Source organism: Stenotrophomonas sp. 28608_Sma, assembly GCF_056486185.1.
This window is the reverse complement of sequence record NZ_CM151308.1, coordinates 1,040,875-1,152,397: the sequence shown is the minus strand read 5'-3', so window position 1 is coordinate 1,152,397 and position 111,523 is coordinate 1,040,875. Positions and strand designations below refer to the sequence as shown.

Here is a 111,523-nt window from a genome sequence, read left to right as displayed (position 1 = left end):
CTGAAGCAGCCGGGCACCTACCGCATCGCGTCGGTCAATGACGGCCTGTTCGCCACCTACGAGCAGAACGGCGAGCGCAAGCGCTGGCGCGGCAGCGTCGCCACCTTCGGCGAACTGCCCAAGGATGCGAAGAAGCTGGAAGTGAGCCAGTCGGTCGGCCGCGTGGAGACCTTCGTCACCAACGGCGCACCGAACGACACTGCGCTGAAGCCGACCAACCGTGGCATCGAGCTGGTCGCCGTCGGCCACCCGAACGATCTGTTCGCCGGTGAGGAAGCCACCTTCCGCGTGCTGGTCGACGGCAAGCCGACCGCCGGCCTGGAGTTCGAGATCGTGCGTGGCGCTACCCGCTACCGCAACGCGCAGGACGAGCTGAAGGTCACCAGCGATGCCAAGGGTGAGATCAAGGTGACCTGGCCGGAAGCCGGCATGTACTGGCTGGAGACCGGCACCGAAGACAACAAGACCTCGGTGAAGCAGGCCGCCAAGCGCCGCCTGAGCTACGTCGCCACGCTGGAAGTACTGCCGCAGTAATGACGTGGACCGCGATGCCGGGCACGCCCCGGCATCGCGCCTGCAGCACACCACCATGACCGATCCCCTGCTCGACATCGCCCGCCTCGGTGGCACCACCATGGGCACCACCTGGAGCGTGTCGCTGGTCGCGTCGCGCCAGCGCGACCTGCACCCGCTGCATGCTGGCATCCAGGCGCGGCTGGACGAGGTGGTCGCGCAGATGAGCACCTGGGAGCGTGGTTCGGATCTGAGTCGCTACAACCGCGCCGACGCCGGCCAATGGTGCGTGCTGCCGGCCGAAACCCGTCACGTTCTGGTCTGCGCACAGGCCATCGCTTCCGCCAGTGGCGGCGCCTTCGATCCCACCATCGGTCCGCTGGTTGCACTGTGGGGCTTCGGGGCACATGCCGGTGAACGCCGCCAGCCCGACGACGCTACCCTGCAGGCCACGCGTGATCGCTGCGGTTGGCAGCGCCTGCAGTGGCAGGACGATGCGCTGCTGCAACCGGGTGGACTGGAACTGGATCTCTCTGCGATCGCCAAGGGCTTTGGCGTCGACCATGTCGCTGCGTGGCTGCGCACACAGGGCATCACTGCCGCGCTGATCGAAGTCGGTGGCGAGCTGGCCGGCTACGGTCGCAAACCGGACGGCCAGCCGTGGCGCGTGCTGGTGGAATCCGCACCGGAAGAAGACGTGCACACCGATACCCCGCCACGGGTGCTCGCGCTGGACGGCAAGGCGGTGGCGACTTCCGGCGATCGCTGGCACCAGTACCAGGCCGGTGGCGAGGCCTACAGCCACAGTCTCGACCCGCGTACGGGCAGGCCGGTGCGGCAGGTTGCCGCGGCAGTAACCGTGGTGGCCGACGACGCCATGCACGCTGATGCTTGGGCCACCGCACTGACCGTGCTGGGTCGCGAACAGGGCATGGCACTGGCCGAGCGCGAAGGACTGGCTGCGCGCTACCTGCAGCGTGCGGCAGACGGCCCGCAGGAATTTCTCAGCAGCGCCTTCCAGCGCCTGCTCGACGAGCAGGACGCATGAGCGCACGTCCATCGCGCGCCTGGCTCGGCAACGCACTGGTTCTGCTCCTGCTGGCAGCGATCGGCTGGGCACTGCTTCGCCTGCATCTCGGCGAAGCGTGGTGGCGGGGCGCACCACCGGCGCGGCAGTCGCAGATCGCGGTGCTCGCCACGGTGCTGTATGCGCTGGCCTGCGCGGCACTGTGGTGGCGTGGGCGCCCGCGCGACGACGCCGCAACCGGAGACACCGCGCCCATCCTGCTGGTCTGGTCCAGCCAGACCGGCTTCGCCCGCGAACTGGCCGAACGAAGCGCCGAGGCCCTGCGCGGTGCCGGCGTGCCAGTGCGCGTGCGCGGGCTGCATGAGGTGGATGCAGCACTGCTGGCTTCCAGCCAGCGCGCGTTGTTTATTGCCAGCACCACCGGCGAAGGCGATCCACCCGACCACGCCCTGCCGTTCCTGCGCGGGGTGATGGCCACCCCGCCCCCGCTGCAGCACCTGCACTACGGCGTGCTCGCGCTGGGCGACCGCAGCTATGGCCACTTCTGCGGATTCGGCCACCAGCTGGACACTTGGCTGCGCCAGCACGGCGCGCATCCGCTGTTCGACGCCATCGAGGTCGACAACGCCGATCCGGCAGCACTGCGTCATTGGCAACAGTTGCTGGGACAACTCGGCGGTAACGCCAGCGAACTGCCCGACTGGAGCCCGGCCGAGTACCAGCCGTGGACGCTGCTGCGACGCGAGCATCTGAACCCGGGCAGCCCCGGTGGTCCGGTGTACTGGTTGCGCCTGCAGCCCCCGGCCGATGCAAATGCGCAGTGGCAGGCCGGTGACATCGCCGAGATCGGCCCGCAGCACGCATCGCACACCGTGCGTGCCTGGCTGGATGCACAACGCTTCGACGCGGACACCGTGCTGGATGATGGGCAGACGTTGCTGGCACGCGTCGCGCGCTCGCACCTGCCCTCATTGGTTCCCCCGGGTGATCTGCCCGCGCTGCTGGCGACCCTGCAACCACTGCCCCATCGCGAGTATTCCATCGCCTCGGTGATGGCCGACGGCGCGGTGGAGTTGCTGCTGCGCCGCCAGCTGCGCGCTGACGGTACGCCAGGGATCGGCAGCGGCTGGCTGTGCGACCACGCCGCCATCGGCGAACCGGTACAGCTGCGTCTGCGCTGCAACGACAATTTCCATGGCGCGCCCGCCGATGTGCCGCTGCTGCTGATCGGCAACGGCACCGGCATCGCCGGCCTGCGCGCACATCTGCACGAACGCGTACGCAGTGGCGCACGGCGCACCTGGCTGCTGTTCGGTGAGCGCACCGCCGCGCATGACTTCCACTTCGGTGAAGAACTGCAGGCGATGCTGGCCGACGGCACGCTGGCGCGGTTGGATGCAGTGTTCAGCCGCGATGGCGGTGCGCACCGCTATGTGCAGGACCGGCTGCTGACCGAAGCGGCAACGCTGCGCCAGTGGGTGGATGAAGGCGCCACGATCCTGGTCTGCGGCAGCCTGCAGGGCATGGCCCCGGCGGTGGATGCAGTGATCGAGCAGGTGCTGGGTACCGCGGGCAAGGAAGCGCTGTTGCTGGCCGGTCGTTACCGGCGCGATGTGTATTGAGGCCACCGCATCCTGGTGGGTGCGAACCGCTTTCTGGTGGGTGCGAACCGCTTTCTGGTGGGTGCGAACCTTGGTTCGCACCATGACGCGGTGTCGGTGGCCGCATCCACGCATGGCGTGGATCTACTGAACAGATTCGGCTGGCGCGAACCGCATTCTGGTGGGTGCGAACCTTGGTTCGCACCGTGACGCGGTATCGGTGGCCCCATCCACGCATGGCGTGGATCTACTGAACGGTGTGTCCAGACATGGTGGCAACCGCATTTGCAGTAGATCCACGCCATGCGTGGATAGTGCCAACCGGCGCCCAGGAATCATCCCGCCGCCGCACTGATCCGGATCGCCAGCAACTCGCCACCGCCCTGCAATGCATGACGCTGCCGTTCACCGGCCGCCAACCACGCAGTGTCTCCCGCCTGCAACGCCGGCAAGCCGCTGTCGGCACCGAACTCCGCCTGACCGGCCAGCAGATGCAGCGCCCAGGCCACGCCCGGTTCGCAGAAGAAGAACATCGCCCCCACCAGTGGCCGGTGCAGCAGTTCGGCCTGCAGCAGCTCGCGCTTCCACATCAGGTTGAAGTCGTGGGTGGTGCCATCGACCAGTTCGCCGTGCAGCGCTTCCTCACCAGCAAAACGCACGCGCCCGTGCGGTGGCAGCACCTCGGCCACACGGCCATCCTCGAAACGCAGGCGCACGCCATTGCCCTGCAGCAGCACCAGTTCGCGCTCCACGCCGGGGAAGGCGGAGAACGCGGCATCCTGCTCGATCTCGGCCACCGACAGGCGTAGCGCCCAGTCATCACCCTGCGCCGGCAGGCGCAGGATCTCGCGGGTCCAGCCCAGGCCGTTGCGCCAGCGTTCGCGGCGATAGTCCAGGCGGGAAATCACCTGGCTCGGAGTGTGCAGCAGGGAGTCGATGTTCATCGGCGCATTGCATCACGCCGCGCGCCGTCGTGCATCACCGCGTGGCGAGCGTGCCCTGGCCACCGCACTCGCCACCCAGCAGCTGCGAGTGCTTCAGCCAGTCCTGGTCGGGGTAGTAGGCAAACACCATCGTGCCACCGCGCAAGGCGTCGATCAGCGGCTTGGCCACCGACAGCCGCACCGCCGGGCAGCCCAGGCTGCGGCCGAGCCGCCCCTGCAGCTGTGCGGTGGCCGGATTCACGTAGGGTGCGCCGTGGATGACGATCGCGCGTTCGCGCGCGCGGTCGTTGAAGCCCGGTTCCAGGCCGGCCAGGCGCAGCGAATACCCGTTGCCACCCATGTAGGTCTCCTGCGCGGTAAACGCGCCGAGACTGGACATGAAACTGCCATCGCGGTTGGAGAAGTGCTCGGTGCGGTTCTCGCCGCTGTTGCGGCCATGCGCCACCCATTCCTCGAACAGCAGGCGCTGGTGGGCCAGGTCGAACACCCACAGGCGCGGCTCGGTGGACGGCCGCGAATAATCGATCACGCTGAGGCGATCACCATTGATGCCCAGCTCCGGCCGCTGCAGCGCGCAGCGCATGGCGTGCGCCGCCAGCTGCAATACGTGGCGGTCGGCCTTGGGCGCACTGCGCGACAGCAAGGCGGCCAGATCATCGGCACTGGTGGCAAGGGCGGGCGTCTGTGCCAGCGCCGGAGCACTGGCCGAGGTCGCCAGCAGGCCGAACGCGGCCAGCCGGCACAGGCGGGATGCAGTCATGGGCACAACGAGGGGACTCAGTTGCCCTTGAGGGTGGACCCTGGCGGCTCGGATTCCAAGACCGGCTGCATTCCGGATTCAGCCGGGCTTGGGCGGACCGCCGGCAGCGAGGTCACCAGCAGGGTCGTGCCCGGCACCAGCACCTGGTACAGCTGGCGGGCGAAATCGGCCGGCAGCGCCATCGGCAGCGAGGGCGTGGCCAGCAGGTCCGGGGTGGCCTGGGCACGGTCCTGGCCCAGCAGCGGATAGGCCGTCCACTGGTGCAGGCGCTGGTTCACGTCCAACGGGCTGGGCGTATCGCTGTAGCCCTGCCCCATCACGAACAGCGTGGTGCCCTGGAATGCCGGCAGGGCGTCGGCCTTCAGCGGCGACTCGCCGATCATCACGCCATCGCGCAGCACGTACAGGCGCTGGTCGTGCAGGCTGACCAGGATGCCGACCTGCCCGGCCGGCGCTGCGGCGTCATCCCACCAGGCCTGCGCCGGGGCCCCATCCCCGGTCTCCGGAAGGGCCTGGCCGCGCGCGTTGACCGGTGCCAGCACCGACGGATAGGCCAGCGTCATCGGCGAGCTCTTGGCATCGGCCACGACCACGGTGTCGCCACGCTGGGTTTCACTGAACAGCTTCTGCGCGAAGGCCTGCGGCAGCCGCACGCAGCCATGCGAGGCCGGATGACCAGGCAGGCTGCCGCCATGCAGGGCGATGCCGTCCCAGGTCAGCCGCTGCATGTAGGGCATCGGCGCGCTGTTGTAGAGGTTGGACTTGTGGTCCTTGTCCTTCTGCAGGATGGTGAACACGCCGGTCGGCGTCTCATGCCCAGCCTTGCCCGAGCTGATCGTGGTCAGGCCGATGGCAATGCCGTTGCGGTACACGTACGCGCGCTGCTCATCGAGGCTGACCACCAGCACGATCGGGCCGGTCGGTGAAATTTCCGGATGCCACAGGTATTCGCCCGGCTTGAGGTCGGTCGGTCCGCGCACTTCGGCGGTGCTGGCTGCGGCAGCGGCAGGCTTGGCGGCCGGCGTCGGCGCAGCGGCATGGCCCAGCAGCGGCAGGGCCAGTGCAAGGGCGAGCATCAGGGTAGTGGGGCGGTGCAGAAGCATCCAGCGGGGGTCCTTTCCATGCGGTGCGGCCACCGTACACCATCGACCCGTGGTGGCCGCGGCAAAACCAGGTGCCGGAAATGAAACTGCCCGGCGACACAGCCATGTGTCGTACCGGGCAATCGTTACGTCCTTGTCGGCCTGCTGCCGCCCCCTCGCATCCTGCGCTGTGGGGGTAGCGTTGCATCCTGCACGCGGCCGCGTCTGTCCTGTTTGTATCTCAGCCCCTTCCACAGGTCTGTGATGCCACCATCCTGGTGATTGGTGCCGCGTCCTGCGGCGGTCGGTGGTCACGGCCTTCCTGTCCGTGTCCGGTGAACCAGCCTCCTGCCGGTTCCGACGATTCCTGCTGTCAGCGCCTGGGTACGGTTCGCACCGGTACCGATCCGGGTACCGGATCCGCCGGCAACAACCTGTTGCCTACGGTGATCCGCTGTCGATTCCGTTCGACGATTGCTTTCCCTATCCCCTTCACCTGCGTCAGGTCCTCGACGCGATGAAACGGGCCGTGTCTGCGCCGGTGCTCGACGATCGCCTCGGCCTTGGCGGCTCCGACCATCGTCAATCCCTGCTGCAGCGCCTGGGCATCGGCGCGGTTGATGTCGATCGGTTCGGCGGCATGCGCCCCAGCGATCCACACGACCAGCACCAGTGCCCTCAACACGACACTCCAAGGCACGACGTGTATCTCCTTGTGATTCTGGCCGTCCCGACCGGCAATCCCGTCGGTAGGAACAGTGTCCGTCACCACATGCACACAGCCTATCGGTTTCCTGGATTTCTAAAAGCCAGCCAAATACCCGACGTGATGTAGGAAAAACCCTACCCGCGGCACAGGCGTAGAATGGCCGGATCAGCCCATGCAACCGGAGTTTCAGATGGACAGCGCCAAGCTCGGCCAATTCGTCAATGACAAGTGGGACAGCGAGATCGTCCCGCAGTTGGTCGACTACATCCGCATTCCCAACAAGTCGCCGATGTTCGACGCCAATTGGGTGCAGAACGGCTACATGGAACAGGCGGTCACCCTGATGGAGAACTGGGCCAAGGCCCAGCAGCTGCCCGGCCTGAAGGTTGAAGTGGTGCGCCTGGAAGGCCGTACCCCGCTGATCTTCCTGGAAATTCCGGCTACCGGCGCCGAAACCGGCGACGACACCATCCTGCTCTACGGCCACCTCGACAAGCAGCCGGAAATGACCGGCTGGGACGACGACCTCGGCCCGTGGACCCCGGTCCTGCGCGGCGACAAGCTGTATGGCCGCGGCGGTGCGGACGACGGCTACGCCATCTTCGGCTCGCTGGCCGCGGTGCTGGCACTACAGGCCCAGGGCCTGCCGCACGCCCGCTGCGTGGTGCTGATCGAAGCCTGTGAAGAGTCGGGCAGCTATGACCTGCCGGCCTACGTCGACCACCTCGCCGACCGCATCGGCAAGCCGTCGCTGGTGGTCTGCCTGGATTCGGGCTGCGCCAACTACGACCAGCTGTGGTGCACCACCTCGCTGCGCGGCCTGACCGGCGGCAACTTCACCGTGAAGGTGCTCAACGAAGGCGTGCACTCCGGCGATGCCTCCGGCGTGGTGCCGTCCAGCTTCCGCCTGCTGCGCCAGCTGCTGTCGCGCATCGAGGACCAGGACACCGGCCGCATCCTGATCGACGGCATGAACGTTGAGATCCCGGCCGAGCGCCAGGAACAGGCCAAGCGCGCCGCCGAAGTGGTCGATACCGAGATCTTCGAGAAGTTCCCGATGGTCGACGGTCTGCGTCCGATGAACGAGGACCTGACCGAGCTGGTGCTCAACCGCACCTGGCGCCCGGCACTGTCGGTCACCGGCGTCGGTGGCATGCCGGCGCTGGAATCGGCCGGCAACGTGCTGCGCCCGCAGACCTCGGTGAAGCTGTCGCTGCGCCTGCCGCCGACCGCCGATGGCAAGACCTGCGGTGAGCTGCTGAAGGAAGCGCTGCTGCGCGACCCGCCGAACGGTGCGCAGGTCACTCTGGATCTGGAAAAGGCATCCACCGGCTGGAACGCCCCGGCCATGGCGCCGTGGCTGACCCAGGCCATCGACGACGCCAGCCAGGCCTTCTTCGGCAAGCCGGCGATGTACATGGGCGAAGGTGGCTCGATTCCGTTCATGGGCATGCTGGGTGAGAAGTTCCCGGGCGCCCAGTTCATGATCACCGGCGTGCTCGGTCCGCACTCCAATGCACACGGCCCGAACGAGTTCCTGCACATTCCGATGGGCAAGAAGGTCACCGCCTGCGTGTCCAAGGTGATCAGCGAGCACTACGCCGCCAGCCTGCGCGGCGAGACCAGCGGTTCGCCGGTGGCTGCCGACAGTGGCACCCGCCACGGCGACCACGGCTGCTGCTGAATCCGGCACACCGTGACGGACGCAGCCTGGCCTTGCTAGGCTGCGTCCACCCTTGGTGGAAATCGCGCGCATGAATGGTCTGTTCGGCAGCAGCAGCTGGCTCTACATCATCCTGGTCGGCTTCTTCGTCGGCCTGCTCGGGCGATTCTTCATGCCCGGCAACAACCGCATGGGCTGCCTGCTGACCATCGTGCTGGGCATCATCGGCGCACTGCTGGCCGGGTGGTTCGGCCAGTACATGGGCTGGTACGCCCCCGGTGAGCCGGCCGGCTTCCTCGGTGCGGTGCTGGGCGCGGTGGCCGTGCTGGCCGTCCTGCGTCTGTTCAGCGGTCGCCGCTGATCCCGCACCCTCTTCCCTTCCTGTTCCCGACGTAGGCGCGCCCGGCGCGCCCGGATATGCCTGCATGACCGAACCCGCCTCCGATCCCCAGCGCAGCGCGCAGCGCCTGCAGTGGGCCCGTACCCAGCTCGATGATTCCAGTGCGGTGGTCGAACGCGCCTCGGTCGATGCCGGCATGCGCAGCTACTGGCGCACCACCAGCACGCGCGGCAGCCACATCGTGATGGATGCCCCGCCGGGGCTGGAAGATCCGCGCCCATGGCTGCGCATGCGCGGCCTGCTGGATGACAACGGCCTGCGTGTGCCCGCGCTGCTGGCGCAGGATCTGGATGCCGGCTTCCTGCTGCTGGAAGATCTCGGCGGCCCGACCCTGGCGAAGATCCTCGACGAGCGCAACGCCGATGAATGGTTCGGCCGCTCGATCGAACAGCTGCTGCGCCTGCAGGCGATCCCGGTGCCGGCCGACTTCGGCCAGTTCGGCGAAGCACTGCTGCAGCGCGATGCCGGCCTGTTCGACGAATGGTTCCTGCAGCGCCACCTGAACCTGGAACTGGACTGCGGCGAGATTGAAGGGCTGCAGCTGGTGCACCGCCGCTTGATGGACAACGCGCTGGGCCAGGCCCAGCTGATGACCCATCGCGACTACATGCCGCGCAATCTGATGCCGGTCGAGAATGGTCCGGCAGTGCTGGATTTCCAGGACCTGGTGCGCGGCCCGATCGCCTACGATGCGATGAGCTTGTTCAAGGACGCCTTCCTGAGCTGGCCGCTGCAGCGTGTGGACGAGTGGCTGGCGCAGTATCACGAGCGCGCCCGCAACGCCGGCCTGCCGGTGCCCGACCGCGCCACCTTCCTGCGCGATGCCGACTGGATGGGCATCCAGCGCCACGTGAAGATCCTTGGCCTGTTCTGCCGCCTGCGCTACCGCGACAACAAGGGTCACTACCTCGACGACGCGCCGCGCTTCATCGCCTATCTGGACGAAGTGCTGCCGCGCTACCGCGAGCTGGCACCGCTGCAGCAGCTGCTGGAACACCGCATCAAGCCGGCGCTGACCGACCTGGCCGCACCGATGCGCGTGGCCCGATGAAGGCGCTGGTCTTTGCTGCCGGCCTCGGCGAGCGCATGCGCCCGCTGACACTGCACACGCCCAAGCCGCTGCTGGACGTGGCCGGCAAACCGCTGATCGTCTGGCACCTGGAACGCCTGGCCGCACTCGGCGTGCGCGAGGTGGTGGTCAACACCGCATGGCTGGCCGAGCAGTTTCCGGCGACACTGGGCGATGGCAGCCAATGGGGCCTGCGCCTGCATTTCATGTACGAAGGGCAGACCCCGCTGGAAACCGGCGGCGGCATCCTCAATGCACTACCGGTGCTGGGCGACGCCCCGTTCCTGGTGGTGAACGGCGACATCTGGACCGATTTCGATTTCGCCACGCTGCCGCGCGAGCCGCAGGGCCAGGCGCATCTGGTGCTGGTCGACAATCCGCTTCAGCACCCGAACGGTGACTACCGCATCGATGCGCAGGGGTTGCTGCACCACGACCGCGAAGGACCGTGCCTGACCTATGCCGGCATCGGCGTGTATCGCCCTTCCATCGTGGCCGACTGGCGCACGGTGATCGGTGATGCACCGGGCAGCGAGCGGCTCCCACCGAAGTTCTCGGTGGTGCCGCTGCAGAAGCACTTCATGGCACAGGGATTGATGACGGGGCAGCACCATCGCGGGCGCTGGACCGATGTCGGGACCGTGGATCGCCTGCGCGCGCTGGATGTTGAGTTGGCCGCGAACGGCTGAGCCCCTCGTGGCTGGATGCCTAATAAGTAGAGTCGAGCTTGCTCGACTGCAAAGCCGTGCTTGGCCGGGCGGGATGGGTACGCGGGGGACACCGTGAATCCATCCATGGAGGCTTGTCCGCGGCATCCATGCCGCAGACACCCCCGCGTACCCATCCCGCCCGGCCTCTGACAGTTTCCGTGGGCGACCAGCCACGGAAAAGAAAAAAGAAAAGCAAAAGCGGGTCGCGTCGCTACGCTTGCTCCGATGACGACCAACGGTCGTCACCCACCACAAGCAAGAGTCGCCCACCACAAGCAAGACACGTGTCGACCAAGGTCGACACCCACCAACAGCAGTGCAGTACGCAGTCCCGGCAGATCGCGGGAACCTGTCGAAGGCGGGGTGGCTCAGGTTGCGGGGGCGTGAGCGCCATGGATGGCGCGACCGAGGCTACATGGACGTACTTGCGCCGTCCCCCGCAACCTGAGCCACCCCGCCTCCCCTCAGGAAGCCAGCTTCTGCTGTTGCTTCGGCTCTTGCTGTTGCCGGCCAGCGGCCGGCACTACGGCGGGTGCAGGGCGCAGCCCTGCAAAGCAAACCCCAACCTCAGTAACGCGGCCGGCCTTCTTCCAGCACCTGGCGCAGGAACGGCACGGTGATCCGCCGCTTCGCCGCCAGCGACTCGCGGTCCAGCCAGTCCAGCAGCGTGATCAACCCACCCAGCTCGCGCCCGGTATGCGACAGCAGCCACTCGATCGAGGCCTCGTCGATCGCCAGCCCACGCCGCAGCGCGCGCTCACGCAGCACCGCTGCCCGCCCTTCCTCATCCAGCGGCTGCAGCAGCACACGCACGCACTGGCCCAGCCGCGAACGCAGATCGGGCAGTACCAGGCCCAGTTCTTCCGGCGCCTTCTGCGCCGTGTACAGCACGGTCACGCCCGCAGCGCGCGCGCGGTTGTGGAAATCGAACAGCGCGATCTCGTCCTCGCGGTTGCCGGCCACCTCGTCCAGGCCGTCCAGCGCCACCAGCTCGCGCGCCTCCAGCCCATCCAACGCCGCGCGTACGCGGCCGGCGGCGCTGGCCAGCGGTACGTAGGTCGGCAGTCGCCCGGCCTGCTCGGCGCTGGAGCACATCGCCAGTGCCTGGTGGGTCTTGCCCGTGCCCGCCGCACCTTCCAGGTAGACCCAATCGTGGCTGGCACCCACCGCGATCGCGCGCAGCTGCGCCAGCGCGCCGTCCGGCGCGCCGATGAAGGTCTCCAGGCGCTGGTCCCGCGGGTAATGCAGGGCCAGCGGCAGTTGCGGCACACCCATCACTTCAGGTCGGGGCCCTTGTCGTTCGGAATGATGATATGGGGGGCATCGACCACGCCATCAAGCACGATCGCCGGCTTCTCACCCACGTACAGCTCGCTCTGGCGATAACGCTGGTGCGCGTAGCGCAGCAGCACGTTGGTCACCGCTGCCACCGGCAGCGCCAGCAGCATGCCGAGGAAGCCGAACAGCTGGCCGCCGGCCATCACCGCGAAGATCACTGCCACCGGGTGCAGGCCGATCTTGTCGCCGACAATCCGCGGGGTCAGCACGTAGCTTTCCAGCAGCTGGCCCACGGTGAACACCACGCCGACCAGGATCAGCAGCTTCAGGTCGAAGCCCTGTGCCTGCACCAGTGCGGCGACCACCGCCATCAGGATGCCGGTGGTCGCGCCCAGATAGGGAATGAAGCTGATCAGGCCGGCAATCAGGCCGATCAGCAGACCCAGCTTGAGGCCGACCAGCGACAGGCCGCCGGCATAGATCACGCCCAGCGCCAGCATCACCAGGAACTGACCGCGGATGAAGGCGCCGAGCACCTCGTTGGACTCACGCGCCAATGCGCTGATGGTGCCGATCTGGTTGCGCGGAATCACCGACGCCACGCGCTCGACCAGCTTGTCCCAGTCACGCAGGAAGTAGAACGCCAGGATCGGCAGCAGCAGGATGTTGACCACCCAGGTCACCATCGCAAAGCCCGAACGCGAGACGTAGCCCATGAACGTGGTGGCGAAGCCGCCGGCCTGCTGCCAGTGGCTGCGCACCCATTCGATCAGGCGGTCCGGGTCCAGCCACTGCATCACTTCCAGGCCGGTCTTCTGCTCGAACCAGGGAATGCCCTTTTCCATCAGCCACGCCTGTGCCTGCGGCGCGACCGCAATCAGGGTGGTGATCTGGCGCTCGATCATCGGCACCAGCACCAGCAGCAGCGCCACGATCACCAGCACCATCGCCGCGAACACCAGCACCACGCCGGTCATGCGCGAACGGCCGGTGGCCTCGATGCGGTCCACCAGCGGATCGCCCAGCCAGGCCAGCGCCAGCGCCAGCACGAACGGGGTCAGGATCGGCGCCAGCAACCACACCACCCAGCCGATCAGGCCTGCGAACAGGATGTACTTCAGGCGGCGCAGGAACTGCGCGATTTCCGCTTCCGGGGTCAGGTTCATCGCAGGCGGTACTCGTTGCTGACCGGCGCAGCGACCGGGGCACCGGTGGTGTCGTCGATCGGCGTCGGCAGGGCCGGCAGCGGTGCGCTCGGCACCAGCACGCCGTTGTCGCCCAGCATGCGGTTGAAGCCGGCCAGGCCGGTGGTCATCTCCAGGCTCAGCTCCAGCTGGCCGGCCGAAGCGTGCAGCGGGGTGACGTTGCGCACCACCGGCACCTCACGCAGGCCGGCAGCCAGGCGCAGGTAGTCGTCGGCACTGTTGATGCCGGTGACCACCACCCGATAGGTGCCGGCCTGGCCGACGGCCGCGCCGGCCTTGGCATAGCGCTTGACCAGCGCATCGGCGGCACCATCGGCACCGGCGGCCATCGCGCGCATGGCGTTGGCGTCCTTGCTGGTCCACTTGTTCAGCTCACGGCCGTTGTCGACGAACACCCAGTCCGCCTGCCAGCCGCCATTGGCGCGGTACAGCTTGCCGATCAGCTGCATCGGCGGAGAGTAGCGCGAAGAGGCACGGGCCACGGCGGCACTGTCCTGGCGCCAGATGGCACCGGCCAGCGCCTGTTCGGCGGCACCACCGCTGGGCAGGCCCAGCTTGTAGCCGCGCTCGATGGCGCGGTTCAGCAACGGGCGGGCGGCGTTGGCCTGCTGCACGCTGACCAGGCGCGGACCGCTGCCGTCATCGACGGCCAGCCACAGCACCGGCTTCGGTCGGGGCTGCGGCCACAGCGGCAGGCCCAGCGCCGACACCAGCGAATCGACATCGTCCTCGCGGAAGCGGGCCACCAGCAGGGTGCGGAAGCTGGGGGCGCCACTGGCGCTCACGCTCTGGTCCTGCTTGTAGTCGTAGCTGGCCACGTAATCCTTGGCATTGCGCAGCGCCTGCGCCACGCCAGGGCGCGACATCACGCTGCGATCGCCGGACAACTTGCCCAGTACAACGCTCAAGGCGCGGGCCAGCGCACCGTTGCGGTCGGCTTCGGCCTGGCTGTTGACGGGCACTTCGGCCTCGTACGCGCCAATGGCGGTGGCAACATCACCCTCGGTGCGCAGGCCGCTCTGGGCCATCGTGGCCACCGGCAGGCTCAGCGCAAGGAGCAGGGTCAGAATCAGGCTGCGGCGCATCAGGACATCCATTGGCTCGACGTATCCGGGGGAATTGTTGCCCGAATACGGCCTTTGCGCCAATGCGGCCTGTTAAAATCGCCCGTTCAACCCCTGCCAGCGCCGACGCCCGTGACCAACACCCCGTCTTCCGCCCCCTCCCCCCTCACCTACCGTGACGCGGGTGTCGACATCGACGCCGGCAACGAACTGGTCGAGCGGATCAAGCCCCTGGTCAAGCGCAGCTTCCGCCCGGAAGTGATGGGCGGCCTGGGCGGCTTCGGCGCCCTGTTCGACCTGTCCAACAAGTACCGCGAGCCGGTGCTGGTGTCGGGCACCGACGGCGTGGGCACCAAGCTGAAGCTGGCCCACCAGCTGAACCGCCACGATACGATCGGCATCGATCTGGTCGCCATGTGCGTGAACGACGTGCTGGTGCAGGGTGCCGAGCCGCTGTTCTTCCTGGACTACTTCGCCACCGGCAAGCTGGACATCGACACCGCCGCGGCGGTCGTGGGCGGCATCGCCAACGGCTGCACCGAGGCCGGCTGCGCGCTGATCGGCGGCGAAACCGCTGAAATGCCCGACATGTATGCCCCGGGCGAATACGACCTGGCCGGCTTCACCGTCGCCGCGGTCGAGAAGAGCGAGCTGAAGGATGGCGCCAGCGTGGCTGCCGGCGACGTACTGATCGGCATCGCTTCGTCCGGCCCGCATTCCAACGGCTACTCGCTGGTGCGCCGCATCTACGACCGCGCCGGCCGCCCGGCCGAGCTGGAGCTGGAAGGCGGCGTGAAGCTGGTCGATGCGCTGATGGCGCCGACCCGCCTGTACGTGAAGCCGATCCTGTCGCTGCTGAAGTCGCACGGCGCGGCCATCCACGGCATGGCCCACATCACCGGTGGCGGCCTGACCGAGAACATCATCCGCGTGGTGCCCGACGGCCTCGGCCTGGACATCCAGGCCTCGTCCTGGACCCTGCCGCCGGTGTTCCAGTGGCTGCAGAAGGAAGGCGCGGTCGCCGACAGCGAGATGTGGCGCACCTTCAACTGCGGTATCGGCTTCGTGCTGATCGTGGCGCCGGACCAGATGGCCGCGGTATCCGATGCGGTCAAGGCGCAGGGCCTGGAGCACTGGACCATCGGCCAGGTGGTCACCGCCGAAGGCGCCGAGCGCGTCCACATCGCCTGATCCCGACAACCCAGGAGCCCGCATGGACGCAACGCCCCCCTTGTCGCCCGCCCCCGTGCCGCCGCCGCTGGCGACGGTACCGGTGTTCAACGCGCAGGATGCCGACCACCTGCGCATGCTGGCCATCGCGCACTACGTGGTCGGCGGCCTGATCGTGCTGTTCTCGCTGATCTTCATCATCCACATCGTGCTGGGCATCACCGCGCTCACCGGCAACCTGCCGATGAATTCCGGCGGCCAGCCGTCGTCGCCGGCCGAACAGCGCCTGTTCGGCTGGATGTTCACCCTCATCGGTTGCGTCGCCGTATTCGGGGGCGTCACCCTGGGCGCGTTCGTCGCCTATGCCGGCCGCTGCCTGGCCCAGAGACGCCGCTACCTGCTGTGCCTGATCGCGGCCGGCCTGGCCTGCCTGTTCACCCCCATCGGCACGGTGCTGGGGGTGTTCGGCCTGATCACCCTGCTGCGCCCGCAGGTGAAGGCCGCCTTCGACCTTCCCGCCACGCCCGCATGACCGCCTCCGGCAATCCGCCGCCGCTGCCGCATCAGACCCTGGCGCAGCTGCAGCTGACCAGCCACCTGCAGACGCTGAAAGTGCTGTTCTACGCGTTGGCCGGCTTCCATTGGTTCGCCACAGTGGCGTTTCTTGGCCTCAGCGGATGGGTGGCCCACTCGCGCGGGCTGGACGATGCCTGGATGCTGACCACGGTCTATGCGTCCATCGCCGTGCTGGCGGCCGTGCTGGGGTTCGTGCAGTTGTATACCGCGCGCCAGCTGTCACATCGCACCGGGCTGGCCTGGTGTCGGCGCGCGGCGTGGCTGGGCGTACTGGCCGGCCCGCTGGGCATGGCCTTGGCCGCCTATGCCTGGGTGTTCCTGTCCAAACCTGACATGGCCGCGCTGTTCGACCGCGGCGACCACCTCAGTGTCTGAACCTGCCGGCAGACGCCCCGTCCTTTCCTGATCGATTTCCCATGTCCGCGCCTGCCCTCCCCACGTCCGCTTCGCCCACCACCCACCGTTTCTCGGGCCCCAAGAAGCTGGCCTTTGCCGCCGTGCTGGCGGTGTTCGCAATCAGCTGGGTCCACCCGCTGTGGCCTACCGAACAGGCCCTGCACAGCACCCTGACCGTGATCGGGCTGGCCGCGCTGCTGTGGGTCGACCGTCGCGGCGGCTGGCTGGGCAACGGTGCCTTCATCGCGATCTGCGGCTTCATCGCCCTGCACTGCGTGGCCGCGCGCTGGCTGTATTCCAACGTGCCCTACGACGCCTGGGTGCAGACGCTGAGCGGCTGGTCGCCGAATGCGGCCTTCGGCTGGCAGCGCAACCATTTCGATCGCCTCATCCACTTCCTGTTCGGGGTCTGCTTCACTCCTGCGCTGCTGCAGCTTGCCCGTCATGCGTGGCCGGCGCTGCGCCTGGGCCAGACCTTCACCCTGGCGGTGATGACGGTGATGTGTGCCAGCCTGGTCTACGAATGGTTCGAGTGGGCCATCGCGCTGGCGCTGTCACCGGATGCTGCCGAGGCCTACAACGGGCAGCAGGGCGACATGTGGGACGCGCACGCCGACATGCTGATGGCCACCCTCGGCAGCCTGCTGATCTGGCCGCTGATCCGCCGGAGCGCCCAGCAGTGACCGCGACCACCCGCATTGCCGTGCTCGCCTCCGGCCGCGGCAGCAACCTGCAGGCCATCCTCGATGCCATTGCCGACGGCCGACTGCCCGCCGAGGTGGTCGGCGTGTTTTCCGACCGCCCCGCCGCAGAGGCCCTGCAGCGCGTCGCACCAAACCTGCGCTGGGCGCATGCACCGAAGTCCTTCAGCGACCGCGCCAGCTACGAGCAGGCGCTCGGCGATGCGCTGGCCGCAGTACAACCGGACTGGATCGTCTGCGCCGGCTACATGCGCATCCTCGGCGCGGCCTTCGTACAGCGCTTCAATGGCCGGCTGGTCAACATCCATCCATCGCTGCTGCCGCTGCACAAGGGCCTGGACACCCACGCACGGGCGCTGCAGGCGGGCGACGCCGAGCACGGTGCCAGCGTGCATCTGGTCGTGCCCGAGCTGGATGCGGGCGCCGTGCTGGCGCAGGTGCGGGTGCCGGTGCTGCCCGGCGATGACGCCGACAGCCTAGCCGCGCGCGTGCTGGCGGTGGAGCATCCGCTGCTGATCGCCACCCTGCAGCTGTTGTGCGCCGGCCGCCTGGCTGAACGGGAGGGCCAGCCGCAACTGGACGGTCACCCCCTGTTTAGCCCGTTGGCCCTAGATTCCGCCGGGAACCTGAACCGGTAGTCTCCATGCACACGCCCCGCTGACTGCGGGGCTGGCATCCTGCCCCCTCCTGCGGTCCCTGTCCTCCATGAAGACCACGACCCTGCTGTCCACTCCATTGCTGTTGTCGCTTGCCGTGTTCCCCGGCGTGGGCTGGGGCCAGGCACAGGCGCCCGCCACCCCGCCGGCACCCGTGCCCGCAGCGCAGCCGCCAGCCGATGCGCCGGCCGTACCGATGCCACCGGCACTGGCCTGGGAGCCACCGCCGCTGCAACCGTTCAGCGCCACCTACCAGGCCTTCTACAAGGGCAAGGAAGCGGGCGATGCCAGCATGCAGGTCACCCACACCGGCGGCAGCCAGTGGCGGGTGGACATGCAGGTGGTCGGCCGCCGCGGCTTTGCCAGCGTGCTGGGCCTGAACATCGAACAGAGCACGGTGTTCGAGGAGCGCAGCGGCGTGTATGCGCCGCTCAGCCAGAGCACGGTGCGCAAGGGCCTGTTCCTGGGCAAGAAGGCGGTCGGCACCTACAACTGGCAGGCCGGCACCGCGCAATGGACCGGTGACGTCAAGAAGGAACGCGCGCAACCGATCCCGCTGCAGGCAGGCGACCAGAGCGCGCTGCTGATCAACCTGGCGATCATGCGCGATGCGCGTCCAGGCGCCTCCATGCATTACCGCTACGTGGACATGGGCAAGGTCCGCGAACACGACTACCAGGCCGCGCCGCAGACCGAGAACGTCGAGGTCGGCGACCTGTCCTACAACGCACTGCGGGTCTACCGGACCAACGGTGGCAGAAACGAAACCATTCTCTGGATCGCCAACGGTGTCCCCACCCCGGTGCGCATCCTGCAACGCGAAGACGGCGAAGACCGCGTCGATCTGCGCCTGATCGAATACCAAGGAGTCTGAGCATGAATACCCTGACCCGCCCCCTCACCTGGATCGCAGCCGCTGCCCTGACCGTGGCCAGCCTGCCGGCCATGGCGCTGGAACCGTTCAAGGCCGATTACCTGGCCAGCTACATGGGCATGCAGGCCAACGGCACCATGACCCTGGCCAGCGAAGGCAGCAACAAGTGGCGCTACAGCCTGCAGGTGAAGAACCAGCTGGCCGACCTCAGCCAGAGCACGGTGTTCGAGGAAGTGCGTGGCCAGCTGCGCCCGCTCAGCAGCCAGGACCGTTCGGCGCTGCTGGTGAAGAAGCGCAACGTGCAGGCCAACTACAACTGGACCAGCAACCAGGCCACCTGGACCGGTGACATCAAGCCGGATCGCGCTGGCCCGATTGCGCTGAAAGCCGGTGACATGGACGCGCTGCTGATCAACCTGGCGATCGCCCGTGACCTGGCGGCGGGCAAGCCGCTGACCTATCGCATGGTCGACGAAGGCCGCATCAAGAACATGACGTACCGTGTGATCGGCAAGGAATCGATCACCGTGGGCGGCAAGAGCTACGAGGCCACCAAGGTCTCGCGCGCCGACGGCAACAAGGAGCTGATCGCCTGGATCGTGCCGGAATTCCCGGTGCCGGCGCGCATGCTGCAGCGTGAGAGCGGCCGCGATGCGCTGGACCTGACCATCAAGGCGATGAACTGACCGGAGATCCACGTCATCCACGCATGGCGTGGATCTACTTCACGTTCCAGTAGATCCACGCCATGCGTGGATGGGTGTATCCCAAAGAAAACGCCCGCTTTCGCGGGCGTTTTTTTATTTCTTCGCTTCAGCCGGTTTCTGTTCCTCGGCCGGCTTGAACTCGGTCCGGCAGTCCACGCGGATCTGCTCACCGGTGCTGCGCCAGACGAAGGTGCGGCAATGACGGTTGCCGTCCTGGCTGTCGTTCACTGCGACCGCATAGAACGACTCGATGATTTCATCACGCGAGACCGTGCCATCGCCGTTCCAGTCCATGTCCTTCTGCTCGATGCCCTGGGTGATGGCGATGTTGGCGTACCAGGCATAGCCCAGCCACGCCAGCACGATCAGCACCAGGGCCAGCAGCGCCTTGCGACGCGGGCTGAACTTGCCGCGCAGGATCATGGCACGCGCCGGATGGTGGCACCGAGCGAAGACAGCTTCTCTTCGATGTTCTCGTAGCCACGATCAAGGTGGTAGATGCGGTCGATGGTGGTATCGCCGCTGGCCATCAGGCCGGCCAGGATCAGCGATGCCGAGGCGCGCAGGTCGGTGGCCATCACCGGCGCGCCGCTCAGGTGCTCGTTGCCACGCACGATGGCGGTATGCCCTTCGACCTGGATGTCCGCGCCCAGGCGCAGCAGTTCGTTGACGTGCATGAAACGGTTCTCGAAGATCGTTTCGTTGATCACGCCCACGCCGTCGGCCACGCAGTTGAGCGCCATGAACTGCGCCTGCATGTCGGTCGGGAATGCCGGGTACGGCGCGGTGGTCAGGTTGACCGCCTTCGGCCGCTTGCCCTGCATGTCCAGGGTGATGCTGTCGTCGGTGGTCTCGATCTTCGCACCGGCTTCGACCAGCTTGGACAGCACCGCGTCCATGGTGTTCGGGCGCGCACGGTTGACCGTGACCTTGCCACCGGTCATCGCTGCGGCCACCAGGAAGGTGCCGGTCTCGATGCGGTCGGGCAGCACTTCATGGCGGCCGCCGGACAGGCGCTCGACGCCTTCGATCACCAGGCGGGCAGTGCCCAGGCCTTCGATCTTCGCGCCCAGCGCGATCAGGCAGTGCGCCAGATCGGTCACTTCCGGTTCCATCGCGCAGTTGTCGAGGATGGTGGTGCCTTCGGCCAGCACCGCGCCCATCAGCACGTTCTCGGTGCCGGTGACGCTGACCATGTCGAAGGTGAAGTGCCCCCCCTTCAGCCGCTTGGCGGTGGCCTTGATGAAGCCGTTCTCGACCACGATCTCGGCACCCAGCGCCTGCAGGCCCTTGATGTGCTGGTCGACCGGACGCGAACCGATCGCGCAGCCGCCCGGCAGCGATACTTCGGCCGCGCCGAAGCGGGCCAGCAGCGGGCCCAGCACCAGGATCGAGGCGCGCATGGTCTTGACCAGCTCATACGGTGCCACGTGCTGGTTGACCGAACGCGGGTCGACCACGATCGCGCTGCCGCGCGACAGCGTGCCCTGGTCGATGGTCACTTTCGCGCCCAGTTCGCCCAGCAGCTTCACCGTGGTGACCACGTCGTGCAGGTGCGGCACGTTGGTGATCTCCACCGGCGCATCGGCCAGCAGGGTCGCGCAGAGAATGGGGAGGACGGCGTTCTTGGCGCCGGAGATGCTCACTTCACCGTGCAGCGCAGCGCCGCCGGTCACAACGATCTTGGCCATGTATTCGGGATCTTCTGCGGTTCAGCCGGCTTCGGCCGGGGTCACGGTTTTCAGCGCCAGCGCGTGGATCGCGCCGCCCATCAGGTCGCCCAGCGTGGCATACACCATGCGGTGGCGGGCCAGCGGCATCTTGCCGGCGAAGGCCTCGCAGACCACGGTCGCTTCGAAATGCACGCCATCGTCGCCCTGCACGTCGGCGCGGGCGCCAGGCAGGCCGGTTTCGATCAGATTGCGGATGGTGTCGGCGTCCAACGGGCTTTCCTAATAAAATGTGCCTCCATTCTACTTCCGCTGCGTGGCGTCCGCATGGCCGAATCCCTGTTGCCCCCCCGTTCCGTCGACCCTGCCGGCCTGGTCGCCAGCGGCCGCCGCGTCTTCGAGATCGAGCGGCAGGCGCTGGACGCCGTGGCCGACCGCCTTGGCGAGGCGTTCCAGCAGGCCTGCCAGGCGATCCTGGGCAGCCGCGGCCGGGTGGTCGCCACCGGCATGGGCAAGTCCGGGCACATCGCCCGCAAGATCGCCGCCACCCTGGCGTCCACCGGTACGCCGGCGTTCTACGTGCACCCCGGTGAAGCCGGCCACGGCGACCTGGGCATGATCACCGAGGACGACGTGGTGCTGGCCCTGTCCTATTCGGGCGAGTCAGACGAGGTGCTGATGCTGCTGCCGGTGCTCAAGCGCCAGGGCAACGTGCTGATTTCCATGACCGGGCGCCCACAGTCCAGCCTGGCCACCGCCGCCGACATCCACCTGGACGTGAGCGTGCCGGCCGAGGCCTGTCCGCTGGCGCTGGCGCCGACCTCCAGCACCACCGCCTCGCTGGCGATGGGCGACGCGCTGGCGGTGGCCCTGCTCGATGCGCGCGGCTTCACCGCCGACGATTTCGCCCGTTCACACCCGGCCGGCAGCCTCGGCCGCCGCCTGCTGCTGCACATCACCGACGTGATGCACACCGGCGACGACCTGCCCAGCGTGGGCGCCGACGCCAGTCTCAGTGAAGCGCTGATGGAGATGAGCCGCAAACGGCTGGGCATGACCGCCGTGGTCGATGCCGGCGGCGTGCTGATCGGCCTGTTCACCGACGGCGACCTGCGCCGCGCGCTGGACAGCGCGCTGGACGTACGCACGGCGAAGATCGCCGATGTGATGACCCGCAATCCACGCACCATCGGCGCCGACCAGCTGGCGGTGGAGGCGGCCCGGCTGATGGAGACCCACAAGATCACCGGCCTGATCGTGGTCGATGACCAGGGCCGTGCAGTCGGCGCCCTGAACATTCATGACCTGTTGCGGGCCCGGGTGGTTTAACCGACAGTCCGTAGACCCCATTCAGTCTGTACTGCCCCACCCGAACCCACCGAGCCTGCCGCCCTGATGCCCTGGTCCCCCTTGCCCGCCTTCCCTGCCCACCTGCATGCCGCCGCGGCCCGTATCCGCCTGGCCTGCTTCGACGTGGACGGCACCCTCACCGACGGTCGGCTGTACTACGACAAGGACGGCAACGAGAGCAAGGCGTACTTCGTGCAGGATGGCCTGGGCCTGAAACTGCTGCAGCAGCACGGCATCCACCCCGTGCTGATCACCGCGCGCAACAGCCAGTCCGCGCTCAAGCGCGGCGCCGACCTCGGCATCGACACCCAGATCGCCGTGGGCGACAAGCTGGCCAGCGTGCAGGCGCTGTGCGCGCAGCATGGCATCGGCCTGGAACAGGTGGCCTTCATGGGCGATGACCTGCCCGACCTGGCACCACTGGGTGCGGTCGGCCTGGCCGTGGCTCCGGCCAACGCCCATCCGTGGATCGCCGAGCGCGTGCACTGGCAGACCCGTGCCGATGGCGGGCGTGGCGCCGCGCGCGAGCTGTGCGACATCCTGCTGGCTGCGCAGGGGCATGTGGATGCGGTGCTGGCGAGGTTCGGCGCATGAACCTGCCGACCGTGAACTGGCGCACCCTGCTCGGCATCGGCCTGCTGCTGGCCGCCCTGCTGAGCAGCTGGGCGGCGCTGCGCAACCGCGACAAGGGGCCAGCCAGTGGCGGCCAGGAAGTGGGCGTGGATTACATCCTGCACGACTTCCAGATCGTCGCCCTGGATGAGCACGGCAAGGAATCGACCACGCTGCGCGCACCGTTGCTGGAACGCCAGCGCGGTGACCAGACCATCAACATCGCCACGCCGTTGTTCGAGATGCCGGACAAGGATGGCAGGCACTGGACCCTGCGTGCCGAAACCGGCTGGCTCAGCGCCAAGGGCGACGAGATGAAGCTGCGCGGCAATGTCGCCGGCGACAGCCCGGTCGGCCCGGGCACGGTGCCGACCACCTTCCGCACAGACCATCTGGACGTGTTCCCGAAGGAAAACCGCGCCCGCACCGACGCCCTGGTGACCATGACCCGCCCGGGCATGGAACAGTCCGGCGTCGGCTTCGAAGTGGATTCGAAGAACAACACGTATCATTTCCTCAGCCAGTCCAAGGGCCGCTACACGCCCAAACGCTGATTCCGCCGCCAGCCTGCGACGTCTCCGGACAGGCGCAAGGCCGGCAGCCCCACCCGCCCGCCCCCGGTCCACCCGGGAGGCCCCCACCGGTAGAACGGACCCCGATGAAGATTCCCTTTGCCGCCGTACTCGCGCTTGGTCTTCTTGTCCCCAGCGCCGCCTTCGCCAAGTCCACCGACCGCAACGAAGACATGCACATCGATTCCGGCGCCCAGTCGGGCATGCTCACCGGCGACGGCAAGACCGTGCTGTCGCAGGGCGTGATCATCACCCAGGGCACGCTGGACCTGCGCTCGTCCGAGGCCGAGATCTACCTCAAGGACGGCGAAGCGGTGCGTGTGGTGTTCACCGGCAAGCAGGCCAAGATGAAGCAGCAGCTCGATGATGGCACCTGGATGGACGCGCTGGCCGATCGCATCGACTACGACATCAAGACCGAGATCATCACCCTGACCGGCAACTACAAGGTCACCAGCGCGCGCGGCACCAATGCCGGCCAGCGCATGATCTACAACACCCGCACCGGCGAAATGAACTCCGGTGGTGACGGCAGCCGCGTGCGCACCGTCATCCCGCCGAAGAACAAGACCCCGGCCGCACCTGCGGCACAGCCCAAGGCCACCACGCCGGCACAGCCGGCCGGGAGCAGGAAGTAATGCTCGTCGCCAAGGGCCTGCGCAAGAAGTACAAGCAACGCGAAGTCGTCAAGGACTTCGGGCTGACCCTCGACGCCGGTGAAGTGGTCGGCCTGCTGGGCCCCAACGGCGCCGGCAAGACCACCTGCTTCTACATGATCGTCGGCCTGGTTGCCGCCGATGCTGGCAGCATCGTGCTCGACGGCAAGGACATCACCGGCGACCCGATGTATACCCGGGCCAAGCAGGGCGTGGGTTACCTGCCGCAGGAGCCGTCGGTGTTCCGCAAGCTGACCGTGGCCGACAACATCCGCCTGGTGCTGGAGTTGCGTGAGGGCCTGGATTCGGCTGGCCGCGAGCGTGAATTGAACAGCCTGCTCGACGAACTGCAGCTGGGCCACGTCGCCGACCAGCTCGGCGCCAGCCTGTCCGGTGGCGAACGTCGCCGCTGCGAGATCGCCCGTGCCTTGGCCGCGCAGCCGCGCCTGATCCTGCTCGACGAACCGTTCGCCGGCGTCGACCCGATTTCCGTCGGCGAGATCCAGCGCATCGTCACCCATCTCAAGCAGCGTGGCATCGGCGTGCTGATCACCGACCACAACGTGCGCGAGACCTTGGGTATCTGCGACCGCGCGTATATTCTCGCTGAGGGCACCGTGCTGGCCCAGGGCTCGCCGGAAGCGATCCTGGACAACGCCGATGTACGTCGCGTCTACCTCGGGGATTCCTTCAAGCTGTGAAGCAGTCGCCGGGTTCCTCTCCTTCCTTTCGGCACAGGCATGAAGACTCGGCTGCAGACATCGTTGGGACAGCAACTGGTGCTCACGCCCCAGTTGCAGCAGGCGATCAAGCTGCTGCAGATGTCCACCACCGAGCTGGAGCTGGAGATCGCCCAGGCGGTGGAAAGCAATCCGCTGCTGGACTGGGCCGACAGCAGTGACAGCAGCAGCGCCAGCAACGAAGGCAGCGATGGCAACGATGGCAACGACGGTGATGCGCCCGCAGAACGTACCGATGCCGGTGACGACTGGGCACCGGCCGAACTGGACTGGAGCGCGGCTGGCAGCGGCGGCAGCTTCGACGATGACGACGACACCGGCAGCGCCGCCGAGCGCGTAGCCGAAACCGAAACACTGGCCGACCATCTGCTGTGGCAGCTGCATCTGTCGCATCTGTCCTCGCGTGATCGCAGTATCGGTGCCGCACTGATCGATGCACTGGACGACGACGGTTACCTGCGCGAGCCGCTGGCCACCATCGCCGAAACCCTGTTGCCGGCGATCCACGCCGACGAGGACGAGATCCTCGCCGTGCTGCATCGCATCCAGCGTTTCGATCCGGTCGGTGTGGCTACACGCACGCTGGGCGAATGCCTGCTGCTGCAGCTGGATGTGCTGGCCGGTGACACGCCCGGCCTGGTGCTGGCGCGACAGATTGCCGCAGGCCCGCTGGAACGGCTGCCGCGCAGCGGCGTCGCCGGGCTGGCCCATGAACTGAAACAGCCCCTGGACGAGGTCGAGACGGCAGTCACCCTGCTGCGCTCGCTGGACCCGCGCCCGGGCACGCAGATCGCACCGCTGTCGCAGGACACCTACGTGGTGCCGGATGTGGTGGTGTGGCGGCAGAACGGCGTATGGCGCGCAGCGCTGGCCGCGCATGCCGGGCCGAAGGTGGTGATCCACCGCGGCTACGAACAGCTGATCCGACGTTGTGGCGACGCCGATGCCGGCTACCTGCGTGCCCAGCTGCAGGAAGCGCGCTGGCTGCTGAAAGGGCTGCAGCAGCGTGGCGAAACCCTGCTGCGGGTGGTACGCAGCCTGATCCTGCAGCAGGCCGGCTTCCTCGAATTCGGCGAGCAGGCGCTGCGTCCACTGACCCTGCGCGAGATCGCCACCGAGCTCGGCCTGCACGAATCCACGGTCTCGCGCGCGATCGCCCGCAAGCACGTGCGTACCCCGCGCGGCACCCTGCCGCTGCGCGCCTTCTTCGCCTCGGGCATCGATACCGAGGGCGGTGGCGAGGCGTCCAGCACGGCCATCCAGGCGATGATCCGGCGCCTGATCGACGACGAGAACCCGCGCAAGCCGCTTTCTGACGCCAAGCTGGCTGACCTGCTCAAATCGTCGGGAATTCCAGTAGCGCGACGCACCGTGGCGAAGTATCGTGAAGCCATGAACATTTCCGCCTCGCACGAAAGGGTCAGAATCGCTTGACGCGCCGCCGCGCCCGGCGGAGAGGTTCATTGGCACATCCGAACACAGGAGAAACCCGATGCGCATCGAAACGTTTGGCAAAGATGTCGAAGTCACCCCGGCCCTGCAGTCCTATGTAGAGGAGAAGCTGGCCCGGATCGGCAAACACTTCGACCAGCACTGCGAAGCGCGGGTGACCCTCAAGCTGCAGAAGACCGAACACCACGTCGACGCCAGCCTCAACATTCCCGGCCAGACCCTGCACGCCGAGGCCAATGCCCAGACCATGTATGCCGCGATCGACCTGCTTGCGGACAAGCTTGACCGTCTGGTGATCAAGCACAAGGAGAAAAAACAGCAGCACGCACCGCTGCCGGTGGGCGACAATGGTGGCTGATCGCCACCGTTCCCCGCAGACATGCCCCTGACTGACCTCCTGGCGGCCGTGCAGACCCAGCTCTGCACGGCCACCGACCGCGACAGCGTCCTGCAGGCCGCCGCCGGGTTGCTGGCCTGCCGCCAGGCCAACGCCGAACAGATCTATCTGAACCTGTGCCAGCGCGAAGCGCTGGGCAGCACCGCGATCGGTCACGGCATCGCCATTCCCCACGGCCGCGCGCCAACCCTGGACCGCCCCCGCGGCGCCCTGCTGCGGTTGCCCACCCCGGTCGACTTCGGTGGCGACGAGCCGGTGGACCTGGTGTTCGCCATGGCCGTCCCCGCCCACTACACCCACCAGCACCTGATGCTGCTGTCCGAGCTGGCCGAGCTGTTTTCGGCGCCCGACATCCGCCAGGCCCTGCGCGAAGCGGGCGATGCCCGGGCGCTGCGCGAGGCGCTGGACATGACCCCACCTGCGAGTGCCGCATGAATACCAGCATCACCGCCCGTGAACTGTTCGAACAGCAGCGCGAGCGGCTGGGGCTGCGCTGGGCTGCCGGCAAGTCCGGCGAGAAGCGCGAGCTGGAGGCCGGCAACACGGTCTCGCGGCGTCCGTCGCTGGCCGGCTACCTCAATGCGATCTACCCCAACAAGGTGCAGATCCTGGGTACCGAGGAACTGTCCTGGCTGGATGCGCTGGAACCGCGCCAGCGTTGGGAGACCATCGAAAAGATCATGCAGTCGCACCCGCTGGCGCTGGTGCTGACCCGCAACCAGGCTTGCCCGGAAGACCTGCGTGCCGCCGCTGATGAATCCGGCACGCCGCTGTGGCTGTCGCCCAAGCGCGGCCACGAACTGCTCAACCACCTGTCCTACCACCTGGCGCGCACGCTGGCGCCGCGGGTGATCCTGCATGGCGTGTTCATGGAGATCTACTCCATCGGCGTGCTGATCACCGGTGAGGCCGGATCGGGCAAAAGCGAGCTGGCGCTGGAACTGCTCAGCCGCGGGCACCGCCTGGTCGCCGATGATGCGCCCGAATTCACCCAGATCGCGCCCGACGTGCTCGATGGCACCTGCCCCGAACTGCTGCAGGACCTGCTGGAAGTGCGCGGCCTGGGCGTGCTGAACGTGCGCGAGATGTTCGGCGACACGGCTGTAAAGAAGAACAAGTACCTTCGGCTGATCGTCCACCTGACCAAGCCGATGACCGAACCCACCCCGCATGGCTACGAGCGCCTGACCGGCGACTCGGGCACCCGCCATGTGCTGGACCTGGATGTACCGCTGATCACCCTGCCGGTGATGCCCGGCCGCAACCTGGCCGTGCTGACCGAGGCCGCGACCCGCCTGCACATCCTGCGCACCAAGGGCATCGACCCGGCGGCCATGTTCATCGCCCGCCACAGCAACCTGCTGGAACGGCGAACACCCTGATTCCCCTGTCCTTCGAAGAGCCTGTCCATGAGCACCGTCACCCCCTCCGCCCCGACCCTGATCATCGTCAGCGGCCTGTCCGGCTCGGGTAAATCCGTCGCCCTGAAGACCTTCGAGGACCAGGACTACTACTGCTCGGACAACCTGCCGATCAATCTGCTGCCCGACTTCGTGCGCAGCCTGCTGGCCAACCACGACGGCAGCGCACCACGCCGCCTTGCCGTAGGCATCGACGTGCGCGGCCAGGCCGACCTGAGCCAGCTGGGCGACTGGCGGCAGCTGGCCACCGATGCCGGCGTGGAAGTGAAGGTGCTGTTCTTCGAGGCCAGCGACGAGGCTGTGCTCAAACGCTACGCCGACACCCGCCGCCGCCATCCACTGAGCCAGCTGGGCCTGTCGCTGCCCGAAGCGATCGCGCGTGAGCGTGAATTGACCGCACCGCTGCGCCGCGAGGCCGATGCGGTGATCGATACCAGCAATCTCAACGTGCATCAGCTGCGGCGGCGGATCATCACCGAGTTCACGATGGACCATGCCACCGGCCTGTCGCTGCTGTTCGAATCGTTCGCCTACAAGCGCGGCGTGCCGGCCGAGGCTGACTTCGTGTTCGATGCGCGGGTGCTGCCCAACCCACACTGGGACCCGGATCTGCGTGCGCTGAGTGGCCGCGAACCGGGCGTGCGCGACTACCTGGAAGCGCAGCCGGACGTGCAGCGCTACCTGACCCAGCTGATGGATTTCCTCGATACCTGGCTGCCGAAGCTGGGGGATGGCACCCGCAGCTATGTGACCGTGGCCTTCGGCTGCACCGGCGGCAAGCACCGTTCGGTGTTCCTGGCCGAGCGCCTGGCCCGGCATGCCCGCGAGATGGGCTGGGAAGACGTGGCGACCTACCACCGCGAACAGGATTGAGGGGGGCCGGCCAGCGGCCGGCACCCGCTGGTAGTGCCGGCCGCTGGCCGGCAACAGCAACAGCAAAAGCGGCATTCCGAGGGATGGCGAGGCGGTGAGAGTAGGCAGGACACGCCGTAAACCCCGCTCCGCGGTCCGGCCCAGCCGCTGGCGGCTGTGCGCTCGGGCGCTTGCGAAGCAGTGCTTCGCAAGCAAAGCGCCCTCACCCCTGGGGGCTCGATGGCGCCATCCATGGCGCCAACGGTCCTGCCTACCCTCACCGCCCCGCCTCTGACAGATTCCGTGTGCTGTTGGTAGGTGTCGACCTTGGTCGACACGGTAGATCCACGCCATGCGTGGATGAATCCCGGTCAGGCACCGAAAAACGGATGGGGTCGGATCCTTTTCCAACGGAAATGGGCTCCGGCCCGAGCAACACTGAATACGGGACACAGTGCCCCTCATCTGCTGCTATCGCCAATTCACCTTGACCTGTTAACGTGCAGTAATGACCTGTGGCATTCTCCTCGTAACACATCCCGGGGTCGGGACCGCCCTGCTAGACGTGGCGACCCGGCTCCTGCGGCAATTGCCGCTGAAAACCGAAGCTTTCGAAGTACCGTTCGACGCAGACCTGGACGCCCTGCTCCCGCTCGCCTCAGCCGCTCTGCGGCGGGTCGACAATGGTGAAGGCGTGCTGATCCTGACCGACCTGTACGGCGCCAGCCCCGCCAACCTTGCCGGGCAGCTGGCCCGGCTGGGGACCCCGGTTCGCCGGGTGTCGGCGCTGAGCCTGCCGATGTTGCTGCGGGTGATGAATTATCCGGAACAGGGACTGGATCAACTGCCCGCCACAGCCGCGGCGGGTACCCGTAATGGAGCGATAGTCGACGATGCTTGAACGAGAACTCACCGTGAGCAACCGCCTGGGCCTGCACGCCCGGGCCACCGCCAAGCTGGTGCAGACCCTGGCGCCGTTCCGCTGCAACGTGACCATGGCCGCCAAGGGCCGTGAGATCAACGCCAAGAGCATCATGGGCGTGATGCTGCTGGCCGCCGGCCAGGGCACCCCGGTCACGGTGCGCATCAACGGCGAGGACGAAGCCGCCGCGATGGAAGCGGTGGTCGGCCTGTTCGAACGCCGCTTCGACGAGGACAGCTGAGCGTGCCACGCGCGCGCGCCGGCCAGGTCCCTTCCGGCCAGCGGCCGGTACAGCTGCTGGCCGGGCACGGTGCTGCCCGTGGCGCGGCGATGGGCCGGGCGCGGGTGCGCCTGCCACATGCGCTGGAAGTGGCCGAGCAGCGCGTCGCCGCCCATCAGGTCGAGGCCGAGCTGGCCCGCCTGCACCGCGCGGTGGATGCCGCGCGCACCGAAATGCACGAACTGCGACAGCGCCTGCATGGCGCCCTGAACCAGGAAGTGGGCGAGTTCCTCGACCTGCATGCCCTGCTGCTGGACGACCCCGAGCTGTTGTTCGGGCTGGACGAACTGATCCGCAGCGGCCCCTACAGCGCCGGCTATGCGTTGCGCCTGCAGCGTGACCGCCTGGCCAAGGTCTTCGATGGCATGGACGATGCCTATCTGAAGAGCCGCATGGACGACCTCGACCATGTGATCGGCCGCATCCACGCCTTCCTGCAGCCCGAACGCCCGGAGGTGATGAAAGGCCTGGCCGGTGAAATCCTGGTCTGCGACAACATCGCGCCCTCCGAGCTTGCCCAGTTGCAGGCGCAGGGCGTGGTCGGCATCGTCACCGCCGCCGGCAGCGCGCTGTCGCACAGTGCGATCCTGGCGCGCAGCCTGCACCTGCCCTTGATCGTCAACGTGCCGCAGCTGCTCAGCCGCATCGCCGATGGCGACGTGCTGATCATCGATGGCGCAGACGGCAGCATCACCGCCAACCCGCAGGCCGACAACCTGCGCGACTACCGCGCGCGCCTGAAAGAACATGCGCGCGAGCAGCGCGAGCTCGGCCGCCTGCGCAGCAAACCCAGCCGTACCCGCGACCAGGTCGACATCGCCCTGCTGGCCAATGCCGAATCGCTGGAGGACGTCACCCAGGCGCATGCGCTGGGCGCGCAGGGGCTGGGCCTGTACCGCACCGAATTCCTGTTCCTGCAGCGCAACGAGCTGCCGGACGAAGAAGAACAGTTCCAGACCTACCGCGATGCCGCGTTGGGCATGAGCGGGCGACCGGTCACCATCCGCACGCTCGATCTGGGCGCGGACAAGGCCGACCGCACCGGCCTGACCCTGAGCAACGAAGAAAACCCGGCCCTGGGACTGCGCGGCGTACGCCTGTCGCTGGCACGGCCCAAGGTGGCCGACACCCAGCTGCGCGCGATCCTGCGCGCCTCGGCCTACGGCAAGCTGCGCGTACTGGTGCCGATGGTCAGCACCCGCGAGGAACTGCTGGCGGTGCGCCGACGCATGCTCAAGCTGACCGAGCAGCTGCGCAGCGAAGGCCACATGGTGTCCGACCATGTGCCGCTGGGGGCGATGATCGAGGTGCCCGCTGCGGCGTTGGCGCTGGAGAGCTTCATCGACCTGGTCGACTTCCTGTCGATCGGCACCAACGACCTGGTGCAGTACCTGCTGGCCGCAGACCGCAACAACGAGGCACTGGGCGAGCTGTATTCGCCGCTGCATCCGGCCGTGCTGCGGTTGCTGCAGATGGTGATCGAGACCGGCGCGCGGCATCGCATTCCGGTGGCGGTCTGCGGTGAGATGGCCGGTGATGCACGGATGACTCCGCTGCTGCTGGCGCTGGGCCTGAGCGAATTCAGCCTGCACCCCGGCACACTGCTGGAGGTGCGCCGCGCGATCCGCGAGGCCGACCTGGCCGCGCTGCGCGCGCGCGCGCCGAAGCTGCTGGCCGCACGCGACCGTCGCGCGATCGAGCGCTGGCTGGCGCTGGTGGCGGATACGCCCTGAGCGCCAAGGGTAGTGCCGGCGGCTATGCGTTGAAACATCCCCTTGCGATAATGACGCGCTGAACACCCCTGTTGCCGCATCCTTGCCGGGATCGCGGCTTTTCTTATCCCGCGGGAGCTGCGATGGCTGAAGCTGTACGCCACGACAAGACTGCGCGCCAACTGCGGATGCTGTCCGACGCACTGGACAGCGGTCGGCTGGGCCCGGTGCGCCGCCTGGTCAACACCCTGGCCCCGGCCGAGATCGGCAACCTGCTCGAATCGCTGCCGCCGGGCAAGCGCGAGGTGGTCTGGGGCCTGGTCGATCCGGAAGATGACGGTGAGGTGCTGGTCCACGTCGGCGACGACGTGCGCGAGAGCCTGCTCGCCGACATGGACCCGGACGAGATCATCGCCGCGGTCGAAGACCTGGACATCGACGATCTGGCCGACCTGGTCGAAGATCTGCCGGACACGGTCATCGACGAAGTCCTCAAGTCGATGGACCGCGAGAACCGCGAGCGCCTGGAGCAGGTGCTGTCCTACCCCGAGGACAGCGCCGGCCGCCTGATGAACCCGGACGTGGTGACCGTGCGCGCCGACGTCAACGTTGACGTGGTGCTGCGCTACCTGCGCCTGCGTGGCGAACTGCCCGACCACACCGACCACCTGTTCGTGGTCAGCCGGCGCCATCAGTACCTCGGCCGGGTGTCGCTGGCGGCACTGGTGACCCACGAGGACACCACCCCGATCAACCGCCTGATCGACGACGAGCAGCCTGCGATCGATGTCGGCGAAAGCGACCAGGAGGTCGCCCGCCAGTTCTCCGACCATGACTGGATCTCCGCGCCGGTGGTGGACGACAACAACATCCTGGTCGGCCGCATCACCATCGATGACGTGGTCGACATCATCCGTGGACAGGCCGAGCACCAGGCGCTGGGCGCCGCCGGCCTGGACGAGGACGAAGATCTTTTCAGCCCGGTCTGGCGCGCCATGCGCCGCCGCCTGATGTGGCTGTCGGTCAATCTGTGCACGGCATTCCTGGCGTCCAGCGTGGTCGGCCACTTCGAGGGCACCATCGACAAGCTGGTGGCGCTGGCGGTGCTGATGCCGATCGTTGCGGGCCTCGGAGGCAACGCCGGCACCCAGGTGCTGGCGCTGATGGTGCGCGGCCTGGCGCTGGGCCAGGTGGGCGCCTCCAACGCGCGCACGCTGCTGTGGAAGGAAGTGCGGGTCGCCTTGTTGAACGGCGTGATGCTGGGTTCGGTGCTGGGCCTGATCGTACTCGCTTGGTTCCACTCGCCCGGGTTGTCGGCGGTGATCGCCATCGCGCTGACCTGCAACCTGCTGTTCGCCGCGTTGGCCGGCGTGCTGGTGCCACTGACCCTGAAACGCTTCGGCTTCGACCCGGCGCTGGCCAGCGGCATCTTCCTGACCGCCGTGACCGACTCGATGGGCTTCTTCACCTTCCTCGGCCTGGCCACCCTGGTGCTGCTGCACTGACCGCATCAAGGATCGGGCCCCGCCAAGCGGGGCTCGGACCCCACTCAACGGGAACACCCATGGCAACAACGATAGAAAACTACTTCCAGCCCGGCTGGCGCGACCAGCAGCACACCTGCCCGGCCTGCGAATGGAAGGGCAGCTCGCGTGCCATGGAGATGGAGCTGGACGAGGACGCCACCGAGTACGACTGCCCGGTCTGCGAGAACCCACTGCTGGTGGTGCTGCATCCGGATATGGCGCAGGTGCAGGCTGCAGCCGCCGAAGGCAATGCCGAGGCACAGGAGCAGCTGGACATCATCGCCAGCTTCCCGCGCCCGCAGTGACGCGGCGCACGATGCCGGGCCGACGTTGGCGGACTACGATGCAGGCGTTCTCGCCGCTTCGGAAAACCCCATGGTCCGTCTGCTGTCGCGCTGGCTGCCACTGCTGGCCCTTCTGATGATGAGCGGTTGCACTTCGCTGCCGGACAGCGCGCGCGGTCGCTTCGAAGCACATGCGGTGAAGGTGGATGGGCACACGGCTTACTACCAGGTGTTCATTCCCGCGGGCCTGCAGGCCCGCAGCCCTGGTGGGCAGACGCCCGCAACCTCCCACGTCCCGGTCATCCTGTTCCTGCACGGTTCGGGCGAGCGCGGCGCCGATGGCATCAAGCAGACCCACGCCGGGCTGGGGCCTTATCTGCGCGAGCATCCCGACTTCCCTGCCCTGGTGGTGTTTCCACAGGTACCGGGCCATGAGGAATGGAGCGGCCGCAACAACCGTGCGGCCGTTGCCGCGCTGGACGCGACGATCGCCGAATTCGGCGCCGACCCGGCACGGCAGTACCTGACCGGCATGTCGATGGGCGGCTACGGCAGCTGGAACATCGCCCTGGATGACCCGCGCCGCTTCGCCGCGATCGTCCCCGTGTGCGGTGCCGTGCTGGCACCACGCGCAAAGCGCCCGACCCTGTTCGTCGAGCAGGTCGCCCAGGAAACCGATCCGTATGCCGTGATCGCGCAGCGCCTGCAGCACACGCCGATCTGGATCTTCCACGGCGCGCTGGATGACGTGGTGCCTCCGGATGACGACCGCAGGCTGCACAGCGCATTCCAGAGCGCCGCTGCACGCGACGTGCGCTACACCGAGTACCCGGAAGGCAATCACAATGCCTGGGACGCTACCTACGCCGACCCGGCAATGTGGGCGTGGCTGTTCGCGCAGAAGCGCTGAACCGCAGTTTCTCGTAGCTGCCAACCTTGGTTGGCACTGACTGCTCTGGTAGTTGCCAACCTTGGTTGGCATTGACTGCTCCGGTAGTTGCCAACCTTGGTTGGCATTGACTGCTCTGGTAGTTGCCAACCTTGGTTGGCACTGGCCTACCTGAAACCAAGCCATTCCCCGATGTTCACTGGAAGCAGGCCCATCCATGCTTGCTCCATGCAGAACACACGTCTCCTGCTCGGTCGTCGCTCCAGCGTCGGCCTCAGCTATATCCTCACCACAGTCGTCCATGACCGCGCACCGCTCTTCACCAACGCCGCAGTGGCCGCCTTGGCAGTGCGCGAATTCCAGCGACTTGATCAGGAAGGCTTCACCCGCTCGATTGCCTACGTGGTCATGCCCGACCACATTCACTGGCTGGTCGAACTGCGCGCCGGGTCACTGGAAACCGTCATGAAGCGTTTCAAGTCGCGCACAGCCCAGCAGGCAAACCGGCTGCTGGGGCGAGTCGGGCGCTTCTGGCAGGCCTGCTATCACGATCATGCGATCCGCTCGGACGAATCGTTGCACCGACATGCGATGTACCTGATGGGAAATCCGATCAGGGCCGGGCTGACGTCGCGGTTGGGGCAATATCCCCATGCATGGTGCGAATGGGAGCTTGGGGCATCATGTGATCTGCCCGATGACATGAGCTCCGGTGGATAGTGCCAACCAAGGTTGGCATCTACCAAAGCGGTGCGCGGACAAGCGGAGCGGTGAGTGTGCCAACCAAGGTTGGCACCCACCACACCAGCAGTGTCAACCAAGGTTGACACCCACCAGAGCGGCGGTCAGCCCAGCAGCGTTTCCAGCACGGCCATGCGCACGGCGACGCCGTTGGCGACCTGGCGCAGCACCCACGACTGCGGGCCGTCGGCCACCTCGTCGGTCACTTCCACGCCGCGGTTGATCGGGCCTGGATGCAGCACCGCGGCATCCTTGCCCGCGCGCGCCAGGCGTTCGTTGGTCAGGCCGTACTGCGCGTGGTACTGCTCCAGCGACGGCACCAGGCCTTCTTCCATGCGCTCGCGCTGCAGGCGCAGCATCATCAGCGCGTCGACGCCTTCCAGCATCGCGTCGAAATCATCACCGACCACGCAGCCCTTCAGGGTCTCGTCGTCCGGCAGCAGCGACTGCGGGCCGCACACGCGGATCTCGCCCACGCCCAGCGTGCGCAGCGCATGCAGGTCGGTGCGGGCCACGCGCGAATGCTTCACGTCGCCGACGATCACCACTTTCATCTTCGAGAAATCCGGGCCCTTGGCCTGGCGCAGGGTCAGCATGTCCAGCAGGCCCTGGGTCGGGTGCGCGCTGCGCCCGTCACCGGCGTTGATCAGTGCAGTGCCCTCACCCGCTGCCTCGGCCAGTGCGGCCACGGCGCCATCATCCGGGTGGCGCACCACGAAGCCGCGCACGCCCATCGCCTCCAGGTTGCGCAGCGTGTCGCACGCGGTTTCGCCCTTGCGCGTGGACGAAGTCGAGGCATCGAAGTTCAGTACGTCGGCGCCCAGGCGCTGCGCGGCCAGCTGGAACGAGCTGCGGGTGCGCGTGGACGGTTCGAAGAACAGCGTGCACACCGCCGAACCGGCCAGCACGTGGCGCTTGTTGCCGACACGACCGACCGCGGCGTCGCGGATCTGCCCTGCCCGGTCAAGCAGCTGCAGCAGGGTGTCGCGCGGAAGGCCTTCGAGGGTCAGCAGGTGGCGCAGGCGGCCGGAGGCATCGAGTTGCTGGGCGGTCATGGCGGTGTCGGGCAGTCAGGGAATGGGGGTGGCGTCGTCCGGCGACGACAGCCAACGGTCGATGATCACCGCCGCGGCAACGGCATCGAGGGCGGCCGCATCACGGCGGCGCTTGCGCCCTTCGGCGCGCTCGACAGCGAAGCGGCGGGCGGCCTCGACCGAGCTGGAACGCTCGTCGATCATCACCACCGGCAGCTTGAAACGTTCCCGCAGCTGGCGGGCAAAGCCCTGCGCGCGCTTGCGGTTGGGCTGGTCCTGGCCGTCCAGGGTCAGCGGGTCGCCGACCACCAGGCCGTCGGGCTTCCATTCCTTGAGCAGGCGTTCGATCGCGGTCCAGTCCGGGCCGTTGCCATGCACATCGACCACCGCCACCGCGCGCGCATGCGCAGCGAAGGCACTGCCGATGGCCACGCCGATGCGGCGCGAGCCGACATCGAACCCCAGAACGGTGCCATCACGGCGGATGGCCGGGGCAGCAGAATCCGGCGCGGGCGTAATGGGCTCAGACATGGCCGCTGTAGTCGGTCAGGCGGAACAGGTCCACACCGATGCGCGAGGCTGCACCCTGCCAGCGCTGCTCCAGCGGCAGCTGGAACACCAGCTCGGCATCGGCCGGCACGGTCAGCCAGCTGTTCTCGGACAGCTCGCTTTCCAGCTGCCCTGCACCCCAACCGGCACAGCCGAGGGTGACCACGGCATTGGCCGGGCCTTCGCCGCGCGCCATCGCTTCGAGGATGTCGCGCGAGGTGGTCAGGTACAGGCCGTCGCCCACGGTCAGGCTGGAATCCCACGCCCGCGCGTCGTCATGGATGACGAAGCCGCGCTCGGGATGCACCGGGCCGCCGTTGAGCACCATGCGCGCCTGGAGGTCGCCATCACCGGTGGTGATGTCCATCTGCGCAAGCACTTCGCCCAGCGTGTACTCGGAAGGCTGGTTGACCAGCACGCCCATCGCCCCGTTCTCGTCGTGCTGGCAGATCAGCGCGACGCTGCGGGCAAAGGTCGCGTCGAGCAGCGACGGCAGCGCGACGAGCAGGTGATCGGCAAGGGAAGTCGGCGTAACAGGCATGGCCCCATTCTACCTGCTGGGGGCGGGATGGTCGCGCGATGGTGCCGAACCGCGATGGGCTAGGATGGTGCTTTGCCATGGAAGGTCATCGATGCAGTCTTCATCGCCCCTGACCCTGCCGGCACGCAGCGCCATCGTCCTGATCGCGCTGCTGCAGGGCCTGATGCTGTATGCCGCACAGGAGCTGTCCGATGCGTGGCCGTTCCGCGATATCGGCTGGCGCTACTGCTGGTATGCCTGGGTGCTGGCCATTCCCAGCGCGGTGGCGCTGAGCCTGGTCGAGCTGGGCCAGCGCCGCCTGTGGCTGCAGGCCGCGCTCGGCTCGGCGGTGGTGCTGGTGCTGGCCGCCTGGATCGGCTGGAACCTCAACGGCGAGACCGCACTGGAATCGGGCGCGCTGCAGTTCCCGCTGACCCTGGGCATGGCCGTAGCAGTGTTCGTGGCCCTGCCCTGGTGGCAGTTCCAGTTGCAGCACGGGCATTGGCGCGCCAGCTACCCGGAGCTGTTCGAGCGCGCCTGGCAGAATGGTTTGACCCTGGCCCTTGCCGCGCTGTTCACCGGGCTGACCTGGCTGCTGCTGTGGCTGTGGGCGGCGCTGTTCCAGCTGCTCGACGTGACCATCTTCCGCGACCTGTTCCGGCAGGACGCGTTCATCGCGCTGGCCACCGGCAGCCTGGCCGGGTTCGGCGTGCTGATCGGGCGCACCCAGCACCGCGCGATCCAGATCACCCGCCAGGTGCTGTTCGCGATCTGCCGCGGGCTGCTGCCGCTGCTCTCGTTCATCGCCGTGCTGTTCGTGCTGAGCCTGCCGCTGACCGGGCTGGAGCCGCTGTGGAAGACCCGCTCGGCCGCCAGCCTGCTGCTGGTGCTGTCGCTGCTGCTGGTGTCATTCACCAATGCGGTCTACCAGCAAGGCGACGACACCGCGCCCTACCCCGTCGTGCTGCGCCGGCTGGTCGAGGCCAGCCTGCTGGCGCTGCCGGTCTATGCGGTGCTGGCGCTGTATGCACTGGGCCTGCGCGTGGTGCAGTACGGCTGGACCCTGGACCGCTTCTGGGCGGTGCTGATCGCGTTGGCCGTGGCCGGCTATGCACTGGGCTACGCGCTGGCGGTAGTGCGCCGGCAGGGCCGCTGGCTGCAGACGCTGGAGCCGGTCAACCGCTGGATGTGTTGGGCGGTGCTGGCACTGGCATTGCTGGGCAACTCGCCGCTGCTGGACCCGGTGCGGCTGACCCTGTCCAGCCAGTTGGCGCGCCTGCGTGCGGACCCGCCAGCGATCACCAGCAGTGACGTCAACGTGCTGCGCTTCGATCTTGGGCGCCGTGGCGTGCAGGCGCTGCGCGAGCTGCAGCGTGATCCGGCCATCACCGCCGATGCCAACGCGCCACAGGTGATCGCTGCCGCGCTGGCACGTACCTCGCGCTGGGACGATGGACAGCGCCTGGACAAGGGTCTGCAGGACGTCGCCGCCCTGCAGCGCGCGCTGAAGCTGGCCAAGGGATCCAGCTCGCCACCGGACGATTGGTGGCAGGCACTGGCCACCCGCGCGATCAATGGCGAATCCTGCGCCCAGAGCGAGCGCGACTGCCTGATCGTGCATCGCGACCTGGATGGCGATGGCAGCAACGAGGTGCTGCTGTGCGAGCTGTACACCCACCGTGGGCCGGACTGCGTGCTGTACGCACGTGGCGGGGATGGCCAGTGGCGCCGGGCCGGTTCGCTGTTCGGCACCGTCAGCGGCCAGGCCGAGGCGATCAACCAGGCCCTGCGTGACGGCAAACTCACGCTTGTGCCACCGCGCTGGCCGATGCTGTCCATCGGCGGGCGCCCCGCGCTGGCCATCGATCCCGAACCCGAATCCAACGAGCCTTCCCCATGAGCGGTTACTGCCTCATCGCCCCGGGCCATCCGGTGCACGACTACTACCACGCCAACGAATACGGCTTCCCGCAGCGTGACGAGCGCGAGCTGTTCGAGCGGCTGGTGCTGGAGATCAACCAGGCCGGGCTGAGCTGGGAGACCATCCTGAAGAAGCGCGAGGGCTTCCGCGCGGCCTATGACGGCTTCGATGTGGATCGGGTTGCAGCCTACGCCGAGCAGGACATCGAACGGCTGCTGTCGGACGCAGGCATCATCCGCAACCGGCTGAAGGTGCTGGCGGCGATCCACAATGCGCAGGTGATCCAGCAGCTGCGGGCCAGCCATGGCAGCTTCGCGGCATGGCTGGATGCGCACCATCCGCGCAGCAAGGCCGACTGGGTGAAGCTGTTCAAGAAGACGTTCCGCTTCACCGGCGGCGAGATCACCGGCGAATTCCTGATGAGCCTGGGCTACCTGCCCGGTGCGCACGCCGAGGACTGCCCGGTGCATGCGCGGCTGCTGACGCTGTCGCCGCCGTGGTTGCAGGCCTCCCGGTAGTGCCGGCCGCTGGCCGGCAGCCTCGGAATGCTGCAGGTGTTGCCGGCCAGCGGCCGGCACTACCGTCGAATCGTCACACGCCCATGTAACGGCCCGGGCGGTGGTTGAACATCAGCACCAGGCTGAGCACCACCGCGCCGATCGCCGAGTACAGCACCTTCGACGGCGACAGCACGAAGAACGCGGCCACCATCAGGCAGGCGTCGTAGGACATCTGCACCTTGCCCGCGCTCCAGCCGCGGGTGCGCTGCAGGTACACCGCCAGGATGCCGATACCACCGAGGCTGGCACGGTGCCGGATGAAGAACAGGATGCCCAGGCCGGACAACGCACCACCGACGATCGCCGAATACAGCGGGTTGATGTGCGAGAAATCGATCCAGCGCGGCAGCAGGTCGGTCAGCACGCCACAGGCGGTGACCGCGGCGAAGGTCTTCAGGGTGAATTCCCAGCCCATGCGCCGCAGCGCCACCCAGTAGAACGGCAGGTTGACCAGCACGAACACCAGGCCGAAGTTCCAACCCATTGAGTAGTGCAGCAGGAAGGCCATGCCGGCCATGCCGCCGATCATCAGCCCACCCTTGGCGAAGATGGCCAGGCCCAGCGAGGCCACCATCGTGGCCAGCACCATGCCCTGCACGTCCTCGGCGATCGAGTGGCGCAGCGCTTTTTCGTCGGCGGTGGTGCCGGCACTGTCGGGCGGCGGGGTCAGCGGACCAGCGGTGACCAGGTGGCCGTCAGCGTCGTCGCACGGCGCGGGGCCATGGGCGGGAAGGGACATACGGGTGGGGGAACAGCAGGTGGGGAGCGATATTAGACACGATCTGCATGACAGTTGCAGATGAAATCGTTCAGCTGCGATCGCCCATTCAGGTTATTCCGGAGGCGTCACCGGCAGCACGGCCAGCATGTCCTCGCCATCATCGTCCATGCCGGTCTCGACGAAACCGAAGCTGCCATAGAAGGCGCCCGCCACCGGATTGCGCGGGTTGTAGCAGATCTCGATCTCGGCCAGGCCGGGCGTGTCCCGGATCTGCGCCAGCGCCAGTTCCAGCGCGCGCCGCCCGATGCCACGCCCCTGCCAGCGCTGATCGACCATGAAGCGCCAGATCGAGATGCGCTGCGGCGTCTCCGGCACCCACATGAAGAACCCGACCAGCTCGCCATCGGCCTGGATGGCGCGGGTCTGGTAGCCGGGATGGAATGCTGCCTGCACCAGCGACCAGGTATTGCCGGCCACGAAGTCCTGCTGCGCCTCGCTGACGTCGAGATCGCATACCGCTTCGTAGTTGTCGACGGTGATCGCGTCCAGCGTGACCTGCATGAGGGCGTCCTGCCTCGGGATGAACGCCCAGTCTGCCTGACCCCGGAGGCCGTGTAGCCGGACCCCCACACGACCGTTCAGCGCCGGGTTGCCTGCTCAGCCCTTTCCGGCCAGATGGTGCGCCACCAGCGCGTTGGCGTGGCCATGGCCCAGCCCATGCTCGCTTTTAAGGAAGCTGACCAGTTCCATGTGTTTCAGGCCCTTCTTGCCCGCCAGCAGCCCGAACCAGTGCGCCACCGGCTGACCGTAGGTCTTCTCGATGGAGGGGAAGTACGAGGCCGGGCCTTTCGGCTTGGTGTCAGCGCTCATGTGCAGCTCCCGTTGAAGTCATTCATTCGACGAACCACAGTCCCTGAAATCGACATCCCCACACGCCTACACAGAATGGGGTCGGAGCCGTTCCAACAGCTCGCGGGAAATTGTCGAAGGCGGGGCGGCTCAGGTTGCGGGGGCGTGAGCGCCATGGATGGCGCGACCGAGGCTACATGGACGTACTTGCGCCGTCCCCCGCAACCTGAGCCACCCCGCCTCCCCTCAGGAAGCCAGCTTTTGACGTTGCCATTGACGTTGTTTCGGCGGGTGCCGGGCGCAGCCCGGCCGTATCATCCCGTCATGCCCCGTGAAAATCTCAACGACCTGCAGGCCTTCGTCCACGTTGCCCGCGAAGGCAGCTTCACCCGGGCCGCCGCCCAGCTGGGTGTCTCCCAGTCCGCGCTCAGCCATGCCATGCGCGGCCTGGAAGAGCGCCTCGGCGTGCGCCTGCTGACCCGCACCACCCGCAGCGTGTCCACCACCGAAGCCGGTGCGCGCCTGCTCGAGACCCTCGCCCCGCGCCTGGCCGAGATCGAGGACGAACTGGCCGCACTGGCCGAGTACCGCGAACGCCCGGCCGGCACCATCCGCATCAATGCCACCGGCCATGCCGCCGAATACATCGCCTGGCCGCGGTTGGCGCCATTGCTGCAGCAGTACCCGGACCTGAAGGTGGAACTGGCTGCAGACTACGGGCTGGCCGACATCGTCGCCGAGCGCTACGACATCGGCATCCGCCTCGGCGAACGGTTGGCGCGCGACATGATCGCGGTACCGGTCAGCCCACCGCTGCGCATGCGCGTGGTCGGTGCGCCCAGCTACTTCCGCCAGCATGTGGTGCCACGGCATCCGCACGACCTGGCCAACCACAACTGCATCACCCTGCGCCTGCCTACGCATGGCGGACTGATGCCGTGGGATTTCGGCCAGGACGGCAACGAACTGAGCGTGCGCGTGACCGGTCAGTGGACCTTCAACACCATGGGCATGACCCGCGCGGCTGCACTGGCCGGCAGCGGGCTGGCCTGGCTGCCGGAAGACCAGGTGCAGCCGATGCTGGACGATGGCCGCCTGCAATCCGTGCTGGACGATTGGTGCCCGCACTTCGATGGCTACTACGCGTATTACCCGTCACGCCGCCACGTCACCGTGGCGATGCGGACGGTGCTTGATGCGCTGCGCGGGCCGATGGGGAGTTGAGGAGTGCGGACCAACGGTCCGCACCCACCACCAACGGTCCGCACCCACCTGGCGGTCAGCCCTTGGCCTGCGCCGCGCGCTGCGCGTTGTAGCGCTCACCGACAATCGACACTTCATCCAGCGCCTGCGCGATGCGTTGCAGCTCCTCCGGCGCCAGCTGCAGGTCGGCCGCGCCCAGGTTTTCTTCCAGGCGATGGATCTTGGTGGTGCCCGGAATCGGCACGATCCACGGTGCCTGCGCCAGCAGCCAAGCCAGCGCTACCTGCGCCGGCGTCGCGCCACGTGCGGCAGCGATCGTGCTGATGCGGTCAACCAGCGCCTGGTTGGCACGACGCGCCTCCACTTCAAAACGCGGTACGGTGTTGCGGAAGTCGTTGGCGTCGAAGGTGGTATCGGCGTTGATCGCGCCGGTCAGGAAGCCACGGCCGAGCGGGCTGAAGGGCACGAAACCAATGCCCAGTTCCTGCAACGTCGGCAACAGTTCGCGCTCCGGCTCACGCCACCACAGCGAGTACTCGCTCTGCACGGCGGCCACTGGCTGCACCGCATGCGCACGGCGAACGGTCGCGGCGCTGGCCTCGGACAGGCCGAAGTGGCCTACCTTGCCCTCGGCGATCAGGTCGCGAACGGTGCCAGCGACATCTTCGATCGGCACGTTGGGGTCGACGCGGTGCTGGTAGAACAGGTCGATATGGTCGGTGCGCAGGCGCTTGAGGCTGGCCTCGGCCACCGCGCGGATGTTCTCGGGACGGCTGTCCAGCCCGGTATCGACGCGCGCATCCTTGAAGCCGAACTTGGTGGCGATCACCAGCCTGTCGCGGTACGGCGCCAGCGCCTCGCCGAGCAGGTCTTCGTTGGTGTAAGGGCCGTACACTTCGGCGGTGTCGAAGAAGGTCACGCAACGCTCGACGGCGGCCTGCAGCAGGGCGATGCCCTGGCCCCGCTCCACCGGTTGGCCGTAGCCATGGCTCAGGCCCATGCAGCCCAGGCCGAGGGCGGAAACCTTCAGGCCACTGCGGCCGAGTTCACGTGTCTGCATCGTCGTGCTCCAGAGGGGGAGCGCTGACGATACGCCTGCAGAGCCCACGGATTGAATGGGCAGCATTGCAGTTGGTCATGACTGGAATTCATCAATGCGCGGAGCCGCCCGCCCGTAGCGTCGAGCTTGCTCGACTCGACAAGAACAGTCGAGCAGGCTCGACGCTACGGAATACCCAGGTCACCGGATCTCGGAGATCTCCACGCCATCCAGCCCCTGCGACAGGGTGCGGGCGTCGCCGCCCTGGCTGAGCTTGATGCGCAGGCGCACTTCGTTCTGCGAATCGGCGTAGCGCAGTGCGTCCTCGTAGCTGATCTCGCCCGCCTGGTACAGCTCGAACAGGCTCTGGTCGAAGGTCTTCATGCCCAGCTGGACCGAGTCCTTCATCACTTCCTTCAGCTTGTGGATCTCGCCGTCGCGGATGTAGTCCTGCACCAGCGGCGTGCCCAGCAGGATCTCCATCGCCACCTTGCGCGAGCGGCCATCGGGCGACGGCACCAGCTGCTGCGCGACCACGCCCTTGAGGTTCAGCGACAGGTCCATCAGCAGCTGGTTGCGGCGGTCTTCCGGGAAGAAGTTGACGATGCGGTCCATCGCCTGGTTGGCGTTGTTGGCATGCAGGGTGCACAGCACCAGGTGGCCGGTTTCCGCGAACGCGATGGCGTGGTCCATGCCTTCGCGGGTACGCACCTCGCCGATCATGATCACGTCCGGCGCCTGGCGCAGGGTGTTCTTCAACGCGGCTTCCCAGCTGTCGGTATCGATGCCGACTTCGCGCTGGGTGATGATGCAGCCCTCGTGCTTGTGCACGAATTCGATCGGGTCTTCGATGGTGATGATGTGGCCAGTCGAGTTCTGGTTGCGGTAACCGATCATCGCCGCCAGCGAGGTCGATTTACCGGTACCGGTGGCACCGACGAACAGGATGATGCCGCGCTTGGTCATCGCCAGCGTCTTGATGATCGGCGGCAGGCTCAGCTCTTCCACGGTCGGAATGCGCGTCTCGATGCGACGCAGCACCATGCCGACCTGGTTGCGCTGGTAGAAGCAGCTCACGCGGAAGCGGCCGACGCCGGACAGGCCGATGGCGAAGTTGCACTCGTGGGTCTTCTCGAATTCCTCGCGCTGCGCCGGGGTCATCACGTTCAGGACCAGGTCGCGGCTCTGCTGCGGGGTCAGTGGTGTCTGCGTGATCGGCGAAATCTTGCCGTTGACCTTCATCGCCGGCGGCATGCCCGCGGTGATGAACAGGTCCGAGGCGCGCTGGTGCGCCATCAGCTTGAGGAACGAAGTGAAATCGATGGTGGTCGCGGTGGTGTTCACGGCGGGCTCCCAATGGGGCATGTACCAGGAAACGGTCGGAGGCGGAAACGGCGCGGAAACGGCGGCGCACTGGCGCACGCCGTCCCGTTGCGGCCCCGCCTTACTCGAACAGGCGCTTGTCCTTGGCGTAGTCGCGGGCCTGGTTGCGGGTGATCAGGCTGCGCTTGACCAGGTCCTGCAGGTGCTGGTCCAGGGTCATCATGCCGTACTGCTGGCCGGTCTGGATCGCCGAGTACATCTGCGCCACCTTGTCCTCGCGGATCAGGTTGCGGATGGCCGGGGTGCCGACCATGATTTCCCACGCAGCGGTACGCCCGCCACCGACCTTCTTCAGCAGCGCCTGCGAGATCACCGCACGCAGCGATTCGGACAGCATCGAACGCACCATCGGCTTTTCGCCGGCCGGGAACACGTCGATGATACGGTCGATGGTCTTGGCCGCCGAGCTGGTGTGCAGAGTGCCGAACACCAGGTGGCCGGTTTCCGCGGCGGTCAGTGCCAGGCGGATGGTTTCCAGGTCACGAAGTTCGCCGACCAGGATGATGTCCGGGTCTTCACGCAGTGCCGAGCGCAGCGCTTCGTTGAAGCCATGCGTATCGCGGTGCACTTCGCGCTGGTTGATCAGGCACTTCTGCGAGGTGTGCACGAATTCGATCGGATCCTCGACGGTGAGGATGTGGCCGTATTCGTTTTTGTTGATGTAGTCGATCATCGCCGCCAGCGTGGTCGACTTGCCCGAGCCGGTCGGGCCGGTCACCAGGATCAGGCCCTGCGGCTGCTGGATCACTTCGCGGAACAACGGCGGGCAGGCCAGGTCCTCGAGGGTGAGCACCTCGGACGGAATGGTACGGAACACCGCACCGGCGCCGCGGTTCTGGTTGAACGCGTTGACACGGAAGCGCGCCAGCGACGGGATCTCGAAGGAGAAGTCCACTTCGAGGAATTCCTCGTAATCGCGGCGCTGCTTGTCGGACATGATGTCGTACACCAGCGCGTGGACCTGCTTGTGGTCCAAGGCTGGGATGTTGATCCGGCGCACGTCGCCGTCCACGCGGATCATCGGCGGCAGGCCTGCGGACAGGTGCAGGTCGGACGCTTTGTTCTTTACGGAAAACGCCAACAGCTCGGCGATATCCATGAGCGGCTACTCCCCAATAACGGCTTCGACTGGAAGGATCTTTCCCCGGGCGGCAGTATAGCCTCCTGATTCAACGGAACGCGTTACGTGGCCACTCCCCTGCCCCAGATCCTGAGCAACCTGCACGCCGCCGCCGAGGCCGCTGGCAGGCCCGACCCACGCCTGCTGGCGGTGTCCAAGACCCAGCCGGCCGAGGCCGTGGCCGCGCTGGCCGCACAGGGCCAGCACGCCTTCGGCGAGAACTACGTGCAGGAAGCACTGGCCAAGATGCAGGCGCTGCAGCACCTGGCGCTGGAATGGCACCTGATCGGCCACCTGCAGTCGAACAAGGCCGAGGCCGTGGCCAGCCATTTCGACTGGGTGCAGAGCGTGGACCGTTCCAAGCTGGTGACCGCGCTGGCACGCCATCGCCCGGCCGCGCGTGGCCCGCTGAACGTACTGATCCAGGTCAACATCGACGATGAATCCAGCAAGCATGGCTGTGCACCGGAAGAAGTGGATGCACTGGCCGCCGCGATTGCCGCCGAACCCAGCCTGCGCCTGCGTGGCCTGATGGCGATTCCCGCACCGTGGCCGGAAGCGGAGCGCCGTCGGGATGCATTCGTGCGCATGCGCACACTTTTCCAGTCGCTGGCTGCCCAGCACGCGCGGATCGACACGCTGTCGATGGGCATGAGCAGCGACTACGCCGAAGCCATCGCCGAGGGTGCCACCCTGGTGCGCATCGGCACCGCCCTGTTCGGCGCCCGCCCGGGCCCGGCCTGATTTTCCAAGGAGACTTCCATGGCAGCTGATTCCATCACCTTCATCGGCGGCGGCAACATGGCCCGCAGCCTGATCGCCGGCCTGATCCGCCAGGGCGTGCCTGCCGCACACATCCACGTGGCCGAACCGGTGGCCGCACTGCGCGAGTCACTGGCTGCCGACTTCGGCGTGCAGGTGCACGACAACGCCGCCGATGCCGCCGCGCACGGCCGCACCTGGCTGCTGGCGGTGAAGCCGCAGGTGCTGCGCGATGTGTGCCAGTCGCTGCAGGCGCTGGCGCAGGCGAACCAGCCGCTGGTGGTGTCCATTGCCGCCGGCATCACCAGCACGCAGCTTGAACGCTGGCTGGGCGGCAATCTTCCGGTGGTGCGCGCGATGCCGAACACACCGGCCCTGCTCGGCGCCGGCGTGACCGGCCTGTACGCCACCGCGTCGGTGGACGCGCAGCAGCACGCACGCGCCGAACAGGTGCTGGCCAGTGCCGGGCGCACGGTGTGGATCGACAGCGAGTCGCTGATGGATTCGGTCACCGCGGTCTCCGGCAGTGGGCCGGCCTATGTGTTCCTGCTGGCCGAAGCGATGGAAGCGGCGGGTATCGCACAGGGCCTGCCTGCAGAAGCGGCGCGCACGCTGGTGGTGCAGACCCTGCTGGGTGCCTCGCGCATGCTCGATGAAGCCGGCGAAAGCCCGGCCGAGCTGCGCCGTCGCGTGACCTCGCCGAACGGCACCACCCAGGCCGCGATCGAGAGCTTCCAGGCCGGTGGTTTCGAGGCGCTGGTGGATACGGCGCTGCGCGCCGCGCAGGTGCGTGGGCAGGAACTGTCTGCGGCGAATGATTGATCCCGATGTGTGCCGACCAACGGTCGGCACCTACCATCATCCACGCATGGCGTGGATGTTCACTGCCCCAATGTGGCCATGACGAAATCGACGAAACACTGCAAGCGCGGACGCGGCCGTCGATCCGGCAGGTAGATCAGGTGCATCGGCCGCGGTTCCGGCAGGTAGTCGCGCAGCAGGGGCTTCAACCGCCCGGCCGCGATCTCGCCGGCCAGCAGCGCGGTCGGCTGCAGCACCAGCCCTGCGCCGGCCACGGCGGCCTCGCGCAACGCGACACCATCATTGCAGGTCAGCCGCGCCTCCCAGTCCACCTGTTCGCCGTTGGCCAGCTGCCAGCCATGGCCGCCGCGCCAGGCCAAGTGGCTCAGGCAGTCATGCCCGGCCAGATCCCTAGGGGTGCGCGGCGTGCCACGCCGGCGCAGATAGGACGGTGCCGCGCACAGGCTCATTGCATACGGCGGCAGCGGCCGCGCCACCACCTCCTGCGATGGCAGCGGCCCAACGCGGATTGCCACGTCGAAGCCATCCTCGATCAGGTCCACGCGGCGGTTGCTCAGGTCAAGCTCGATATTCAACTGCGGCTGCGCGCGCAGCAGGCCGGCCAGCTGCGGCGCCAGCACGCAGCTGCCCCAGGTGGTGGGCGCGCTGACCCGCAACAGGCCACGCGGCTGTACCTGCAGGCCGGCCACATCGGCCTCCGCCTGCTGCACCTGCTCCAGCACCTGCCGGCACCCGGCCAGGTAGGCGCTGCCGGCTTCGGTCAGGCGCTGGCGGCGGGTGTTCCGTTGCAGCAGCGCGGTACCCAGGTGCGCCTCCAGTTGCTGGATGTACTTGCCGACCATCACCGCCGACACCTGCAGCTGTTCGGCAGCTCCTGCAAAGCTCCCGGACTCGGCCACGGCGACGAAGGCCTGCATGCAGCGAAGGGTATCCATTGCTAATCCAGAGTTAGGAATCTGCGAAGCATACGCCGCTTACCTAACCCCACTGTGAGGGCGCAGACTGCGCTCATTCCCCCTCTCGCAAGGAACGGCCATGAAGATCCTCCTCGTCGGTGCCAGCGGCACCCTCGGCCAGGCAGTCGCCCACCAGCTCGGCCAGCAGCATCAGATCCTCGCCGCCGGCCGCAACAGCGGTGAGCTGCGCGTCGACCTGACAGACGACGCCAGCGTCGCCGAACTTTTCGCGCGCACCGGTCCGGTCGATGCAGTGATCTCCACCGCTGGCAAGCTGCACTTCGGTCCGCTGAAGGACATGACACCCGAGCAGTTCAACCTCGGCCTGCAGGACAAGCTGCTGGGCCAGGTGCGGCTGGCACTGGTCGCCCAGCACCACCTCAACGCCGGCGGCTCGATCACCCTGACCAGCGGCATCGTCAGCGCACAGCCGATCCGCGATGGCGTCAACGCCACCTCGGTGAATGCCGCACTGGAAGGCTTCGTGCGTGCCGCCGCGTTGGAGCTGCTGCCGCGTGGCCTGCGCATCAACGTGGTCAGCCCGAACGTGCTGATCGAATCGATGGCGGCTTACGGCCCCTATTTCCCAGGCTTCGAAGCGGTGAGCGCGCAGCGCGCGGCGCTGGCCTTCCAGCGCGCGGTGGAAGGCATCCAGAGCGGCGAGGCGATCACGGTCTGGTAAGAAAAAAGGGGACGGAGGGGATTAAGTCGTTAATGCACAAACGACATAATCCCCTCCGTCCCCTTTTCGCGGGTCACTCCCAGCGCATCGGGCCGTCGCCGCGTTCGCCGAGGACGTCTTCGGGGTTGGCCAGGCGGCAGCGCTGCAGCGACAGGCAGCCGCAGCCGATGCAGCCGGTCAGTTCATCGCGCAGCAGTTCCAGCATGTGGATGCGCTCCTCCAGCTCGGTGCGCCAGCGCGCGGACAGCTTGGCCCAGTCGGCCTTGGTCGGCGCGCGGCCCTCGGGCAGGCTTTCGAAGGCACGGCCGACAGCTTCCAGTGGCATGCCCACCCGTTGCGCGACGCGGATCACGGCCAACCGTCGCAGCACGTCACGGCTGTAGCGCCGCTGGTTGCCCGAGGTGCGCAGGCTACTGATCAGCCCCTTGCGCTCGTAGAAATGCAGCGCGGAAACCGCCACGCCACTGCGCTGGGAGACTTCGCCAACGCTGAGTTCCTGGGAAACCATTGCTTGACCTAAACTGCAGTTGAGGTGGCATGCTGCTATCTTCGCCGCCAGTTGACAAGCGCGGCCCGCATCTGACTCGTATGTCCCCCACTCTTTCGCCCGCCGACGCCCGTGCGCCGGCTGATACGTCGATCCTGTCTCCCCGCTATCGCGCCACCACCATCGGCATGGTGGCACTGGTGGCGCTGCATGCCTTCGAGGCCCTGGCGGTGGCGGCCGCCATGCCGACCGTGGCCGAGGCGCTGGATGGCCTGCGCCTGTATGCGCTGGCCTTTGGCGGCACCCTGGCCACCAGTGTCATCGGCATGACCCTGGCCGGACGCTGGGCCGACCGCCAGGGACCAGCTCGGCCGCTGTGGTATGGCCTGGGCTGCTTCGTGCTGGGCCTGCTGCTGGCCGGCTTCGCCATGCGCATGGGCATGCTGGTGGCCGGGCGCCTGCTACAGGGCCTGGGCGCAGGCGCGATCTCGGTCTCGCTGTACGTGATGGTTGGCCGCAGCTATCCCGAACACCTGCGCCCGAAGGTATTCGCCGCGTTCTCCGCCGGCTGGGTGGTGCCGTCGATGATCGGCCCGGCACTGAGCGGCCTGATCGTGCAGCACCTCGGTTGGCGTTGGGTATTCCTGGCGGTGCCGCTACTGGCGGTCCCGGCCGCGCTGCTGCTGCGCCCTGCACTGGCACGCATGCAGCCCACTGATGCTGCCAGCAGCGACGATGGACGCGGCAACGTGGTGCGCTGGGCCAGCGGTGCTTCGTTGGCGGCGCTGCTGCTCTACTTCGGCGGCCAGCAGCAGGGCCTGCCTGCGCTGCTCTGCATCGGCGTGGCCATGCTGGCGCTGCTGTTCTGCGTGCACCGCCTGTTGCCAGCCGGCACGTTGCTGCTGCGCCGCGGGTTGCCCAGCGTGATCGCGCTGCGCGGCGTCGCGGCGGCCGCATTCTTCGCCTGTGAGGCCTACCTGCCACTGCTGTTGCAGCGCGAACGCGGGCTCTCGCCCAGCTGGGCCGGCGCGGTGCTCAGCCTCGGTGCACTGGGCTGGTTCGCCGGCTCCTGGCTGCAGGGCCACCAGCAGCGCGGCTGGTCACGCCAGCAGCTGCTGCGCGTTGGCACACCGCTGATGACGATCGGTATCGCCGCCACACTGGCCGTGCTGTTCAACGCAGTGCCGCTGCCGGTGGCCCTGGTCGGCTGGGCCATGACCGGCTTCGGCATGGGCATGATCTACGCCAGCCTGTCGGTGCTGACGCTGTCGTTGTCCGCACCGCACGAGCAGGGTGCCAACACCTCGGCACTGCAGCTGAGCGAGGCGCTGTCGGTGACCACCGCACTGGCGGTTTCCGGTGCACTGTTCGCGCTGTTCGTGGAAGCCGCGCCACACACCGGCTACCTGCTGTGCCTGGCGATCACCTTCGGCCTGGCGCTGCTGGCCACGGTAATCGCGCGGCGGGTGTAGCACCGGCGCATTGCGGGATTGCCGGCCAGCGGCCGGCGCTACCGGGTACCCGTCCCCATGTCATCGATATCCCGGTGCAGGATGCGCCTCACCTCTAGCACCGCCTGCGGGGTTTCCTGCACGCTGTGGCCGGAGATGATCACCTTCTCCGACAGCGCGCCCGGCAGATGTGCGCTCCAGTACGGCACCAGCCCATCATCGGATTTCTCCACCGGCAGCTCGGGTTTGCGCTGGGCGATGATCGAGTGGTACTTCAGGCCCGCCTCAATCGGCAGCTGTGCGGCGGCCTTCACGAACGGATCGCTGGCCTTGAGGTTGTCGATGCTGTTCGGGATCTTCGGCTTGGCGGTGCCATCGACCTGCTGCTCGGCCTGCGCCAGCGCCATGAACACGTCCTCGAACTTGCCGAGGATTGTCAGCGGCAGGCGTACCAAGCGACCGATCAGGCGACCGACCTTGTTGCCGGCAATGTCGGTGCCCTGGTGCGGCGCGGCGATGAAGATCGCACGCTCCACGTTCGGCTGCGCCTTGAAATGCAGCAGCGGACCCAGCTTGTTCTGCACCCGCTTCAGCCGTTCCCCCTTCAGGTCGTAGTTGGCCAGCAGGTCGTTCCACAGTACATCGCCGGAATCGCTCACCAGCAGGCGCGCCAGCACGCCGCCCATGCTGTGACCGATGTAGACCATGTCCTTCGACGCACGCGTGCTGCCATTGGGATCGAAATGCTTCAGCGTGTCGTTGAATGCATTGGCGATCTCGTAGCGGTTCAGCGCGATCGGCGCATTGGTCGGGTAATAGACCTGCCACACCTGGAACTGCTGGCGCAGCTCGGGGTCACCCATGATCTCGTTGGCCAGGTTCACCCACGCTTCCGGGCTGCTGGCCAGGCCGTGCAGCATGAAGATGATGCGGCGGTTCGGGTCCCACGGCTGCATCAGGTAGATGTGCGGCTCGCCGATGCCCTCGCTCATACCGAACAGGGTACGCAGCGACTGCCGGGCGAAGCCACTCTGCGCCAGCCATAGGCCGTAGGCGGCAGTGAAGTTGCCGGCCAGCGGTACCTGCTCACCGTGCAGAGTGATGCGCTCGGTCGCTTCCGGCGAATAGGCATCCAGCTCGACCCGGCGCGTGCGCATCACGTCTTCCAGGCTACTGCCCTCGAACCGCAGCAGTGCGGTGACGTTGATCGAGGACATCTCACTGAACTCGGGCACCGAATCGTCATGGCGGTGGCGGCGGCCACGACGCTCGTCGTCCTCGTCGTCCTGCGCGGTTTCAGCCTTCGGGCCGTCGGGCGCGATCACTGGCGCGACCAGTTTCGGCGGGTCCATCACCATCACCAGTTCGGCACCGAAGCCATCGCGGCGATAGGTGCTGCGCAGGCCAACGAAGCTGACCGTTCCCGCTGGCACCAGCTGCGCCGGAATGCTCTTCAGACCCAGCTGCTGGTAGTTGGAGGCCAGCGACCAGCTACCGACCGTGAGCGGCTTCGTGTAGTCCTCGCCGGCCAGCGCAGCGGCACGTGCGCGCACGAACAGCACCACCGCCGCCTTCTCGGCCGCGTAGTTGTAGTAGTCGCGCACCTGCGTCTGGCGGTCCTCGAAGGCCCGGTCGGACGGTGAGCGGCCACTGTAGAACAGGTAGGCATAGGCATAGCGCGCGGCTTCCAGCCAGGCATCCAATGCCGCATCGCTCATCGGCGGGTCGCCTGCGGCGGTCTTCTTCGGCGTCATCGCCAATGCAGCCTTCACCCACAGCTCGGACAGCGCCGACAGCCGCTGCTCGACATTGAGGTCGTCGGTCATCAGCAACGTGCTGCGGCAGACCAGGAAGTCCTTCTCGCACTGCGATTCGTCCAGGCCCGCTGCGCTGAGCGTTTCACGCGCGGCGGGGCTGAGCTTGCCAGTGTTGAGCACATCCGCGCGCTTGTTGACCAGTGAATCACTGGATTTGACCTGCTTGACGGTGACCATCGCGCAGCCGCTGCTGCCCAGCAGCAGGAAGGCGGCGAACAACACCGGCAGCAGGCGCTGCCAGCGGGTCAGAAAGAGTTGGGTCATTACTGCGGGTCCTGCTCGGTGCCGGGCACGCCCTGGCGGATCACGGTGGAGAAATGCTCGCCATCACCCAGGTCCAATGCGCGCTGGGTGATGCGGCCCTTGTCGTGCAGCTCGGTGTACGGCACGCCCGGCGTGAGTGCACCGACCTCCTGCGCGTACTCGGCCAGATAGCCGGACAGCAGCAGCCGATAGTCCAACGGCAGGCGCGGTGCGATGTGGCGGGCCAGGTCGAAGACGATGGTCGTGCAGTTGCTGGTCAGCGTGTTGTAGAAGCCCGGCTTGGCATCCAGTTCACGCGCCTGTTCGATGTACGCGGCGAACAGTTCCTTCAGCTGCGCGCGGTCCATGCCATGCAGGCGGTACAGGTAGACATCTTCGCCACGCGCGTTGGTGCGGGTGCGGATGATGTCGGTCTCCTCCGAAGCCACCAGGGTCATCTCGAACTTGCGGAAGAAGCCGCCCAGCGCGGAGAACGACTCACCGCGCTCCTTGCGGATCTCCAGCGAGAACACCACGTGGCGACCATCCTCGAAACCGAACGAGATCAGCGTGTGGGCGATCGCCGGGCCCATCCAGTACGACAGCACCAGGTCGGCCGAGCGCAGCTGGTCCAGGTCGTATTCGCGGCGCACCCAGTGCGCGTCGTAGTCGGTTTCGCTGCGCCAGGTGAAGTCGCGCACGTTGTCCAGCACCACATGGCGCCCGTCGAAGGACACCACATGCAGGCGCTGGGCCACGTCGTCGGCCCATACGCGGTCCTGGCGCGGGGTCAGCAGCAGCCACCACAGGCCGGCCAACGCCAGCGCCACACCGAAGGCCGTGCCGAGGCGGCGGGAGGCACGTCCCCGCGCGACCCGCCACGACGCCCACAGCGCCACCAGCAGCCACAGCACGGCCACGCCGGTGGCCAGCCAACCCGGCCCCGGCAGCTGGTAGGCCAGCAGCCCGCTCACCCACAGCGCCGCCAGCGCCATGGCACTCCCTGTCGTCCAACGTCCTGCGGCGTTCACTGGCATCCTGTCGCGGTCTCGAAGCCGCATAGTTAGCCACAAGCGGGTTCACCGTGGCATCTACGGACCGTTCAGGCTGGGCGGCGCACCGTCGGCGGCGGCCTCTGCGGCCAGGTTCACTTCACAGGAGCAACGATGGGCATCACTTCCGTGGCCGGCGTTCCGGTCCAACCCCGGCACCGAGCCACCTGCCACTGCGGCACGGTCGAACTGCTGCTGGACCTGCCGGACGGTATTGTCGAACCCCGCCGCTGCGACTGCTCGATGTGCCGGCGCCGGGGGGCCATTGCCGCCAGCGTCAGCCGCGCGGGCCTGCAGGTGGTGCGCGGGCAGAACCACCTGCAGCTGTACCAGTTCAACACCCATGTGGCCGAGCACTATTTCTGTGGCGTGTGCGGCATCTACACCCATCACCGGCGCCGCTCCAACCCGGAACAGTACGGCTACAACGTGGCCTGCCTGGAAGGCATCGACCCGTTCGCGCTGGGTGTGATCCCGGTCAATGATGGGGTCAACCATCCCGCAGACCGCACCGGTTAGTGGCGCGTGCGCCGTGGCGGTGCGGCAACCTTCTGCCAGGGGGCCATGCCGCTGCGGCCTGCCCGCACCGGGCGCTTCAGCCAGGGCCGGCGGGGCGTCGCCTGCGGTTCGGTGGCGACCGGGGAAGGAACAGGTCTGCGGCCGGGCCAGAGATGATCGAGCAGCCACATGGCAGGTCTCCGTGGGGGACGGGGACGACCTACGCTAGCGGCACCTGGGCAAAGAACGGGTGAGGGCGCTGCGGCAGCCAGATGACAGCCGCGCCCCCCTCAGTCCTGCGGCCGTGACCGGCCCAGGCGGCGCACCAGCACGAAGAACAGCGGCACCAGCACCACCGCCAGCACGGTGCCGGAGACCATGCCGCCGATCACGCTCATGCCGATTTCGCGGCGGCTGGCCGCACCCGCACCGGTGGCCAGCGCCAATGGAATCACACCGGCCACGAAGGCCAGAGATGTCATCACGATCGGGCGCAGGCGCAGGCGTGCGCCCTGCAGGGCCGCTTCCACCGCTGAACTACCAGCGCGATAGCGTGCCTCGGCAAACTCCACGATCAGGATCGCGTTCTTGGCCGACAGGCCGATGGTCGTCAGCAGACCCACCTGGAAGTAGATGTCGTTGACGAACCCGGCCGCGGTGGTCGCCAGCACCGTACCAATCACGCCCAATGGGATCACCAGCACCACTGCCACCGGCACCGTCCAGCTCTCATAGAGCGCTGCCAGACACAGGAAGATGAAGGCAATGGAGACGATGTACAGCCACAACGTCTGGTTGCTGGCCAGTTGTTCCTGGTAGGACAGGCCACTCCACTGCAGGTCGAACCCGGGTTGATCGGCAACCAGCGCCTGCATGCGCTGCATCGCCTCGCCCGAGCTGCGGCCTTCGGCGGCGCTGCCCTGGATCTGCATCGCCGGCAGGCCATTGAAGCGCTGCTGCAGCTGCGGCCCGCGTGCCCAGTGGCTGCTGGCGAAACTGGCGAACGACGCCATCTGGCCGTTGCCACCGCGCACATACCACTGGCCGATGTCGTCGGGCACGCTGCGGTAGGGCTGGTCGCCCTGCATGTAGACCCGCTTGACCCGGCCACGGTCGAGGAAGTCATTGATGTAGCTCCCGCCCCACGCCGCCGACAACGTTGAATTGATGTCGGCCTGGGCCAGGCCCAGCGCGCTGGCCTGGGCGTGGTCGATGTCCAGCCGCAGCTCGGCCTTGTCGCCCAGACCGTTCAAGCGCACCGAGGTGAGCACGTCGTCTTCGCCGGCCGCACGCACCACCTGTTCCTGCGCTGCCTGCAGGGCCACGCGCCCGGCCGCGCTGGTGTCCTGCAGCCACAGTTCGAAGCCGCTGGACTGGCCCAGTCCACGCACCGCCGGCGGTGCCAGTACATTGACCTTGGCATCCGGCAAGCTGCGGAAGTAGGCATTGGCACGCGTGATGATCGCCGCGGCGGTGTTGTCGCCCGTGCGCTCATCCCAGGGCTTCAGGGCGAGGAAGCCCTGCCCGGCGTTCTGGCCGGTGCCGGCATTGTTGCGGCCGACCACCACGAACACCACATCCAGGTTCTGCTTCTCGTGCTCCATGAAGTAGCGGCTGATCTGCTCGCCCAATGCTTCGGTACGCGCCATCGGCGTACCTTCCGGCGTGGAGAACTGGAAGGTAACCTGGCCCTGGTCTTCCACCGGCAGGAAGCCGGTGGGCATGCGCGCGTACAGCGCGACCATGGCGACCACCAGCAGCAGGTAGAACGCCATCCAGCGCCGCGGCCGGGTAACGACGCCACCGAGCTTTCCCTGGTAGGCCAGCTGGCTGCGCTCGACACCCCGGTTGAACGCCCGGAAGAAACGACCCTGTGGCTTCTGCGCCGAAGACGGCTTGAGCAGGGTCGCGCACAGCGCCGGGGTCAGCGTCAGCGCCACCAGCGCCGACAATGCCATGGCAGATGCAATCGTGATCGAGAACTGCCGGTAGATGATGCCGGTGGAACCACCGAACAGCGCCATCGGCAGGAACACCGCACCGAGCACCACGGTAATGCCGATCAACGCGCCGGTGATCTCGCCCATCGATTTTTCGGTCGCTTCGCGCGGCGGCAGATGCTCGTCGTGGATGATGCGCTCCACGTTCTCCACCACCACGATCGCATCGTCGACCAGCAGCCCGATCGCCAGCACCATCGCGAACAGGGTCAGTGTGTTGATGGTGAATCCGGCAACGGCCAGCACGCCGAACGTGCCCAGCAGCACCACAGGCACCGTGATCGCCGGAATCAGCGTGGCGCGCAGGTTCTGCAGGAACAGGAACATCACCACCACTACCAGAACGATGGCTTCGATCAGGGTATGGATGACCCCCTCGATCGAGACCCGCACGAACGGTGTGCTGTCACGCGGGTAGGCCACCTGCAGGCCGGGCGGGAAAGTCGGCTGCAGCCGCTCGATCTCCGCGCGCACCGCATCGGCCGTGGCCAACGCATTGGCGCCGGAGGCCAGAGTGACCGAAAAGCCAGCCGCCGGATAGCCATTGAGATAGCTGCTGGTCTGGTAGTTCTCTGCGCCGATCTCGACCCGTGCGACGTCGCCCAGCAACACCGCCGCGCCATTGGGCAGGGTACGCAGGATGATCGCGCGGAACTGTTCGGGGGTCTGCAGGCGCGACTGCGCGGTGACCGTGGCGTTGAGGCTCTGCGTCGGGCTGGACGGCATCGCGCCCAGCTCACCCGCCGTCACCTGGGTGTTCTGCGCCTGGATCGCAGCGCGAACGTCCGAGGGCATCAGGTCATAGGCGCGCAGCTTGTGCGGGTCCAGCCACACGCGCATTGCGTAAGCCGAGCCGAACACGTTGATCTCGCCGACACCGGGAATGCGGCTGATCGGATCCTGCACATTGCTGACAAGGAAATCGGAGACGTCCACGCGCTCCATGCGCCGGCTGGTGTCGTACAGCGAGACCACCATCAGCGAATCGCCCTGCGACTTGGCGACCGTCACGCCCTGCTGCTGCACTTCCTGCGGCAGCCGGTTGATCGCCTGATTGACGCTGTTCTGCACCTGCACCTGGGCGATATCCGGGTTGGCGCTCTGGTCGAAGGTGACCGTGATGCGCGCCTGCCCGGACGAGGAACTGGTGGACGAGAAATACAGCAGGTGGTCGATGCCCTTGATCTGCTGCTCGATCACCTGGGTGACGCTGTCTTCCACCGTCTGCGCCGAGGCACCGGTGTAGTTGGCGGTGATGTTGACCTGCGGCGGCGCGATGTCCGGGTACTGCTCCACCGGCAGCTGGGTCACCGCGATGGTGCCGAAGGCCATGATGCAGATCGCCAGGACCCAGGCGAATACCGGGCGATGGATGAAGAAGCGCGGCAGCATCTGCTCAGTCCTTCCCGGCCGGTGCCGGTGCCGGCTTCACCCGCACCGTCATGCCATCGGCCAGGCCCTGCGCGCCGGCCACCACCACCTGCTCGCCGGCGGCCAGGCCATCAAGGACCAGCCACTGGTCGCCCACCGCACGCGCGGTGCGGAACAGGCGCAGCCGCGCCTTGCCGTCCTTGTCCACCAGCCACGCCTGTGCCTCGCCCTTGGGGCTGCGGTCGACCGCAGCCTGTGGCACCAGCAGCGCCTGCTGGCGGGTTCCCTGCCCCACCAGCGCGCGCACGTACATGCCTGGCAGCAGCTGCCCATCCGGGTTGGGGAAACGCGCCCGCAGGGTGATGCTGCCGGTCTCCTGCTGCACGTCCACGTCGGCGAATTCCAGCGTGCCGGGCAGCGGGTAGTCGGTGCCATCGGACAGGCGCAGCCGCACCGGTGCTGTATCGGCCTGCACGCCACCGTCGGCGATGGCGCGGCGCAGTGCCAGGTACTCATTGCTGGACTGGGTGATGTCCACGTTCATCGGGTCCATCTGCTGCACCCGTGCCAGTGGATCGGCCTGGCCCGAGGTGACCAGCGCCCCCGGCGTGAACAGCGCGCGGCCGATGCGCCCGGCAATCGGCGAGGTCACCGTGGCGAACCCCAGCCGTGTGCTGGCCGTGTCACGCGCGGCCTGTGCGGCCTGCGCCGCGGCGGCAGCTTGCTGGTCGCTGGCGATCGCATCGTCCACGTCCTGGCGCGCGGCCAGCTGGTCCTTGCCCAACGCCTGCATGCGCTGCGCCCGCAGGCGCGCGGTCACCGCAGCGGCCTCGGCGGTCTTCAGGTTGGCCTGCGCCTCGTTCAGCGCAGCCTGGTACAGCGCGGGCTCGATCTGGAACAGTGGCTGCCCGGCCTTCACCCACTGGCCCTGCTCGAACAACCGCTTCACCAGCACGCCATCCACCTGCGGACGCACGTCCGATTCCTGCGAGGCAACGCTGCGCCCAGGCAGTTCCTGCTGCAGTGCCAGCGGCTGGCTGCGCAGGGTCAGTATCGTCACCTCAGGCGTCGTCGCGCCGGGCTTGGGCGCGTCCTTGCCGCAGGCGCTGAGCAGCCCCACCAGGGCGAGCGCCAGCAGCGGCAGGCCCGCGGTTCGCGGCAGCCGCCAGGCACGGTACGGACGGGAGGGGTTCGGAAGGATCATCGGCTGCAGGTTCCACGCGTGGCGGAGCGTTCGGCGCCGAATATAGAAGACGTGGCGGCACGATCCTGCTAAATGGCGCATGAAACATTTTTCATTTGCAGTCGCTGCCCACGATTGCGAGGATGCCCCTGTCCCACTCTGCACACTGGCCCATGCCGCGCGTACTCACCATCGAGGACGATCTTGTCACCGCCGAGGAGATCGCCACCGAACTGCGCAGCCACGGCTTCGACGTGGACCTGGCCAGCGACGGCAGCAACGGCCTGGCGCTGGCACGTGCAGGCGACTACGCGGTGATCACCCTGGACCGCATGCTGCCCGGCATCGACGGGCTGGCCCTGGTCACCACCTTGCGCCGCGAAGGCATCACCACGCCGGTGCTGATGATCAGCGCACTGTCGGACGTGGATGAACGCGTGCGTGGCCTGCGCGCCGGTGGCGACGACTACCTGACCAAGCCCTTCGCCTCCGATAAGATGGCCGCACGCGTGGAAGTGCTGATCCGGCGCCAGGGCCAGGCCGCTGCCATCGACAACGTGCTGCGCGCCGGTGACCTGGAACTGGACCTGATGACCCGTTCGGCGCGACGCGGTGGCCATGAGATTGCACTGCTGCCCACAGAGTTCAAGCTGCTCGAATTCCTGGTCCGCAACGCCGGCCAGGTGGTCACCCGCAGCATGCTGTTCCAGGAAGTCTGGGGCTACCACTTCGATCCGGGCACCAACCTGATCGACGTGCATATCGGTCGCGTGCGCAAACGCATCGAACAACCCGGCCGACCGCAGCCGATCATGACCGTCCGTGGAACCGGCTATGTCTTCGACGCGCAATCCTGACCACTGGCGCTCTTCCAGCAGCAGACTGCTGGGCCTGTACTGCATCCTGTTCGTGGCGTGGTCGAGCCTGCTGCTGGGCGTGATGTACTGGCGCATCTCGGATTACCTCAGTGACCTGACCGAATCAGGCCTGCAGCAGCGCGCGCACCTGTTCATGAGCTTCGACGGCCCGGCACTGGATGAAGCATTGCGCGACAGCCAGCGCTTCGATCTGCACCAGGTCTATACCTATGGGTTGTTCGACAAAGCCGGCATGCCGATGGCGGGTCCGCTGACAGCGATCCCCGAGGGACTGCCGCTGGATGGCAACTCGCATGCGGTGGACGGTTGGACGCTGGCCGATGGCCGCCACGACAACGGCGGCAGTGCGCTCGGCGTGGTGACCCGCGATGGCCGCACGCTGGTATTCGTACGCCAGAATGGCAAGCTCATGGCGGTCAACAGCATCATCCTCGATGCGCTGCTGTGGGGCGTGTCGCTGACCGTCATTCCCGGCCTGGTGGGCTGGCATCTGCTGCGCCGGCGCCCGTTGAAACGGATCCAGCAGATCGAAGCGGCCACCAACCGCATCGTTGCCGGCGACCTCGGCCAGCGCCTGCCGGTGTCCAGCCGTCGCGACGAGATCGATCGGCTGTCGAGCATCGTCAATGCAATGCTGGAACGCATCGAACAGCTGATGACCGAGGTCAAAGGCGTGTGCGACAGCATCGCCCACGATCTGCGCACCCCGCTCACCCGACTGCGGGCGCATCTGTACCGCATGCGCGTCGGCCTGGACGACCAGAACCCACATGCCGATCCACTGGACAAGGCGCTGGCCGAGACTGACATGCTGATGGCGCGCTTCGCCGCGCTGCTGCGGGTGTCGGAACTGGAGAGCCACCAGCGACGTTCGGCCTTCGACGCGGTCGACGTCACCGAGCTGCTGCAGGAACTGCACCAGTTCTACCTGCCGCTGGCCGAAGAGAAGCAGCAATTGCTGGAGCTGCAGGTGGAGCCGAAGGTGGGCCCGCTGCGTGGCGACCGCGAGCTGCTGTTCGAAGCGCTGGCCAACCTGCTGTCCAATGCCCTGCAGTTCACCCCTGCACACGGCCGCATCCTGCTGCGTGCGGTCGATGATCACGGCGCCCCGAGGATCGATGTGATCGACAACGGGCCGGGCATTCCGCCACAGGACCGCACGCTGATCTACCAGCGCTTCTTCCGTGGCAGCAGCAGCGCCGGCCAGGGGCCTGGATTCGGCCTGGGCCTGTCGATCGTGGCCGCCATTGCCGGCCTGCACGGCTTCCGTGTCCGCGCCGGCAGCGCCCCCGGTGGCGGCGCCTGGATGAGCATCCGCGGCGCGACGGACGGCCTGCCCTGACGCCGGGCCAGGGCGCCCCAATCGCACTTGGGAATCATTTGTATTTGAGGGCGGGCATCCGGATAATCCGCCGTCACCGCCCTTCCCGGATCACTCCCGATGCCCGCTCTGCCGTCGCGTCCGCTGCTGTACACGCTCGCCCTGCCCACCCTGCTGGCCTCGGCCATCGCCCAGGCCCAGGACACCCCGGCGGCGCGCACCCTGGACAAGGTAACGGTGGTGGCCGAGCGGGCCAGCACCGCGACCAAGACCGACACCGCCCTGACCGAGACGCCGCAGGCGATCAGCGTGGTCACCCAGCAGCTGTTCACCGATCGCGGCGCGCACAACCTGCAGGAAGTGCTGCGCTACAGCGCCGGCGTCACCGCCGATGCATGGGGGCTGGATACCCGCAACGATGCGACCTCGGTGCGCGGGCTGGACCCGGTGCAGTACCAGGATGGCCTGCGCCGCAGCTACGGTTTCAGCCCCCTCGCCCGCCCGGAAATCTATGGCCTGGAGCGGGTGGAAGTGCTGCGCGGCCCGTCCTCGGTGCTGTATGGTGCCGGCGCCACCGGCGGCATCATCAATGCAATGAGCAAGCGCCCGACCTTCGGCGCCCTCAACGGCGAGGTCGGCGTGCAGCTCGGCAGTTTCGACCGCAGGCAGCTGCAGGGTGACATCGGCGGCGCATTGAACGATGCCGGTACGCTTGCCGGCCGCTTCGTCGGGCTGGTGCGCGAATCGAACATGCAGACCGATGTATTGAAGGATGACCGCGTCTATCTGGCACCGTCGATCAGCTGGCGCGGTGAACGCAGCACCTTGACCCTGCTGGCCAGCTATCAGCATGACAAGACAGGCTCCAGCCAGCAGTTCCTGCCGCTGGCCGCGACCCTGCTTGCACCGCCCGGACGCCGCCTCGACCCGTCCACCTTCATCGGCGATCCCGGTTTCGACCGCATCGACTCGCGCGTCTACAGCCTGACCGCGCTGTTCGACCACAGCTTCAACGACACGCTCAGCCTGCGCTCGGCAGTGCGTTACATCGATGGCAGGACCACTCTGCAGCAGATGTACGTGGACAGCTACAGCAATCCGGAAGATCCCTTCATCGACGCCGAGCGGCGCGTGGTCAACCGCACGGCCTATGGCACCCGCCCCGACGTGCAGATCTTCAGCGCCGACAATGCGCTGCAGTTCGACTTCGCCACCGGTGCCTTCCAGCATCTGCTGCTGGCCGGCGTGGACTACAGCCAATACAAGGAGCAGCTGCAGCGGCTGGACGCCACCGGCACGCCGATCGACATCTACACCCCGGTATCGGTCGCACCGATCGTGCGTGGCTGGGATCGTCAGCCGGACCAGACCTCCACCCAGCTGGGTGTCTATGTGCAGGACCAGATCCGCTGGGCCGACCGCATCTCGCTGGTGCTGGGCGCGCGCCGCGACCATGCACGCTCGAAGACCGAAGGCCAGCCCAGCCAGACCGACAATGCCACCACCTACCGCGCCGGGCTGATCGGCGAACTGGGTGCGGGCGTTTCGCCCTACCTGAGCTACAGCGAATCGTTCCTGCCGGTGTCCGGCCAGGATCTGTTCGGCAGCGCCTTCAAGCCGATGCGCGGCCGCCAGTCCGAGGCCGGCATCAAGTGGCAACCGGCGCGCAGCCTGCTGCTGACGCTGGCGGCGTACCGCATCACCGAAACCAACCGGCAGACCAACGACCCGGACAACGTATTGAACGTGGTGCAGACCGGGCAGATCCGCTCCAAGGGCGTGGAGCTGGAAGGGCAGTTCCAGTTCGCCAACGACCTGACGGTCACCGCTGCCGTTGCGCGCAACGAGGCCGAGGTCAGCCGCAGCAACTTCGCACTGGAAGTGGGCCAGCGCCTCAACGACACCCCGCAGGACCTGGCCTCGGCCTGGGTGTCGAAGGGCTTCCAACTGGACGATGCCGCACGCCTGCACCTGGGCCTGGGCGTGCGCCATGTCGGCAACACGGTGTCGCTGGGCAATGGCGGGCGCATCGTCACGCCCAGCTACACGCTGGCCGATGCATTGCTGGAAGTGCAGGTGACCGACTGGACGATGGCGTTGAACATCACCAACCTCACCGGCAAGCGCTACTACGCGCCGTGCCGCACCTTTGGCGACTGCTTCGCCGGCTACCCGCGCGTGGTGACCGGCACCATCAGCTATCGGTTCTGATCACGGCCAACGCTGGCCGCTGCAGCAGCAGGTGCAACAGCACCGCGCATGCGGCGGTCAGCAGCGCCAGGACACGCAGCAGTATCGCCAGCGCCTCGGCACTGGCCTGCTGCAGCTGTGCGCCGCTCATCGCCGGAAGCAGTGCCTGCGCCTGTGCCTGCGCCCCCGTGGCCAGATAGGCACCGGCACGCGCCAACGATGCCGGCGATGCTCCCTGCAGCTGGTGGCCGATCAGCAGCGCAAGCAAGGCCGTGACTGCGGCCAATGCGATGCCTTCGCCGGCCACCCGCACGGTTCCGAAGATGCCGGCGGCCATGCCCGCACGCTGCACCGGCACCACACTGACCGACAGCCCATCCATCAAGCCCCACGGCAAGGCCGTTCCAGCGCCGATCAGCATCAGCAACGGCACCCACTGCGACGGCGACGGATGCGATGCGTGGCGCGACAACAGGTACAACCCAGAGGCACAGACCAGCAGGCCCAGCGTACACAGCCGCGTACTTCCAACGCGTTCCGCCCAGCGCGCGGCCAGCATCGGCAGCACCAGCATCGGCGCGGACAGGGCCAGCATCTGCAGCCCGACCAATGTCGCGCTCTGTGCATTCACGCCCAGCAGCTGCAGAGGCAACACCACCAGCAGCACCACGTAGCCGAAGCAGGTTGCGACCGGCAGCAGCTGGACACCGAGGAACGCCGGTTGCGAGAACAGCGAGAGGTCCAGCAACGGTGAGCGGTGCAGCCGTTCGATGCAGACGAATACCCCGCCCAGCATCAGCGTCGCCAACAGCGCCAGTTGCACGTGCATGGCATGCAGGCCGAATTCACCCAGCCACAGCAGGGCCAGGGTCAACGCCGCCAGCATCAGGCTGAAACCCAGCATGCCGCCGACATCCAGCCGCCCGCGTTCGCCATGGCTTTCGGACAACGCGCGCGCGCCCACGGCGAACGCCGCCAGCGTCAGTACACCGCCCGCGGCGAACACACTGCGCCATCCCAATGCCTGCAACAGCAGACCCGCGAGCAGCGGCCCCAGCGCCAGCCCCGCACCGAATGTGGTGCCCAGCAGGGCGAACACACGGGCACACACCGGGCCCTGCCAGGCATGCGCCAGCGCAGCGGTGCCGGACGCCAACGCCGCTGCAGCGGCAACGCCCTGCAGCCCGCGCGCCAGATCCAGCCACAGCAGCGTGGGCGCGAGGCAGACGACGACCGTGGCTACGGTGAAGCCTGCCGTGCCCAGCAGGAACAACCGTCGTCGGCCATAGCGGTCGGCCAGGCCACCGGCAGCAAGCAGCAGGCTGCCGAAGGTGAGCATGAACGCGTTGGTCACCCACGCCAGCGCGGTCGGCGACGACGCCGCGGAACGGGCCAGCGCCGGCACCGCGACCGCACCGGCCGAGAAGGACAACGGCAGCGCCAGTGCAGCCAGGCAGACGGCAAGCAGCGCCCACCGCTGCTGCGTGTGGGAAGGTACGGAGAGCATCGAAACCGGGGCCATGTGGGCCTCCATCCATCAGGGGCATTGATGATGGACAGGCCGCTATTCCAGAAAAACAGGCTCGATGTACGTTGATTGCGGCCTAATGTTCCGTAATCATGCCCCGCATGGATTCCATCTCTGCCCTGCTGGCCTTCGTCCGTACCGCCGAAGCAGGCAGCATCGTCGGCGCCGCTCGCGTCCTCGGCCTCTCCGCGTCGGCCGTGGGCAAGCGCATCGCCCGCCTTGAACAGGAACTCGGCACGCGCCTGTTCCAGCGCACCACCCGCCGCGTGCACCTCACCGACGAAGGCGAACTGCTGCTGCAGCGCTGCCGGCGTGCGTTGGATGAACTTTCCGAAGCGCAGGCAGACCTGGCGCAGCGACAGCACGCCCCCAGCGGGCTGCTGCGCATCGGCCTGCCCACCATCGGCTACCGCTTCCTGCTGCCGGTGCTGCCTGGCTTCCAGCAACGCTACCCACAGGTGCAGCTGGAGCTGGACTTCAATGATCGCATCGTCGACGTGGTCAGCGAAGGCCTCGACGCGGTGATACGCAGCGGTGAACTGGCCGATTCCAGCCTGACCGCACGGCGGCTGGGCGGCTTCCGTTTCATCCTCTGTGCGGCGCCCGGCTATCTTCAGGCGCACGGCACGCCCGGTGATGTGAGCGAGCTGCGCCTGCATAGCGCGCTGCGCTTCCGTTACCCGACCACCGGAAAGCTGCACCCGTGGCAGCTGCCGGGTATCGAAGGCGATGCCGGCGCGCGCCTTCCCACCGCGATGACCTGCAACAACATGGAGGCCGTACTGGCCGCTGCGATCGGTTGCATGGGCCTGGCCTGGATGCCTGACTTCCTCGCAGCCGATGCGCTGGCCGATGGCCGCCTGCAACAGGTACTGCCAGCACTGCCCACGCACCAGGGGCAGTTCTCGTTGCTCTGGCCCGGTGGGCGCCATCCCAGTGCACGCCTTCGGGTGTTCATCGACTATGCCGTTGCGCATCTGTTCCGCGGCCACCCGGAAAAGGGGACGGAGGGGATTAAGTCGTTTCAGGCACAGTAGGACCGATTACGACTTAATCCCCTCCGTCCCCTTTTTCGTTCAGCGGCTGAAGCGGCGCGCGCCGGCCACGCAGATCACCGCGACCACGGTCACCAGCACCATGCTGAGGCTGACCGATTCGTGCAGCAGCAGCGCGGCCAGGGCCAGGCCGAAGAACGGCTGCAGCAACTGCAGCTGGCCGACGGCGGCGATGCCGCCCTGGGCCAGCCCGCGGTACCAGAACAGGAAGCCGATCAGCATGCTGAACACCGCCACGTAGCCCAGCGCCCACCACGCCGACGCACCGACCGCGGTGAACGAGGCCGGGCGCATCAGCACTGTCAGCGGCAGCATCACCGGCAACGCCAGCAGCAGCGCCCAGCTGATCACCTGCCAACCGCCAAGATGGCGGGCAAGTCGACCACCTTCGGCATAGCCGAGCCCACACACCACGATCGCCGCCAGCATCAGCAGGTCAGCCTGCAGCGAGGCCTCGATGCCGTTACGCACCGCATAGCCGACCACGCAGGCACTGCCCAGCAGCGAGAACAACCAGAACGCCGGGCGCGGTCGATCGCCGCCGCGCAGCACGCCGAACACCGCAGTGCTCAGTGGCAGCAGGCCGAGGAACACGATGGTGTGTGCCGATGACGCATGCCGCAGCGCGAGCGCGGTCAACAGCGGAAAGCCGACCACCACCCCCAGACTGACCACCACCAGGCCTGGCAGGTCATTGCGCCGCGGCCACGGCTGGCGCAGCAGAAGGAGCAGGCCAAGGCCGAGCACAGCGGCAATGGTCGCGCGTGCAGCAGTGACGAATCCGGCGTCCAGCTGCAGCACCGCCAAGCGGGTGGCCGGCAGGGAGCCCGCGAAGATCACTACACCGATGAAGCCATTGATCCAACCACTCGCCGACCGTTCCACGCCTGTACTCCTGAAGGTGCCGGACGATGCCCGGCTGGACCTGTATGGAAGCATCCAGCGCGGAACGACCCCAGCTACAATCCAGTACAGTCGCAAGTAACTGTACTGCCCACACTTCCACTACGGTTCCGCCATGCCACGTTCGCTCACCCGCATCGAATCGGTCATCCAGACCGTCCGCACCCGCATCGGTGCGCGGGTGGATGGCCCCGGCTCGCGCCTGCCCTCGGTACGTGCGCAGGCGGCGGCGATGGGGGTGTCGGTCTCGACCGTGGTCGAGGCCTACGAGCGCCTGGCGGCCGAAGGCCTGATCAGTGCGCGCGCAGGATCCGGCTTCTACGTCAGTGGGCCGGCCGCACCGCTGGCGCTGGCTGAAATGGAACCCCGGCTGGACCGCGCCGTGGACCCGCTGTGGGTGTCGCGGCAGTCGCTGGAAACCCCGCCGGGCCACCTCAAGCCGGGCTGCGGCTGGATGCCCAGTGATTGGCTGTATCACGATGGCGTGCGCCGCGGCCTGCGTCGGCTGGCGCGTGCCGATGCATCACAGCTGGTCGACTACGCCGGCCCGCTCGGGCTGCCCCCATTGCGCCAGCTGCTGCAACGGCGCAGCGCGGCGCTGGGCATCGATGCGCCGATGGAGCAGATCCTGCTGACCGAATCCGGTACGCACGCGGTCGATCTGCTCTGCCGTTTCCTGCTCAAGCCCGGCGACTGCGTGCTGGTCGATGACCCCAGTTACTTCAACTACCACGCGTTGCTGAAGGCGCACCAGGTGCAGGCCATCGGCGTGCCATACACGCACAGCGGCCCGGACCTGGAGGCGTTCGCGCAGGCAGTTCAGGCGCATACGCCGCGGCTGTACATCACCAACTCGGGCCTGCACAACCCGACCGGCGCCGTATTGTCGGCCAGCACCGCCCACCGCCTGCTGGGCCTGGCCGAACGCAATGAACTGATCATCGTCGAGGACGACATCTTCGCCGACTTCGAACTGCAGCCTGCACCGCGGCTGGCCGCGCTCGATGGGCTGTCGCGGGTGATCCACGTCGGCAGTTTCTCCAAGACGCTGTCGGCGGCTTCGCGCTGTGGCTACGTCGCCGCTCGCCCTGAGTGGATCGAGGCGCTGACCGATCTGAAGCTGGCCACCAGCTTCGGCGGCGGCCATCTGGCGATGCAGTTGATGCACATCGCGCTGACCGACAGCGGCTACCGCCGCCACATGCAGTCGGTACGTTCGCGCCTGGCCGATGCGCGCCGGCACACGCTGCGGAAGCTGCAGGCGCTGGGCATCACGCCGTGGCTGCAGCCGGAAGCCGGGCTGTTCCTGTGGTGCCAGCTGCCCGATGGCCGCGATGCCGCCGCACTGGCCCGGCAATGCCTGCGCGAGGGCATCGTGCTGGCACCGGGCAACGCGTTCAGCCAGTCGCAGCGCGCGGCTGACTATGTACGTTTCAACGTTTCGCAGTGCCAGGACCCGAGGATCTGGCAGGTACTGGCGCGCGCGCTGCGTTGAGCTGGTAATGCGCGGCCAGCGCATCCACCACCACACGCACGCCCGGCAACTGGCCGCGACGATGCGGCAGCAGCACGCTGGTGGTCACTTCGCCGGCATGCCACGCCGGCAGCACCTGCTGCAGGCGGCCGGCGGCAAGGGCTGCGGCACACAGGCTGTGTGGCAACACGGTGATGCCAAGACCCGCTTCGGCCGCCGCGATCAGCAGCTGCGATTCATTGCCGACCAGCGCCACCTGCGGCTCCACCTGCACGGTGCGGGCGTCGGGGCCGTGCAGCGTCCAGCGCGTTGCATGACGCGCGGTCAGCAGGCCGGCATGCGCACGCAGCTGCTCGGGCGTATCCACTGCCGGCGCGGCTGCCAGATAGCCAGGGGACGCCACCAGCACGATGCGCTCGCTGCCGAGCATTCGCTGCACCAACCCGGAATCCGGCAGCGGACCGAAGTGACTGCGCAGAGCGATGTCGATGCCCTCCTGAGCCAGATCGATGAAACGATCACTCACTTCAACTTCGATGCGCAGCCGTGGATAGCGGCGGGCCAGTGCAGGCAGGCACGCGGCGAGCTCGCCCTGCACCACCGGAATCGAAGCGCTGATGCGTACGGTGCCGCTGGGTTCGGCCTGGCGGTCGCGGACGATGGCCTCGGCCGCCTCGACCTCAGACAACGCTGCGCGTGCGCGCTCGAAGAACTCCTGGCCGACCTCGGTCAATGCGAAGCGGCGCGAACTGCGTTGCAGCAGCCGCACCTGGAGCTGTTCTTCCAGCAGCGCCACGCGCTTGCTCAACGTCGAGCGCGGCAGGCCCAGATGGCGCCCGCCTGCGGCGAAACCGCCCTGCTCCACCGCAGTCACGAACAGGGCCAGATCGTTGAGGTTGAGCATGCGCAACGTCCACATATGTAGACTTCAGGATGCCATTCGGACGGCTTCCGGAGCAATGTCCACGCGGGCACGCTTTCCTCACCCGCCGCATCGCGGCTCGAACCGGAAACCTGCCATGACCCCGATCCTCTTCTACGGCGTGCCCTCGGGCTGCTCGTTCGGCTCCATCATCGCGCTGGAGTGGCTGCGCCAGCCGTATCACCTATGCCGCATCGAGATGCCCGGCCAGGTGCAGGGCGAAGACTACCGCCGCCTCAATCCACTGGGCGAAACCCCGACCCTGCGAACCACACAGGGCGAGCTGCTCAGCGAGAGCCTGGCCATCCTCAACCACCTGGCCGCGAAGGGCATCGCACAGGGCCTGGGCTTCGCACAGGGCACCTCCGGCTTCGATCGCCTCAACCATCGGCTGGCCTATCTCAACACCAGTTTCTTCGGTGCCTACGCGCCGCTCTGGCACGCACTGGAGCATGCGGAAGGCGATGAAGGCGAGGCGCTGCGTGCCTATGGCACGACCAAGGTACGCCACGCCCACCAGGCGCTGGAGCAGATGATCGGCGCCGGCCCGTGGCTGCTGGGCGAACAGCGCAGCTTTGCCGACGCCTACTTCGCAGGCATCGCGCGCTGGAACGACTATCACCAGGTGGTCGATCGACGCGAGTTCCCAAGGGTGCAGCAGCTGTTCGAGCGCCTGCAGGACGACGCCGGCGTGCAGTTCGCCCACGCCATCGAAGCGCAGCAGCCGGCAACCAGCGGCGGTGGATTCCTCGGCGAGGTGCGGATGGAAGACGTGCTTGAGGCCGCAGCGGCCTGAGCCCTGTCCTGCCCGTGCGGCAGCGGCGCGCAATGCCTCTTGCGCGCCGCGCTACAGTGGTATGTCCCCCGCTGCAGGAATCCGCGCATGTCCACGTTCTCCGATCCGCAGGCGGTGGCCCGCTATGCCGAAGCGCCGCTGCGCCAGGTGCCCGGCTTCCTCGCCCTGCAGCAGATGAGCCGGCTGCTGCTGGCCGAACGTGTTCCCCCTCAGGGCCGCGTGCTGGTGCTGGGTGCCGGTGGCGGGTTGGAACTGAAGGCCTTCGCCGAGGCGCAGCCGGGCTGGCAGCTGCTGGGGGTCGACCCGGCCGCGCCGATGCTGGCCCTGGCCGAGCAGACACTGGGTCCGCTGATGTCGCGCGTGCAGTTGCTGGAAGGCTATATCGACGATGCACCCGATGCGCGCTTCGACGGTGCCAGCTGCCTGCTGACCCTGCACTTCCTCGATGCCGGGCAGCGCCTGCACACGCTGCGCGAACTGCACCGGCGCCTGCAACCCGGTGCGCCGCTGGTTGTAGCGCACCACAGCGTGCCGCAGGACCCGGCCGGCAAGCTGCGCTGGTTGCAGCGCTACGCGGCGTTCGCCGAAGCCTCGGGGGTTGCCCACGCCGATGCGCAGCGCGCGATCGACGCCATTGCCGAGCGATTGCCGTTGCTGTCGCCCGAGCAGGAGGTTGCGCTACTGCAGGAGGCCGGCTTCGACAACGTGGAGCTGTTCTACGCCGGCTTCAGCTTCAAGGGCTGGGTGGCGTACGCCGGATGATGCCTACGGCACCACGGTAATGCCGATACGCTGCATCAACAGCGCCACCTGCTGCACATCCAGCGTGGCGCCACGCAGATTGGTGCTGCGCAGGTCCAACTCGCCCAGCTCCGAGTTGGTCAGGTTGCAGTCGGTGAAGTTGGCACTGTTCCAGTCGATCCCCTCGAACTGGCCACCGGACAGGTCCGAACCGGCGAAGCTGGCACCGCTCACATTCGCGCCATCCCAGCGGTTTTCCCACAGTTCGCACTTCTCCAATGTCACCCGCGAGAAATTGGCGTAGCGCAGGTTCGACTTCTTGATGAAGGCACTGCAGAACCAGCTGCGCGTGGTGATCTGGTTCATGAAGCTGGCGTTGCTGAAGTCCGCGCCCTGCGCACGGCACTCACTGATCTCCAGGCCCAGCGCCTTGATGAAACTGAAGTGGCACATGCTGATGTCGCAACTACGGAAGCTGGCTTCCTTCAATGTGGCGCCATTGAAGCGGCAACCGGCGCGGTTTTCAGCGTCGTAGAAGCTGCAGTTGATGAACTCGGTGGCGGTGAGGTCAGCGCCGGAGAAATCGCATTCGTAGAACTGCTGGTCGACCACTTTCTGGCCGGTGTACTGGTCCGCGCCGATGCGCAGCTTGCGGTGAACGGTGGGGGACATCGTGGATTCCATGCCAGGTGCCCCGCCATGATGCCGGGCCGCGAAGGCGATCCATAGACGCTGGCGCGGTCGGGTTCACCGGCAGTCCAGCCGATCTGTGGCCACGCCCGCCAAATGCACGTTGTTGCACGTTAATGCACGAACGTGCAGACTTGCGGCATGAGCTCCGATCCCAGCCCCCTCCCCGCCCAGCGCACCCTGCAGATCCTCGAGGAACTGCGCCAGCAGGGCCGCGTGGTCGCCGCCGAACTGGCGCGCCGCTATGCCGTCTCCGAAGATTCGATCCGCCGTGATCTGCGCGAGCTGGCCGCCCAAGGCCTGTGCCAGCGTGTCTACGGCGGCGCCGTGCTGCCGCCCCCCAAGGAACGCCCGCTACGCGAGCGACTGACCCGCGACCGCGGCGACAAGGCCGAGCTGGCCGCCCGCGTCTGCGCGCTGCTGCAGCCCGGCCAGGTCGTACTGCTCGACGCCGGGTCGACCAACCTGGCGATCGCCCAGCAGCTGCCGACCGCTCTCGGCCTGACGGTGATCACCAATGCTCCGCAGATCGCCACCGCCGCCAGCATGCTTGAAGGCACCTCGGTGCAGCTGATCGGCGGCCGCCTGGCCAGCGGTGGCGGCGCGGTCGGCGCTGAAGCGTTGGCGCAGGTGCAGCGCCTGCGCGCCGACGTATACCTGCCCGGCCCCTGCGCGGTGGACGGCGACACCGGCGTCTGGGCAATGGATTCGGAAGAAGCCACGCTGAAACGCGCGATGGTGGCCTGCAGCAGCCGCGTCATCGTCGCCGCCACCACTGAAAAGCTCGGTGCCCGCGGCAACTGGCAGATCGCCAGCCTCGATGAAATCGACGATCTGGTGCTGACCACCTCGGCTCCGCCGGCGCTGGCCGCGCGCTTCCGCGCAGCCGGCATCGCGGTACACCCCACTCCGCCCTGACCGTACCGCCCATGTCCCTTGCCAACCGCGCGCGTGCCGAACAGCACGCGACCCGCGCTGCGTTCTTCATTCCCGGCTTCGCCACTGCGTTGTGGGCCACCCTGGTGCCATTCGCCAAAGCACGCACCGAGATCAACGACGCTACGCTGGGGCTGGTGCTGCTCTGCCTCGGTGCCGGTTCGCTGCTGGCCATGCCCTTGTCCGGCGTGCTGGCCGCGCGCCTCGGTTGCCGCCGGGTGATGGTGGCCAGCAGCCTGCTGATCTGCCTGACCGTGCCCGGCCTGGCGCTGGCTGGTTCGGCCTGGACGCTGGGGCTGGTGCTGTTCGTGTTCGGCGCCGCCGTGGGCGCGATGGACTGCACGATGAACGTGCAGGCCGTCATCGTCGAGCGCGAAGCACGGCGCGTGATGATGTCCGGCCTCCATGCCTTCTTCAGCATCGGCGGCTTCCTCGGCGCGGCCACCATGACCGTGCTGTTGTCCGCACAGCTGCCGCCACTGGCATCGGTGCTGATCGGCGTCGGCGCCATGCTGCTGGTGATGCTGCTGTCGGCGGCGTACTGGCACAGCGAACGCATGCCGCACGACGCACCGATGTTGGCCCTGCCGCACGGCATCGTGCTGTTCATCGGCGTGCTGGCGTTCGTCGCCTTCCTCGGCGAAGGCGCGATGCTGGACTGGAGCGCAGTGTTTCTCAGCGACGTGCGTCGCGTCGATGCCAGCCTCGCCGGTATCGGCTATGTAACCTTCACCCTGACCATGACCGTCGCACGCCTGTTCGGCGATGCGCTGGTAGCGCGTATGGGCCGTGAGCGCGCGATCGTGTTCGGTGCTCTGCTTGCCGCCGCTGGCGTGCTGGTGCTGACGCTGGTCACGCCGTGGCAGGCGTCGCTGATCGGCTATGTGCTGGTCGGCCTCGGCTGCGCCAACATCGCGCCCGCGCTGTTCTCGCTGGCCGGCCACCAGACCCGCATGCCGGGTGCGCTGGCGATCACCGCGGTATCCACGCTGGGCTTCGCCGGCATCCTTGCCGGGCCGGCGCTGATCGGCTTCGCCGCCAACCACTTCGGCCTGATCGCTGCGTTCATCGGGGTGGCCACGGCCTTGTTGCTGGTGGCCGTGTCCACACGTTGGCTTCGGATGTAGCCCAGGGCCTCAGCGCCGCCTGTGCCGCAGCTTCATCCGCAATCGCCGATAGCCGATCACCGTCGCCGTGGCACACAGCGCGGTGCCAGCAGCACTCAGCAGCAGCAACACCGCCAGCCGGGCACCTTCCTGGCGCAGCATCGCCGGCAGGTCCCAGCTGTGCAGGAAGTAGAACAACCAGCGCCCCACGCGCTCCCGATGCCCCATCGTCAGCAACGGATCGCCCGTGGCCAGATCGAGGTAGACCCGCGTCGCCTCGGCATCGCCGAAGTCCACCACTGCTACCGGGAAGCGGCGTACCGCTGCACCATTCATGGCCTCGGGCGCACGCGGATAGAAGTAGGCATCCGCTGCCTGCTGCACCACGAAGCCCTGCATCGGCGCAGCGGAAAGCGCACGCACCTTCTGCTGCAGCCACGCTGCCGGCAGCAACCGCGCAACCTGCAAGTGCCCATTGCCGCTGGACACGATGCGGGTCTCGCCCCGCCCGTCCAGCAGCACTGCGAACAGCTCGCCTCCGATGCGGCGCCACTGGATCTCGACCGGTTGGAAGCGCTCAGCATCGGCCACCGCCAGAAGCTTCGCCGGCTCACCCAACGCGCCATCCACCGTTACCGCGCTGCCACGATAGCGTTCAACATCGATCGCCTCGCGCGTGCTGCTGAAGACCCCCAATGGATTCATCGACATCAGTCCGCTGAAGATCCAGGTGAACACGAAGGCCGCAGCCATCAGTCCGATCAGATGGTGCCAGCGCATCCACGGTTCGACATAGGGCGTCTTCGCGCCGGAGCGGTAGCGCCCGCGGAAACGCCAGCGCCACACACCCACCACGATGCCGCTGACTGCCGCCACCGTGCACAGCGCGGACAGCACGATCACCACCCACGTCCAGACCGGATCCACCGACTGCATGCGCAGGAAATACAGCCAGTGCAGCCAGGCCCCCACATAGTTCCAGCGCTGCTGCACATGCGGTGCGTCCAACACCACTTCACCGGTGCGCGAGGACACATACAGGTCACCGGGCTGTACGCCCCCCACCTCCACCCGGTACAGCGGCCGGTGCGCGTCCAGCGCGCGCGAATGCGTCCAGCGGTCCTCCTCCACGCGCATTGCACCGACAAAGGCCGGGCCGCCGGCAAACTGTACCGCTGACGCTTCGGCGCGCTGTGCCGACACTGGCAGCAGGGCCTGGCCGGTGACGGCTGACCACGCCCCCACGTTGCTTCCCGCGCGAACCACATACGCAGGCTCGCCACGCAGCGTGGTCAGTGCCACGGTCTCCGGCTCGGACTGCACGGCTGCAGGCAGCACCGACAGCCCGCGCAGATCGCGGGCCTCCGGCAGCACCGGTAATGCCGCCAGACGTTCACCGGGCGTCAGCTTCGGGTAGCCGATGAACAACATCACCATGCCGCTGACGAACCACAACAGCATCAGCAGGCATCCGCCGATGCCGAGCCAACGGTGCACCAGGTAGGTCCAGCGCTTGGCAGTGGATCGCAGCGACATGGTGCGCGTCCTCAGAAGCGATGGTCGACGGTGAACTCGACGCGACGATCCGCGCCCAGCAGCCACTGCGTGCTGGTGTAGTACGCGGTGGCGTAGTACGCCTTGTCGAACACGTTGAACAATCGCGCGGACAGCCGCGTGCGCGGTGCTGCCTGCCAGGTCAGCGCCAGGTCAGTGGTGCTGTAGCTGGGCAACTCCAGCGTGTTGGCATTGTCGGCGTAGCGCTTGCCGACATAGCGAACGCCACCCGCCGCGCTCCAGTCCGGCGCGAACTGCCAGCTCAACCACACATTGGCCAGGCGTTCGGCCACGTTCGGCGGCACGTTGCCATCGCGCGACACCAGCAGCGGCGGCGAACCGGTGGTCTCCAGGAAGTCCTCGAACTCGGCCTTCAGCACCGTGGCGTTGGCATCCAGCGTCCAGTGCGGCGCGACGTTCCAATTCAGCGACGCCTCGATACCGCGCGAGGTCTGCGCGCCCACCTGCACGCGGCGGTCCGGCACCAGCGGATCGCGGCTGAGCAGCCCGGTCTTGCGGATGCGATACGCCGCCAGCGTCCACTCGCCGCCATCGAACGCCTGCTTCAGGCCCACTTCGATCTGCCGGCCCTTGGCCAGGTCGAAGGCGCCGTTGGCCGGGCTGATCATCAGCAGCCCACTGACCGGGTCTGCTGCCTGCGAATACTGCGCATACAGGCTCAGCGTCGGCCGCAGCGCGAACACCGTACCTGCACGCCAGCCGGTGCTGCTGTAGGTCTTCGAGAACGCGTTCTGGCCGCTGATCAGATCGGTACGGTCGATGCGCGCGCGGTCGTGGCGCAGGCCACCCAGCACCGACCAGCGCTCGCTCAGCGCCAACCGGTCTTCCGCGAACAGCGCGTACTGCTCGGCACGGTTGCGGTAGCGCGGCAGGTTCGGCGCGTCGCTGACGAACTGGCCCGGCACCGGTTCGAACGGGTCGATCGGGCCCGAGCTGCCGGCATAGGTGTTGTTGGTGTGCTTGAAGTGCGCGCGGTTGGCGTCCAGGCCCACCGCGAAGCTGTTCTGCAGGCCACCTGCGGTCCCCTGCACGCGCAGCGTCGAGGTCAGTCCGGTCTGGTCCTGGTTGTGGGTGATCTCGGTGTTGCCCGATCGATCGATCAAGCCGGTGGCGCGGTTGTAAACATAGGCCTCGGCATTGCGCCAATCGCGTTGGCTGTCGATCTGGTAGAGGCGCGTGCGCCATTCCACGTTCGCGGTCGGCGTCCACAGCGCATCGAGCTGGGTCCAGCGGTCGCGATAGCGGATCTGGCTGTCGTCCACGTTGTAGTTGCGGTGGCGCAGCGCCTCCAGCTGGCGGCCCTCGACCAGCGGCGTGCCGAAGTAACGCATCGGCTGCTGGTAGCCCTGCGCATGGGTGAGGGTCAGCTGCAGGTCCGCGCGCGGCTGCCACAGCAACGCACCGGAGAATGTCGCGTCACTGTTGCGCCCACGATCGACCCAACCACCGCTGTAGTTGCCACTCACGTCCAGCCGGTAGGCCAGCTCGGACGTCAGCGCGCCACCGCTGCCGAAGCCCAGGCGCGCGGTGTCCTCGCTGCCCACGGTTACGCTGATCTCGTTCTCGATCGCACCACGCGTGAGCTTCTTCGGCACGATGTTGATCACGCCGCCGATCGCACCGTCGCCATGGATGACCGAGGCCGGGCCGCGCAGCACTTCGATGCGCTCGATCGACCAGGTATCGAACGGGAAGGTGATACCCACGCCGCCGTACTGGCGCAGCCCGTCGTACAGGCGCATCACCGAAGCGCCATCGGTGAAGCCGCGGCTGGACAGCGCACTCAGGCCGTTGCCCGGATGCGGCATCGCACTGATCGCACCTGCCCGGCTGATCGCATCGTTGAGGTTGCTGTCGCCACGCTGCTCCAGTTGTTCGCGCGAAATCACCGTCAGGCTGGCCGGTGTCTGCAGCACGCTCAGGCCCAGCGCGGAACCGGCGTTGGCGGTGGACGACAGCTCACCGCTGCGGGTATCGACCACCCGCACGGTATCCAGCGTGGTCGGTGGTGCCGCATCGGCGGCAAGCAGGGGCGCGGCGTGCAGGAGCAATGCGCACAGGACAGGCAGCGTCGCCCGGCGCAGGTGCGCGGGGTTGGGGTTCGTTTTCATTTGTTCACGGCATGCAAGGCCACCCGCAATGGCAGGGCAGCAATCAGAAAGGGACAAACACGCGCGTGCGGGCACCGGCCGTGGCCGGCAACCTCATGGAAAAATGTTCAATGCAACGCGCGTGCGGCTCAGGCAGCCATCAGAGCCGGCGGCCCACGCGCTCCCAATGTGCCGCTGATCCGTTGCGGCAACGACCGCACCGCACCGCGCAGCGCGCGGCACACCGGTGCCATCGGCGCCAACAGCAGCACTGCCGCCACCAGCAGCGTGATCAGCCGTGCAGCGATCAGGCAGTAATCGCAGTCCACGCCCATCTCATGATCGGCGTGTGGATCGGCAGGTGGCTTCTTTGCGGCCTCGCCGTGCGGCATCGCCATCGCGTGGTGGTCGTGATGGCCTTCCATCGCGTGCTGCGCAAGCTCTGCATGCATCGCATGTTCCATGGCTGCCACCGGCGCAGCGGCAGCCACGTGACCATGCGCCAGCCAGCGGCTCACCAGCGGGGCGAGCAGCACCAGCAGCATGGCAAGCCAAGCCAGGGCCTGGAACCGGCGGTGGAGGACAGAATGACGCACCCGGCCATTCTACGGGGCCATGGCCAACCTTGGACCCCGTTCAGGGTTGGCCCCCTGCGACACGGTGACGCAGGGCTGCCCTCCCCCGCGCACGCCCTCCATTCAGTAGATCCACGCCATGCGTGGATGCTTTTCGCGCATCAACTCACGTACTGGGCCACACCATTACCGAACGACCAATTTTCCCGCTTCACTTCCACCAGGTTGATGAACACATCCTCTCGGCGGATACCCACCGCCGCATGCAGGCCATCGGCAATGCCCAGGTACAACGCTTTTTTCTGCTCCAGCGTGCGTCCCTCGTTCCAGGTGATCTGGATGCAGATGAAATCGTCGGTGCGGTCCACGCCCAGGTAACCGGGGTCGTAGATCAACGTGCCCGGCTCGTGTTGCTGGAAGATCTGGAAGCGATCGTTCTCCGGCACGCCCACCGCGCGCATGGCCTGGTAGATGGTTTCGCCGACGCGTTGCAGGTAGTCGGCGGATTTACCTTTGCGAAGATCGATACGGGCGAGCGGCATGGTGGCACTCCAGAGTGGATGGGCACGGCAACGGGCTGAGACTACGCCTGCCCGGGGCGGTGGGACAGCGCAGGAATGGAACCCTCTGCTTCCATTCGTGGCACGGGCCCGCCCACGTGCGTAACGAAGGCGACCCGGACGAACAGTTGGGCGTCTTCCACACCGACGGGCTGATCGTGGCCGCGCGACAGCTGGTACGCGAGGCACATCATTGCCTCTCCGACGACGACGCCTGACCGGCCCGGATATGCGCCCGCTACAATCGAGCAGGGAGCGCAGGAGGCCGCAATGGACGCCGAACACCTGGAGTACTTCAAGGCCGCACTGGAAGGCCGCGCAAGCGTGGGCTGGAACGTCTGGTTCACCGCCAACCAGCAGGCGCTGGCACAACACCTGAGCCGTCCTGCACTGCTGCGCTTGAAGTTCAGCAAACTGGATGAAGCCGAACGCCTGCTGGCCGAGGCCGGCATCGTGCCCTGCAGCACAGCGGGCAAGCGCTACGAAATGTACTGCGCGCAGTTCTCGGCGGACGTGGTGGACGCGAACGGTCGCCCGCTACCGGCCATCTGGCGCGCGGCGCACGGCGGTGCCATCGGCCTGCTTGCCGATGGTGAGCAGGAGGCCGGCCAGGCGAAGCTGCTCGCGGAGTTCCGCCGCGTCCGCAAGCGCGGACTGCAGCAGGCCCATGAATGGTTGGCCGATCTGTGCTTTGAAGGCGAGATGGAACTGAGCGGCGGCAATGCCGATGTGGGCCGTAGCCTGCTGGCGGTGGTGGTGCGGGCCGGCAGCGGTCACGACCTGCTGGATGCAACCGCGATGATCGCGCGCGAGCTGCTGGAGGACCTCGGCTGAAACGGTGATCGCTTCGGCGGGCACTACGGAATCACAGGCAACAAAAAAGCCCCCATTGCTGGAGGCTTCTTTCGTTCTGCAACATGGTGGGCGGTACAGGGATCGAACCTGTGACCCTTGCCGTGTGAAGGCAATGCTCTACCGCTGAGCTAACCGCCCGGTGTGTTGCTGAGCCGCTCATTATAGGGGCTTTTCAGAGGCCGTCAACAGTTTTTCACATTCGTGTTCACAGGCGTTTCGGGGCATGCAACCGAGCATGCCCGGCGCTACCGCAATCACATCGTGTGGGTCGGCTTGTCCGAGCCGGTCAGGCCGGCCAGCAGGGTCTCGATCTTGTGGCGCACGCCCTCGCCTTCGGCACCGTCGGCCAGCTGCACGCCGATGCCGGCGGTGCGGTTACCCTGCGCGCCGGCCGGGGTCACCCAGATCACCTTGCCGGCCACCGGCAGGCGCTCGCTGGAATCGGGCAGGGTCAGCAACAGGAACACTTCGTCACCCAGGAAGTAGCGCTTGGGCGTGGGCACGAAGATGCCGCCGTTCTTCACGAATGGCATGTACGCGCTGTACAGCGCGGCTTTGTCCTTCACGGCCAGGGACAGGATGCCCTGGCGGGCGTTGCTGGCACTCATCGATTTCCCCTTGCGGCAGGCCGCTCGTTCACCTTGTTCCAGGCCAGCAGCAACTCGACCACGGCAAGGTCTGCACGCACCGTGGTGCGCAGCAGGTCGCGGGTGCGGTTGGCCGCATCGAACCAGGCTGCAAGCTTGTGCAATCGCTCCGGCGTGGTCAAGGCATCGGTGCTGGCCTGGGCCAGCGCCAGGTCGGCGGCGAAGCGCAGGCGCAGCGCCGCGTTGTCATCACCGCACCACTTCTGCGCCAGCTCCACCGCGCCGGTCTTGCCGGCGGCCAGCTGTTCCAGCTCGCGGCCCACTTCGCGGCGCAGGCTCAGGCCATCTTCGCGCAGCCAGTTGTCAGCCTGGCCGGGATGGCCGCGCGCTGCGTCCAGCGCTTCGCGCGCGGCCGCTTCGCTGTGGCCCTGCTGCTGCAGCCAGGCCAGCGCTTCGTGCTGCGGCGGCAACTTGAATTCCAGACGCTGGCAACGGCTGCGGATGGTCTGCGGCAGGCGCGCCGGGTCGCTGCTGATCAGCCACAGGTAGCGGCCGGGCTGCGGCTCTTCCAGCGTCTTCAGCAGCGCGTTGGCCGCCGAGCGGTTGATCGCATCGGCGGGGTCGACGATCACCACCTGCGCCACGCCGTACTGCGGGGTCAGCGCCAGCTTGTCGGTGATCTCGCGCATCTGCTCGATGACGATCTCGGTACGCAGCTTGTCGCCGCTCTTGTTCGGAATGAAGCTGACCAGCTGCAGGTCAGGATGGGTGCCGGCGGCGATCAGCTGGCGCGTGCGCGTGGCATGCGCGGCATCACCGCGCGCCAGCACGTGGTCGGCCAGCGCCAGTGCCACCTCGCGCTTGCCCAGCCCGGCCGGGCCGCAGATCAGCAGGCCATGACCAAGGCGGTCGGCATCGAGCGCTGCCACGGTCTGGTCGAACGCGCGCTGCTGCCACGGCGAGAACGTGCTCATGCGCCCTCCCCGTCCTGCAGCCAGCGCTCGACCTGCGCGACCACATCGGCCGCTACACGCGCCTGCACCTGGCCGGCGTCGATCAGCGCGAAGCGCTGCGGGTCCTGCTGCGCGCGGCTGCGGAACACTTCGCGCACGCGCTGGAAGAAATCATCCTGTTCGCTTTCGATGCGGTCCGGCCACAGATCGCGCCCGTTGGCGCGTGCGCGGCCTACTGCCACGTCCACGTCCAGCAGCAGGGTCAGGCCCGGCAGCAGGCCCACCGCGCGTCGTTCCAGATCGGCAATCCACTGCGGGTCGAGGCCACGGCCACCGCCCTGGTAGGCGTAGCTGGAATCGGTGAAGCGATCGCTCAGCACATAGGCGCCGCGCTGCAGTGCCGGCTGGATCACCTGGCGCACATGCTGCGCGCGTGCAGCGAACACCAGCAGCAGCTCGGCTTCGGCGCTGAGCGGTTCGGCAGCAATCTCGGCATCGGGTTTCAGCACCAGGCCACGGATGCGCTCGGCCAGCGGCGTACCGCCCGGCTCGCGGGTCAGCACCACCTCGTGGCCGTGGCTGCGCAGGCAGTCACGGATGGCATTGATGGCGGTGGTCTTGCCTGCGCCCTCGCCGCCTTCCAGGCTGACGAAACGCGGGTGGCGAAGCAGCGCGGGACTCATTGCGCCGGGGTCTCCTTGGTACGTTGCTGGCGCAGCTGCTGCAGGTAGCGGGCCACTGCGGCGTTGTGCTGGTCCAGGCTGGGCGAGAACACGTGCGCGCCACTGCCATCGCCCACGGCGACGAAGTACAGCGCGTCGCCCGCTGCGGGTTGCGCGGCTGCCATCAGCGCATCGCGGCTGGGCATGGCGATCGGGGTCGGGGTCAGGCCGGCGCGGGTATAGGTGTTGTAGGGCGTATCGGTGGTCAGGTCGCGGCGGCGGATGTTGCCGTCATACGCAGCACCGATGCCGTAGATCACGGTCGGGTCGGTCTGCAGGCGCATGCCGATCTTCAGGCGGCGCATGAACACGCCGGCGATCTGCGGGCGCTCGCTGGCCAGCGCGGTTTCCTTCTCGATGATCGAGGCCATCGTCAGCAGTTCGTAGGGCGTGTTGATCGGCAGGTCCGGCGCACGGCTTTCCCAGGCTTCATCCAGTGCGTCCTGCATTGCGGCGTGAGCACGCTTGAGCACATCCAGATCGCTGTCGCCACGCTGGTAGACGTAGGTCTCCGGCAGGAAGCGACCTTCCGGATGCTGGCCACCGAAGCCGAGGCGCTGCATCAACGCGGCGTCATCGAGGTTGTCGGTGGTGTGCAGCAGCGGCTCGGCGCGCTTGAGCGCGGCACGCAACTGGCGGATGTTCCAGCCTTCAATGATCGTGACGCGGTGCTGCAGCACCTTGCCGGCGCGCATGCGCAGCAGCAGATCACGCGGGGTCAGGTCGCTGCTGAGCGCGTACTCACCCACCTTCAGCTTGCCGGCCGCATCGAGCTGGCGCGCCAGCAGCTGCCACTGCGCGTCCTGGCCCTCGTCCACGCCGGCGTCGCGCAGCTTGCGCAGCACCGTGCTCATGCCGTCGCCACTGGCGATGACCACGCTTTCGGCGGACGGGGTGATCGGGGCGTCGGCGAACCGGGTCTGCTGGTAGAAGAACCATGCGCCCGCGCCGGCCACGACGGCGGCCAGCACCACCACCAGCGTTACCACGAACAGACACCCGCGCTTGGCTCCCGCCATGGACTACCTCTGAACTCGATTCCGTCGTGCAGGATACCGTGCCGGTGGATTGGGGTCATGACCGGGGGCATGCGCCTGTGCCGACCGACGGTCGGCACCCACCCGAACAATGGCACCCACCGGTACCGGTAGTGCCGGCCGCTGGCCGGCAATCGCGCGGATCATGGGTGCATGAGGTTGCCGGCCAGCGGCCGGCACTACCGGAATACGCCTACCCCTGCTGGCCCAGCGCGCGCAGCAGGCCGCGGGCCTTGGCGCGGGTCTCGTCCAGTTCCTTGTCCGGGTCCGAGTCGACCACGATGCCGGCGCCGGTGCGGAAGCTCACCTCGTGGCCATCCACTTCGGCGGTGCGGATCAGGATGTTCAGGTCCAGGTCGCCATCGCGGTTCAGCCAGCCGAACGCGCCGGTGTAGGCACCACGCGGCACCTGCTCCAGCTCGCTGATGATCTGCATGCAGCGCACCTTCGGGCAGCCGGTGATGGTGCCGCCGGGGAAGGTGGCGGCGATCACCTCGCCGGGGGTGACCTCCGGGCGCAGATGGCCGCTGACGTTGCTGACGATGTGATGCACGTGCGCGTAGCTCTCCACGGTCATCAGCTCATCGACCACCACGGTACCGGGCAGGCAGATGCGGCCCAGGTCGTTGCGTTCCAGGTCGATCAGCATCACGTGCTCGGCACGCTCCTTGGGGTGGCCGACCAGCTCCTGGATGCGCGCGGCATCATCGTCCCCCTCGAAGCGCGGACGCGTGCCGGCAATCGGGCGGGTCTGCGCGTGGCCGGCATGCACCGACACCAGCCGTTCCGGCGAGGAACTGACCACATGGCGGCCGTGCGCGCTGAACAGGCCGGCGAACGGTGCCGGGTTGGCACGGCGCAGCTGCGCGTACAGCGCCTGCGGACTGACCGGCGCGGCGAACTGCGCGCTCCAGCGCCGCGACAGGTTCACCTGGAACACATCGCCGGCACGCAGGTACTCGATCACCCGGCGCACGCCGTCGGTGAAGCGCTGCGGCGCGTCCTCGCCGACCGACTGCGGTGGCTGCCAGCCCTGCCCGGCTTCGGGCAGCGTGGCCGAGGCCAGTGCCACCAGCGCATCCAGCAACGCCTGCTCGCCGGCTTCGGCGATGACGAAGCTGGCCTCGTTGTAGTGGTCGTGCAGCACCGCGGCCGGGCAGCGCAGCGCCAGCGCGGTCGGGCGGCCGTCCTCGCGTGCGCGCGCCGGCAGCACCGGTTCTATCTGGCTGGCCACTTCGTAGTCCAGCATCAACGCCCAACCGCCGCGGAACGGCAGGCTGTGGCTGCCGTCATGCGGCAGGCGTTCGTGCTGCCAGGCGCGGTCCAGAACCTGCAGGAAGCTGCCGGCCTGCACCGCATCATGCTGGTCGCGCACCTGGCCATCGGCATCCAGCCGCAGGCTATCGCCCTGCGCCGCCAGCAGCAGGCTCCAGCGGCCCTGGGCGGTGCCCGAGGCGGTGGATTCCATCAGCAGCGGGAAGCGTGCCGGGTCGTGCTGCTGCAGAGCCAGCAGATCGATCGGGTGCGGCAGCGGGTGGATCAGCGGTGCGTGGGTCATGGCGGCCAGTTCGGGGATTCAGATGCACGGAAGCCGCCTTGCGGCGGCCTCCTCGTGCGTAGAGTCGAGCTTGCTCGACTGTGTTGCACGTTCAGTCGAGCATGGCTCGACTCTACACAAGGGCGGAGTCGAGCAAGCTCGACTCTACAACGTCGGTCAGACGCGCTTGAAGATCAGCGTGCCGTTGGTGCCGCCGAAGCCGAAGCCATTGGACATCACCACGTCGACCTTGGCCTGGCGTGCTTCATTGGGCACGTAGTCCAGATCGCAGCCTTCACCCGGCTGCTGCAGGTTGATGGTCGGCGGGATGACGTTGTCCTGCAGCGCCATCACCGAGAAGATCGCTTCCACGCCGCCGGCGGCACCCAGCAGGTGGCCGGTCATCGACTTGGTGGAGCTGACCATCATCTTGTAGGCGTGGTCGCCGAAGGCGGTCTTCATCGCCATGGTCTCGCCCAGGTCGCCCAGCGGAGTGGAGGTGCCGTGCGCGTTGAGGTAGCCCACCTGTTCCGGGGTCACGCCGGCGTCCTTCATGGCCATGACCATGCAGCGCGCGGCGCCTTCGCCGTTCTCGCTCGGTGCGGTCATGTGGTACGCGTCGGAGCTGGCGCCGAAGCCGGCCAGTTCGCAGTAGATCTTCGCGCCACGTGCCTTGGCGTGCTCGTACTCTTCCAGGATCAGGATGCCGGCGCCGTCGCCCAGCACGAAGCCGTCACGGTCCTTGTCCCACGGGCGCGAGGCCTGTTCCGGGGCGTCGTTGCGGGTGCTCATGGCCTTCATCGCGCAGAAGCCGCCCAGTGCGGTCGGCGACGAGCCACGCTCGGCACCACCGACCACCATCACGTCGGCATCGCCGTACTGGATCATGCGCATGGCGGTGCCGATCGAATGGTTCGAGGTTGCGCACGCAGACACCGCCGAGAACGACGGGCCCTTCAGGCCGGTGATGATGCTCAGCTGGCCCGGCAGCATGTTGATGATGGTCTTGGGCACGTAGAAGGGCGAGATCTTCTTGCCCTCATGGAACTCGATGGTCTGCTCTTCGATGCCGAGCAGGCCGCCGATGCCGGCGCCGACGATGGCGCCGATGCGCTCGGCATTGGCGTCGGTGATTTCCAGGCCCGAGTCGTGCAGGGCCATGAACGAGGCACCGAGGCCGTAATGGATGAACGGGTCCATCTTCTTGGCATCCTTGCCGCTGACCCGGAACTTGCCGAACAGTTCATTGTCGGCGGTGATGTCGAATCCCTTGACCTCACCTGCAATCTTGGTGGTGAACCGATCCAGATAGGCATCAGAAACGTTGGTCAGCGGACCGATGCCCGAACGACCCTGGGTGATGCCTTCCCAGCTGCTGGCCAGATCATTGCCCAACGGCGAGACGATACCCAGGCCGGTTACGACGACGCGACGCTTCATTGCTGATTCTCCTGGCCCGGATGATTTCAACGGGCAACTCGGTTTGCTTCGGTGTGATGCTCAAACACACGGGGCCGCAACAGCGGCCCCATGGGGTGCGGTGCGCGGCGAGCGTGAGCCCGCGCGCGCACTGCCGTCTGACATCAGGCCTTGACGTGGGCCTTGATGTAGTCGATGGCGGCCTGCACGGTGCTGATCTTCTCGGCTTCTTCGTCCGGGATCTCGCACTCGAATTCCTCTTCCAGGGCCATCACCAGCTCGACGGTGTCCAGCGAGTCAGCGCCCAGGTCATCGACGAACGATGCGCTGTTGGTGACTTCTTCTTCCTTGACGCCAAGCTGTTCGACGACGATTTTCTTGACGCGTTCTTCGATGGTGCTCATGGGATCTCGCTCCAGATGGAGTTGTGGTTCAAAAGTGGTCGCCATCAAAGGCGATGGCCGTGGGATAGTGTAGTGGAAACCGGCGCGGCCTTGCATCGCAGCAAAAACCTCCGCAGATCAACCACTTGCGGCGCAATCCCTGCGCCCCTTGCTTACGGCATGTACATGCCACCGTTCACATGGAGGGTTTCGCCGGTGATGTAACCGGCAGCCGGGCCGGCCAGGAAGGCCACCGCATGGGCGATGTCTTCCGGCGAACCCAGGCGTTCGAGGGCGATGTCGTTGATCAGCGCGGTACGCGCTTCTTCCGGCAACGCCTTGGTCATGTCGGTGTCGATGAAGCCGGGTGCGACAACATTGACGGTGACACCGCGCGAACCGATTTCCTTGGCCAGCGACTTGCTGAAGCCGATGATGCCGGCCTTGGCGGCAGCGTAGTTGGCCTGGCCGGCATTGCCGGTCACGCCCACCACCGATGCGATGTTGATGATGCGGCCCTTGCGCGCCTTCATCATGCCGCGCATCACCGCCTTGCTGGTGCGGAACACGCTGGTCAGGTTGGTGTCGATGATCGACGCCCAGTCCTCGTCCTTCATGCGCATCAGCAGGTTGTCGCGGGTGATGCCGGCATTGTTCACCAGGATCGAGATCGGGCCGAATTCCTTGGCGATGCCATCGAGCACACTGTCCAGCGCAGCTGCGTCGGTGACGTTCAGCGCGCGGCCGTGGCCACCGTGGGCGGCCAGGCGCTCACCGATCGCGGCGGCGCCGGATTCAGTGGTGGCGGTGCCGATGACGGTGGCGCCCTGGGCGGCCAGCAGATCGGCGATGGCGGCACCAATGCCACGGCTGGCGCCGGTGACCAGTGCGATTTCACCCTGCAGGGGCTTGCTCATGATGTTTTCCTCAGGCTGGGACGGCCGCCGTACCCGTACCGCTTGCAGCGGCCACCGGTACGGTCGGCAGGAACAAGGGAGATCAGGCCGACCATGCCTCGCGGGCGGCTTCGAAGTCGCCTGGCGTGGCCAGCGAACGGCCGTCGATGGCCTTGTCGATACGCTTGACCAGACCGGTCAGCACCTTGCCCGGGCCGCACTCGGCGATCCGGGTGACGCCACGGCCAGCCAGCGCCTGCACGCACCCGGTCCACTGCACCGGCTGGTACAGCTGCTGGACCAGCGCGGTACGGATCGCGTCAATGCCGTCATGCACCTTGGCGTCGACGTTCTGCACCACCGGCAGCTGCGGCGCCTGCCAGGCCAGGCCGGCCATCACTTCGGCCAGGCGGTTGGCGGCTTCGCGCATCAACGGGGTGTGCGAGGGCACGCTCACGGCCAGCTTGACCGCCTTGCGCACGCCCTTCTCGGCCAGCAGCGCCAGCGCACGGTCGACCGCGTCGGCGTCGCCACCGATCACGATCTGGCCCGGCGAATTGAAGTTGGCCGGCACCACCACCTGGCTGCCTGCGGCTTCGGCGCAGACGTCCAGCACCAGCTGGTCTTCGGCGCCGAGCACGGCGGCCATGGCACCGACGCCGGCCGGTGCGGCTTCCTGCATCAGCTGGCCGCGCAGGCGCACCAGGTGCGCACCGTCATGCAGGCTCAGCGCGCCAGCGGCAACCAGGGCGGTGTACTCGCCCAGGCTGTGACCGGCCAGCACCGACGGGCGCGGACCGCCCACGGCGTTCCAGGCGCGCCACACGCCGATGCTTGCGGCCAGCAGGGCCGGCTGGGTGTATTCGGTGCGGTTGAGCATTTCCTCCGGGCCACCCTGGGACAGCGCCCACAGGTCGACGCCGGCACCATCGGATGCCTCGGTGAAGGCTTCACGCACCTGCGGGTGCAGTTCAGCCAGCTCGGCCACCATGCCCACAGACTGCGAGCCCTGGCCGGGGAAGACAAAAGCGAGGGTGGATACGGTCACGCGGTCATCCGCTTGTTGCAATCGAAGCGGGCCATGATAAGGGGGAACATGCCGTGTCGTCTGTACGTGCGCGTATGCACGCGTATGGTGGGCCAGCCGCGGAACGCCGCCGGGCATGGCCCGGCGGACGCACAGTCAGCAGAACAGCTGCAGGACGTCCAGATCGCCGTCGGCGAGGAAATCCACGCACAGGCCCACCAGCATCAGCACGCCAGCGGTGCTGGCGCCATGGGCGATGAAGATGGAGTGGGCCAGCGCGCGCGCCGAGCGGCCCAGCTTCATGCAGACCCGGGCCAGGCTGCGCAGGCGGCCAGTGACCGCGTGCACGTGCTCGCGCACCGGCGCCTGCGCATCGCCCATCGCCTCGGCCATCATCGCCTGCAGGTGCTCGGGGCGGTCGGCGTAGTACTTGGCCACGCCATAGCCGAACATCAGCCAGTCGCGGGCCTGCGCTTCGGACAGATCCATCACTTCCAGCGGATCTTCCTCGAAGTCGATGAAGCCGACCTTCTCCCCATCCCAGGTGAGATTGCGCGGCAACGGCTGACCGAAATAGGCGCCGCGCGCATGCGCTGCGGCAATGGCCAGCATGGCCGCCATCACCAGGCGGTCGCGACCGGCCTCGTCGGCTTCGCGCAGGCAGGTATTGAACGAACTGCCGTTGTCGCCGATCACCAGCGCAGCATGGCCGGTGCCCAGCACATCGGGCACGTTCACGCCCTGCGCCTGCAGTTCTGCAAGGCGACGGGCTTCGGTTTCGCGCGCGGCGTCACCGCCACGGTGCGGCGGCGGGCGCAGGGCATCCAGATGAAAACGACGGGCAACAAAATTGAGCAGGCCAAGGGCCAGCGCGCGGCTTCCCTTGCCGTACTGCTTCAGCCAGGCACGTTGCCCTTCGATGACGATGGGCTCAACCATGACAGGTCCTCCTTAAACGCGTTACGGCCCCAGAGGGGCCGCAACGACAAAGCTTCACGTTGTCGTAACTTGCACTATCAATAGCGCAGCAGAGCCGAACCCCACGTGAAGCCGCCGCCGAAGGCTTCCAGCAGCAGCAGCTGGCCACGTTCGACCTTGCCCGAGCGCACGGCGGCGTCCAGCGCCAGCGGCACCGAGCCGGACGAGGTGTTGCCGTGCTTGTCGACGGTGACCACGACCTGGTCCATCGACATGTCCAGGCGCTTGGCGGTGGCTTCGATGATGCGCAGGTTGGCCTGGTGCGGAATCAGCCAATCCAGGTCGGACTTGTCCAGGCCGTTGGCAGCCAGAGTCTCGTCCACGACCGAGTCCAGCGCCTTGACGGCGTACTTGAACACGTCGTTGCCCTTCATGTTGATGGTGCCGCCGCCATTGGCGCCGTCCTTGAAGCCGGTCGAAACGCCAACCGGGTTCCACAGCAGCTCCTTCTTGCTGCCATCGGCATGCAGGTGGGTGCTGAGGATGCCGGTGTCTTCGTCGGCCTTGAGCACGACGGCGCCGGCGCCATCGCCGAACAGCACGCAGGTGGTGCGATCGTTCCAGTCGACCATGCGGGTCAGCGTTTCGGTGCCGATCACCAGCACGTGCCTGCAGTCGCCGGAGCGGATGAACTTGTCGGCCACGCCCAACGCGAACACGAAGCCCGAGCAGGCGGCGTTGACGTCGAAGGCGGGGCACCCGGCCACACCGAGCTTTGCCTGGATCAGGCACGCGGTGGACGGGAAAATGAGATCAGGGGTGGTCGTGCCGACCACGATCATGTCGAGCTGCGAGGCGTCGATGCCTGCGGCTTCAAGCGCGCGCAGGGCGGCGTTGTAGCCAAGGTCGCTGGTGGTTTCGCCTTCGGCCGCGATGTGCCGCTCACGAATGCCGGTGCGCGACTGGATCCACTCATCCGAGGTTTCGACCATTTTTTCCAGGTCGGCGTTGGTCAGGACTTTTTCCGGCAAATAGCTACCGGTGCCCGCGATCCTCGAGTAGATCCGCTTGCTCATCATGTTTCCTGTTGCGCGGGCCGCCGATCACCGGCACACCCGGGAAAGAAGGCAAAGGCCGCTGCCCGGAGGCAGCGGCCTTCCCGGCACATCAATCTTCTTCGACGGCCGAGGTCTTGGTCTGGATGACCTTCTTGCCGCGGTAGAAACCATCGGCAGTGATGTGGTGACGCAGATGCACTTCGCCGGTGGTCGGGTCGGTCGACAGCTGCTTGGCGCTCAGGGCGTCATGCGAACGGCGCTGGCCGCGGCGGGACGGGGTAACACGGGATTTCTGGACAGCCATGGGATTGCTCCAAACTCGGTTCGTTTTGCTTCGTCGTTTCGTCGCACAGGACGCCAGCGCCCAGCACACTTTTCGCTTTCGCCGCAGCCGCCGACGACAACCGGCTGCTATTGTTTCTTCAATGCCGCCAACGCCGCAAACGGGTTGGCCTTCTTTGTTTCTTCTTCGCTCGGTGCCCAGTCCTGATCGACTGCCTCACCGTCGGGCGACAGCGGCACCACAGGCACCGCCAGCACCAACTCGTCCTCGACCAGGTCCAGCGGACGCAGCTGGCCGTCTTCCGGCACCAGCAACGCCTCGTACTCCTCCGGCAGGGACGATTCCTCGTCCTCGTCGCGGATCAGGCCAAGCCTTTGGGTCACCTTCACCGGCAACAGGAATCGCTGCATGCTGCGCTGACACGTCAGCGGCAACGCGGTGTCGATGGTCAGTTCCACATAGGATACCCGCAAGACGTCGTCGCGACCGAATTCAAGCGAGTAATTGCACTCACCGTCGGTATCTGCGACCAACCCCTGCAGGCGGGTCAATTCAGCCAGGGACACCTGACCGTCGAAGCGCCTTCGCGCTACAACCATCCGCCAGGCATCCAGCGTTTCGGGCACGTTCGCGGACATAAGCCGCTGAATACTAAGGATCGGGGCGGCGGCTGTCAAATGCCCGCCATACAGGACTTGCCGCTGGCGCTGCGGACACGCCAGACTGCCGCGCCCTGCCCCGGTATTCTCGCATGTCACTGGTCCTGGCCTCCACCTCCCGCTACCGCCGCGAGCTGCTGCAGCGATTGGGCCTTGCCTTCGACTGCGCGCGCCCGGAGGTGGATGAAACCCCGTTGAATGGCGAAGCGCCGCGGGCGCTGGCCACGCGCCTGGCTGCGGCCAAGGCCGCCGAGGTGGCTGCCCGCCATCCGGGCGCCTGGGTAATCGGCTCGGACCAGGTCGCGGACCTGAACGGCCAGCCGCTGGGCAAACCCGGTACGGTCGAGGCCGCCTGTGCGCAGCTGGCAGCGATGTCCGGGCAGACCGTGCGCTTCCACACCGCCGCCTGTCTCAGCCGTGATGGAGAATCATTCACGGCCGTCGATCTGACCGAAGTCTGCTTCCGCGCACTGGAACCGGACGAGATCGCCCGCTACGTGACCACCGAGCAGCCAGTGGACTGCGCCGGCAGCTTCAAATGCGAGGGCCTGGGCATCAGCCTGTTCGACGCCATCGACAACCGCGACCCGACCGCGCTGGTCGGCCTGCCGTTGATCGCGGTGTGCGGACTGCTGCGCAGGGCCGGTTTCGCGGTGCCCTGAACTGTAGCGTCGAGCCCTGCCCGACTGCTTCTGCTGTAGATGGCAGGCGGCCCGGAAAAAGCAGTCGAGCATGGCTCGACCCTACAAAAGCAGAAGCCTCAACGGACCTCGAACGGCTGCTCCTGCCATTGCTCCACGCTGCCATCGCGGCCATACAGGCGCAGGCCCAGCCAATGCCTGCCCGGCGCCAGCGTGGTGGTATCCAGCGATGCGTCGAAGCCCACCGCCGGGTGCTGCGGATCGGTGCTGTCCGGCCACACGGGGCGCACGTCGAACACACGCCCATAGCGGGCGTCACCGATGGAACGGCCATCGACCAGCACTTCGACGCGTGCCAGGCCGACGCCATCCTTGAACGCCCAGCCCTTGATCGCGAACGTGCCGGACACCTTCTCGCCATTGGACGGCGCATCCAGCCACGCCATCGCCGGCGTCACGCACGGCCCTTCCGCGCGCTGCACCGGCAGGCGGAACAACAGGAAGCGCTGGAACCCGTGATCACTGCTGACCACGCGTGGCGCAGGCATCGGCCCCACCTGATCGCAGATGGCGTGATAGCGCTCCAGCAGTTCGCGATAGCGCTGGTCACTGGGTGACAGCACCAGCAGCATCGGCGCCGTGCGCTCGCCCTCATGCAGCAGGCCCCACTGTGCCAGCTGCGCGGTGCGGCCATGCTTGTCATTGAGCGGATGCGGCAGCACCTCGATGTTGCCATTGCCCAGCTGGAAGCCCAGCTCGGCGCCAACCTTGAAGTTGCCGGCCAGCACGCGCGTCCCTTCCGGCATCTGCCGAAGCTCTTCATGGACCGCTACGGCCAGTGGTTGCCAGCCAGCGAAATTGCGCGGGTAGTACTTGCTGCCGGCCATCTGCTCGCGCAGTGCCGGCGTGGATGCCATCAGGTAGTAGCCGAACGCCAGCACCATGCCCGCGCCTGCCAGCCACCAGCCGGTGCGGCGCAGCCAGCGCGGCCAGCCGTTGAGCACTACCGGCACCGCCACCAGCAGTGCGAGGTAGCCCGGCAGCGGCCAATGGAAACTGATCCGCTCGACGTCAGTGAAGAAGCCAAGCACGAAAATGCCCAGCGTGGATACGCCGCCCACCAGGCCGAAATAGCGCCACTGCACGCGCGCACCGCCACCGCTCCGGGTTCCTGCCAGCGCCACCTTCCACATCGCCATGCACAGGATCGGCGTCACCAGCATCGGCTGGATCACCAGGAACCACAGCCCGCCCCATTCAAAGGCCCAGGGATGACGTTCGACCACCTGGAATTTCAGACCGGCATCGTGGTTGTCCGCATTCCACGCCAGCAGTGGCAGCCATGCCAGCACGCCCACCGCCAGTGCGACCCACACGCGCGGATCGGCCAGCATGCGCCGCCCCTGCGGCAATGCCAGCAGCGCGATGAAACCGACGCCGATGACACCGATGAAACGGTAGTGGCTGAGTGCACCGATCAGCAGGCCCAGCGCCAGCTTCATCGCCGAGGAGGCATCCACGTTGTGCAGCAGGCGCGCACCGGCGTGCAGGCAGATCACCGCCGCCAGCGCCATCGGCACGTCGGGTACCGCCAGCAGGCCCAGCGTCGCCGACAACGGCATCAACAGCGTGAGGCTGCCCGCCTGCCAACCCGCCACATTGCCGAACCAGCGCGTGGCCGTGCGCACCACCAGCAGCGGCAACAGCGCACCGATGGCCAGGAACGGCAGGCGCAGCGCAAGCACGTGATGACCGCCGAGCTCCACGCCCAGGCGGGCCAGCCAGGCGGTCAACCCGGGCAGATCCGAATAGGCCGCGGCCAGATGCTGGCCTTCCTGCCAATAGAACGCCTCGTCGACGAACAGCGGCAAGCGCGCGGCAACGATCAGCTTGGCCGCTGTGACCAGCGTCCATAACCAGAGAAATATCGTCCGTGCGCGCTGTTCGCCTTGCATTGCTCTATGGATAATCGAGTGGATTCCAGATCTGAGACGATCATGCCAGCTTCGTCCCCCAACCCCAGCATGCTAACCGATCAATTGCGTCAGGCCCTGCGGGAGGCACAGGATCAGGTGAACGCACTGGTACTGGGCAAGGTGCCGGAAGTCAGGCTGGCGTTCGTCGCATTGCTGTCCGGCGGTCACCTGCTGATCGAAGATCTGCCCGGCCTGGGCAAGACCACGCTGGCGCATGCGCTGGCCAGCAGCCTCGGCCTCAGCTTCCAGCGCGTGCAGTTCACCTCCGATCTGTTGCCCGCCGATGTGCTGGGCGTCTCGGTGTATGAAGCCGGCAGCCGTCAGTTCCAGTTCCACCCCGGCCCGGTGTTCACCCACGTACTGCTGGCCGACGAGATCAACCGCGCACCACCGCGCACGCAGAGCGCGTTGCTGGAAGCGATGGCCGAGCAACAGGTCACCCTGGACGGACAGACGCATCCGCTGCCCGACCCGTTCTTCGTGATCGCTACGCAGAACCCGGTGGATCTGTCCGGCACGTTCCCGCTGCCGGATTCGCAGCTGGACCGCTTCCTGCTGCGACTGGCGATGGGTTACCCCAGCGCGCAGGCCGAGCGCGAGCTGCTGCGCGGCAGCGATCGCCGCGACCTGATCGCGCGTGCCGTACCGAAACTGGATGACACCCAGGTGCGCGCGCTGCGCGACGCGGTGAACCAGGTGCATGCCAGTGACGCGCTGATCGACTATGTGCAGGCGCTGCTGACCCGCAGCCGCCAGCATGCCGGTGTGCGCGTGGGCCTGTCGCCACGTGCGGGCCTGGCCCTGCTGCGCGCGGCCAAGGCACATGCACTGCTGCTGGGGCGCGGCCATGTGGTGCCCGAAGACGTGCAGACCCTGTTCGTGGCGGTGGCCGGTCACCGACTGGTGGCGGAAGCCGAATCCAGTTCGGGTCCGGCACTGGCGCGCGCGATCCTGCAGACCGTCGCGGTGGACTGAGCGTGGCCACACGCTGGGCACGCATGCAGCTGCTGGCTCGGCCACGCAGGCCCGAAGCCTTGCCGAGGCGGCTGGACCGCCATCGCATCTATGTGCTGCCCACCCGCTTCGGCCTGTTCGTTGCCACCCTGCTGACGGCCATGCTGCTGGGCGCACTGAACTACAACAACAACCCGGCGCTGTTGCTGGCCCTGCTGCTCGCGGCAGCAGCAATCGCCAGTGCCATTGCCGCGCATCTCCAGTTGTCCGGCGTGCAGATCGATGCGATCTCCGCCGAGCCGGTAGCGGCCAGGCAACCGTTGCGTCTGCGCGTGGACCTCTCACTGCGTGACCCGCGTGCGCGGCACGGCCTTCATCTGCAGCTGGGTGACAGCAACGCCTGGACCTCGCTGCCTGCGCACGGCCGTGGCGAAGTGGAACTGGACGTTCCCAGCGAACGCCGTGGCTGGCTGGAACTGCCGCGCATCCGACTGTCCACCACCCAGCCGCTGGGCCTGGTGCGGGCGTGGTCGTGGGTGTGGCCGGAACAGCCGCTGCTGGTCTACCCGCTGGCCGAAGCCGTGGCGCCTGCACTGCCGGAGAGCGGCAGCGATCCGCTGCACACCCGCGCCCATGCCAGCGGCGAGGAACTGCATCAGCTGCGCCCCTACCGGGCGGGCGATGCGCCGCGCAGCATTTCCTGGAAGCACTCGGCTCGCCGCGACAGCCTGCTGGTGCGCGAGTACGAAAAGCCGGTCGGCATCGAAGTGATCCTCGACTGGCGCGCATTGGCGCCGTTGGGCCATGAAGCACGCATCGCTCGATTGGCGCGCTGGGTGGATGTGGCAGAGCGCGAGGGCCGCCGCTACACCCTGCTGCTGCCTGCACACCCGCCGTTCGGGCCCGGTCAGGGCGCCAGCCACCATCACCTGTGCCTGCGTGCGCTGGCGCTGATGCCGCATGACTGAGACCCCGGCCCTGCTCGACCGCAATGCCCGCAACTGGACCCTGGCCAGCGCGGCGCTGGCCTTGTTGCCGTTGCTGCTGCAGCTGCCGCCACTGCTGGCTGGTGTGATCGCGCTGGCGGCGATCATCACCGCCGCCCTGTCGTGGCGGACAGTGTTGCCGATGCCGGTACGCCTGCTGCTGGTGCTGGGCATGCTCGGCGCCATCGTCTGGCAGATGGGCATGGTGCGCCCCGGGCGCGATACCGGTTGCGCACTGCTGGCCGCGATGCTGGCGATCAAGTCCAGCGAGCTGCGCAGCCTGCGTGATGCCCGCAGCCTGCTCGGCTTCGCGCTGTTCTCGCCCTTTGCAGCATTCCTGCTCGACCAGGGGCCGCTGACAACCGCGCTGGCCGCGCTGGCCGGGGGCAGCGCACTGATCGCGCTGCAACGCCTGGCCCAGGATGAAGGTCATGCCGGCCGCCTGCCACTGCGCGGGCAGCTGCATGGTGTCGGCCGCCTGTTGGCGATCGGCCTGCCGCTGGCATTGGCCTGCTTCTGGCTGTTCCCGCGCCTGGCCACACCACTGTGGGGTGTTCCCGAGCGCGCCGTGGGTACACCGGGGTTGTCCGACAGCATGGAGCCCGGCCAGTGGTTGGACCTGATGGCCGACGACAGCCCGGCGCTGCGCGTGCAGTTCTTCGGCACTCCACCCGAGCCGGCGCAGCGTTACTGGCGCGGCCCTGTACTGACAGCCTTCGATGGACGGCGCTGGACACGCGACCGCGCCAGCGCGCGGCGGCCTGCTGCGGTGGTTGAAGCAAGTACACAGGGCTGGGATTACCAGATCGACTACGAGCCGACCGACCGCCGCCAGCTGGTGGCGCTGGACCTGCCCAGCCGCGCGCCTGCAGGCAGCATGCTGGATGCGGACATGAGCCTGAGCAGCGAACGCCCGCTGGCCTCGCTCAGCCGCTGGCGGTTGCATTCGGCCCCCCCCCTGCGTTTCGACAGCACGCTGTCGCCCTATCTGCGCCGCGAGACGCTGCAGCTGCCAACTGGCTTCAACCCGCGCACCGCCACGTTGGCGCAGCAATGGCGACAGGAGGCTGGCAGCGATGACGAGGCCATCGTGCGCCGCGCGCTGCAGTGGATCACCACCGACTTCTCGTACACGCTGGACACCCCTGCGGCGGGACGCGACCCGATCGACGAGTTCCTGTTCGGCTACAAGGCCGGCTTCTGTGAACACTTCAGCTCGGCCTTCGTGGTGCTGATGCGCAACGCCGGCGTCCCGGCGCGGGTGGTGACCGGTTTCGCCGGCGGCACCCGCAACCGCATCGGCGACTACTGGGTAGTGCGGCGAATGGATGCCCACGCCTGGGCCGAGGTGTGGCTGCCGCAGCGCGGCTGGGTCCGGGTCGACCCGACCGCAGCCGTGGCACCGGAACGCATCCTGGACACGCTGGATGACCGCCTGCAGGCCGGCACGGACACGCCACTGCAGCAGCGTTGGCTGCAGCTGGGCCAGCTGGGCGACTGGCTGCGCCGCGGCTGGAACGACCTGGTGCTGTCGTTCGATGCGCGCCGCCAGCAACAGCTGCTCAAGCCGTTCGGGCTGGACGATCTGGGCCCCGGGCAGCTGGTCGCTGGCTTCGTGGTGGCCGCACTGCTGGCGCTGGCGTGGATGGCCTGGCTGCTGGCCCGTGGCGAGCGCGAACGCGACCCGCTGCTGCGCGTCTGGCACCGGCTCGGACGGCGCTACGCCCGCCTCGGCCTGGCCCGTGAACCGCACGAAACCGCCCAGGACTGGGCACAGCGCGTACACCGGCAGCGTCCTGACCCGGCCCTGCTCGCGCTCAGCCAGCGTTTCGCTGATGCGCGTTACGCTGGAACTTGCACCGACCTCGCTTCATTATTGCGGGACCTGCGCAGGCATCGCCCGACTTCCGGAGCCTCCCCATGAACACCAAGTTCCTTCTCACCGCTGTGGCCACGCTGGCCCTGTCGGCCTGCGCCACGGCCCCCAAGCCGCTGCAGGGACAGTTCAGCCTGGTCTCCCCTCGCGATTCGGTCGCTACCCAGCAGGTCGGCACGCCGGTCCGTTGGGGCGGTCGCATCATCGAAACCAAGCCCGGCCAGGGCGAGACCTGCTTCCAGATCATCTCGCGCCCGCTCAATGGCAGTGGCCGCCCGAACACCACTTCGTCCGATGCCAGCGACGGTCGTTTCATCGCCTGCCGTGCCGGCTTCTACGACCCGGCGGTGTTCGAAGCCGGTCGTGACGTGACCTTCATCGGCAAGATCGACGGCTACCAGAACACCCGCATCGGCGAATACGACTACCGCCTGCCGAAGCTGTCGGCCGATGTGATCTACCTGTGGCCGGAACAGCGTCAGGTCGACGTGGTGCCCTACCCCTATGGCCCGTGGGGCCCGAGCCCGTATGGCCCGTACTGGGGCGGCTATGGTCGCTGGGGCTGGTGGTGATCGTCACCGCACAGGCATGACGGAAAAGGCCGCCCTCGGGCGGCTTTTTCCATCCTCGTCGGGATACGGTAGATCCACGCCAGGCGTGGATAGGGGCTTCAACGCCCCGGGGTACCGAAGTGCCCCAGCGGCGCACCGGCCAGCAGGTGCATGTGGATATGGAACACGGTCTGCCCGGCGTCCTCGCGGCAGTTCATCACGATGCGGTAGCCGTCCTGAGCAAAGCCCTCGCGGCGCGCGTACTCGGCGGCAGCCAGCGCCAGCTTGCCGATCAGGTGCGCCTGCGACGGCTGCAGGTCATCCAGGGTCGGAATGATCTCGTTCTTCGGAATGAACAGCACGTGCACCGGCGCCTGCGGTGCGATGTCCTTGAAGCCCAGCACCTCGTCATCCTCGTAGACGATGGTGGCCGGGATCTCGCGACGGATGATCTTGCTGAAGAGGGTTTCGTTGCTCATGATCGGCCTCGGCGGGGATGTCTCCCGCATTGTAGGCCGCCCGCGCCCGGCCATGCCGACCGTTGCTCAATCGCGGAATTCGCTGCGCGTCCCGAACGCGTGCGACAGCGTGCCACGATCAACGTATTCCAGTTCGCCGCCCAGCGGCAGGCCCTGCGCCAGGCGGCTGGGCTGCACCTTGCGCGCGCGCGCCAGCTGCGCCAGGTAATGCGCGGTGGCCTCCCCCTCCACAGTGGCGCTGGTGGCGATGATCAGCTCCTGCACCTCGCCTTCGGCCAGCCGCCGCTCCAGCTGCTCCAGGCCCAGCTCGCGCGGGCCGATGCCATCGAGCGGCGACAGCCGCCCCTGCAGCACGAAGTAGACACCGCGGAAACCGGTGGCGTTTTCGATGGCCAGGCGGTCGGCCGGCGATTCGACCACGCACAGCTGGCTGCGCTCGCGGCTGCCGTTGGCACAGGTCGGGCACAGCTCGGTTTCGCTGAAATCGCGGCACTGCACGCAGTGGCCGATTCGCTCCACCGCCAATGCCAGTGTCTCGGCCAGACGCTGGCCACCTTCGCGCTCGCGCTCGAGCAGGTGATAGGCCATGCGCTGCGCAGTCTTCTGGCCGACGCCAGGCAGCACCCGCAATGCGTCGATCAATTGTTCAAGCAGGGGTGCGGACACGGCGGCATGCTTTCATGGCGTCGAGCACGCTCGACAGCTGTTTGTAGAGTCGAGCCATGCTCGACTGAAGGTTGGAACAGTCGAGCAAGCTCGACTCTACGGGATCCGTGGCACCCGGTTACACGGATGCCACGCTGAAAATCAGAACGGCAGCTTCATGCCCGGCGGCAGCTGCATGCCGGCGGTGGCCGACCCCATCTTCGACTTCGACTCGGCATCGATCTTGTTCGACGCATCATTGAAGGCGGCGGCGATCAGGTCTTCCAGCATCTCCGGGTCGCTGGTCAGCGACGGGTCGATGCGCACCTTGCGGCATTCCTTGGCACCGGTCAGGGTCACGCTGACCATGCCGCCGCCGGCGCTGCCGGTCACTTCGATCTTGGCGATTTCTTCCTGGGCCTTCTGCAGGTTTTCCTGCATCTTCTGGGCCTGCTGCATCAGTTGGGCGATGTTTCCGCGCATGGTGTCTTACTCGTCAAAAGAACGGATGGAATCGGAAACAACCCGGGCACCGTGCTGTTGGATCAGCACCTGCACTTCCGGGTCGTCCATGAAAACGGCCTCTGCCACCTGCTGCCGCTCACTACGCTGGCGGTCGGCGCGCTGGTGCAGGGTCTCGGCCGGAACGTGTTCGGTTTCCACGGTCTCGACCACGATCTTCGGCGCCTGGTCGAGGGCCTTCTCCAGCATCTCGCCCAGGGCGGCCAGCGCGCGCTCCGAGCGCAGGTATTCAAATCCGGGCGAAAGGCCCAGTTTCAAGGTCCCGTGCTGGCAACTGATGAAGGCAGCGTTGGCGGCCAGCTGCCGCGACGGGCCGCTCAGGCCACTGTTGGCGACCAGATCCAGCCAATCCTCGGCGCTGGCCAGATCGCTGACACCTTCCTGCGGCACGGCATCACGTGCCGGGGCCGGCTCGGCCGGCGCGATGGCAATGCCTTCAGTGCGGAACGGGCGCTCGGGCGGCGCAGGCTCGCTGGGAGCCGCGACGGGAGCTGGCGGTTCATGCCAGGGCGCCACCATGGCAGCGTCCGGCCCAGCCATCTCGGCCGCCAGCGCCTCGTCACGCGCCTCGGCTTCGTCGGTGGCCCACGGCGGCGGGTCGTCGCCCGCTTCGGCTTCAACGGATGCCGGTGCCGCTGCTTCGGCCTTCACCGGCGGCGGTGACACGGGCTCTTCCACCGGAACCGGCTCGGGCTCCGGGGTCGGGTCCGGTTCGGGTCGTGGGGCCGGCTCAGGTTCGGGTTCAGCTTCGCGCGGCGCGGCCTGCGCCGGAGCGGCCACCTGCGCTACTACGGCCGGGCTTGCCAAAGTGGCGGCAGCCGCCGGTGTCGCTTCGTGGGTACCCGTACCGCTGCCACCACCGGCAGCATTGCCACCCGGCGCATTGCCTGCACCATCCACCGACTTCGGCACCGGCGGGACCGCCGCGGCCGGGCGGAACGCCAGCATGCGCAGCACAGCCATTTCAAAGCCCGCGCGCGGGCTAGGCGCCAGCGGCAGGTCGCGACGGCCGTTCAAGGCCATCTGATACCAGAGCTGCACCACTTCCGGACGCAGGCGTTCGGCGAACACCGTCGCATCCAGGCCTTCGGCAGCCGCTGCGGCACCCGGTACCAGCTGCTGCACCTGGATGCGATGCAGGCCTTCGGCCAGCGCTTCCAGTACGCCGCTCCAGTCCGGCGAGAACTCCGCCAGCGCAGCCACCACCTGCAACAGGCGCGGACCATCGCCTTCGGCCAGCGCATCGAGCATCGCTGCCACCTGGGTGCGGTCGACCGTGCCCAGCATGGTGCGCACCACGTCCTCGCGCAGCGCGCCGCCGGCGTAGGCGATCGCCTGGTCCAGCAGCGACAGGCCGTCACGCAGGCTGCCGTCGGCGGCCTTGGCCAGCTGCACGATGGCGCTGCCGTCGGCCTCGATTTCCTCAGCCGCCAGGATGCGGGTCATCTGGCCCTGGATCTGATCCTCGTCCAGGCGCTTGAGGTTGAACTGCAGGCAGCGGCTGAGCACGGTGACCGGCAGCTTCTGCGGGTCGGTGGTGGCCAGCAGGAACTTCACGTGCTCCGGCGGCTCTTCCAGCGTCTTCAGCAGCGCGTTGAACGCCGCCTTGGACAGCATGTGCACTTCGTCGATCAGGTAGACCTTGTACTTGCCACGCGAGGGCATGTACTGCGCGTTCTCGATCACCTCGCGCACGTCATCCACACCGGTGTTGGACGCGGCGTCGATTTCCAGCAGGTCGATGTAGCGGCCAGCGTCGATGTCCAGGCAGGCCGCGCACTGGCCGCATGGGTCTGCGCTGGTGCCCTGCTCGCAGTTCAGCGACTTGGCGAAGATGCGCGCGATGGTGGTCTTGCCCACGCCGCGGGTACCGGTGAACAGGAACGCATGGTGGACCCGGCCGCTGTCCAGCGCGTTGCTGAGCGCACGGACCACGTGTTCCTGGCCCACCAGCTCGGCAAAACGCTTCGGACGCCACTTGCGGGCAAGGACGAGATAGGACATCAGGCCACCGTTTTCCATCGGATGTTCCATTGTGCCATGCCTGTCCAGCCCCCTCGCCTCCGGCACGTCCTTCGCAGGTTCCTGACCGGGGTGCTTGTGAAGTGCCGCGCGGCCCGCTAGAATCTGCGCCCCTGCTGAGGCGTTTGCCGATGGCAGGGATCCGGAGAGGTGTCCGAGTGGTTGAAGGAGCACGCCTGGAAAGTGTGTAAGCGTCTAAACCGCGCTTCGGGGGTTCGAATCCCCCTCTCTCCGCCAGATTACGCAAACCCCTGTTTACGCAGGGGTTTTTGCTTTTCTGGGGTGACCTTCGGCGGGACACAAATCGGGACACATCTCTCGATGCGCATCCCACACCACCTCGTTCGCGCGCCCTCAGGGCTCTGGTCTTTCCGGCAACGGGTCCCCATCGATCTCCAGGCCCTCGTTGGCCGACGCATTTTCAAGCGCACCCTGCGCACGTCCGAGCTGGCCGTGGCCCAGTTGCGCGCCCTGCAACTGGCGGCGCGCTATGCTCAAGCCTTCGACGTGTTGAGGGAGCAACGCATGGGAATCAAGGAAGAGGACATCGACGCGCTGCTCAGGCGCCTGACCGATGGCGACCCGCTACAGCAGTTGATCTTGAACCGGACCAAGGCCGCAGACGGGACGGTGACTGAGCACTGGCAAATCGATACCCCAGAGGACGTGACGCTCTATCGGCAGTTGATGGAGCTTTCTGCCTCCCAGCCCAGTGCGCTGGGTGAGCTGATTCGAGAGGGCGTGCCGCCCATGCCCGTGGCCCGTCGGGTCACCAAGCCTGCCGTGGAGACCATTACCCTGGGCAAGGCCCGGGACGCGTGGCTGGCCAGCATTCAACCCGGCTGCCTGCCCAAGACCTACACGATCAAGAAGACCGCCGTGGAGGCACTGGTGTCCTTCTTGGGGGACAAGGCGAAACTCCACTCGGTCACCCGGTCCGACTTGGCTCGGTGGTATCAGCACATGCGGGACGGGGGCGCGGCCACCCCAACCCTGACCAACAAACAGTCTTACATCGGCGGCAAGGGCGGGTTCTTCGAGTGGGCCATGGCCTCCGGCCACTATCCCAAGGGGGACAACCCGGCCGCAGGCCATGTGACCTACACCACCCGCGAGAAGCGGGCGAGGAAGAGGTTTGGCTTTAAGGCCTATGACAGCCACCAGGTCCAAGCGCTGTTCGCACCGGCCGCGTTCGAAGAGCTGGCGCTTTCCGCCCGCTGGGCCTCGTTGTTGGGCCTCTACACGGGTGCCCGGGCCTCTGAGGTCGGCCAGCTCCTGGTGGAGGACGTGTTAACCGTGGAAGGCCTGCCCTGCATTAGGATTTCTGACGAGGGCGAACATCAAAAAGTGAAGACCGAGGTCAGCCTGCGCACCATCCCCGTGCATCCGGACCTCATCGAGCTGGGATTCTTGGATTGGGTGAACACCCTGCGCGCCGACAAGGCCCCAAGGCTTTTTCCCGCCGCGAAGGCGAACGCGAAAAACGGGGCAGGCAACTGGATCACCAAAGCGTTTGGTCGACACCTTGAACAGGTCGGGGCCAACTGGCCGGGAGCGAAAAGGGGCTTCCACTCGCTCAGGAAAACACTGATTCAGGAGCTTCAAGGCGCTGGCGTGGTGTCCGAACTCCGGGCCCAGCTGGTGGGCCATGAGCTGGACGATGAGCACCATGCCACCTACAGCCGCAGCTTCACGGTCCGGGAAAAGCTGGAAGGCCTTAAAGGCGTCTCGCCGGGGTTAGCCGTCCTTTCCTATGGACTCAATCTGTCAGCCCTCACAGGGCTGCTTAAACAATGAACAAGCCCGGGCTTGCGAATGCTGGACAGCATGGTAAATAGGAAAAGACGGGAAACCCGAGACTACCAAGACCGACAGGGGGCATACGATGTCGTTCAACACCGAAAAATACTCTCGCTCCATTACGTTGGCCTGCCCCACATGTGCGAGCACGCAGTTTGAATACGACGAAGAAGAGACTTCCGGCGAAGCACCAATGAAGTGCGCAGGCTGCGAACGAGTGTTGACCCGCGATGAACTGAAAGAGGCCAACGCAGAGAACATTGAGGAGCATCTCAATGAGGTCAAAAAGCAGGTTACGCAGGACCTACAAAAGCACCTGCATGACACTCTGAAGAATGCATTTCGGGGCAACAAAAACTTCAGGATTAAATGATGCCTATCAGCTTTGACACGGGCGATGTGATTGCGGCGGCAGCGCTGGCGTTGTCCGCCGTCGCGACCGTGATGACTCTTTTGTTCAACAGGCGTCAGAAGAAGTTGAACGAAACTCAAGAAGAGCTCAACCGGCTTCTCATGGCTAAAGAGTCTGTGGAGGCGACCAACGCAAAGAAGGCCGACCTGGGGGCCTCGTTCAACAAGCTGGGCAGCAACAAATATCGCCTCAAGGTGTTCAACAAGGGCAAGGCCGTTGCCCGAAATGTGCGCCTGGAACCTCTGGAGGGCACGGATTGCCTCATGCAGTCGGACATAGACTCCAAGTTCCCACTGGAGCAGATGGAGCCGCATCAGTCGGTCGATCTCATCGCGGCGGTGCATTACGAGACGCAAAGCAAGCAGCCCGTCCGACTGATTTGGTCCGATGACCACAAAGACCACAATGAGAAGGTGGTCTACCCCACGATCTAGCTAGTGTCGGCGTTTGCCCGATGGAATCTAAGCTCGAGAGCCCCCCCTCTGCCTAGGCATTGGAAGGCAACTTCCAGATCTGTGAACCAAAGCAGATTCCGTCCCTTGCCAATCTTGGATGAAGTGCTTCGATGTGAATACCTTCACAATGAGAGCTTCAGAGATCCAATGCCTGCCAACGTAGAACTTCGCATCGCCAGCCGCATTCTTCCGGCACTCATGGCGCAGAGCGGGACCAGAGATGTCGCCGAGCGCGAAGCCGACATCCAACATGCCTTGGATGTGGCAGCCGCGCTGATGCGCCGGTTCGCCGCATCCCCTGCTGGCCAAGCGCAACAAGCCTATGTGCCCAGCACCGGAGCGCGACCTGCCCCGAGGGCTGCGACCGTGAGCCGTGATCAGGTGCCGCCTACCTTCGTTTCGCAAGAGGAATGGCGCAAGGCACGCGGCTTGGCCCCTGCCCCCTCTCCTCGAAAGCCGTCTGGACCCACGATCCACTGAAAGACAAAGCCCCGCATCTGCGGGGCTCTTTCATTCAATGGAGGGTTGGCGGCCGCGGCCTCAAAACTGGCATTGGGGTGTCCACAGCAACCGGCGGGATGGCTTGGTGCTCAATAACGAACTGGGACGGCGAAGGCATGCCCTCCAACTCCTCCGCCTTGCGAAGGATGTCTGCATCCACCTCTGCCAGAGCTTCAGCCGACCCTCGCAATCGAGCCTTCTCCAGCTCCTTGGTCCGCTGCTCCAAGGCAGACAGGCGGCGCTCCCGGCGCTGCGTCCATTCGGGCCGGGAATAGCCGTTGGTCCCCATGGGGTAGTCGGAGTTGAATCGCTCCCATTCGTGTTGAGCGAGGTGCCACAGACGCTCCGCCCTCCCCAGAGAAACCAATCGCAATGCGCGCCCCAGGATTGCGGCTCGCAGCGCCCGCACCTGGACAACCGCCGTGGCAATCCACTGCCGCAAGGGGACCGTCTCTCCGGCCCTTGCCAGTTCGGCTTGTGCCCATTCAAGCCCGGCACCGATGCACTGGGTCGACAGGTCTGCCCTGGCGCGCGCGATGTCTTGGAGGTCGCGCAGGGCCTGAGCCACCCGCTCGGCGAGACTGATGGGGCGCTGGCCTTCGGTTACGTCGTGCTGGCGGCCCAGGACCTGAGGGAGCCGCATCCCGGACACGCCTCGAATCTCCAACCCAGGAGCCAAGCTGTGCATGGAGGACGGTCGGCCACCTGGGCCGTGACCGACCGACGCCGACATGGGGAAGGCTCTGCCCTCACGCCCAGCTTGAATGGTGAGATGGTCCAGATGCTCGGCGTTGTCCGCTTCAATGGCGTCATTGCCTGCGACCAGCCGGCTGTCCATGCCCTTTCGGGACAGCGCGGCGGCCGCTTTGCCCAAGTGCTTGGTCGGCTCTCGAGACAATGCCATCGCTTGGAGCTCGTCACCCCGGTCCGAAGCTGCCCGCGCCTGCTCCGCCAAACTGCGGTGGTCGATCGTGACGGTTAGGCCAGCCGCTTCAAGGTGGGCGTTGGTCGTTTCAGCGACCATTTCTCGAACCCATTGAACCTGCACTTTCCCCGACACACCCCCATCGAGCTCGCGAGTTTTCTCGCCAAACCCATCCGGCCCAATGCGCCTGGTGCTGGCCAGCAAGTGGACGTGATGGTTGAGCCCGTCCGGGATCCCGGGGGAGTGAATGCTGGCTTGGATGGCGAACTGGTAGCGATCCACCAACGCCTCGGCAATGGAAAAGGCGAGGTGTGCCCGCTGTTCGTCCGAAAGCTCATGGGGCAACGACAGCTCGAACTCCCGGGCTACCGTGGCGTCTTTTCGGCGCTCGGCGGCCTCCGCGACGGCCCAGAGTTCGCCGGGCACCAGCGCCCAATCCGGTGCATCTGGGGGCGCGAGACAAAAGGTTTCGACAACGCCGCTCCTGCGGCGGTAGTCGTGCTGTTGCCCAGTGATGACATCGGAGAGCAGCAAGCCGCCCCGGTAGGCGGCTGCGGCCACTGCGGATTGGCCTTTGCCTCGGCTGAAGACTTTGATTGCGGTATGGAAGATGGCCATAAAAACTCCTGAAAACAGGAGTCTTTATGGATCAGCTTCTGCTTTTTGCAAGCCTCGGAGAGGCTTGGGGTTCCAGGGGCGAAGCCCTTGGCGCACGCATCCGTCAGGATGCCTAAGTGCGCTCTTGCACTGCAGGTTATCAGCCTGGAGCTATTAGGCCTGGCGCACTTCAAATGCGTTACCAAGCCGAAGCGCAACGCAGCTGTATAGAGGACTTAATGTGACAGTCATTGCTCCATCCAATCCAACCATTCCGAAAACCTGGCCAACGTATCCTCACTGAACTGCTCCTTCGTTAGCCTCCCCTCTACGACTTCGACAAAGAAGCGGTGCGCAAGGATCGGCTTGGAAAGCTTCGCTGCCTCAGCCCGCTTGGCGTTTGTAGCACCAGCACCAAGCTTGTTCCCGACAGCCACAACCTCCTCGAACTCGGCTGGGGAGAAAGCGTCCTCAATGCCCCCGCAACCCTTGAAGAGGAGGATACGCTTCTTGTATTCGTCGGCACCCAGCTGCCACTTGTCGCGTAGGTGCCTAGCGACCCTTTTTCCCTTCTCGTCATCATCGAGAGCTGCCTTGAACTCCAGACGCCAAGCTGTGAGCAAATCGGCAACTACCTTGATGTTATCCGCCCCGTTGCACGCCACGAGTGACAAGCCACGGCCTTTGCCAGTCAGTAGCACGAACGCGGAAAAGTAGAAGTAAGCGCTGTTCTCCTCGAGAAGTATGTTCCCCCTCCGTTGAATCAGCTGCTGAGCAGAAAGATCGGTCCCCATCACTGCCAACACTGGCGCCAACGTCAGCTGGGAGGATGCCGCCAGCTCCAACCCCCTCCTCACAATGGTGTTGCTGTCCTCGTCATCAGCATCACGCTCAACCGCGAGGATCCTATCAATGCGCTTATGGTCAATAAGGTAGGGGCTGTGAGTGCTGTAGAGCACAGGTATGTCGCTACCCAAGTTCTCGACAAGACGCAGCACATCTTCTTGAGCCGTCGCATGCAGGTAAGCACCGGGCTCATCAAGCAACAACACAATGGGATCGCCGTCCTTTTGTGAGGCCGTCAGGTGAAGAAAGAAGGCGACATACCACCTTGTCCCCTTACTGCGCTGGGACGGATGCAACTTCTCGCCGTCTGCTTCTGATATCCAGAACCTCAGGTAGGCAGCACCCGCCCTTGCATGTGTGGGTGGATGCCTAGAGAACTCAACTTCGATCTTGATCTTGCCTCGCTGCCCCAAAACCTGCCGCCAGTAGTCAGCAAGGCTCTTGTTGATGACGCGGACACCCGCCGACAGCACAGATGCTCTATCACGATCGTCCTCAACCAGCAGGTCTTCCAGTTCAATCCCAGCACTGAGCAGGAAGTTATCCGCACCCTCATGCTGGCTGCCTTCAAGCCACTCCTTCTTCGCTTCGTCTATGTCGACCGTGTTAGGAAGATAGGAGTCTTCCTCTCTGAACAACACAAACAGAGGAAGCTTTTTCCAAAAGCTATCGATGAAGGTATCGCAACCCGATGAAACGAAGGCTTTCGCTTCAGTTTTAGTGTCATCCCCAGAAGCGGCCGGCATCGACTTCGTGATGGCTACCTCAATGAGCTTCAGCACGTCTTGCTCAAGTCGAAATACACGTCTGGAACCGCCTGTCCCGCTACGGATAAATCGCGAGATGAAAACAAGGTTCTCTCTTCGATCCTTAAGAGCGTCATTCACAGCAGCTGCGCAGTCTCCTGGCAACTCTGCGCAGACCTCTGACAACTCTTCTGCTGTTAATGAGACCCGGAGTGCGGCTCCAGACAATCCACCGCCTCGACGAAAGTCATCTGAGCTGACGTTGCCAGAAGAACCGAACGCCGCGTGAAGCGCATCCAAAATGGCGGATTTCCCCGATTCGTTTTGACCCACTAGAGCCGTCACGCCATCGACCGAAAAAGGAAGCCATCCTGTAGTCGCGATTGAACGAAACTCCTCCACCTTGAACGAAATCAACTTCATGATTCCCCTGAACGCTCTGGCCTAGTCTCAGCGGATACTACGACCATGGGAGGGAAGGCTCAACGCCAAGGGATGCTGAGCCATAAATCCGGATAGGACTATGGCTTCATTAGTTCCGAACCTTCGCTTGCTGCCCCCCGCACCGCGCTGTAGAGGTGAAGTCGGCGAAAGCTCAAGAATAAGCAGATCATTTATCTTCCATTCATCTTGAATCTAGACCTTGCCTAACTTGGTGTTAGGAAAGTTCGGTTAAACAGTACGGTAATGACTCCGAAAAACAGCATCCCCACCAGACACAAGGCATTGATTTAAATGTGAATTTCAGCGCACTTTGGGCCGGTACGATTGGCAAGGTCGAGGCGCAAAGTGGCACCTCTCAGGCGATGCCTTAGGCCGTGCATAAAAAGCCGATTTTTCGTTGACGATTTTTAGGCCCGCAGTATCTGTACTTCCATCCTTCAGATGGAAGCAACGCAGTGACCTCCTCCACCTCGCAATACCTCAACTCCTACCTCGCAGACCCAACCGGCACGCTCAAACTGACAGACGTTCGCATCGGCCGCGTTCGCATCGGTGAAATGATTGTCACTGGTCGCGAAGCCGCGATCCACGCGCAGGAAATCATCAACGACGCCTGCGAGCGGACCCGGCGAGCTCACCTTGGAAAGGGTGGCACGCGATACCCAGAGCCGCTCCCCGTCGCTGCCCCTGCCCGTCTGCTCTCGATAGAGATCAACGACTACCTCGCTGACCGGGAGCGCATGGGCCTGGCCCGCAACACCATCGAAGCCACGGCTCGGACACTGAAGTTGCTCCAGATGGCCTGTGGGGACGTTCCCGTTTCTCGCATCGACCATGCCCACATCTACCGGTTGTGGGATCTCCTGCGCTGGGCCCCGCCGCTCTTACTGTCTGACCCCATGTATCGCAACTGGACATTCGAACAGGCGGTCGCCAAGGGCAAGGCCTTATGCGTCGACCCGCCAGCCCCTGCCACCGCTGAGAAGCATCGTAGATTTCTTGTCACCTTTTTCGGACGCCTGGAAAACGCCAAGGCCATCGCGGCGTCGCCCATGAGAGTCTTCGCGGAGGTCAAGAAGGACTTGGTGGTGGATCCCGACAAGGCAGAGAGGTTGTTCGATGAGGCGGATCTTCAGCGCATTTTTGCGCCGCAGACCTTCATCCCTTGGGCCGTCAAAGCCCCGCATCGCTGGTGGGTTCCCATGATTGGCCTCTATACCGGCGCACGTATCAATGAGGTCGCGCAGCTGAAGCTGGCAGACATTGTGCAAGAAAGCGGGGTGTGGTGCATCCGTATCCAAAAGACCGTCGATAGCGACCTTAGCCACAAGGACCGGAATCGAAGCCGCCAAAGCCTAAAAGGCAAAGCCGCAGTCCGCACACTGCCCATTCCCCAACCACTGCTCGACTCCGGTTTCCTAGCATTCGTAGACGACATTCGGGCGTGTGGGCATCCAAGGCTTTTCCCTCACCTGTCTGCCGGCGTGCGACGCGATACCGGTGAGACCAACGCCCGTTACAGCCAAGGCGTCCTCAACCAGTTCAGCCGATACCTGAAAGGTTTGGGCTTTCCTCCAGGCGTTGGATTCCATGCCTTCCGCCACACCATCGCCACGGAGCTGCACCACAAGGGTGTGGCTGATGAGGACATCGCCTTGGTCACCGGTCACTCCATCAGCAAGAAGGTTCCGGTCTTGCATGAGGCGTATTTCCACAAGAAGCCAGCATTGGCACGAACGAAGCAGATTGCGGTTCTGGAGCAGTATCGCCCCGATGTGGTGCTGCCGGTCTACCAGGCGGGGCAGTTCAAGGGGGCGTTGTCTGACCCTCGGAAGTTCTATCCTTGATAGCCTCGCGCAGCATCGGGGCCAGATGAAATGTTGGCCCGGGCGTCCTCCAGGCCTACGTTAGGGTTGATAATGGGCCTCCTCATCGGAAGAGGCCTCAACGTGACCTACGATCAACTCGCAAAGATCGCTGCCAGCTTTGGATTGCGAGACTCCATGGTGCATATCTGGGCCTACAGCCTGCACATCGGCCACGGTTATGGCCTGCCCATGGAGTATGCCCACTCTCGACCAGGGCTGCCCGATCAGATCAGACCGTATGTCTTTGAGTTCTACTTGGATCTCTACGTAAGAGAAATCCTCCAACATGCGGGGCCCTCAAAAGGGGCGCGCCGGTCGTTACGCAACTGGACTGACCTCGGCACCTTACACAATGCCATTCGGAGCTACAGCGAGTTCAAGGCAAAGTGCGACCTCGACATCTGGACAGCGATGCATCGAATCGGGCACCAGCAGTTGCCTCATTTCGATCGCTTTAGCGCTGCCTACTTCGGCCGCTACTGGTCGCTCTACAAGCGCGGCCGCCTTTCAAACATTGTATTTAAAGCCCTAGGGCTGACCTCTGAGGATTACTTCCTCCTGGCTGGGGCTACCCAGGCGCTGTTTATGCGGAACTATGAAGTGGCGCTGATGCCGCAACTGGCTATGCTTGGCCTGGACTCGTCTGCGGTGGCGGCAAGGGTGGCCGCCATCAGCGGCACGCCCAAGCTACTGCGGAACCGCTGTGCTCTGGATGCTCGTTACGACTCATCTTGGGACTACACTCCGAATCCTATGGTCGTGAAGCCCCTGATCCAGCTTCGCTCTGACGCTCCCGATCGCCTGACATGTCCACGGCCTTCCTTATTAGGTAAGCGCCTTCTGGCTGGGCTCTTCTATGACTTAGCTGATGCCGACGGCTTCGCCCAAGCGTATGGCGATGCCTTTGAGGAACTAGTAGGCGATTGCTTTAGCCACCTAACCGGTAAGGCGACAGCTGAGCGTCCTGCCCCGTATTTTGTTGGCAAGGCAAAGCACCACGGAAGCGACTGGCTGCTTAGGGACACATCCACAAGTCTTTTTGTGGAGTGCAAGACCATGCGCATTCCCGTCCCAGCAAGGCTTGCGGCGGATCCCGGCGATCTGGAGTCCGGACTGACGCGCCTGGCAAAGGCGGTCGTTCAGAACTATCGCAACATTTTGGATGCAACATCAGGGCGCGCTGGCATCAAGCTGCCGGA

General features: G+C 66.6%; 112 protein-coding genes and 2 tRNA genes (2 of these 114 running past the window's edge). 60 read left to right on the top strand and 54 right to left on the bottom strand.

All coding sequences use genetic code 11. The annotated features are described in order from the left end of the window. The 3 genes in view from ACZLHH_RS05285 to ACZLHH_RS05275 are tightly spaced (at most 55 nt apart) and all read left to right on the top strand, a layout consistent with a single transcriptional unit that may run on beyond the window. A protein-coding gene (locus ACZLHH_RS05285; RefSeq protein ID WP_049398797.1) for a DUF4198 domain-containing protein crosses the window boundary here: on the top strand, positions 1-534 show its 3' portion. The gene continues 270 nt to the left of window position 1, outside the view; the window shows 534 of its 804 coding nt (coding positions 271-804); the start codon falls outside the window, past its left edge; the stop codon is at positions 532-534. Positions 535-589: 55 nt separating this feature from the next. Next, positions 590-1,561, top strand: coding sequence for an FAD:protein FMN transferase (locus ACZLHH_RS05280; protein ID WP_049463145.1), 972 nt, complete (start codon positions 590-592; stop codon positions 1,559-1,561). After that, positions 1,558-3,162 carry a sulfite reductase subunit alpha gene (locus tag ACZLHH_RS05275; protein WP_049398796.1) on the top strand — a complete coding sequence of 535 codons (1,605 nt, stop codon included), beginning with the start codon at positions 1,558-1,560 and terminating at the stop codon, positions 3,160-3,162. Before ACZLHH_RS05280 ends, ACZLHH_RS05275 begins: the two co-directional genes overlap by 4 nt. A gap of 314 nt (positions 3,163-3,476) precedes the next feature. Here ACZLHH_RS05275 and ACZLHH_RS05270 read toward each other — a convergent pair whose 3' ends face one another. From ACZLHH_RS05270 to ACZLHH_RS05255, 4 genes are all read right to left on the bottom strand, one after another. Beyond that, entirely contained in the window at positions 3,477-4,085 is a 609-nt protein-coding gene (locus ACZLHH_RS05270) for a HutD/Ves family protein (protein ID WP_049463136.1), read from the bottom strand. Between the two features lie 34 nt (positions 4,086-4,119). After that, positions 4,120-4,845, bottom strand: a complete 726-nt coding sequence (locus ACZLHH_RS05265; protein ID WP_004147404.1) for a murein L,D-transpeptidase catalytic domain family protein — start codon at positions 4,843-4,845, stop codon at positions 4,120-4,122. 17 nt (positions 4,846-4,862) lie between these two features. After that, positions 4,863-5,948 (bottom strand): L,D-transpeptidase, encoded by a 1,086-nt coding sequence (locus ACZLHH_RS05260; protein WP_049463135.1) that lies wholly within the window; start codon positions 5,946-5,948, stop codon positions 4,863-4,865. Between the two features lie 352 nt (positions 5,949-6,300). Next, positions 6,301-6,627 (bottom strand): ComEA family DNA-binding protein, encoded by a 327-nt coding sequence (locus tag ACZLHH_RS05255; RefSeq protein ID WP_012510302.1) that lies wholly within the window; start codon positions 6,625-6,627, stop codon positions 6,301-6,303. Between the two features lie 199 nt (positions 6,628-6,826). Between ACZLHH_RS05255 and ACZLHH_RS05250 the strand changes: the two genes are divergently transcribed. The 4 genes from ACZLHH_RS05250 (at position 6,827) to murU (ending at position 10,457) form a co-directional block, all read left to right on the top strand. After that, positions 6,827-8,320 (top strand): M20 family metallopeptidase, encoded by a 1,494-nt coding sequence (locus tag ACZLHH_RS05250; RefSeq protein ID WP_010483606.1) that lies wholly within the window; start codon positions 6,827-6,829, stop codon positions 8,318-8,320. A 70-nt stretch (positions 8,321-8,390) separates the two neighbouring features. Beyond that, entirely contained in the window at positions 8,391-8,660 is a 270-nt protein-coding gene (locus tag ACZLHH_RS05245) for a GlsB/YeaQ/YmgE family stress response membrane protein (protein ID WP_049398791.1), read from the top strand. Positions 8,661-8,724: 64 nt separating this feature from the next. After that, complete coding sequence (locus tag ACZLHH_RS05240; protein ID WP_049463134.1) at positions 8,725-9,750, top strand: aminoglycoside phosphotransferase family protein; 1,026 nt, start codon at positions 8,725-8,727, stop codon at positions 9,748-9,750. Next, complete coding sequence (gene murU / locus ACZLHH_RS05235; protein ID WP_049463133.1) at positions 9,747-10,457, top strand: N-acetylmuramate alpha-1-phosphate uridylyltransferase MurU; 711 nt, start codon at positions 9,747-9,749, stop codon at positions 10,455-10,457. The genes ACZLHH_RS05240 and murU overlap by 4 nt, the downstream gene beginning before the upstream one ends. A 588-nt stretch (positions 10,458-11,045) precedes the next feature. Here murU and hda read toward each other — a convergent pair. From hda to ACZLHH_RS05220, 3 genes are read right to left on the bottom strand one after another with little or no spacing between them, the layout of a single operon-like run. Beyond that, positions 11,046-11,753, bottom strand: a complete 708-nt coding sequence (hda, locus tag ACZLHH_RS05230) for a DnaA regulatory inactivator Hda (protein WP_032130359.1) — start codon at positions 11,751-11,753, stop codon at positions 11,046-11,048. Next, the gene (locus tag ACZLHH_RS05225; protein ID WP_032130360.1) at positions 11,753-12,922 is read right to left on the bottom strand and encodes an AI-2E family transporter; all 1,170 of its coding nucleotides are present in this window, start codon (positions 12,920-12,922) and stop codon (positions 11,753-11,755) included. The genes hda and ACZLHH_RS05225 overlap by 1 nt, the downstream gene beginning before the upstream one ends. Continuing rightward, a complete protein-coding gene (locus ACZLHH_RS05220) occupies positions 12,919-14,058 on the bottom strand; it encodes a DUF2066 domain-containing protein (RefSeq protein WP_049462889.1) in 1,140 nt (379 codons plus the stop codon). Before ACZLHH_RS05220 ends, ACZLHH_RS05225 begins: the two co-directional genes overlap by 4 nt. A gap of 99 nt (positions 14,059-14,157) precedes the next feature. Here ACZLHH_RS05220 and purM point away from each other — a divergent pair, with 99 nt between their 5' ends. The 7 genes from purM (at position 14,158) to ACZLHH_RS05185 (ending at position 19,084) form a co-directional block, all read left to right on the top strand. Continuing rightward, on the top strand, positions 14,158-15,216 hold the full coding sequence (purM, locus tag ACZLHH_RS05215) for a phosphoribosylformylglycinamidine cyclo-ligase (RefSeq protein ID WP_049462888.1): 1,059 nt from the start codon (positions 14,158-14,160) through the stop codon (positions 15,214-15,216). A 22-nt stretch (positions 15,217-15,238) separates the two neighbouring features. Beyond that, on the top strand, positions 15,239-15,727 hold the full coding sequence (locus ACZLHH_RS05210; protein ID WP_032130363.1) for a hypothetical protein: 489 nt from the start codon (positions 15,239-15,241) through the stop codon (positions 15,725-15,727). Next, positions 15,724-16,146: a hypothetical protein gene (locus ACZLHH_RS05205; protein WP_032130364.1), complete on the top strand. Its 423-nt coding sequence runs from the start codon at positions 15,724-15,726 to the stop codon at positions 16,144-16,146. Before ACZLHH_RS05210 ends, ACZLHH_RS05205 begins: the two co-directional genes overlap by 4 nt. Before the next feature lie 41 nt (positions 16,147-16,187). Next, positions 16,188-16,850 carry a DUF2238 domain-containing protein gene (locus ACZLHH_RS05200; RefSeq protein WP_049462887.1) on the top strand — a complete coding sequence of 221 codons (663 nt, stop codon included), beginning with the start codon at positions 16,188-16,190 and terminating at the stop codon, positions 16,848-16,850. Next, complete coding sequence (gene purN / locus ACZLHH_RS05195; protein ID WP_049398165.1) at positions 16,847-17,506, top strand: phosphoribosylglycinamide formyltransferase; 660 nt, start codon at positions 16,847-16,849, stop codon at positions 17,504-17,506. The genes ACZLHH_RS05200 and purN overlap by 4 nt, the downstream gene beginning before the upstream one ends. A gap of 67 nt (positions 17,507-17,573) precedes the next feature. Further along, positions 17,574-18,398, top strand: a complete 825-nt coding sequence (locus tag ACZLHH_RS05190) for a DUF3108 domain-containing protein (RefSeq protein ID WP_049462886.1) — start codon at positions 17,574-17,576, stop codon at positions 18,396-18,398. Between the two features lie 2 nt (positions 18,399-18,400). Next, positions 18,401-19,084: a DUF3108 domain-containing protein gene (locus ACZLHH_RS05185; RefSeq protein ID WP_010483632.1), complete on the top strand. Its 684-nt coding sequence runs from the start codon at positions 18,401-18,403 to the stop codon at positions 19,082-19,084. A gap of 114 nt (positions 19,085-19,198) precedes the next feature. Here the strand turns inward: ACZLHH_RS05185 and ACZLHH_RS05180 are convergent, their stop codons facing one another. From ACZLHH_RS05180 to ACZLHH_RS05170, 3 genes are read right to left on the bottom strand one after another with little or no spacing between them, the layout of a single operon-like run. Then, positions 19,199-19,528, bottom strand: a complete 330-nt coding sequence (locus ACZLHH_RS05180) for a hypothetical protein (protein WP_032130368.1) — start codon at positions 19,526-19,528, stop codon at positions 19,199-19,201. Continuing rightward, the gene (gene murA / locus ACZLHH_RS05175) at positions 19,525-20,796 is read right to left on the bottom strand and encodes a UDP-N-acetylglucosamine 1-carboxyvinyltransferase (protein WP_049462885.1); all 1,272 of its coding nucleotides are present in this window, start codon (positions 20,794-20,796) and stop codon (positions 19,525-19,527) included. Before murA ends, ACZLHH_RS05180 begins: the two co-directional genes overlap by 4 nt. A 21-nt stretch (positions 20,797-20,817) precedes the next feature. Then, complete coding sequence (locus ACZLHH_RS05170; RefSeq protein ID WP_005408396.1) at positions 20,818-21,048, bottom strand: BolA family protein; 231 nt, start codon at positions 21,046-21,048, stop codon at positions 20,818-20,820. Positions 21,049-21,102: 54 nt separating this feature from the next. Between ACZLHH_RS05170 and ACZLHH_RS05165 the strand changes: the two genes are divergently transcribed. From ACZLHH_RS05165 to ACZLHH_RS05085, 17 genes are all read left to right on the top strand, one after another. Beyond that, positions 21,103-22,104 (top strand): KpsF/GutQ family sugar-phosphate isomerase, encoded by a 1,002-nt coding sequence (locus ACZLHH_RS05165; protein ID WP_049462884.1) that lies wholly within the window; start codon positions 21,103-21,105, stop codon positions 22,102-22,104. 66 nt (positions 22,105-22,170) lie between these two features. Then, entirely contained in the window at positions 22,171-22,719 is a 549-nt protein-coding gene (locus tag ACZLHH_RS05160) for a KdsC family phosphatase (protein ID WP_049398160.1), read from the top strand. Then, the gene (gene lptC, locus ACZLHH_RS05155; RefSeq protein WP_049462883.1) at positions 22,716-23,291 is read left to right on the top strand and encodes an LPS export ABC transporter periplasmic protein LptC; all 576 of its coding nucleotides are present in this window, start codon (positions 22,716-22,718) and stop codon (positions 23,289-23,291) included. Before ACZLHH_RS05160 ends, lptC begins: the two co-directional genes overlap by 4 nt. A gap of 104 nt (positions 23,292-23,395) precedes the next feature. Next, on the top strand, positions 23,396-23,947 hold the full coding sequence (gene lptA, locus ACZLHH_RS05150) for a lipopolysaccharide transport periplasmic protein LptA (RefSeq protein ID WP_049462882.1): 552 nt from the start codon (positions 23,396-23,398) through the stop codon (positions 23,945-23,947). Beyond that, positions 23,947-24,666, top strand: coding sequence for an LPS export ABC transporter ATP-binding protein (gene lptB, locus ACZLHH_RS05145; RefSeq protein ID WP_049462881.1), 720 nt, complete (start codon positions 23,947-23,949; stop codon positions 24,664-24,666). Before lptA ends, lptB begins: the two co-directional genes overlap by 1 nt. A 39-nt stretch (positions 24,667-24,705) precedes the next feature. Then, entirely contained in the window at positions 24,706-26,139 is a 1,434-nt protein-coding gene (locus ACZLHH_RS05140; protein WP_049462880.1) for an RNA polymerase factor sigma-54, read from the top strand. A gap of 58 nt (positions 26,140-26,197) precedes the next feature. Further along, positions 26,198-26,515, top strand: a complete 318-nt coding sequence (gene hpf / locus ACZLHH_RS05135) for a ribosome hibernation-promoting factor, HPF/YfiA family (RefSeq protein ID WP_004147311.1) — start codon at positions 26,198-26,200, stop codon at positions 26,513-26,515. A gap of 21 nt (positions 26,516-26,536) precedes the next feature. After that, positions 26,537-26,989 (top strand): PTS sugar transporter subunit IIA, encoded by a 453-nt coding sequence (locus ACZLHH_RS05130; protein WP_049462879.1) that lies wholly within the window; start codon positions 26,537-26,539, stop codon positions 26,987-26,989. Further along, complete coding sequence (gene hprK, locus ACZLHH_RS05125) at positions 26,986-27,936, top strand: HPr(Ser) kinase/phosphatase (protein ID WP_005408388.1); 951 nt, start codon at positions 26,986-26,988, stop codon at positions 27,934-27,936. Before ACZLHH_RS05130 ends, hprK begins: the two co-directional genes overlap by 4 nt. Positions 27,937-27,963: 27 nt before the next feature. Continuing rightward, positions 27,964-28,848 (top strand): RNase adapter RapZ, encoded by an 885-nt coding sequence (gene rapZ / locus ACZLHH_RS05120; protein ID WP_032130190.1) that lies wholly within the window; start codon positions 27,964-27,966, stop codon positions 28,846-28,848. A gap of 487 nt (positions 28,849-29,335) precedes the next feature. After that, the gene (locus ACZLHH_RS05115; protein ID WP_049462131.1) at positions 29,336-29,728 is read left to right on the top strand and encodes a PTS sugar transporter subunit IIA; all 393 of its coding nucleotides are present in this window, start codon (positions 29,336-29,338) and stop codon (positions 29,726-29,728) included. Then, positions 29,721-29,990 (top strand): HPr family phosphocarrier protein, encoded by a 270-nt coding sequence (locus ACZLHH_RS05110; RefSeq protein ID WP_005408385.1) that lies wholly within the window; start codon positions 29,721-29,723, stop codon positions 29,988-29,990. The genes ACZLHH_RS05115 and ACZLHH_RS05110 overlap by 8 nt, the downstream gene beginning before the upstream one ends. Positions 29,991-29,992: 2 nt before the next feature. After that, positions 29,993-31,762 carry a phosphoenolpyruvate--protein phosphotransferase gene (gene ptsP / locus ACZLHH_RS05105; protein ID WP_049462132.1) on the top strand — a complete coding sequence of 590 codons (1,770 nt, stop codon included), beginning with the start codon at positions 29,993-29,995 and terminating at the stop codon, positions 31,760-31,762. A gap of 122 nt (positions 31,763-31,884) precedes the next feature. Then, positions 31,885-33,246, top strand: coding sequence for a magnesium transporter (gene mgtE, locus ACZLHH_RS05100; protein ID WP_010483662.1), 1,362 nt, complete (start codon positions 31,885-31,887; stop codon positions 33,244-33,246). Positions 33,247-33,305: 59 nt separating this feature from the next. After that, the gene (locus tag ACZLHH_RS05095; protein ID WP_010483664.1) at positions 33,306-33,572 is read left to right on the top strand and encodes a hypothetical protein; all 267 of its coding nucleotides are present in this window, start codon (positions 33,306-33,308) and stop codon (positions 33,570-33,572) included. Between the two features lie 70 nt (positions 33,573-33,642). Continuing rightward, the gene (locus tag ACZLHH_RS05090; protein WP_049462133.1) at positions 33,643-34,461 is read left to right on the top strand and encodes a carboxylesterase family protein; all 819 of its coding nucleotides are present in this window, start codon (positions 33,643-33,645) and stop codon (positions 34,459-34,461) included. 207 nt (positions 34,462-34,668) lie between these two features. Further along, positions 34,669-35,160, top strand: a complete 492-nt coding sequence (locus ACZLHH_RS05085) for an REP-associated tyrosine transposase (protein WP_032130187.1) — start codon at positions 34,669-34,671, stop codon at positions 35,158-35,160. Positions 35,161-35,285: 125 nt separating this feature from the next. Here the strand turns inward: ACZLHH_RS05085 and ACZLHH_RS05080 are convergent, their stop codons facing one another. Genes ACZLHH_RS05080 through ACZLHH_RS05070 form a run of 3 tightly spaced genes read right to left on the bottom strand, consistent with a single transcriptional unit; the run spans position 35,286 to position 37,305 of the window. Then, positions 35,286-36,236 (bottom strand): aspartate carbamoyltransferase catalytic subunit, encoded by a 951-nt coding sequence (locus ACZLHH_RS05080; RefSeq protein WP_032130186.1) that lies wholly within the window; start codon positions 36,234-36,236, stop codon positions 35,286-35,288. A gap of 15 nt (positions 36,237-36,251) precedes the next feature. Beyond that, positions 36,252-36,746, bottom strand: coding sequence for a Holliday junction resolvase RuvX (ruvX, locus tag ACZLHH_RS05075; RefSeq protein WP_005408378.1), 495 nt, complete (start codon positions 36,744-36,746; stop codon positions 36,252-36,254). Continuing rightward, positions 36,739-37,305: a YqgE/AlgH family protein gene (locus tag ACZLHH_RS05070; RefSeq protein ID WP_005408377.1), complete on the bottom strand. Its 567-nt coding sequence runs from the start codon at positions 37,303-37,305 to the stop codon at positions 36,739-36,741. The genes ruvX and ACZLHH_RS05070 overlap by 8 nt, the downstream gene beginning before the upstream one ends. Positions 37,306-37,396: 91 nt before the next feature. On the opposite strand from ACZLHH_RS05070, the gene ACZLHH_RS05065 reads away from it, so the two are divergent. Then, positions 37,397-39,184 carry a DUF4153 domain-containing protein gene (locus tag ACZLHH_RS05065; protein WP_049462134.1) on the top strand — a complete coding sequence of 596 codons (1,788 nt, stop codon included), beginning with the start codon at positions 37,397-37,399 and terminating at the stop codon, positions 39,182-39,184. Then, positions 39,181-39,723: a DNA-3-methyladenine glycosylase I gene (locus ACZLHH_RS05060; protein WP_049400680.1), complete on the top strand. Its 543-nt coding sequence runs from the start codon at positions 39,181-39,183 to the stop codon at positions 39,721-39,723. The genes ACZLHH_RS05065 and ACZLHH_RS05060 overlap by 4 nt, the downstream gene beginning before the upstream one ends. A gap of 73 nt (positions 39,724-39,796) precedes the next feature. On the opposite strand, the gene ACZLHH_RS05055 is transcribed toward ACZLHH_RS05060, so the two are convergent. From ACZLHH_RS05055 to ACZLHH_RS05045, 3 genes are all read right to left on the bottom strand, one after another. Next, complete coding sequence (locus tag ACZLHH_RS05055) at positions 39,797-40,504, bottom strand: YitT family protein (RefSeq protein WP_032130182.1); 708 nt, start codon at positions 40,502-40,504, stop codon at positions 39,797-39,799. 93 nt (positions 40,505-40,597) lie between these two features. After that, positions 40,598-41,047 carry a GNAT family N-acetyltransferase gene (locus ACZLHH_RS05050; protein WP_049421544.1) on the bottom strand — a complete coding sequence of 150 codons (450 nt, stop codon included), beginning with the start codon at positions 41,045-41,047 and terminating at the stop codon, positions 40,598-40,600. A gap of 96 nt (positions 41,048-41,143) precedes the next feature. After that, entirely contained in the window at positions 41,144-41,356 is a 213-nt protein-coding gene (locus ACZLHH_RS05045; protein WP_049462135.1) for a DUF4287 domain-containing protein, read from the bottom strand. A 303-nt stretch (positions 41,357-41,659) separates the two neighbouring features. On the opposite strand from ACZLHH_RS05045, the gene ACZLHH_RS05040 reads away from it, so the two are divergent. Beyond that, positions 41,660-42,559: a LysR family transcriptional regulator gene (locus ACZLHH_RS05040; protein WP_049463612.1), complete on the top strand. Its 900-nt coding sequence runs from the start codon at positions 41,660-41,662 to the stop codon at positions 42,557-42,559. 55 nt (positions 42,560-42,614) lie between these two features. Here ACZLHH_RS05040 and ACZLHH_RS05035 read toward each other — a convergent pair whose 3' ends face one another. The 3 genes from ACZLHH_RS05035 to ACZLHH_RS05025 all read right to left on the bottom strand — a co-directional run bounded on the left by ACZLHH_RS05035 (position 42,615) and on the right by ACZLHH_RS05025 (position 46,059). Continuing rightward, positions 42,615-43,598 carry an aldo/keto reductase gene (locus ACZLHH_RS05035; protein ID WP_049463613.1) on the bottom strand — a complete coding sequence of 328 codons (984 nt, stop codon included), beginning with the start codon at positions 43,596-43,598 and terminating at the stop codon, positions 42,615-42,617. 180 nt (positions 43,599-43,778) lie between these two features. Then, positions 43,779-44,942: a PilT/PilU family type 4a pilus ATPase gene (locus ACZLHH_RS05030; RefSeq protein ID WP_049400675.1), complete on the bottom strand. Its 1,164-nt coding sequence runs from the start codon at positions 44,940-44,942 to the stop codon at positions 43,779-43,781. A 79-nt stretch (positions 44,943-45,021) separates the two neighbouring features. Then, a complete protein-coding gene (locus tag ACZLHH_RS05025; protein WP_006422551.1) occupies positions 45,022-46,059 on the bottom strand; it encodes a type IV pilus twitching motility protein PilT in 1,038 nt (345 codons plus the stop codon). 87 nt (positions 46,060-46,146) lie between these two features. Between ACZLHH_RS05025 and ACZLHH_RS05020 the strand changes: the two genes are divergently transcribed. Beyond that, positions 46,147-46,824, top strand: a complete 678-nt coding sequence (locus ACZLHH_RS05020; RefSeq protein WP_049400674.1) for a YggS family pyridoxal phosphate-dependent enzyme — start codon at positions 46,147-46,149, stop codon at positions 46,822-46,824. Positions 46,825-46,842: 18 nt separating this feature from the next. After that, the gene (gene proC / locus ACZLHH_RS05015; protein ID WP_049463614.1) at positions 46,843-47,664 is read left to right on the top strand and encodes a pyrroline-5-carboxylate reductase; all 822 of its coding nucleotides are present in this window, start codon (positions 46,843-46,845) and stop codon (positions 47,662-47,664) included. 59 nt (positions 47,665-47,723) lie between these two features. On the opposite strand, the gene ACZLHH_RS05010 is transcribed toward proC, so the two are convergent. Then, entirely contained in the window at positions 47,724-48,599 is an 876-nt protein-coding gene (locus tag ACZLHH_RS05010; protein WP_049463615.1) for a LysR substrate-binding domain-containing protein, read from the bottom strand. A gap of 100 nt (positions 48,600-48,699) precedes the next feature. Between ACZLHH_RS05010 and ACZLHH_RS05005 the strand changes: the two genes are divergently transcribed. Then, positions 48,700-49,302: a short chain dehydrogenase gene (locus ACZLHH_RS05005; protein ID WP_049463616.1), complete on the top strand. Its 603-nt coding sequence runs from the start codon at positions 48,700-48,702 to the stop codon at positions 49,300-49,302. A gap of 73 nt (positions 49,303-49,375) precedes the next feature. Here ACZLHH_RS05005 and soxR read toward each other — a convergent pair whose 3' ends face one another. Beyond that, a complete protein-coding gene (gene soxR, locus ACZLHH_RS05000) occupies positions 49,376-49,810 on the bottom strand; it encodes a redox-sensitive transcriptional activator SoxR (RefSeq protein ID WP_032127734.1) in 435 nt (144 codons plus the stop codon). 29 nt (positions 49,811-49,839) lie between these two features. Between soxR and ACZLHH_RS04995 the strand changes: the two genes are divergently transcribed. Beyond that, the gene (locus ACZLHH_RS04995; protein ID WP_049463617.1) at positions 49,840-51,261 is read left to right on the top strand and encodes an MFS transporter; all 1,422 of its coding nucleotides are present in this window, start codon (positions 49,840-49,842) and stop codon (positions 51,259-51,261) included. A 38-nt stretch (positions 51,262-51,299) separates the two neighbouring features. On the opposite strand, the gene ACZLHH_RS04990 is transcribed toward ACZLHH_RS04995, so the two are convergent. Further along, positions 51,300-53,321 (bottom strand): esterase/lipase family protein, encoded by a 2,022-nt coding sequence (locus ACZLHH_RS04990; protein ID WP_049463618.1) that lies wholly within the window; start codon positions 53,319-53,321, stop codon positions 51,300-51,302. After that, positions 53,321-54,295 carry an Lnb N-terminal periplasmic domain-containing protein gene (locus ACZLHH_RS04985; RefSeq protein ID WP_049463619.1) on the bottom strand — a complete coding sequence of 325 codons (975 nt, stop codon included), beginning with the start codon at positions 54,293-54,295 and terminating at the stop codon, positions 53,321-53,323. The genes ACZLHH_RS04990 and ACZLHH_RS04985 overlap by 1 nt, the downstream gene beginning before the upstream one ends. 171 nt (positions 54,296-54,466) lie before the next feature. Here ACZLHH_RS04985 and ACZLHH_RS04980 point away from each other — a divergent pair, with 171 nt between their 5' ends. After that, positions 54,467-54,871: a GFA family protein gene (locus tag ACZLHH_RS04980; protein ID WP_012510263.1), complete on the top strand. Its 405-nt coding sequence runs from the start codon at positions 54,467-54,469 to the stop codon at positions 54,869-54,871. Positions 54,872-55,140: 269 nt separating this feature from the next. On the opposite strand, the gene ACZLHH_RS04975 is transcribed toward ACZLHH_RS04980, so the two are convergent. Further along, on the bottom strand, positions 55,141-58,242 hold the full coding sequence (locus ACZLHH_RS04975) for an efflux RND transporter permease subunit (protein WP_049463509.1): 3,102 nt from the start codon (positions 58,240-58,242) through the stop codon (positions 55,141-55,143). A gap of 4 nt (positions 58,243-58,246) precedes the next feature. After that, a complete protein-coding gene (locus ACZLHH_RS04970) occupies positions 58,247-59,425 on the bottom strand; it encodes an efflux RND transporter periplasmic adaptor subunit (protein WP_049463507.1) in 1,179 nt (392 codons plus the stop codon). Between the two features lie 152 nt (positions 59,426-59,577). Here ACZLHH_RS04970 and ACZLHH_RS04965 point away from each other — a divergent pair, with 152 nt between their 5' ends. From ACZLHH_RS04965 to ACZLHH_RS04955, 3 genes are all read left to right on the top strand, one after another. After that, on the top strand, positions 59,578-60,261 hold the full coding sequence (locus tag ACZLHH_RS04965; protein WP_478478758.1) for a response regulator transcription factor: 684 nt from the start codon (positions 59,578-59,580) through the stop codon (positions 60,259-60,261). After that, on the top strand, positions 60,239-61,624 hold the full coding sequence (locus ACZLHH_RS04960) for a sensor histidine kinase (RefSeq protein WP_049463504.1): 1,386 nt from the start codon (positions 60,239-60,241) through the stop codon (positions 61,622-61,624). The genes ACZLHH_RS04965 and ACZLHH_RS04960 overlap by 23 nt, the downstream gene beginning before the upstream one ends. Before the next feature lie 99 nt (positions 61,625-61,723). Next, positions 61,724-63,814 (top strand): TonB-dependent siderophore receptor, encoded by a 2,091-nt coding sequence (locus tag ACZLHH_RS04955; protein ID WP_049463501.1) that lies wholly within the window; start codon positions 61,724-61,726, stop codon positions 63,812-63,814. Here ACZLHH_RS04955 and ACZLHH_RS04950 read toward each other — a convergent pair. After that, complete coding sequence (locus ACZLHH_RS04950; protein ID WP_478478757.1) at positions 63,798-65,315, bottom strand: MFS transporter; 1,518 nt, start codon at positions 65,313-65,315, stop codon at positions 63,798-63,800. The genes ACZLHH_RS04955 and ACZLHH_RS04950 overlap by 17 nt on opposite strands. Positions 65,316-65,422: 107 nt before the next feature. Here ACZLHH_RS04950 and ACZLHH_RS04945 point away from each other — a divergent pair, with 107 nt between their 5' ends. Further along, positions 65,423-66,358, top strand: a complete 936-nt coding sequence (locus ACZLHH_RS04945) for a LysR family transcriptional regulator (protein WP_049463497.1) — start codon at positions 65,423-65,425, stop codon at positions 66,356-66,358. A 39-nt stretch (positions 66,359-66,397) separates the two neighbouring features. Here ACZLHH_RS04945 and ACZLHH_RS04940 read toward each other — a convergent pair whose 3' ends face one another. Next, positions 66,398-67,261 (bottom strand): DMT family transporter, encoded by an 864-nt coding sequence (locus ACZLHH_RS04940; protein WP_049463495.1) that lies wholly within the window; start codon positions 67,259-67,261, stop codon positions 66,398-66,400. A 133-nt stretch (positions 67,262-67,394) separates the two neighbouring features. On the opposite strand from ACZLHH_RS04940, the gene ACZLHH_RS04935 reads away from it, so the two are divergent. Then, positions 67,395-68,774 carry an aminotransferase-like domain-containing protein gene (locus ACZLHH_RS04935; RefSeq protein WP_049463493.1) on the top strand — a complete coding sequence of 460 codons (1,380 nt, stop codon included), beginning with the start codon at positions 67,395-67,397 and terminating at the stop codon, positions 68,772-68,774. On the opposite strand, the gene ACZLHH_RS04930 is transcribed toward ACZLHH_RS04935, so the two are convergent. Next, positions 68,713-69,657 (bottom strand): LysR substrate-binding domain-containing protein, encoded by a 945-nt coding sequence (locus ACZLHH_RS04930; RefSeq protein ID WP_049463519.1) that lies wholly within the window; start codon positions 69,655-69,657, stop codon positions 68,713-68,715. The genes ACZLHH_RS04935 and ACZLHH_RS04930 overlap by 62 nt on opposite strands. Positions 69,658-69,772: 115 nt before the next feature. Here ACZLHH_RS04930 and ACZLHH_RS04925 point away from each other — a divergent pair, with 115 nt between their 5' ends. Beyond that, positions 69,773-70,471, top strand: coding sequence for a glutathione S-transferase family protein (locus tag ACZLHH_RS04925; RefSeq protein ID WP_049463491.1), 699 nt, complete (start codon positions 69,773-69,775; stop codon positions 70,469-70,471). A gap of 87 nt (positions 70,472-70,558) precedes the next feature. Further along, on the top strand, positions 70,559-71,233 hold the full coding sequence (locus ACZLHH_RS04920; protein WP_049463490.1) for a class I SAM-dependent methyltransferase: 675 nt from the start codon (positions 70,559-70,561) through the stop codon (positions 71,231-71,233). 3 nt (positions 71,234-71,236) lie between these two features. Here ACZLHH_RS04920 and smqnr read toward each other — a convergent pair whose 3' ends face one another. Continuing rightward, positions 71,237-71,884 carry a SmQnr family pentapeptide repeat protein gene (smqnr, locus tag ACZLHH_RS04915; protein ID WP_032127748.1) on the bottom strand — a complete coding sequence of 216 codons (648 nt, stop codon included), beginning with the start codon at positions 71,882-71,884 and terminating at the stop codon, positions 71,237-71,239. 159 nt (positions 71,885-72,043) lie between these two features. Between smqnr and ACZLHH_RS04910 the strand changes: the two genes are divergently transcribed. Then, positions 72,044-72,820 carry a DeoR/GlpR family DNA-binding transcription regulator gene (locus tag ACZLHH_RS04910; RefSeq protein ID WP_049400656.1) on the top strand — a complete coding sequence of 259 codons (777 nt, stop codon included), beginning with the start codon at positions 72,044-72,046 and terminating at the stop codon, positions 72,818-72,820. A gap of 11 nt (positions 72,821-72,831) precedes the next feature. Beyond that, entirely contained in the window at positions 72,832-73,965 is a 1,134-nt protein-coding gene (locus ACZLHH_RS04905; protein WP_049463489.1) for an MFS transporter, read from the top strand. A gap of 9 nt (positions 73,966-73,974) precedes the next feature. Here the strand turns inward: ACZLHH_RS04905 and ACZLHH_RS04900 are convergent, their stop codons facing one another. From ACZLHH_RS04900 to ACZLHH_RS04885, 4 genes are all read right to left on the bottom strand, one after another. Next, the gene (locus ACZLHH_RS04900; RefSeq protein WP_049463487.1) at positions 73,975-75,480 is read right to left on the bottom strand and encodes a PepSY domain-containing protein; all 1,506 of its coding nucleotides are present in this window, start codon (positions 75,478-75,480) and stop codon (positions 73,975-73,977) included. An 11-nt stretch (positions 75,481-75,491) separates the two neighbouring features. After that, entirely contained in the window at positions 75,492-77,630 is a 2,139-nt protein-coding gene (locus ACZLHH_RS04895) for a TonB-dependent receptor (RefSeq protein ID WP_049463485.1), read from the bottom strand. Positions 77,631-77,758: 128 nt separating this feature from the next. Beyond that, positions 77,759-78,154: a DUF2946 family protein gene (locus tag ACZLHH_RS04890; protein ID WP_049463484.1), complete on the bottom strand. Its 396-nt coding sequence runs from the start codon at positions 78,152-78,154 to the stop codon at positions 77,759-77,761. Between the two features lie 191 nt (positions 78,155-78,345). Beyond that, a complete protein-coding gene (locus tag ACZLHH_RS04885) occupies positions 78,346-78,726 on the bottom strand; it encodes a tautomerase family protein (RefSeq protein ID WP_049463481.1) in 381 nt (126 codons plus the stop codon). Positions 78,727-79,014: 288 nt separating this feature from the next. On the opposite strand from ACZLHH_RS04885, the gene ACZLHH_RS04880 reads away from it, so the two are divergent. Then, the gene (locus tag ACZLHH_RS04880) at positions 79,015-79,578 is read left to right on the top strand and encodes a hypothetical protein (protein ID WP_049463479.1); all 564 of its coding nucleotides are present in this window, start codon (positions 79,015-79,017) and stop codon (positions 79,576-79,578) included. An 84-nt stretch (positions 79,579-79,662) separates the two neighbouring features. On the opposite strand, the gene ACZLHH_RS04875 is transcribed toward ACZLHH_RS04880, so the two are convergent. From ACZLHH_RS04875 to ACZLHH_RS04810, 14 genes are all read right to left on the bottom strand, one after another. Then, positions 79,663-79,737, bottom strand: a tRNA-Val gene (locus ACZLHH_RS04875). Between the two features lie 116 nt (positions 79,738-79,853). Then, positions 79,854-80,207: a PilZ domain-containing protein gene (locus tag ACZLHH_RS04870; protein ID WP_005412452.1), complete on the bottom strand. Its 354-nt coding sequence runs from the start codon at positions 80,205-80,207 to the stop codon at positions 79,854-79,856. Continuing rightward, on the bottom strand, positions 80,204-81,160 hold the full coding sequence (locus tag ACZLHH_RS04865) for a DNA polymerase III subunit delta' (RefSeq protein ID WP_049463477.1): 957 nt from the start codon (positions 81,158-81,160) through the stop codon (positions 80,204-80,206). The genes ACZLHH_RS04870 and ACZLHH_RS04865 overlap by 4 nt, the downstream gene beginning before the upstream one ends. Further along, entirely contained in the window at positions 81,157-81,822 is a 666-nt protein-coding gene (gene tmk, locus ACZLHH_RS04860) for a dTMP kinase (protein WP_049400648.1), read from the bottom strand. Before tmk ends, ACZLHH_RS04865 begins: the two co-directional genes overlap by 4 nt. Continuing rightward, the gene (mltG, locus tag ACZLHH_RS04855) at positions 81,819-82,880 is read right to left on the bottom strand and encodes an endolytic transglycosylase MltG (protein ID WP_132809360.1); all 1,062 of its coding nucleotides are present in this window, start codon (positions 82,878-82,880) and stop codon (positions 81,819-81,821) included. Before mltG ends, tmk begins: the two co-directional genes overlap by 4 nt. A 211-nt stretch (positions 82,881-83,091) precedes the next feature. Beyond that, entirely contained in the window at positions 83,092-84,456 is a 1,365-nt protein-coding gene (locus ACZLHH_RS04850) for an aminodeoxychorismate synthase component I (RefSeq protein ID WP_032127762.1), read from the bottom strand. A 156-nt stretch (positions 84,457-84,612) separates the two neighbouring features. Beyond that, positions 84,613-85,875 (bottom strand): beta-ketoacyl-ACP synthase II, encoded by a 1,263-nt coding sequence (gene fabF, locus ACZLHH_RS04845; RefSeq protein WP_049463472.1) that lies wholly within the window; start codon positions 85,873-85,875, stop codon positions 84,613-84,615. A gap of 143 nt (positions 85,876-86,018) precedes the next feature. Beyond that, positions 86,019-86,258 (bottom strand): acyl carrier protein, encoded by a 240-nt coding sequence (gene acpP, locus ACZLHH_RS04840; RefSeq protein ID WP_005415509.1) that lies wholly within the window; start codon positions 86,256-86,258, stop codon positions 86,019-86,021. A gap of 152 nt (positions 86,259-86,410) precedes the next feature. Continuing rightward, positions 86,411-87,154, bottom strand: coding sequence for a 3-oxoacyl-ACP reductase FabG (fabG, locus tag ACZLHH_RS04835; protein WP_004146899.1), 744 nt, complete (start codon positions 87,152-87,154; stop codon positions 86,411-86,413). Between the two features lie 82 nt (positions 87,155-87,236). Beyond that, positions 87,237-88,181, bottom strand: a complete 945-nt coding sequence (gene fabD / locus ACZLHH_RS04830; protein ID WP_032127764.1) for an ACP S-malonyltransferase — start codon at positions 88,179-88,181, stop codon at positions 87,237-87,239. A gap of 135 nt (positions 88,182-88,316) precedes the next feature. Next, on the bottom strand, positions 88,317-89,099 hold the full coding sequence (locus ACZLHH_RS04825; protein ID WP_032127765.1) for a BUD32 family EKC/KEOPS complex subunit: 783 nt from the start codon (positions 89,097-89,099) through the stop codon (positions 88,317-88,319). Positions 89,100-89,176: 77 nt separating this feature from the next. Then, entirely contained in the window at positions 89,177-90,154 is a 978-nt protein-coding gene (locus ACZLHH_RS04820) for a beta-ketoacyl-ACP synthase III (RefSeq protein ID WP_032127766.1), read from the bottom strand. Between the two features lie 91 nt (positions 90,155-90,245). Beyond that, entirely contained in the window at positions 90,246-90,440 is a 195-nt protein-coding gene (rpmF, locus tag ACZLHH_RS04815; protein ID WP_005408308.1) for a 50S ribosomal protein L32, read from the bottom strand. 107 nt (positions 90,441-90,547) lie between these two features. Continuing rightward, positions 90,548-91,057, bottom strand: a complete 510-nt coding sequence (locus ACZLHH_RS04810) for a YceD family protein (RefSeq protein ID WP_049463470.1) — start codon at positions 91,055-91,057, stop codon at positions 90,548-90,550. 113 nt (positions 91,058-91,170) lie between these two features. Between ACZLHH_RS04810 and ACZLHH_RS04805 the strand changes: the two genes are divergently transcribed. Beyond that, positions 91,171-91,740 (top strand): Maf family protein, encoded by a 570-nt coding sequence (locus tag ACZLHH_RS04805; protein ID WP_478478756.1) that lies wholly within the window; start codon positions 91,171-91,173, stop codon positions 91,738-91,740. A gap of 98 nt (positions 91,741-91,838) precedes the next feature. On the opposite strand, the gene ACZLHH_RS04800 is transcribed toward ACZLHH_RS04805, so the two are convergent. Continuing rightward, complete coding sequence (locus ACZLHH_RS04800) at positions 91,839-93,674, bottom strand: glycosyltransferase family 39 protein (protein ID WP_032127769.1); 1,836 nt, start codon at positions 93,672-93,674, stop codon at positions 91,839-91,841. A gap of 42 nt (positions 93,675-93,716) precedes the next feature. Between ACZLHH_RS04800 and ACZLHH_RS04795 the strand changes: the two genes are divergently transcribed. The 4 genes from ACZLHH_RS04795 to ACZLHH_RS04780 are packed head-to-tail and all read left to right on the top strand — an operon-like array spanning position 93,717 to position 98,083. Continuing rightward, positions 93,717-94,670, top strand: coding sequence for an AAA family ATPase (locus tag ACZLHH_RS04795; protein WP_049400642.1), 954 nt, complete (start codon positions 93,717-93,719; stop codon positions 94,668-94,670). Positions 94,671-94,693: 23 nt separating this feature from the next. Then, the gene (locus ACZLHH_RS04790; RefSeq protein WP_049463466.1) at positions 94,694-95,617 is read left to right on the top strand and encodes a DUF58 domain-containing protein; all 924 of its coding nucleotides are present in this window, start codon (positions 94,694-94,696) and stop codon (positions 95,615-95,617) included. Further along, positions 95,610-97,559, top strand: coding sequence for a transglutaminase TgpA family protein (locus ACZLHH_RS04785; RefSeq protein WP_049463464.1), 1,950 nt, complete (start codon positions 95,610-95,612; stop codon positions 97,557-97,559). The genes ACZLHH_RS04790 and ACZLHH_RS04785 overlap by 8 nt, the downstream gene beginning before the upstream one ends. Beyond that, complete coding sequence (locus tag ACZLHH_RS04780) at positions 97,556-98,083, top strand: Slp family lipoprotein (protein WP_032127773.1); 528 nt, start codon at positions 97,556-97,558, stop codon at positions 98,081-98,083. Before ACZLHH_RS04785 ends, ACZLHH_RS04780 begins: the two co-directional genes overlap by 4 nt. Before the next feature lie 98 nt (positions 98,084-98,181). Here ACZLHH_RS04780 and ACZLHH_RS04775 read toward each other — a convergent pair whose 3' ends face one another. The 4 genes from ACZLHH_RS04775 to dnaX all read right to left on the bottom strand — a co-directional run bounded on the left by ACZLHH_RS04775 (position 98,182) and on the right by dnaX (position 101,712). Then, positions 98,182-98,541 carry a histidine triad nucleotide-binding protein gene (locus ACZLHH_RS04775; RefSeq protein ID WP_014646179.1) on the bottom strand — a complete coding sequence of 120 codons (360 nt, stop codon included), beginning with the start codon at positions 98,539-98,541 and terminating at the stop codon, positions 98,182-98,184. Positions 98,542-98,607: 66 nt separating this feature from the next. Further along, a complete protein-coding gene (gene recR, locus ACZLHH_RS04770) occupies positions 98,608-99,207 on the bottom strand; it encodes a recombination mediator RecR (protein WP_005408299.1) in 600 nt (199 codons plus the stop codon). Between the two features lie 141 nt (positions 99,208-99,348). After that, positions 99,349-99,669, bottom strand: coding sequence for a YbaB/EbfC family nucleoid-associated protein (locus ACZLHH_RS04765; RefSeq protein ID WP_005408298.1), 321 nt, complete (start codon positions 99,667-99,669; stop codon positions 99,349-99,351). 6 nt (positions 99,670-99,675) lie between these two features. Then, entirely contained in the window at positions 99,676-101,712 is a 2,037-nt protein-coding gene (gene dnaX, locus ACZLHH_RS04760; RefSeq protein WP_049463517.1) for a DNA polymerase III subunit gamma/tau, read from the bottom strand. 162 nt (positions 101,713-101,874) lie between these two features. Here dnaX and ACZLHH_RS04755 point away from each other — a divergent pair. The 4 genes from ACZLHH_RS04755 to ACZLHH_RS04740 all read left to right on the top strand — a co-directional run bounded on the left by ACZLHH_RS04755 (position 101,875) and on the right by ACZLHH_RS04740 (position 104,376). Next, a tRNA-Ser gene (locus tag ACZLHH_RS04755) sits at positions 101,875-101,967 on the top strand. An 84-nt stretch (positions 101,968-102,051) separates the two neighbouring features. Next, a complete protein-coding gene (locus ACZLHH_RS04750; protein WP_049462956.1) occupies positions 102,052-103,527 on the top strand; it encodes a site-specific integrase in 1,476 nt (491 codons plus the stop codon). Positions 103,528-103,615: 88 nt separating this feature from the next. Next, entirely contained in the window at positions 103,616-103,903 is a 288-nt protein-coding gene (locus tag ACZLHH_RS04745) for an ECs_2282 family putative zinc-binding protein (protein ID WP_239684308.1), read from the top strand. Further along, on the top strand, positions 103,903-104,376 hold the full coding sequence (locus ACZLHH_RS04740; RefSeq protein WP_049462955.1) for a hypothetical protein: 474 nt from the start codon (positions 103,903-103,905) through the stop codon (positions 104,374-104,376). Before ACZLHH_RS04745 ends, ACZLHH_RS04740 begins: the two co-directional genes overlap by 1 nt. A 535-nt stretch (positions 104,377-104,911) precedes the next feature. Here ACZLHH_RS04740 and ACZLHH_RS04735 read toward each other — a convergent pair. Continuing rightward, complete coding sequence (locus tag ACZLHH_RS04735; protein WP_049462954.1) at positions 104,912-106,441, bottom strand: MobA/MobL family protein; 1,530 nt, start codon at positions 106,439-106,441, stop codon at positions 104,912-104,914. Positions 106,442-106,668: 227 nt separating this feature from the next. Next, on the bottom strand, positions 106,669-108,435 hold the full coding sequence (locus tag ACZLHH_RS04730; protein ID WP_080356572.1) for an ATP-dependent nuclease: 1,767 nt from the start codon (positions 108,433-108,435) through the stop codon (positions 106,669-106,671). 476 nt (positions 108,436-108,911) lie between these two features. On the opposite strand from ACZLHH_RS04730, the gene ACZLHH_RS04725 reads away from it, so the two are divergent. Both ACZLHH_RS04725 and ACZLHH_RS04720 read left to right on the top strand, forming a co-directional pair. Beyond that, positions 108,912-110,303, top strand: coding sequence for a site-specific integrase (locus ACZLHH_RS04725; protein WP_049462952.1), 1,392 nt, complete (start codon positions 108,912-108,914; stop codon positions 110,301-110,303). A gap of 102 nt (positions 110,304-110,405) precedes the next feature. Beyond that, positions 110,406-111,523, top strand: the 5' portion of a protein-coding gene (locus ACZLHH_RS04720; RefSeq protein WP_239684307.1) for a hypothetical protein. Its footprint extends 373 nt past the window's final position; only the first 1,118 of its 1,491 coding nucleotides appear in the window; it begins with the start codon at positions 110,406-110,408; the stop codon falls past the right edge of the window.

Coding starts and splice junctions, on each gene's coding strand:
- ACZLHH_RS04945 (WP_049463497.1), top strand. CDS start 65,423: ATGGATTCCATCTCTGCCCTGCTGGCCTTCGTCCGTACCGCCGAAGCA.
- ACZLHH_RS04995 (WP_049463617.1), top strand. CDS start 49,840: ATGCTGCTATCTTCGCCGCCAGTTGACAAGCGCGGCCCGCATCTGACT.
- ACZLHH_RS05005 (WP_049463616.1), top strand. CDS start 48,700: ATGAAGATCCTCCTCGTCGGTGCCAGCGGCACCCTCGGCCAGGCAGTC.
- ACZLHH_RS05010 (WP_049463615.1), bottom strand. CDS start 48,599: ATGGATACCCTTCGCTGCATGCAGGCCTTCGTCGCCGTGGCCGAGTCC.
- ACZLHH_RS05045 (WP_049462135.1), bottom strand. CDS start 41,356: ATGAGCGCTGACACCAAGCCGAAAGGCCCGGCCTCGTACTTCCCCTCC.
- ACZLHH_RS05070 (WP_005408377.1), bottom strand. CDS start 37,305: ATGCCTGTTACGCCGACTTCCCTTGCCGATCACCTGCTCGTCGCGCTG.
- ACZLHH_RS05060 (WP_049400680.1), top strand. CDS start 39,181: ATGAGCGGTTACTGCCTCATCGCCCCGGGCCATCCGGTGCACGACTAC.
- ACZLHH_RS05065 (WP_049462134.1), top strand. CDS start 37,397: ATGCAGTCTTCATCGCCCCTGACCCTGCCGGCACGCAGCGCCATCGTC.
- ACZLHH_RS05210 (WP_032130363.1), top strand. CDS start 15,239: ATGGACGCAACGCCCCCCTTGTCGCCCGCCCCCGTGCCGCCGCCGCTG.
- ACZLHH_RS05240 (WP_049463134.1), top strand. CDS start 8,725: ATGACCGAACCCGCCTCCGATCCCCAGCGCAGCGCGCAGCGCCTGCAG.
- ACZLHH_RS04785 (WP_049463464.1), top strand. CDS start 95,610: ATGACTGAGACCCCGGCCCTGCTCGACCGCAATGCCCGCAACTGGACC.
- ACZLHH_RS05040 (WP_049463612.1), top strand. CDS start 41,660: ATGCCCCGTGAAAATCTCAACGACCTGCAGGCCTTCGTCCACGTTGCC.
- ACZLHH_RS04790 (WP_049463466.1), top strand. CDS start 94,694: ATGCAGCTGCTGGCTCGGCCACGCAGGCCCGAAGCCTTGCCGAGGCGG.
- hprK (WP_005408388.1), top strand. CDS start 26,986: ATGAATACCAGCATCACCGCCCGTGAACTGTTCGAACAGCAGCGCGAG.
- ACZLHH_RS04780 (WP_032127773.1), top strand. CDS start 97,556: ATGAACACCAAGTTCCTTCTCACCGCTGTGGCCACGCTGGCCCTGTCG.
- ACZLHH_RS04935 (WP_049463493.1), top strand. CDS start 67,395: ATGCCACGTTCGCTCACCCGCATCGAATCGGTCATCCAGACCGTCCGC.
- ACZLHH_RS04890 (WP_049463484.1), bottom strand. CDS start 78,154: ATGCTGCTGGTGCTGCTCGCCCCGCTGGTGAGCCGCTGGCTGGCGCAT.
- ACZLHH_RS05280 (WP_049463145.1), top strand. CDS start 590: ATGACCGATCCCCTGCTCGACATCGCCCGCCTCGGTGGCACCACCATG.
- ACZLHH_RS04750 (WP_049462956.1), top strand. CDS start 102,052: ATGCGCATCCCACACCACCTCGTTCGCGCGCCCTCAGGGCTCTGGTCT.
- fabF (WP_049463472.1), bottom strand. CDS start 85,875: ATGAAGCGTCGCGTCGTCGTAACCGGCCTGGGTATCGTCTCGCCGTTG.
- ACZLHH_RS05050 (WP_049421544.1), bottom strand. CDS start 41,047: ATGCAGGTCACGCTGGACGCGATCACCGTCGACAACTACGAAGCGGTA.
- ACZLHH_RS04920 (WP_049463490.1), top strand. CDS start 70,559: ATGTCCACGTTCTCCGATCCGCAGGCGGTGGCCCGCTATGCCGAAGCG.
- ACZLHH_RS05085 (WP_032130187.1), top strand. CDS start 34,669: ATGCAGAACACACGTCTCCTGCTCGGTCGTCGCTCCAGCGTCGGCCTC.
- ACZLHH_RS05250 (WP_010483606.1), top strand. CDS start 6,827: ATGGACAGCGCCAAGCTCGGCCAATTCGTCAATGACAAGTGGGACAGC.
- hpf (WP_004147311.1), top strand. CDS start 26,198: ATGCGCATCGAAACGTTTGGCAAAGATGTCGAAGTCACCCCGGCCCTG.
- acpP (WP_005415509.1), bottom strand. CDS start 86,258: ATGAGCACCATCGAAGAACGCGTCAAGAAAATCGTCGTCGAACAGCTT.
- mltG (WP_132809360.1), bottom strand. CDS start 82,880: ATGGCGGGAGCCAAGCGCGGGTGTCTGTTCGTGGTAACGCTGGTGGTG.
- ACZLHH_RS05130 (WP_049462879.1), top strand. CDS start 26,537: ATGCCCCTGACTGACCTCCTGGCGGCCGTGCAGACCCAGCTCTGCACG.
- proC (WP_049463614.1), top strand. CDS start 46,843: ATGGCAGCTGATTCCATCACCTTCATCGGCGGCGGCAACATGGCCCGC.
- ACZLHH_RS04905 (WP_049463489.1), top strand. CDS start 72,832: ATGTCCCTTGCCAACCGCGCGCGTGCCGAACAGCACGCGACCCGCGCT.
- ACZLHH_RS04925 (WP_049463491.1), top strand. CDS start 69,773: ATGACCCCGATCCTCTTCTACGGCGTGCCCTCGGGCTGCTCGTTCGGC.
- ACZLHH_RS05220 (WP_049462889.1), bottom strand. CDS start 14,058: ATGGATGTCCTGATGCGCCGCAGCCTGATTCTGACCCTGCTCCTTGCG.
- ACZLHH_RS04795 (WP_049400642.1), top strand. CDS start 93,717: ATGCCAGCTTCGTCCCCCAACCCCAGCATGCTAACCGATCAATTGCGT.
- ACZLHH_RS04740 (WP_049462955.1), top strand. CDS start 103,903: ATGCCTATCAGCTTTGACACGGGCGATGTGATTGCGGCGGCAGCGCTG.
- ACZLHH_RS04730 (WP_080356572.1), bottom strand. CDS start 108,435: ATGAAGTTGATTTCGTTCAAGGTGGAGGAGTTTCGTTCAATCGCGACT.
- ACZLHH_RS05275 (WP_049398796.1), top strand. CDS start 1,558: ATGAGCGCACGTCCATCGCGCGCCTGGCTCGGCAACGCACTGGTTCTG.
- ACZLHH_RS04775 (WP_014646179.1), bottom strand. CDS start 98,541: ATGAGCAACGAAACCCTCTTCAGCAAGATCATCCGTCGCGAGATCCCG.
- ACZLHH_RS04965 (WP_478478758.1), top strand. CDS start 59,578: ATGCCGCGCGTACTCACCATCGAGGACGATCTTGTCACCGCCGAGGAG.
- ACZLHH_RS04810 (WP_049463470.1), bottom strand. CDS start 91,057: ATGTCCGCGAACGTGCCCGAAACGCTGGATGCCTGGCGGATGGTTGTA.
- tmk (WP_049400648.1), bottom strand. CDS start 81,822: ATGAGTCCCGCGCTGCTTCGCCACCCGCGTTTCGTCAGCCTGGAAGGC.
- ACZLHH_RS05185 (WP_010483632.1), top strand. CDS start 18,401: ATGAATACCCTGACCCGCCCCCTCACCTGGATCGCAGCCGCTGCCCTG.
- ACZLHH_RS04960 (WP_049463504.1), top strand. CDS start 60,239: ATGTCTTCGACGCGCAATCCTGACCACTGGCGCTCTTCCAGCAGCAGA.
- ACZLHH_RS04820 (WP_032127766.1), bottom strand. CDS start 90,154: ATGAGCAAGCGGATCTACTCGAGGATCGCGGGCACCGGTAGCTATTTG.
- ACZLHH_RS04985 (WP_049463619.1), bottom strand. CDS start 54,295: ATGGCGCTGGCGGCGCTGTGGGTGAGCGGGCTGCTGGCCTACCAGCTG.
- ACZLHH_RS05265 (WP_004147404.1), bottom strand. CDS start 4,845: ATGACTGCATCCCGCCTGTGCCGGCTGGCCGCGTTCGGCCTGCTGGCG.
- ACZLHH_RS05200 (WP_049462887.1), top strand. CDS start 16,188: ATGTCCGCGCCTGCCCTCCCCACGTCCGCTTCGCCCACCACCCACCGT.
- ACZLHH_RS04900 (WP_049463487.1), bottom strand. CDS start 75,480: ATGTCGCTGCGATCCACTGCCAAGCGCTGGACCTACCTGGTGCACCGT.
- lptA (WP_049462882.1), top strand. CDS start 23,396: ATGAAGATTCCCTTTGCCGCCGTACTCGCGCTTGGTCTTCTTGTCCCC.
- ACZLHH_RS04930 (WP_049463519.1), bottom strand. CDS start 69,657: ATGCTCAACCTCAACGATCTGGCCCTGTTCGTGACTGCGGTGGAGCAG.
- ACZLHH_RS04765 (WP_005408298.1), bottom strand. CDS start 99,669: ATGCGCGGAAACATCGCCCAACTGATGCAGCAGGCCCAGAAGATGCAG.
- ACZLHH_RS04950 (WP_478478757.1), bottom strand. CDS start 65,315: ATGGCCCCGGTTTCGATGCTCTCCGTACCTTCCCACACGCAGCAGCGG.
- ACZLHH_RS04975 (WP_049463509.1), bottom strand. CDS start 58,242: ATGCTGCCGCGCTTCTTCATCCATCGCCCGGTATTCGCCTGGGTCCTG.
- ACZLHH_RS05260 (WP_049463135.1), bottom strand. CDS start 5,948: ATGCTTCTGCACCGCCCCACTACCCTGATGCTCGCCCTTGCACTGGCC.
- ACZLHH_RS05055 (WP_032130182.1), bottom strand. CDS start 40,504: ATGTCCCTTCCCGCCCATGGCCCCGCGCCGTGCGACGACGCTGACGGC.
- ACZLHH_RS04990 (WP_049463618.1), bottom strand. CDS start 53,321: ATGACCCAACTCTTTCTGACCCGCTGGCAGCGCCTGCTGCCGGTGTTG.
- ACZLHH_RS05025 (WP_006422551.1), bottom strand. CDS start 46,059: ATGGATATCGCCGAGCTGTTGGCGTTTTCCGTAAAGAACAAAGCGTCC.
- ACZLHH_RS04910 (WP_049400656.1), top strand. CDS start 72,044: ATGAGCTCCGATCCCAGCCCCCTCCCCGCCCAGCGCACCCTGCAGATC.
- lptC (WP_049462883.1), top strand. CDS start 22,716: ATGAACCTGCCGACCGTGAACTGGCGCACCCTGCTCGGCATCGGCCTG.
- ACZLHH_RS04850 (WP_032127762.1), bottom strand. CDS start 84,456: ATGACCCACGCACCGCTGATCCACCCGCTGCCGCACCCGATCGATCTG.
- ACZLHH_RS04895 (WP_049463485.1), bottom strand. CDS start 77,630: ATGAAAACGAACCCCAACCCCGCGCACCTGCGCCGGGCGACGCTGCCT.
- murU (WP_049463133.1), top strand. CDS start 9,747: ATGAAGGCGCTGGTCTTTGCTGCCGGCCTCGGCGAGCGCATGCGCCCG.
- rapZ (WP_032130190.1), top strand. CDS start 27,964: ATGAGCACCGTCACCCCCTCCGCCCCGACCCTGATCATCGTCAGCGGC.
- ACZLHH_RS04825 (WP_032127765.1), bottom strand. CDS start 89,099: ATGGTTGAGCCCATCGTCATCGAAGGGCAACGTGCCTGGCTGAAGCAG.
- ruvX (WP_005408378.1), bottom strand. CDS start 36,746: ATGTCTGAGCCCATTACGCCCGCGCCGGATTCTGCTGCCCCGGCCATC.
- fabG (WP_004146899.1), bottom strand. CDS start 87,154: ATGAGCAAGCCCCTGCAGGGTGAAATCGCACTGGTCACCGGCGCCAGC.
- ACZLHH_RS05115 (WP_049462131.1), top strand. CDS start 29,336: ATGACCTGTGGCATTCTCCTCGTAACACATCCCGGGGTCGGGACCGCC.
- ACZLHH_RS04885 (WP_049463481.1), bottom strand. CDS start 78,726: ATGCCGCTCGCCCGTATCGATCTTCGCAAAGGTAAATCCGCCGACTAC.
- rpmF (WP_005408308.1), bottom strand. CDS start 90,440: ATGGCTGTCCAGAAATCCCGTGTTACCCCGTCCCGCCGCGGCCAGCGC.
- ACZLHH_RS04805 (WP_478478756.1), top strand. CDS start 91,171: ATGTCACTGGTCCTGGCCTCCACCTCCCGCTACCGCCGCGAGCTGCTG.
- ACZLHH_RS04870 (WP_005412452.1), bottom strand. CDS start 80,207: ATGAGTGCCAGCAACGCCCGCCAGGGCATCCTGTCCCTGGCCGTGAAG.
- ACZLHH_RS04735 (WP_049462954.1), bottom strand. CDS start 106,441: ATGGCCATCTTCCATACCGCAATCAAAGTCTTCAGCCGAGGCAAAGGC.
- ACZLHH_RS04745 (WP_239684308.1), top strand. CDS start 103,616: ATGTCGTTCAACACCGAAAAATACTCTCGCTCCATTACGTTGGCCTGC.
- ACZLHH_RS05160 (WP_049398160.1), top strand. CDS start 22,171: ATGCCCTGGTCCCCCTTGCCCGCCTTCCCTGCCCACCTGCATGCCGCC.
- ACZLHH_RS04980 (WP_012510263.1), top strand. CDS start 54,467: ATGGGCATCACTTCCGTGGCCGGCGTTCCGGTCCAACCCCGGCACCGA.
- ACZLHH_RS05165 (WP_049462884.1), top strand. CDS start 21,103: ATGGCCGAATCCCTGTTGCCCCCCCGTTCCGTCGACCCTGCCGGCCTG.
- mgtE (WP_010483662.1), top strand. CDS start 31,885: ATGGCTGAAGCTGTACGCCACGACAAGACTGCGCGCCAACTGCGGATG.
- smqnr (WP_032127748.1), bottom strand. CDS start 71,884: ATGTCCCCCACCGTTCACCGCAAGCTGCGCATCGGCGCGGACCAGTAC.
- soxR (WP_032127734.1), bottom strand. CDS start 49,810: ATGGTTTCCCAGGAACTCAGCGTTGGCGAAGTCTCCCAGCGCAGTGGC.
- ACZLHH_RS05030 (WP_049400675.1), bottom strand. CDS start 44,942: ATGCCCCATTGGGAGCCCGCCGTGAACACCACCGCGACCACCATCGAT.
- ACZLHH_RS05090 (WP_049462133.1), top strand. CDS start 33,643: ATGGTCCGTCTGCTGTCGCGCTGGCTGCCACTGCTGGCCCTTCTGATG.
- murA (WP_049462885.1), bottom strand. CDS start 20,796: ATGGCCAAGATCGTTGTGACCGGCGGCGCTGCGCTGCACGGTGAAGTG.
- ACZLHH_RS04955 (WP_049463501.1), top strand. CDS start 61,724: ATGCCCGCTCTGCCGTCGCGTCCGCTGCTGTACACGCTCGCCCTGCCC.
- ACZLHH_RS05245 (WP_049398791.1), top strand. CDS start 8,391: ATGAATGGTCTGTTCGGCAGCAGCAGCTGGCTCTACATCATCCTGGTC.
- ACZLHH_RS05270 (WP_049463136.1), bottom strand. CDS start 4,085: ATGAACATCGACTCCCTGCTGCACACTCCGAGCCAGGTGATTTCCCGC.
- ACZLHH_RS05140 (WP_049462880.1), top strand. CDS start 24,706: ATGAAGACTCGGCTGCAGACATCGTTGGGACAGCAACTGGTGCTCACG.
- ACZLHH_RS05225 (WP_032130360.1), bottom strand. CDS start 12,922: ATGAACCTGACCCCGGAAGCGGAAATCGCGCAGTTCCTGCGCCGCCTG.
- ACZLHH_RS04970 (WP_049463507.1), bottom strand. CDS start 59,425: ATGATCCTTCCGAACCCCTCCCGTCCGTACCGTGCCTGGCGGCTGCCG.
- ACZLHH_RS04800 (WP_032127769.1), bottom strand. CDS start 93,674: ATGCAAGGCGAACAGCGCGCACGGACGATATTTCTCTGGTTATGGACG.
- ACZLHH_RS05205 (WP_032130364.1), top strand. CDS start 15,724: ATGACCGCCTCCGGCAATCCGCCGCCGCTGCCGCATCAGACCCTGGCG.
- ACZLHH_RS05035 (WP_049463613.1), bottom strand. CDS start 43,598: ATGCAGACACGTGAACTCGGCCGCAGTGGCCTGAAGGTTTCCGCCCTC.
- dnaX (WP_049463517.1), bottom strand. CDS start 101,712: ATGTCCTATCTCGTCCTTGCCCGCAAGTGGCGTCCGAAGCGTTTTGCC.
- ACZLHH_RS05095 (WP_010483664.1), top strand. CDS start 33,306: ATGGCAACAACGATAGAAAACTACTTCCAGCCCGGCTGGCGCGACCAG.
- lptB (WP_049462881.1), top strand. CDS start 23,947: ATGCTCGTCGCCAAGGGCCTGCGCAAGAAGTACAAGCAACGCGAAGTC.
- ACZLHH_RS04880 (WP_049463479.1), top strand. CDS start 79,015: ATGGACGCCGAACACCTGGAGTACTTCAAGGCCGCACTGGAAGGCCGC.
- ACZLHH_RS05110 (WP_005408385.1), top strand. CDS start 29,721: ATGCTTGAACGAGAACTCACCGTGAGCAACCGCCTGGGCCTGCACGCC.
- ACZLHH_RS05190 (WP_049462886.1), top strand. CDS start 17,574: ATGAAGACCACGACCCTGCTGTCCACTCCATTGCTGTTGTCGCTTGCC.
- ACZLHH_RS05080 (WP_032130186.1), bottom strand. CDS start 36,236: ATGACCGCCCAGCAACTCGATGCCTCCGGCCGCCTGCGCCACCTGCTG.
- ACZLHH_RS04865 (WP_049463477.1), bottom strand. CDS start 81,160: ATGAGCACGTTCTCGCCGTGGCAGCAGCGCGCGTTCGACCAGACCGTG.
- ACZLHH_RS05180 (WP_032130368.1), bottom strand. CDS start 19,528: ATGATCCTGCGCGGCAAGTTCAGCCCGCGTCGCAAGGCGCTGCTGGCC.
- hda (WP_032130359.1), bottom strand. CDS start 11,753: ATGGGTGTGCCGCAACTGCCGCTGGCCCTGCATTACCCGCGGGACCAG.